This window comes from Marinobacter halodurans (assembly GCF_004327985.1).
GTDB classification, from domain to species: Bacteria; Pseudomonadota; Gammaproteobacteria; order Pseudomonadales; family Oleiphilaceae; genus Marinobacter_A; species Marinobacter_A halodurans.
The window spans coordinates 57,234-168,376 of sequence record NZ_SJDL01000004.1; the positions used below are offsets into that span (position 1 = coordinate 57,234).

A 111,143-nucleotide genomic window follows, 5' to 3' on the forward strand; every position below is an offset into this window, starting at 1 on the left:
GCCAATGCGCCAGATGGCAGCATCGAAGCTGGGGTCCTTGTTGATGTCGAGGGTGTTAAGCAGGGTTTTGCCGCCAGCTTTAACCGTTACGGCATTTTCCCCTTCAAGGCGAAGGACTTCCAGCTCGTTTTTGTAGACCGTTACGTCATAGGTGCCCGGAAGCATATCGGTAACCTTGAAGAATCCATCACTGGCATCCGCCCAATATTGAGCTCCGTATTGAGATCCGTATTGACCTTTGTGGCTGGCAAATCCGACCGTGTATTCATAGCGACTGTCCTTGCCATTCAGGCCAACGCCGGCTACCAGTCCGCGTTCGGCGGGAGGAACAAATCCTTTTAGATCCATCTTGCTGAACCAACTTGTGTCCAGGTTGGTATCCGGGGCGGAACCATTGGTCACGACAAAGGTATAGCTATTCAGGATGCCGGTGCGGAACTTTTCAGTCTGAGCCTCGCCATAATTGACGATGTAGGTCAGTTGCTGTTGTGTATCGGTAGCCTGGTTCAACAGGCTGCGGTAGAAGGGGCCACCCGAACCGCCTTCGTACCGGTCCCGGACGATCCACATTCCCACATTGCCACCCCTTGCCCCGATAAAGGACCAATCTTTGAGCCGCTCATTGGAATAATGCTTTGAGCGAGTCTCGCCATTGGGTAGTCCGAAAATATCGCTGGCTTCAATGGCGGGGTAGTTACCGCGTATATCGGACGGTTCCGGCCCATTGGGGACCATGTCGGAATTCAGCCGGAGGATGTATCGAACGTGGTTGTGAATATCGGGCTCTCGCGTGAAATAAGTCGCCATGTATATGTGCGGGTACCCTCTGCGTGCCATGTAATAATGCGTCAGGTCGCCTGCTTGAACGGTGATTTTGATGAAGTCTTCCCCACGGGTTGTTGCCTCCACATCGACAGAAGTAACACCGGAATAGAGCCAGTCAAACCCGGCGTTTACCTGCGAGCCGCGGGTGCGATTGTGGTATTCCACCCCCTGGTAATTAATGGAGACGATATCCCCAGCTTTCAGGGTTCCCCAATTGGTGCGCCGTACCTTAAACGTCAGGCCAGCCCCGGTGTCGACGGTATAAATATCCGGGCTAACATCAAGGCCGAAGCCTGCCGAGGCAAAACCCGGAAACAACAACGCCAACCCGACAATGAGGCGACATGAAAGCCTGGCTAGCCACGCAGGATACTGAATACCATGAAATTTTCGTTCAATCATCAAGTGAGTTTCCATTATCTCGTTTATAGGTACGTCTCTATTTTCGACTTCCCATCAACGATGAAATCGTGCCTTGAGAGGTTTTGTTTGAATAAACGTGTTGGTTACCACCCAGCCCGGATTTCTCATGACGGGAAAGAAAGCAACTGAAAGTGTTAATGTTTAAGGGCTTTACACCAAAATCAACACGAACAGCCACTTTCCAAAACAATGCCTGATAAACTGGCCTTTACGCCCCTGTCTCGCCGTCAACTTGGAGCCGCTTCTTCCTCTGGACGCCTGAGTGCTTACGGCTTTGGCGCCCTGCTCGCTGAGAGTTCTCCATGATCATTGCTTCCCTGTCGAGACCAGGCTCAGGCTATCGATGTTTGCACCGCTGTTTCCGGTGGTCTGAAGACGGATAGCGTGGGTGCCGGCTGATAATTTCACGTTTTCTTCTTGGCTGGCCCAATGGCTCCAGCTTCCGGTCGTGCCAAAGGGCAGTGTCTGGATCGGCGTTCCATCAACCAGCAGCTTCAACGGGCGAGAGCCCTTGTGGCCCAAGGCGTAACGAACGCTCATGGCGTAGGTATCCGCCTCAGGGATATTCACCGTCCACTCAAGATGGCCTTCTCCCACGAGGTTCACAAAGCCGCTTCCGGAATAGCCGCCATAATTAGTGTCGACCCTTGCGTTACGCCAATCACCATCTTCGGCCTGCAGTCGAAGTCGACGACCGCCCATCGCGACCAGATCGTCAATCTCGGCGGCCGTCAACGCACCACTGTACAGGCGCACATCATCCACCAATCCGTCTAGCCAGGGGTCATCCTTAAATTGGGATCGCCCCACCCAGGCTTGATCGAGTACACCCAGTTGGGCCGGCGTCTGCCTCATCGACTCCCTACGCGCGACTTCCTCGCCGTTGAGGTACAACACGGCGGTTGAACCAGACAGGGTAACGGCCAGGTGCATCCATTCGCCAATGACCGGCGTTCCGCCACACACTTCGTCAGCCATGCGGACATGGTGCTCGCCTTCCCCAACCCCAAGCTTGGTGATGACAAAACACGCCTGCCTGTCGCCGCTGTACGGCACCAGGGTCATGAAGCGCTGGGTATCACTTCCTATATCGAGCAGTCGCTGCCACTTTTTACCCTTATCCAGTTTGACCCAACCCGCCATCGTAAAGTCGTTCAAGTTCGAGAACAGGCTTCCATCCATTTCCAGGAAGTCATCGACGCCGTCCATGACCATGGCCTTTCCAATCACGCCTTCTGCCGCGCCGCTTCCCTGGTTGTCGAAGGTCAGGTTCAGGAGCAGCTCATTGCCCGCTCTCACAGCAACGCGATTCGACGGCTCACTTTCCCCTACCGGGGATATGGCAGTAACTTGATAGTAATACCTTTTTCCGTCCTGAGCGTTGACATCGGTGTAGGTCAAAAGCTCATCAGCCCCGCGGGAGGCGATCAGCCTGTAAGGGCCCTCCGGCGATTCAGAGCGTTTCAACCGATAACTTTCAGCACCGGCCGCCCCCCACCAGGACAGCACCACCTCTCCATTCAGGATCGTGGAAGTCAACCCTCGCGGGGCACCGCCCAGCGGATAGGGATCAAGCGATTCGGTGAGAGTGCCCCAGGATGGCTGGTCGCCTCCAAGGCTACGAACGAGGGATTCAGGCTGAAGCTTCTCCGCCATTTTTGTCGTCCAGGGCGCGGCAATACCCAGTCGGTTCACATAGTGGTTATAAAGCAACGCCCAGCCAGGCCTTGCATGGCCGTGATTATTGGCTGAATTAGCCTTCTGGTTGACATCGTCACAGTTGTTGTAGGGTTTGAAGGGAACTTCTTCCATCAAGTTGTACTTGGCGATATATTCAGAGATTGCCAACAACTGATAGTTGTTATACGCGAATATATCGTCTCCCTGATTCCAGGCCATTTTCGCGATCGCCCCGAACGTGGCCATGCCCAGTGTCGTATGCCCCTGGTCGCGCCCACTTTCCTGATACTGCCCCATGTTACCGGGGTGTCGATAGGTCAACAGATAGTCCAAGGCGCCGTTGCCCTTGCCATCGTAAAGGTAATCCAGCGCTTCCAGGTATATGTCTTCCCGGTCTGTGAAAATACCGATGGCCATGATCGATGCAATGCTGGCCAGATCCCAGTTGGCCCAATAATGGGAGATGCAAGTACCGTTGTGTCGATTGAGGAAGTCGGTATTGACCGGATAGAACACGTCCAGCAGCATGTCGGCAAAACGCTTTTGATCCGCCTTGGACCAGCCTTTGTAAGTCCGCATGATGTCAGCGGTATTGGCCAGTTGATACCCATAGAATCCGGTCAGAGCCTTGTCATGACCGTTTATTTTTTTCAGTTTTGATGACCAGGCATTCAGGAATTTAACGGCCTGTTCGGCATAAGCCGTATCACCGCTGACTTTCCAACGAATGGCCGATGCATTAGTCACCCACAGGTCGCCGAAGAGTTGTCCGTAGTTACCACTCCGACCACGGGTCATCGTTGTCAGCGGGCGTGGCTTTTCCCTCCGTATTTTAGAGTAGGAATCACCAATCATGGCCTTCCAGCCCGACAGCCAAGGTTCCTGTTTATGGGCGACCTTGGCTCGCATGCGGTCAAAATCGGCTTCAGTATTCAATACGCCGGGATGTTTGAAAACTCGCTCGAATTTCCATTGCTGATCATAGCCACCACTGGCGTTGTATTGGCGTATGTCTCCGCCATTGCTACGGCTACCGTCTTTGACGCCGAGATATAAGCCGCTGTGCTTAGATGTAATCGTGTAGTAACCCGAGCCTGAGGGCGAAATTTTCCAGATTTGGTTGTTCTTTCCCTTATAAGTCCACTGGTGGACGTTTACATCGCTTTCCTTGCTGTCTCCGTAGGTGCTAATCGCCTTACGGCTATGAACAGCCCTGATCAGGTAATAATCGCCCCCTTTATTTATGATTTCGAATTGTTGGTTTTCGCCCCCGTGGTATTTCCATTGATTCACATTGGCCCCATCACTCCTACTTTTTTCGGAAACATCCACAGCCAACCCACTGAGGCGGGATGTTATGATGTAACGCCCATTTGGAAGAACCTGGGCAGAAGCCAGATTACACACCAACCAGCCAACAACGAACAAACATGCCCTTTTAAACATAAAATACCTTTATTATTAAGTTTGATAGCCGATTTCTCCAGATTATCCAGGCGATCCTGAAAGACAAATAAGCACCAATATATAAAGATGCTGGAACCATTTTAGGGTTTCATTTCTTCGCAAATTCAACCAGGACAAAAGCAAATCAGTCGCTGCTGTCTCATATCCGAGAGCTTCATGACGATAGTAGTGGCGTGATTGCCCCCGTATGCATGAGGGTCGAGCGGCTTCATAACCCCAGTCTGCGGCGCAGAATTACTGCTCAAGACAGGAAGCTGTCCACTGTTTTAGAACCGTCGTGGAAATGGAGGTAGAGCCCCAAGTCGCACAGGCGGCGGGCCTCTAGCCAGTCAAGCATCGGCATGGAGCTTCACGGGGTGCGATGGCTGCACATATCAATGACCTCCACGGGGCAAACCAAGGGCGAAATGTGGGGCTAGTGGCCAGCGGCAGATCGATCCAGTTTAGAGTCACTGTGACCCTCTGGCATTGTTATAAAGAATGAATCAGCGGTTCCGGGCTCGAGATACCAGCAATAATCGCAATAGCTGTTTGACGTCAACTTTCTCTCGAGCATCTATCGAAAGCATTGGAATGGCGCCCACGCATCCTTTCACCACTTGCCGCAAGCGATTCAGGGAAAACCCCTCACTACGGTCGGTCTTGGTAATGCCGATAACGAGTAAAAGGTTCGGATTGAATGAGGTCAGGGACTGCAGCCAATGTTCGACATCCTCATAAATGTGCTCGGAACTTGCATCCAGCAGCAAGATTGCTCCCAGTGCGCCATCCATAAGAATTTCGCGCATGAATTCCAAGCGCTTCTGGCCAGGTAAACCATAGAGATGGATAATCTCACCATCCAGTTCCAGATAGCTGTAGTCCATAGCCACGGTAGTGGTTACCTTTTCTCCAATAAGCCCGCCGGATAAAGGTGCCTCAGTTTCAACCGGGGTTGAAGTTGAGATCACACGGATGGCTGTTGTTTTCCCTGCGCCGACCGGGCCGGCGAATATCAGTTTGTTGTGAATATTCACCGATTCCCCTAAATCCCCAACCAGCGCCGCAGCGCACCGACAACGCCGGTATTTTCGCGGGGACTTTTTTTTGTTTGAACAAATGCCGAGGGCACGTTACTGGAGTTCTGTTCGAGCAGCCCCGCTACGCGGCAAGCGTGAAGAAAGGACGCCACCACCGCTTCAGAAGATACCGACCCGAGCTCATCCAGCGCCATATGGCTACCCTTTAGGATCGCTGACAAATTTGCAACTTCACTGCCATACCGTTTGCTATGGATGTCCGGCCACCCCGTCAAGGTTACCGTTCCTGGGTGGGGCCAAATAACACGGTCACGCGCAACAAGTGAGTTGAAAACAAAGCTCTCAATGCTGATGCACACCTCTAGCTTGCGGGCCTCCGAAGCCGGCGGGGGAGCCATTACCTTGACAGGGCGGCGATGACTCAGGAAGTAAGCTATAGTGGCCAGGTCTCGATGAGCGCCGGCCCGACACAGTCCCGTGTCAGCCTCAACCACTATTGCCACATTTCCGGCAGCCAGACGCTTTCCCCGGGCCAGATCAAGAGTTTCAAGCGTGATACCGGTTGTGCCTGACTTGGCGCCGAACAACTCCTCTACAAGCCGGAAGTAGTCGACGATCGGGCGTTCCCGGTTAATAGAGCGCTCGCCTCTCAACTTGGTGGATGGCAAATCCTCACGATCACTGACCACCACCACCGGAATACTTCGGCGACTGGCAATTTCCGCAACGCGCTGACCAAAGCCATTCTGACGATCAACGATAACCAAATCGACACCAGTGCCTTCCCACCGATTCAACACGGGCTTGAAGCCTTTTCCACGCAACAAGTCTGCTACGAGATTGAGCTTTCGCACCATGCCTTCATCACAGCCAGCGTGGGCAATTCTCAGGCGCGTCATTGGATGGAGTCCTTTTACGTTGCCATCTTCCGGAAGGCTGTTTAGCTAAAATCCACGCTCTTCTCGAAAGAACGCAGACTATATCGGGCCATGGCAAGATTGGCCTTCGCTTTGTCCATAATCAGGTAAAGGAAGATTGAGCTATTGGTCTCCAGCGGGCGAATCAGATGGTACTGTTTGGACAACGTAATGAGCATGTCTTCTACGAAGTCTTCAAACCCAAGCGAATCAACAACTTTCATCTTTGTTTTCAGCACATTGGCATCACCTGCGGCTGAAAGCTCCAAATAAATGGCAGAGCCATCACCGGCCATCAGCATGCCTGATTCCACATCGACCAGCGCTGCCGCCACGTAACCATCAAGATTCTGTAATTCTGAAAACTCGATCTTTGCCATTATTTATACCTTCGGGCGTTATGCGGTAAACTGCGTAATCTTTTTACCCAGGCTGCGGGCAATGTGTAATACGGTTGCCAGGTTACTCTGCTCTCCACTGGCAAGGCATAATTGGTAGGGTTTCCCATACAATTCCAGACGAACCATGACCACGTTGCCCTGGATGCAGGACAGAGCAATTTCTCCATTTGGAGATCCCAGCACTTCCTGGCAAAACCTTTGGGACAGAAACAGCAGGGCACTGGAAAGCGCTGCCTGACGGGAAGCTTTTTCCTGATTCTCGCAAGTAGAAACACATAAACGACCATCAGCCGCTGCCAGCAGCGCCACCCCCCCTTCTAGAGAGGCCAAGCACTGATACATTAGACTTCTGGCAGCTCGAACGCTTGCATCGTCAATAAATACAGCTTGCTTACTCAACAGTTATTCCTACAGATCCCAAAATGACAGCCATACCACGAAAGTAAATATTGATCGTGAAGTGGACCCAGAAACCTGGACAGGCGTCCAGATCGCGTCGTCGCGCGAGTCGAAACCACAAAACAAGGCAGCGAACCTCAGCGAGCGATAGACAACGCCAAGTATTTCGTACAGCCTGCCGTAACTTCATCACCAAACGTTATGGTGCGGGAGAGCCAGTTGCCTGAATAGTCGGGGGATTCTGGTTTTCTATGGGACTTGGATGACACTGAAGTCAGAAAATACCGACCCAGGTACCCAAAAGGCTTTCTGGTGTGCAAGAGCGCACTCTCGACAAGGTAACCCCTGATGACAAGGATTGGGCAAGCGGAAAGCTGTCCGCAATTAACTGCTAACGAGAAGGAATGGGAAACGAACACCATCGATGTCTTAGCATCGATACTCTCAGTAAGCCGGCGAGAGCACCGAACCGCATGATTGCTCTTTACCTGCCGACAAACGTCCTCCTCCCCAACAACAGATGGTTCAACACACTCCTTAGCTTCAATGGCTTCACCGGCTTGTTGATCAGGTGATACCCGAGGCCGCGGATGTGCTGCTTGAGTTCGTTGGTGTAGTTGGCGGTGATCATCACCACCGGCACCGCGTCGTCACGCCGGGCATGGATGGCGGCCACGGCGTCGACGCCGTTTTCGTCGTAATCCAGGTGGTAGTCGGCGAGTATCAGGTCCACCGGCGAGTCCGCAATATCCAGCTGCGCGTCCAGATCGTCCACGGACACCGCCGTCACCACCTCGCACCCCCACCCTTCCAGCAGCGTGCGCATGCCATCGCAGATGGACCGGTCGTTGTCGATCACCCAGACCCGGCTGCCGTCGAGGGAATGCGGGCTCACCAGTGCGGACGCGTCGGACGGCTGCTGATCCGGTCGCAGTTGCCCGAGGGGGACTTCCACCGCAAACATGGATCCCTTGCCTTCGACGGAATGCACGGTGATGCGGTGATCCAGCATCCGGGCGATCTTGTCGACAATGGCCAGTCCGAGTCCCAGACCCTTGTCCTGCGGCGCGCCGGCCGGTCGGATGCGCTTGAACTCCTGGAAAATCTCGGTGAGCTTGTCGGCGGGAATGCCCGGCCCGGTGTCCCACACTTCCAGCATCACGCTGTGGCGCTTGCGGCGGCAGCCCAGCAGGATGCGGCCTGCGCCGGTGTAGCGGATGGCGTTGGTGAGAAAGTTGCGCAGGATGCGGGCCAGCAGTTGGGAGTCGGATTCCACCACGGCCGACGATGGCACGAAGTGCAGGTCGATCCCTTCGGCGGTCGCCATCTGGCGGAACTCCCGGGCAATGTTGTTGAGTAGGTCGCGCAGGTCGAAGGGGTTGACGTCCGGCTTGATGACGCCGGCATCCAGCTTGGAGATGTCCACCAGGGTGCCCAGCAGGTTTTCCACGTCGTCCAGCGAGGTGCTGACCGAACGCACCAGCCCCTCCGCCCGCGGGCCGAAGGATTGCTCCATCAGGGCACTGGTGAACAGGCGCGCGGCGTTGAGCGGCTGCAGCAGGTCGTGGCTGACGGCGGCCAGGAATTTCGTCTTGGACAGGTTGGCCCGTTCCGCTTCCATTTTGGCGTCCCGCAGCCGGGCCTCGATCACCGCCCGCTCGCTGATCTCCTGACGCAGTTTGTTGTTGAGCCCGGTAAGAGCCGCGGTGCGCTCCTTCACGCGCTGTTCCAGATTGTCGTAGGCCTGCTGCAACGCCAGCGCGGTACGGCGGCGGTCGGTGATGTCCCGGATCAGCACGAAGAAGCCGATCACGCTGCCGTCGCTGCCCCGGTTGGGCACGTAGGACCGCAGCATGTAGCGTTGCTGGCCGCGGGCATTGCTCTCCTCGAACTCGAAGGTGACGTTGTTGCCGGCCAGCGCGTCCTGCATGTGCGGCATCAGGCGGTCATAGAGTTCCGGCGTGTGCACGTCTTCCAGATGGCGCCCCAGCAGCGACTGGCGGCCATCGCCATACCAGGCCTCGTAGACCTTGTTGCAGAACTGCACGGTCAGGTCGGCGCCCACATAGGCGATCAGGGCCGGCACGTGATCGGTGACCACCCGGATCCAGCGCTCGCTTTCGCGCAGGGTTTCGGCGTAGCGGTAGCGCTCGGTGATGTCGGTGTAGGTGTTGACGTAGCGGCCGTCGGCCATGGGGTGGGTGCGGATTTCCAGCACCTGGCCGTCCTGGGCACGGTGCTCCATCGCATGGCAGGGGTCGCCGGCCTCGTCCACACTCTCCGGCGTCAGCAGCGGGATCTCGGACAGCGCCATAAGGGCGTCGATGCGCCGATCCTGTTTGACGTCGCCGGGCGAGAGGCCGGTGAGCGATACGAACCGGTCGTTCCAGATCTCCGGCATACCCGCCTCATTGACCAGCACCACCCCCTGGGACAGGTTGTCCACGGTCGACTGCAGCAGGCGGGATTTTTCCGCCAGCGCCCTTTCGCGGCGCTCGTCCTCGGTGTTCTTCACGTCGGTGATATCGGAATACAGGATCACCAGCCCGCCCTCACGGGTGGGTCGCTCACTCACCTGCACCCAACGCCCGTTGGCCAGGCGATAGACCACCCCGCCGGACTGGCTGTCGCGCTGCTCTTCCACCACCAGGCCGGTTTCCACGGCGAGGCGTTTCATGTCGGCGATCGCCACGCCGGGCCGGATGGCCTCGCCATTGTCCGCCCAGTAGCTGCGGAAACGGCTGTTGGTCAGCACCACGCGGTGCCGGTGATCGAACAGGACAAAGCCGTCAACGATGCTCTCAATCGCGTCGATCAGACGCTGACTGGCGGTTTCGGCGTCTTCCCGGGCGGCGATCAGGGCGCGGTTGCTCGACTTGAGCTCGGCCATCGCCAGGTTGAGCGCTTCGGTGCGCTCGCGGACCTGTTCGGCCAGCACCACCGAGTGCTCGAACGCGGCATAGGGGGCCGGCTTGTGGGCACCGCTGGATTCCACCCGGGTGATCAGCGCGTCCCGGATGGTGCGCAGGCGCGCGTTCTCGGCTTCCAGCTCGGCGATGCGCTGATCCCGCGCATCCGGCTCATTCGCGATCGGCTGGGGGCTGGCCAATGACCACTCCGGTAAATGTCTGGTTGATGTGCATACCGTCAAACTGCTCGCCATAGGTGTTGAAACCAATCACCCGATGCTCGACGAGGAAATCGGAGGTTTCCTGGACAAAGCCCGAATACTCGGCTTCCAGCCGGCGCAGGAAGCAGTCACAGCCAATGGTGAGCAGCGGTGGGCCGACCTCTTCTTCGGCCAGGGCCAGTTGCTCTCGCAAGTTGGCCAGCAGCGGTCCGGGGCGCATGGCGGTGAGCACGATGCCGGTCTCCACGGCGCAGTAGAAGGTCAGGCTGCCATCGGCATTGACCCGCTGCACCGAACGTACGAAGTACTGGTCGCCGATCCGCACCGCCATGGGACGCAGGGCAAACACCTTGCTGTCCAGTTCGTCGACGCGAATCCCCGCGGCCCGGGCGTAGGCTTCCGCGGCCGGTTCGGCGTTGAGCTCGTAGACGGTGCGTTGCTCGCTATCGGCGCGGGTGACCACCAGTTTGTCCTCCCCTTCCCGCATGTGATGGGTGGAGAACACGCGAAAATCCAGCGAGGTGTTGATCATCAGGACCACGGCGGCGCTGGTGTGGAAGGCGCCCTGGAAATAGACGTGGGTGTTGGCCAGCCGCTCATCGTCGCCGGCGGACCCGCCGAAATGGGGAATGCTGCCCAGGGCCGCATTGAGGGTTGCGAGCACCAGCTCTTCCCGACTGGACAGGCCGTCCAGCAACGTGATGGCGAAGGTATGGCCTTTAACCGGCGCCAGGGAGGCCTCGCGGAAGGTGGCCAACAGGTTGTCCACCAGGCCCTGGGCGTCCTGCAGGCTGAACTGTTCCAGTTCGCCAATCAGGGCACAGTCGACGGAAAAGTAGCGGCGATCGAAACCAATCGCGGTAATGCACCCTCTGCCGTACCCGTTCGGCGTGATTTCACCGGCCGAGGTGCAGCCGGTCACCTGGATGTCCGGAAAGACGTGTTCCAACGCGATACCCAGCCGCGCCAGGTCATATTCGGCGGAACAGAAAAACAGCACACAGGCCAGATCGGGGTGATAAAGCTGGCTGGCCAGGCTGGTGGCCGCCAGCTGCGGATCGCGGGCATCGGAGCTGGCCACGCGGACCGGTGCAACGGAGGTAACGGGAAGCATGGCAGGGCGCTCGCAACCAGGATGTTTCCACTCCGATTCTACGCGCTCCAGCCAGGCGTCCAATTCGACTTCAGTGCCACTGCGGGCATGATGCATTCGAACGTAGGCCATTGATTCCAAAACTCTGGTGAAGCCAATCAATACCCGTGCCGCCGCACTCGGCCGGAAAAACGACACTTTGGTAGTAGGCGGCCGGCCAGGATAGCCGGCCGCCTGCTGCCCCGTGGGGTCAGAACATCACGATGGCGCCCAGGGCGATGGTGTCTGCGTCGGCGGCATCGGCACCGGTGGACTTGGTGGTCTGTTCGAACATGTTGTATTCGGCCACCAGCTTGAAGTTGCTGTTGATGTCGTGGAACAGGCCGATGGAGGTGTTCTCGGTCTCGAAATCACCGATATCGGAATCCGTCTCGCCATAGGACAGCACCAGCTTGTTGGAACCCAGCTGGTAGGCTCCCTGCACCAGGAAGCCGTCTGCATTGTCTTCCGGCAAGGCGGCGGCCTGGTTGGTGATCAGGACGGGCGGATCGCCATCCGAGTTGAAGCCGGAGGCGGCCAGGGTCAGGCCGGCCACGCTGGCTTTGAGACCGTAGCCCACAGCGGATGAATTCACCTCGGTATCGGTGGTGTCGCTCTTCGAGGTCTGGTAGCGGCCGTTCACCCAGGCGGTCAGGGCCACGCCGTTGAGATCCATGTTGTAGGTGATCTCGGATTCGAAGCGGGGCGCTTCCTCATAGGCGTCGGAACCGGCAGTCGAGGCGGGGTCCAGGATACCGGCCGCGATGTTCAGGCCACCCATATCCGGAGACCGGTAGGTGATCTGGGCGGTCGGTGTAGGATAGGCGTAACCGGTGCGGATGTTGCCGAACGATACGCCACCCGGCGCGCCCGGCGATCCGAAGCCCATCAGGATCTCATCCAGGAAGATGTTGTTGCGGGAATACAGGCCGAAGTCCTTACCGATCAGCACCTGACCGAAGCTGCCGTCCACCGTGGCGTAGAACTGCCGCACGTCGATCGAGGTGTCGGTGGGTGAATCCAGGCTGTCATTGATACTGGTCCAGAAGGAGGATCGGCCGCCCAGGGTCAGGTCGCCCATTTCCTTGCTGAAATTGAAGCCGATGGTATTGGGCAGGAAACCCATCTTGACCCGGGACTGGCGCACGTCCGCGATGTTGTCGTCCCGGTTCACATAGAACGCGTTGAAGTAGCCGTCCGCAGAGAAAGTCGTTCCGTCCTCGTTGTAGAGCTCAACGGCCGCATTGGCCTGCGCCGTCACACCCGCAGCGATCGCGAGCACGAGAAGCTTCTTGTTGTTCATCATAGCCCCCAGATGTTGTTGTTCGATCATCAGGGCCACCGGACAGCGGCACCGGTCGCCCTGGCTGGCATCCGTCGGGATGCGCAGGCTCATGGTCAACCAGGGGCCATGGGGGGGGAAATGCGCCAAGAGCGCTGGTTTGAACGTCTTTTGGGAGGTAGCGGGGAAGCGACTTTAGCCGTACGACCACACCGGTCAATGGTGCTAAGGAGCCTGCCAAGGGCTATCCGAATGCGGCCCGGACCATTGGCGGCGAACCGCGTCGGTGTGCTGTATCACCTGCACCTGCAGTCTTCAGAGCGCGCAGAGACGATTCAGGAGTTAACCAGGGGCTCCCTGCTACTGCCAGCCCTGCAGGGCGTTGACGCAGTCGTCGAGGAAGGGCTTGGGGTCGGCCATGACCGCCTCGTCGGCCACCACGCCGAACTGTACGCGACCGGCGTAGCTGACGATGCTGACACCCAGCCCGATGTCGCCGGACTGGGGCACCCAGAACATCTGCTCCCGCACCCGGCAACCGGCCAGGTAACGCGACTCGGGCGTGCCCGGGACGTTGGAGACCACGGCACTGGCCTTGCGACAGAACAGGTCCGCCACCGGCTGCTGCCAGGTTTTCGGCAGCAGCCCGGCCGAGCACATCAGGCCCCAGGAAATCCCCGGCTGCCAGGAGCGCTTGAGGCGGCGTGTCTCGTGCTTGACCCGGTACAGGCATTCCAGCGGGCTGTGGGCGTCCACCGGCAAGGGCACGAACACGGTTCCGAACAGGTTGCCCAACTCACCGGGTTCGGGTTGAACCGAGTCCGGCAGCAGGCCGCGGATATCCACCGGCACGGCGGCGTGGAGCATGACCTCATCCAGGTCCAGCTCGTCGCCTTCCAGTTGTTTGCGCAGGGCCTGTGCCACGCAGGCCAGCAGGACATCGTTGATCTTGCAATGCGTGGTGTTGGCAATGTGGCGGAACGCCGCCAGCGGAATCGGCGCCGACCAACGGCACTGGCGTCGTCCCAGCAGCCCGGGCTTCAGTCGCGTGGGCGTGTCCTCCGGCTCCAGGACGTACTGGCTCAGCTCGTTGACCAGTTTCAGGCCGTTCCAGGCGGCTTTTTCCAACTGCTGGCGGTGCTTCGACAGCGCGTCCACCGGGGCATCGGAGGGGGCCACGTCCTCCACGCGGCCTTCATCGGCCAGGGTGACCTGGGTCTGTAGCCAGTGCCATCCGGCATCCAGCCAACGCCGGCCGCCGGAGACCCGCTCGCCTCCCGCCAGATCCGCCGGTAGCGCATCCGGCACCGTCGTGGTCAGCGCGTTGAACAGTTCGATCAGGGACAGGCCATCGGCGTAGCAATGGTGCATCCGCAGCAGCAGGGCGGCGCCCCCCTGGGCCCGGGGAATCAGCCAGAAGCCCCAGCGTGGCCGATAGTCCGGCATCGACTGGTTGAGACGGGCCGACAGCCAGTCCTGCAGGCGGGCCTCGTCCATGGGCTCGGGTTCGACGTGGAAATGGTGGCGCAGGCGGAACAGATCGTCCTCTTCCCAGACCCAGGCCGCCCCTTTGCGGACCGGCCGGCAACGAAAGCGGGCAATCCGCAACCAGTGATTCTCGAGGAAATGACGGAAGACGGGCGCGGTCAGGCCATCCACCCGCAACAGGACGGTAATCGTCATGGGATTGGCGGGAGATTCCATGGACAACCAGGCGGCATCGACGGGGGACAATAAGCTGGATTCCATGTGACTCAACGTCTGACCCTAACTGATGCGGTAGCTGAACAACGTCCCGGCGGTTGTTGTTGGTGCCGGTGACTTTCCCATGACAGGCAAAGCATTGTGCCAGACATGCAGGACCCGCTCCATATCGCCTGCGGCAAACTGCAGAACCCGTAACAACGCGATATTACAAAAAATAACCCGCAAGCGGACGGACATCCTTATACTCGGGGTAACAGAAAGATTGCACCCTAACTTGTCATATCGGGCCTAAGCAGGCTTACGACCATCGTCTAGTCCATGCCCTAAACCCCTGATTATTCGTGCTATAACTCCGAGTGACCGAAATGGCGGCGAAAACGGGGTAATCCACGCCATTAAAGGTCTGGGATAATGGGTTAGTGTCCGAGACGAGACACCGGAACTGACCGGGTGCATCACACAACGTTAAGCCGTGCCGCTCATTGCTGACGTATCAACAGGCAGGGCATCCAACCCGGATACGGGAGGCCAACATGAAGGCAAGTCACGTACGTAAGCTGATCAAGCCGATCGACAGCGCCTATTCGGAAATGTTTTCCGGCCACGTCTATCGCGTGGGCAAGGGCGCCGTCTCCGTGCGTAACCACAGCGGTGAAGCGGAGCAGACCGTGATCGGCGTTCACGGCTTCCTGGAAAACCACTGCTATTTCACCCAGGCCTACGAAGCACCCACGACCGAACTGATCCTGCTGACCTGCAGCAACTATCACATTCCGGTGAATGGCGTGACGCCCGAGACGCCGGAGTGGGAAGTGCCGATCAGGCACCTGGAAGCCACCATCGAATACGATGCCTGCATCCTGAACCAGGCCCTGGCCAACCTGCCGACGACCGAACGCATCCGGGTTCACGGCCATTCACGCGGCGGTGCGGTCATCCTCGAAGGCGTGCGCCAGCGGCCGGAACTGTATGAGAATGTGGAGGTGGTGTTGGAAGCGCCGGTGCTGCCCCAGGCCAAACTGCATGCCCTGGTCACCACCTTGCTGGAGCCGGTCAGCCACGGCATGTGGCCCTGGCTCATCCGGCTGATCAACTCGGCCCCGTCATCCACCTACGGCCAGACCTTCTTCGGCAAGATGAACCCGCGCAAGAAACAGCTGCTGAGCCACCTGTTCTCGGCCACCCGGGATCACCTGACCATCGTGCGTAACATCGAGAACATCATGGCGTGGATGGAGCGCACGCCAACGGACGTCTATGAGGACATCCGCTATGGTACCTTCCTGATTCCGCAGGTGGACCGCATCCTGGATCGGGGCGCCATGCTCAACAGCGCCAGCCAGAGCCCGACCACCATGCGCATCATCGAAACCGAGGCGCCCAGCCACTTCATCACGCTGGACAGCAAGGAGTGGATTCCGTCTCTGGAGACGTTGCCACAGGCATCGTCCGGGATTGCTTGAATCCGCTCAGTGACTCATACCCGACCCATCGAGAGCAAGACGCTGTAAAGCCCCTCGCCCCTGGCGGGAGAGGGGGGGTTGGGGAGAGGGGGTCGAGGCAGCGCCTCGGTCGGGTTTCTCCTCAGGTTTCAGGGCGCCTGCGGCGCTTACCCCACTCCACGCCCCACAACGGGAGAGGGAGTGAATACCTGAAATTCGGTGGTTAAGTATTTCTTAAAGGTTCCCTCAGGCCCCGTCGACCAGCTTGTCCAACTGGGACTGGATCTCCGACTCGAACCGCGCCTTGAACGGGCGCAGCATCAGGCCCAGTTCCAGGTGCACCTGGAGTTCTTCCGGCGTCACGTTGAGATGCCCCTTCACCCCGCTGCGCTTGAAGCGCAGGGTGTCGCCTTCCCACTGGTAATCCACATCGAACTGCCTGGACAGGTCCTGGGCCAGGGATTCCGCGGCCTGGCGGGCGTGGTCGTGATCAAGGGAGTGGTGGCGGTTGATATCGATGGTGGACATGCTTACCCCGGTTAATGATGAAACTGGATGATGTGCCGGCCTTCTTCGAGGGCCCTGCAAAATGGTTTACCCGGCAGTTTAAGGCTTTCCCCGGTGGGCGCAACCGGACGCCCGCGACGCTTCCCGCTTGTAGCCTGCCATCTTCCCGTTAGAATACAGGATTGCCCGGCGCAGACCGTCGAATCGGCTGCCCACGCCTTCATTTCCCCAGGGGACCACTGCTCATGACTGATCCGCAGACCAAACACGCCGAGACCGACGCGTCACAGGACGAGAGTACCCATTTCGGCTACCGCCAGGTCCGGCGTTCGGAGAAGGCTGGCCAGGTGGCGGAGGTCTTCCATTCCGTGGCCGGCAAGTACGACGTCATGAACGACCTGATGTCGATGGGCATCCACCGGCTGTGGAAACGGTTCACCATCGAGCTGAGCGGCGTGCGCCCCGGTCACCGGGTGCTGGATATCGCCGGCGGCACCGGCGACCTGACCATGAAATTCTCCGACCTGGTGGGCCGCGACGGCCAAGTGGTCCTGGCCGATATCAACGCCTCCATGCTGCAGGTGGGCCGCAGCCGACTCACCGACCGGGGCTACGTGGGCAACATCGAGTACGTCCAGGCGGACGCCGAGCACCTACCGTTCCCGGACAACAGTTTCAACGCCGTCAGCATTGCCTTCGGCCTGCGCAACGTCACCGACAAGGACCAGGCGCTGCGGGACATGTGCCGGGTACTCAAACCCGGCGGCAAGCTGCTGGTGCTGGAATTCTCCAAGCCCACCAACCCGCTGCTGAACAAGGCGTACGACCTATACTCGTTCAACGCCCTGCCGCTGATGGGTCAGTTGATTGCCGGCGACAGCAGCAGTTACCAGTACCTGGCCGAATCCATCCGCATGCACCCGGACCAGGACACCCTCAAGGGCATGATGGACACAGCCGGCTTCGTACAGACCCGCTATCACAATATGACCGGCGGGATCGTGGCCCTGCACGTGGGAGTCAAACCCTGATGTTGCCGGGCCCGACCCTGCAGGCGGCGATCACGCAGGTCATCGAACAGGCCCTCAACCGGGCCCTGGCCCTGGATCCGGCCGGACGCCGGGCGTTGCTGGGTGCCCTGTCGGCACCGGTACAGTTCGACATCAGCGGTCCCGGGCTGTGCCTGTCCCTGCAGGGCGTGGGCGAACAGGTCAGGGTGGGCAGTACGCCGCCGACGGACGCCGCGCTGACGGTCAGCGGCCGGCCCATGGCCTTTGCGGCCCTTGCCCAGGGCGACGACCGGGTCTTCAGTGACGAGCGCTTGCAGGTCCAGGGCGACGTCAGCCGTGCCCACGCCCTGCAGCGTGCCCTGGCGCAGCTCAAGCCCGACTGGGAAGCTGCCCTGGCGCGTTATACCGGCGACGTGCCGGCGCATTTCCTCGGTCAGCGCGTACGCGGCGCACTGCGCTGGCAGAAGCAGGCGTTCGCCTCGCTGAACGCCAACCTGGAAGAGTACATCCACGAAGAAAGCCGGTCCCTGCCCGGGCGCAACGAGCTGGCCGCCACCTTTGAAGACATCGATCAACTGGCGCTGCAGACCGACCGCCTGGCCGCCCGCCTGGAGCGGCTGCAACAGCAGCTCGATGCCGATTCATCCCCGCCGACGGAGTCGTCGTGACGCGCATTCAACGCCTTTTCCGCATTGCCTGGGTTTTCAGCAAGTACCGACTGGATGAATTCCTCCCCCTGGCCGACCTGCCCTGGCCACTGCGGCTGCTGTTCACATTGGCGCCCTGGCACCTGTTCCCGACCTATCGCGCCAGCCGCGGCGAACGCCTGAGACTGGCGCTGGAGGAACTGGGCCCGATCTTCGTCAAATTCGGCCAGATCCTGTCCACCCGTCGCGACCTGCTACCGGATGACATGGCCAACGCCCTGCAACAGCTACAGGACCGGGTGCCGCCCTTCCCCGGCAGCGAGGCCCAGGCCATCGTGGAAGCGTCCCTCGGCCAGCCGGTGGGCCGGTTGTTCAAAACGTTCGACAGCAATCCCATGGCGTCCGCCTCGGTGGCCCAGGTGCATGCCGCCACCCTGCACTCGGGCCAGTCCGTGGTGGTCAAGGTGATCCGCCCCGGTATCGAGCGGGTGATCCGCCAGGACATCGCCCTGATGCTGATGATGGCAACGCTGCTGGAGCGCTACTGGTCGGAAGGCCGGCGCCTGCGCCCGGTTGAGGTGGTACGGGACTACGAGCAGACCATCCACGACGAGCTGGACATGCAGCGCGAGGCCGCCAACGCGTCCCAACTGCGCCGCAATTTCGGCGGGTCCACCCTGATCTATATTCCGGAGGTATTCTGGGAGTACACGGCGCAGAAGGTGCTGGTGATGGAACGCATCAAGGGCATTCCGGTGGCCGACACCGAAGCCCTGAATGCCGCCGGCGTGAACATGAAGGCGCTGGCCGAGAAGGGCGTGGAGATTTTCTTCACCCAGGTGTTCCGGGACAGCTTCTTCCACGCCGACATGCACCCGGGCAACATTTTCGTGGACGCCAGCAATCCACAGGATCCGCGCTACATTGCCATCGATTTCGGTATCGTCGGGACGCTGGCGCCGGAGGACCAGAGCTACCTGGCCCGCAACCTGCTGGCGTTCTTCCGCCGCGACTACCGGCAGGTGGCCGAGCTGCACATCCAGTCCGGCTGGATCCCGGCGCATACCCGGGTCAATGAATTCGAGGCCGCCATCCGGACCGTGTGCGAACCGATCTTCGAGCGGCCACTCAGCGAGATCTCCTTCGGCCACTTCCTGCTGCGCCTGTTCCAGACCGCCCGCCGCTTCGAGATGGAAGTCCAGCCGCAGCTGGTGCTGCTGCAGAAAACCCTGCTCAACGTGGAGGGCCTGGGTCGCCAGCTCTACCCCGAGCTGGACCTGTGGAGCACCGCCCAGCCCTTCCTCGAAGCCTGGATGCGCCGGCGCATCGGGCCTCCGGGCATGTTCAAGGCCCTCAAGGAGCACCTGCCTGCCTGGCTGGAGCAGTCGCCGGAAATGCCGCAACTGGTGCACGATGCGTTATTGCGCGTTCGCGATCTGGATCGCGCCCCGGCCTCCGATCAGGCTACACTGAAGGCCTTACGGGACGCCGAGGAAGCCCGCCGCCGCAGTTTCCGGCGGACGCTGCTGGGTGTCGCCTGCCTGGCCGGTGCCTGGCTGACGACACAACCGATAAACTGGGCCGCGATCTCGACCATTCCCACCCAGGGCTGGATCCTGATTGCCGCGGCCGGCTGGCTGCTGATTGGCCGACGCCCCTGAACGAGACACAACCGGACCGGAGAATCATGCAAGACACGACTGCCATCCCGACCGACTGGCTGGATGAGATCAAGTGGGACGATCAGGGCCTGGTCCCGGCCATCGCCCAGGATGCCGCCAGCGGCGACATCCTGATGATGGCGTGGATGAATCGCGAAGCCCTGGCACTGACCGTGGCCGAAAACCGCGCCATCTACTGGTCGCGCTCGCGCGGCAAACTCTGGCGCAAGGGCGAATCCTCAGGCCATGTGCAGTTGGTGTCGGAAATCCGCCTGGACTGCGACGCCGATGTGATTGTCCTGAAAGTGGACCAACTGGGCGACATCGCCTGCCATACCGGCCGGCGCAGTTGCTTCTACCGGCGCCTGGAGAACGGCGATTGGGTCAGTGTCGAGCCGGTGCTGAAGGAGCCGGATGCGATCTATGGCAAGCAGGGAGATCCGTCCGCATGAGCGAAACCACCCAAGATGTCCTGGGCGAGCTGGCGAAAGTCCTGGAAGCCCGCAAAGGCGCCAGCCCCGACAGCTCCTATGTGGCCAGCCTGCACCACAAGGGCCTGAACAAGATCCTGGAGAAAGTCGGCGAGGAATGCACCGAGATGCTGCTCGCCGCCAAGGACGCCCAGCAGACCGGCGAAAAAGATGAGCTGGTCTACGAGACCGCGGATCTCTGGTTCCACAGCCTGGTGGCCCTGTCCCACCTGGGGCTGGGACCGGACGACGTGTTGCAGGAACTGGCGCGGCGCTTCGACCTGTCCGGCCTGGACGAGAAGGCGGCCCGAAAGCCGCAATAAAACAGTAACAAACAGCGACTACTGTGCCGTCTGGTAATCGCTCGGTCATCTGCGGCTTTACCAAACCGGTTGCAGGTAGCGTACAATCAAGGACACAACATCGATCGTGAGGGCTCTGACATGGGTATCAGCATCTGGCAACTACTGATTGTTCTCGGCATTGTGGTCCTCCTGTTCGGCACCAAGAAACTGCGTAACATCGGTTCCGACCTGGGCGGTGCGGTCCGCGGCTTCAAGAAGTCCATGGCCGACGAAGACCAGAACCAGCAGAAGGAGTCACTGGACCAGAGCAAGGATGGCAATGTCTACGAAGCCACCAGCACTGAATCCGCTGACAAGAAAACCCACAGCTGAGCCGACGCCCGATGTTCGACATTGGCTTCATGGAGCTGCTGATCTGCGGCATCATCGCCCTGCTGGTGCTGGGCCCGGAGCGACTGCCCGGTGCTGCCCGCAGCGCGGGGCGCTGGGTCGGGCGCACGCGCCGCCTGGTGCGTCAGTTCACCAGTGAGCTGGACCGGCAAATCAAGGCCGAGGAACTCAAGGAGCAGCTCCGCAAGGAGGGCGGCATCGATCTGGACGGCGTCCAGAAGAACGTCCGCGACGGCCTGGACAAGGCCCGGGACTACGAACATCTGCTGCTGTCCGACGAGGACAGAGGCAGGGACCGTTCAACACCGCCCCCCCGCGAGGAAGCCCTGGAAGAAGCCGGGTACTACGCCGAGCAGGACGCGGCTGCGACCGCCGAACAGCATCGTTCTGATTCCGACGCCTCCGCCACCCCGCAGGACCAACAGGCTACACCGGAAAACCGAACATGACGTCGCCCCCCTCTGGAGATGCCGTGCCCTCCACCGACGAGGAAAAGCTCAAGACGCCATCGCCGGCCAACGACGGCCCGGACGACGACGAGCTGCAACCGGAAATGTCGCTGATCGACCACCTGCTGGAGCTGCGTAACCGACTCCTGAAGATGGTGCTGGCGACACTGATCTGCTTTGCCGGGATCTACCCGTTCGCCAACAGGATCTACCTGTGGGTTTCCCAGCCGCTGCGTGACCTGCTGCCGGAAGGCCAGGTGATGATCGCCACCGACGTCACCTCCCCCTTCTTCGCGCCACTGAAGCTGGCGCTGGTGCTGTCGGTGTTCGTGGCCATCCCCTACATCCTCTACCAGCTGTGGAGCTTTGTGGCGCCCGGCCTGTATCGCCATGAGAAGAAGCTGGCTTTCCCGCTGCTGTTCTCATCGGTCGTGCTCTTCTACCTGGGCGCGGTGTTCGCCTACTTCGTCGTGTTCCCGCTGGTGTTCGGTTTCTTCACGACGGTCGGACCGGAAGGTATTTCCGAGATGCCCGACATCAGCAGCTACCTGACCTTCGTGCTGAAGATGTTCTTTGCGTTCGGGGTGGCGTTCGAGATTCCCATCGCCGTCATCCTGATGATCCTGGCCGGCATCACTACCCCGGAAGACCTCGCCGCCAAACGCCCCTACGTGGTGGTGGGCTGTTTCATTGTCGGCATGCTGCTGACCCCGCCGGACGTGATCTCGCAGACCTTGCTGGCCCTGCCCATGTGGGTGCTGTTCGAACTGGGCATCCTGTTCGGCCGGCTGGCCCGCCGGCACACGGAAGACGCACCCGCCGACGAGGCGCCATGAACCTCGGCCTGCTGTTCGACGAGGATTTCGTGGGCGACAACCAGGTGATCTTGCGGGACCGGCGCCGCAAGCACCTGGAGGAAGTCCTCAAGGTCGACGTTGGCGATCGCGTGCCCCTGGGCCGGGTTAATGGCGCAATGGGCCTCGGCACCATTGACTACCTGGACGACCGCGAAGCGCGCCTTACGGTCACCCTCGATTCGCCGCCGCCGGCTCCCCTGCCGCTCACCCTGGTGCTGGCCATGCCCCGCCCCAAGATGTTCCGCCGCGTCCTACAGACCTGTGCAGCACTGGGCGTGAAGGACATCTGGCTGATCAACGCCTACAAGGTGGAAAAAAGCTTCTGGCAGACGCCCTGGCTCTCGGACGCGCACCTGCGGGAAAACCTGACGTTGGGACTGGAACAGTCGAAAGACACGCGGATGCCCGAGGTGCACATCCGCCAGCGCTTCAAGCCGTTCGTGGAAGATGAGTTGCCGGGCCTGATGCGGGAACGCCCGGGCCTGGTGGCCCATCCCGGCACCGATGTGCCCTGCCCCGCGCACGCCAACACCCCGGCCACCCTCTGCATCGGCCCGGAAGGTGGTTTTATCCCCTACGAAGTGGAGAAACTGGTGGCAGCCGGCGCCCGGGCGGTGCACCTGGGCTCGCGCATTCTGCGAGTGGAGACGGCAGTGCCGGTGCTGGTCAGCCGGCTGTTCGACGCCTGCGAATTCTGATTCCTCAGACCGCTTCAATACCCATGGCCTGGGCCGCCAGCCGGTTCTTGATGCCGTCCCGACCATCCAGCCAGCGCATGCCGGCATTACGGATCCAGCGCAGGGGCAGCTCGTCCCGGGCAAACAGCTGCTTGAAGCCTTCCATCGCCGCCATCATGGCGAGGTTCTCGCCCTTGCGGCGCCGCTGGTAGCGGGCCAGGGCCGAGGGTTCGCCTGCCGGCAGCCCGCTTTCCCGCAGGCGCGCCATTTCCTCCAGCAACACCCGCACGTCGCCATAGCCCAGGTTGACGCCCTGGCCGGCCAGCGGATGGATGGTGTGGGCGGCGTCGCCGATCAGGGCCAGGCCCGGTTTGACGTAGTCCTTGGCGTGGCGCTGGCGCAGCGGGAAGGCAAAGCGCCGGGAAACGGCTTTCACCGCACCCAGCTGGCGCTCGATGGCCGCTTCCAGCTCCACCGTAAAAGCCGCGTCGTCCAGCGCCATCAGGCGTCGGGCTTCGGCCGTGTCCTGTGACCAGACAATGGAACAGAAATGGTCGCTGCCGGCTTCATTGGCCAGCGGCAGGAACGCCAGCGGGCCGGTGGGCGAGAAGCGCTGCCAGGCCGTGGCCTGGTGCGGCTGGGCGGTTTCCACGGTGCAGACGATGCCCTGCTGGTCGTAGTCCCACTCCCGCGTGGGCAGGCCCGCCCACTGACGCACCCGCGATTGCGGGCCGTCGGCGGCCACCACCAGGTCAGCCTGTAACCGGCGGCCGTCTTCGAGTTGAATGCCGTGGCACCCGGCGTCCCCGGTCCAGCCGCTCACCGACACCCCGGCAAACAGCTCCAGGGACGCCCCGGAAACGGCATTCATCAACGCCCGCACCAGGCTCCGGTTTTCCACGATCGTGCCCAGCGACGGGACACCCATGGCAGCCGCCTCGAAGTGGATACGCCCGGTGCCATCCGCGTCCCAGACGGCCATGTCGGCGTAGGGACAATGCCGTTCCGCCGTCACCGCCTCCCAGACGCCGAGTGTTTGCAGCAACGCCTGGCTGGCCAGCGACAGGGCACTGACCCGCGGTTCGAAGTCGTCCACCGTCGCGGCTGAATCCAGCGGGCGCACGGCATCCTCCAGGGACGCCGTTTCCACCAGACCGACCTGCCAGCCCTGCCGGCAAAGTCCCAGTGCGGCGGCGGCACCGGTCATACCGCCGCCGACCACCAGGATATCGAAGTGTTGCGGGGTGCTCATGACGATTTTCCTGCGGAACGGCTTGTGGCATGCGGCCCCATTCCCATCGCCCGGCGGGCAAACCAGCGCCGGGCGCCGGGAACCAGGTCGAGCCCCACCAGTCCGGCATCGCGGGCCGCGGACAGGGCGGCGGAGTGGTGACCAAAGATCTGGATCAGCGAATCGGAGAAGCGAACCGTGTCCTGCTGGTCCTGCCGGTGGCGTGACTGGTAGGCCTGCAGGATGCCCAGGTCCCCCAGCGGGCGACCGGCATCCACGGCCGACTGGAACGCGTCCACCAGCGCCACCAGTCCCCGCAACGCCAGGTTGAACCCCTGCCCCGCCACCGGATGCAGCGTATGGGCGGCGTTCCCCACCAGCACCATGCCCGGGCGCACCGCTTCCTGCACGGTGGTCAGGGGCAGTGGGTAATGCGTGCATTCGCCCATCTTCACAAAGCGCCCCAACCGCCAGCCGAAGCGGGTCTGCAAACGGGCCAGGCGGTCACGGCCGTCGAGGGCCAGGATCCCTTCCAGCGCGGCGTCTTCCAGGGTCCAGACCAGCGCCGCCTCACGCCCGGCGCGCCCGGGTTTGCCCCGCGGCAGCAGCGCCATGGGGCCGGCATCGGTAAACCGCTCGTAGGCCACGAAGTCGTGGGGGTTGCTGAACGTCACGTTGGCGATCAGGGCGTTCTGGCCATAATCGCTGGTATCCACATTGAAGCCCAGCTGCTCCCGCAAACCGGACCGTCCACCGTCGGCCACCACCAGGCAGCGGGCGCGCAGGGACAGGGTGTCTTCACCCCGCGACAGCCGCACGTTGACGCCCTCAGCCAAGGGCTCCACACCGACCACCTTCGCCGGCGCCTGCCAGCTCACCGCAGACTGTCCGGCCAGAGCCCGCATCAATACGAGGCCCAGCAGGCGGTTGTCCACCACATAGCCCAGCGCATCCTGGCCGTGCTCCTCCGCGGACAGCCGGGTAGCGCCGAAGCGGCCCCGGTCGGAGACGTGGATGCGTCGGATCGGCGTGGCATGGGGGCTCAGCGCCGGCCACAGCCCAAGGTCCCCGTAGATCAGCCGTGAGCCCCAGGCCAGCGCCGTGGAGCGGGCGTCATAGCTGGGCTGGTAGTCCTCCGGCCGGGCGTCCGGCGCGAGCGGGAACGCCTCCGCCACCGTCACCCGCAGCTGCGGCAACCGATGGGACAGGGCCAGGGCCAGGGTGGCGCCGGCAAGTCCGCCACCGGCAATCAGGATATCGGTATCGAACGCAGGATGATGCGGCTCGCTCACGGGTCGTGCAGTCCTCAGTCGGCCATCAGGGCTTCGATGTCGGCAACGGTTTTCGGCGCGCCTTCGCTCAGGACACGACAGCCGTCTTTGGTGACCACCACGTCATCCTCGATACGGATGCCGATGCCCCGCCACTGCTCATCGACGTCCAGGTTGTCCGGCGCGATGTACAGACCGGGTTCCACGGTGAGCGCCATGCCGGGCTCCAGTACCCGCCAGGCGCCACCGACCCGGTAGTCGCCCACGTCATGCACATCGAGGCCCAGCCAGTGGCCGGTGCGGTGCATGAAGAACGGCCGGTAGGCCTCCTGTTCCAACGCCTCGTCCAGGGTCATGTTCCTGAGGATACCGAGGTCGATCAGTCCCTGGGTCAGAACATTCAGCGCCGCCTCATGGGGGTGATTCCAGTGGTTGCCCGGTTTCACCGCCTCGATCGCCGCGTACTGGGCGGCCAGCACGATCTCGTAGACCGCCCGCTGGGGATCGGTGAAGCGGCCGCTGACCGGGAAGGTGCGGGTGATATCGGAGGCGTAGTTTTCCAGTTCACAGCCGGCATCGATCAGGACCAGATCGCCGTCCTTCAGCGGGGCGCGGTTCTCGATGTAGTGCAGGATGCAGCCGTTGGCGCCACTGCCGACAATCGACGGATAGGCCGTGGAACGGGCGCCGTGGGACATGAAGGTGTGCAACAACTCGGCTTCCAGGTTGTATTCATGGCCGCCCCTGCGCGCCCGCTTCATGGCGTTGCAGTGGGCCTCGGCGCTGATCTGGCCAGCCCTGGCCATCACCTTGATCTCCGCCGCGCTCTTGTACAGACGCAGATCGTGCAGAGTGTGCTCCAGGGCCACGAACTCACCCGGCGGATGGGCGCCGGTACGCACCTTGGAGCGGATGGTCTTGACCCAGTCCATCACCTGGCTGTCGAACGCCTTGTCCTTGCCCAGCGGGTAGTAGACCCGGCTGCGGCCCTCGATCATGCCCGGCAGGATGTCGTCGATATCGGCAATGGGAAAGGCATCGTCGAAGCCGAGTTTTTCGATGGCGCCCTCCGGCCCCATCAGGAAACCGTCCCACAGCTCCTTCTCGGGATTACGCTCCTTGCAGAACAGCACCGCCTCGCCATGCTCGCGACCGGGAATCAGCGCCAGCACCGCATCCGGCTCTTCGAAACCGGTGAGGTAGTAGAAGTCGCTGTCCTGCCGGTACGGATGCAGCACGTCGCGGTTGCGCACCCGCTCGGGCGCGGCCGGCACGATGGCGATGCTGTCCGGTGCCATGAGTTCACTCAGGGCCTTGCGGCGGGCGGCAAATTCTTTGATCGGCATGGGCATAAACGGGCCTCTCTCAATGAAGCGTCTTGTCGGCGGGCGGCTCCGGGGCGTTGAACTCGGTAAACACCGTGAGTGCTCCGACCCGCACGTACTCGGTAATCTCGTTGAACTGCTGTTCGCCTTCCTCGCTGTCGCCCTCGCCTTCGGCCACCTGGCTGATGGCCACCAGGTCCTCCACCAGCTCGCGGATCTCGCCGGTGGCTTCACCCAACTGGCGCCCGGCCATCAGCGCCATGCCTTCCAGGAAACCGCGGACCCAGGCGGACAGCGCCTGCAGCCGCTGATCCAGCGCATAGTCGTCGTCCGGCAGTAGCGGCGTAAAACTCAGGTCCGACGATTGCAGCGAGGCCAGGGTGACCTCGTAGGCGGTATCCAGGAAGGTGCGCAGCTCGTCGCTGCTGTCGACCGCTTCCGGCGCCACACCCATATTCTCGCAGGCCAGGGAGCGCCACTCTTCCGGCTTCAGGCGACCGCCGGCAGCAAGCCGGCCACAAAGTCCGCCGTGCAGTTCGGCGGGGTGGCTGAACGCCTTATAGGAGGCGAACAGATTGGCCCAGGATTCGAAGTCTCCCAGGGACGGCGTTGAGGTTTCGTTCTCAGTCATTACTCGACTTACGTTGGCAGTATTGAATGGGTCACTATCGTAGCACCCGCAGCCGGCAAAGGCATCGGTCGCGCCCTCGTCAAACCACCTGTCGCCTGACCCAGCGTAAATCATTGCCCGTCGATGCACGGACGTGCACGACGTCGCAGATCCGGCCAACATGACGGGACGGCAAGATCTGCAAATTGACCCCCTACCGGGCCGCATTTATAGTTGATTGGGTAACTTACGGAGAATTCCTCTTCCAGACTCTTCGCCCGGGAAGTAGAACGCCATGGATCAGTCCGAACTGCAGGCCCTCGCCGACAAGGTGGACCGCCTGATTGCTCGTTGTCAGAAACTGGAGCAGGAGAACGCTTCCATGCGTCAGATGCAGGACGACTGGAACCGCGAACGCGCCCAGCTCATGCAGAAAAACGATCTCGCACGCAACAAGATTGAAGCGATGATTGGCCGCCTCAGGGCACTGGAGCAACACTGATTCCGGCTGTCAGGGAACGCCCGAATCGCCAACCGACCTACACCAGAGGTTCCCAATGTCCGACAAACCCACCACGGTCGAAGTCAACATCCTCGACAAGGCGTACCTGGTTGCCTGCCCCGACGAAGCCCGCGGCGAGTTGCAGCAGGCCGCCCGCCACCTGGATTCCCAGATGCGGGAGATCCGTGCCAGCGGCAAGGTTTTCGGCACCGAACGGATCGCTGTGATGGCCGCGCTCAACATCACCCACGAGTTGCTCCAGAACGACGTTTCCGAAGGCGCCGCCAAAGTCCTGGAGCGCATGAACAGCCGGCTGGATGAAGCGCTGGGCGAATCAGGAAACTGACCCGCCTGTCTCATTGTTAATGCCAATGACCGGGATTTCCGAAACACGTTTGCAATCGCACCCGGTCTAGCCCGTATAATGACGTCACTTCCTGGGATGTTCGCTGGTCGGATACGTCCTCGAGCCGATGCGCAATACCTAGGTGGCTACTTCAGGGCATTGTGAGCATGTCCCCCATGCAGGGGAAAGCCTAATATGTCACAGCGGCCACCACCTTGAACTTTAGGGTTCAAGGGCCACATCCGATAACGGCATCCCGGGAAGCTTATCTTTCTCTCCTTACGCCCGACCGACGATCGCTTCAGGACACTAGACCGCACGTGACAGCCTTCTTGCCTCCCCTTCCAGCCAGTCCGGATCGCAAACGGCTGCGCCGCCAGTTGCGCCAGCGCCGTCGCTCACTGTCACCCGCAGCCCAACGCAAGGCTTCAAGAGCCCTGGTGCGCCAGTTGATGCGGTATTTTTCCCAGTCGCGGGCGCGCCACATCGGGCTGTACCTCCCCAACGATGGCGAGATCGATCCCAGGGCCTTCATTATCGAAGCCCGCCGCCGGCGCCAGACGGTCTATCTGCCGGTGCTTCATCCCATTCTCGGCAACCGGCTCTGGTTCTACCGGCTCGACCCCACCACACGCCTGAAACCGAACCGCTTTGGCATTCCCGAGCCGGCCGCCCGCAATGCCCCACGCCGGGCCCCCTGGGCGCTGGATGCGGTGCTGATGCCACTGGTGGGATTCGATCGCCAGGGCGGGCGACTGGGCATGGGCGGCGGTTTCTACGACCGCACCTTTGCATTCAAACGACGGGAAGCGGCTCGGCCGCCAGCGTTGATCGGTCTGGCGCACGACAGCCAACAGGTGGAGAAACTACCGGTCGAGTCCTGGGACGTGCCCATGGACGCGGTGATCACGCCTGCGCGACAGGTCGCCTGCGATGTGGGAGGTATTCGGGAGCGGCAGGAACCGGGTCGTCTGTTTATCGGACATTTCCGGCTGGGCGAGAAACGGCAGGGGCGACTGCGGCGCCGCACCCTGAATTGAAATGAAAAGCCCGGCAAAACACCGGGACTCTTCCTGTTGGCGCTCGAAAAGCTTGTCAGTCTTCCAGCATTTGCAGCAGCGATGAATCCGCAGAGTCGGCCATGCTGACCGCCCTGGATTTCGGTTCGGACGCCTGCAACGAGGTCAGTCCGGTCACCGCAAGACCAATGACGAAAAGAAAAACGAGCGCCCGTATGACGTCAGGCTTTCGTTCCATTGTTTTGCATCCCCCAATGCGAACGGTTTCTTTACCGTTTTCTATCTCTGTTTTATGAATCTGCGCAGCCAGTTCACCATCTTAAAGCCAAAATCATGAAAAGACCGTCACAAATTGCGGACTTTAAAATCTTACGGCAATCAGGTGTTTATTTTTTATTCAGAGAATTGCAGTAAATAGTATCAGCTAACTGTGGCATTACAATTTTTTACAGATTACAGAAGGTTCATCTTTCAACCCGACGATTATCCCTGCCTGACCGACGTAAAAAAAAACGGCCGGAATCCGCATGTGAAGCGAACTCCGCCCGGTCGATCGTGCCGGCAGGTTCCTAGCGCCCGTTACCGTTGCCCAGGAACAGCCGATAGGCCTCATTGTCGGTCACTTCCTCGTAGCGGAAACCCACCTTGTCGAGCATCTTGGTGAAGGCACCGGTCTCGTGATCCTCGACCTGCGCGCCCATCAGGACGCGACTGTAGGCCGCCCCGTGGTTGCGGTAGTGGAACATGGAAATGTTCCAGCGGGTGCCCAGCGACATCAGGAACTTCAACAAGGCACCGGGACGCTCGGGAAACTCGAACTGGAAAACCTTCTCGTTGTGGATGTGCGGCGCGTGGCCACCCACCATGTGGCGGATGTGCTGCTTGGCGATATCGCTGTCGGTCAGATCGATCACCGGATAGCCGCCATCGCGCAGGTCCTGGACCAGTTCGTCGCGCCCGAGCCCGCCGGACTGGATCTGTATCCCGACGAAGATGCACGCTTCGTCGCCGTCCGAGTAGCGGTAGTTGAACTCGGTGATGTTGCGCTTGTGCAGCGCATTGATGAACGACTTGAAGCTACCCGGCCGTTCCGGAATGGTCACCGCCAGGATGGCTTCGCGTTGCTCGCCGATCTCCGTGCGCTCGGAGATATAGCGCAGCCGGTCGAAGTTCATGTTGGCACCGCTCAGCACGCCGGCCAGGTTCTGGCTGACCACGCCCTCGCGCTGCACGTACTTCTTGATGCCGGCGACGGACAGCGCCCCGGCCGGTTCACAGATGGAGCGGGTATCGTCGAACACGTCCTTGATGGCCGCGCAGATCTCATCCGTGGACACAGTGATCACCTCATCCACGCATTCCTTGCAGACGTCCCAGGTGTTCTTGCCGATCTGCTTGACCGCCACGCCGTCGGCGAAGATGCCCACTTCATCGAGCACCACACGCTCGCCAGCCGCCAGGGCCGCCTGCAGACAGTTGGAGTCTTCCGGCTCCACACCGATGATCCGGGTTTGCGGGCGCAGGTACTTGATGTAGGCGGCCATACCGGCGATCAGCCCGCCACCACCGACCGGGACGAATACGGCATGCAACGGCTTGGTGAACTGCCACAGCAACTCCATGGCCACGGTGCCCTGACCGGCGATGACGTCCGGGTGGTCGTAGGGGGGGATATAGGTCAGCCCCTGTTTTTCCACCAGTTCGGCGGCGTGCGCGGCGGCTTCGTCGAACGCGTCCCCCTTGAGGACCACCTTGGCACCGCGATCCCGCACCGACTTCACCTTGATCTCCGGCGTGGTCTGGGGCATCACGATCACCGCCTTGATCCCCAACTCCTGGGCCGCCAGCGCCACGCCCTGGGCATGGTTGCCGGCGGAGGCGCAGATCACGCCCTTTTCCCGCTGTTCCTCGGTGAGATGGGAAATTGCGTTATAGGCGCCACGACACTTGAACGAGAAGACCGGCTGCAGGTCCTCCCGCTTCAGAATAATGTGATTGTTGAACCGCTTGGACAGGTTACGGGCATGAGTCAGCGGCGATTCAATCGCCACATCGTAGACTCGGGCATCGAGTATTTTCTTGATGTAGCGCTGTGGCATGGAGCAATTCCCTTCTCTGGGTTTTCGGATTGGATCGATCGGGTGAATGGGTAGGTGAAAACCCTCAAGTCTAAGGACTCAGCGGGCGGGGCGTCCAGCACTATTGGTGGGCAATCGCGATGCAGGTCAGCTTTTCCTGTATGCCCGCCAACCGGCCCGGTATACTGATGGCCCTTCGACAATTCCCATTTTCATCTGGCGAGGACGCTATGACCCAGGACGAACTGAAGCAGGCCGTCGCCCGGGCCGCCATCGATATCATCACCCCGAAGCTGGCCAAGGACAGCGTGATCGGTGTCGGGACCGGCAGCACGGCGAACCATTTCATCGACATGCTGGCCGACCTGAAGGCGCGTTTTGACGGCGCTGTCGCCAGTTCCGAAGCCACCGCCGAACGCCTGAAAAAGCATGGCATCCCGGTCTACGACCTCAACTCGGTAAGCAGCCTCGAGTTCTACATCGATGGCGCCGACGAAGCCAACGACCACCTGGAACTGATCAAGGGCGGCGGGGCTGCCCTGACCCGGGAGAAAATCGTGGCGGCGGTCGCGAAGACTTTCATCTGTATCGCCGACGAGTCCAAGCGCGTCGACCTGCTGGGCGCGTTCCCGCTGCCGGTGGAAGTGATTCCCATGGCCCGCAGCCACGTGGCGCGGCAGATCGTCAAGCTGGGCGGTGATCCGGTCTACCGGGAAGGTGTGGTCACGGACAACGGCAACGTGATCCTCGACGTCCACAACCTCACCATCAACAACGCCATCGAACTGGAGCGGGACCTGAACCAGGTCGTGGGCGTGGTGACCAACGGCCTGTTTGCGCACCGCCCGGCGGATATCCTGCTGCTGGGGACGCAGAACGGAGTGGAGACGGTGGACCGGTAGCCTGGCCTCGACGCGGAGAGCTAGAGCAGAAGATCGGGCGCCTGGCGGCGCCTCAGAAGCTGAAGCATCTGCTACATACTCGAGTTAAGGCAAATGTAGCCGACGCTTCAGCTTCGGAGCAGCTCGCAGAGCTGCCCTGCTTTATCGACAGCCTCCGGGATGCCCAGACACCCATGAAAAAGCCCGGCCGAAGCCGGGCTTTTTCAGCTCAGGTCATCCAACCGCTCAGGGTTCGATTTCCATCAGGACTTCGGATGGGGTCACCCGGTCGCCCTTCTTGATGAACACACCGACCACCTTGCCGGAAATCGGGGCTTTCACCTCGGTTTCCATCTTCATGGCTTCGATGATCAGCACCGGCTTGCCGGCGTCGACGCTGTCGCCCTCATTGACCAGAACGTCAACGATGTTGCCCGGCATGCTGGTGGTCACGTGGCCTTCCTTCGAGGCCTTGCCGCGACCGGAGCCGCCGCTGCTTTCGCGCTCGAAGCCGCCCACGGTTTCCAGGCTGATCTCTTCCGGAATGCCATCGACCGTCATGAAGAAACGACGCTCGTCGTCGCCCGACGGGCTGACACCGGTGACGTTGACGTCAAAGGTTTCGCCGTGAACGGTGATCTTGAACTCGGTGGAGACCGAACCCGGACTCGTGGCGGTCGGTTTCGGTTCCAGCGGTTCCGGCTTGAGGGTGCCTTCCTTGCGCTGCTCCAGGAACTGGCGGGCCTGATCCGGGAACATGGCAAAGGTCAGGATGTCCTCTTCGGACTCCGCCAGGTCGCCAATCTCGCCTTTCAGCGTGTGGAACTCGTTCTTCAACAGGTTGGCCGGGCGCTCTTCGATCAATTCCTCATTGCCCACGGCACGCTTCTGCAAATCCGAGTTGATCTTACCCGGCGCGGCGCCGTACCAGCCCTGCAGGTACTTCTTCACCTCGTTGGTGATGTTCTCGTAGCGCTTGCCGGACAGGACGTTGATCACCGCCTGGGTGCCCACGATCTGTGAGGTCGGGGTGACCAGCGGCGGGTAGCCCAGATCCTTGCGCACGCGCGGGATCTCGGCGAACACGTCGCGGATCTTGTCCAAGGCGCCCTGCTCTTTCAACTGGTTGGCCAGGTTGGACATCATGCCGCCCGGCACCTGGGACAGCAGAACCGCGGTGTCCACACCATTGTACTCGCTCTCGAACTGGTGGTACTTCTTGCGCACTTCGCGGAAGTGGCCGGTCAGCTCGTCGAGAGTCTCGAGATCCAGGTCTACCTGATAGCCCGCTTCCTTCAGGGCCGCCACCAGCGACTCGGTGGGCGGGTGACTGGTGCCGCCGGCGAAGGCGGACAGCGCGGTATCGATGTGGTCAACACCGGCCTCGATCGCCGCCCACTGGCACATGGACGCCATGCCCGAGGTGTAGTGGGAATGCAGGAACACCGGCAGGTTCAGCTCCTTCTTCAGGGCGCTGACCAGATCGGCGGTGGCGGACGGGGTCAACAGACCTGCCATGTCCTTGATGGCGATGCTGTCGACGCCCATGTCGGCCATCTGTTTGGCCTGCTTCAGGAACAGCTCGGTGCCGTGGACCGGGCTGACGGTGTAGCAGATGGTGCCCTGGGCATGCTTGCCGGCCTTCTTGACCGCCTTGATGCTGGTTTCCAGGTTACGCACGTCGTTCAGGGCATCGAAGATACGGAACACGTCGATGCCGTTGTCCGCGGCCTTCTGGCAGAAGGCTTCCACCACGTCGTCCGCATAGTGACGGTAGCCCAGCAGGTTCTGGCCGCGCAGCAGCATCTGCAGGCGGGTGTTCGGCAGGGCCTTGCGCAGTTGGCGCAGGCGCTCCCACGGGTCTTCTTTCAGGAAGCGGACGCAGCTGTCGAAGGTGGCACCGCCCCAGCATTCCAGGGACCAGTAGCCGGCTTTGTCCAGCTTGTCGCAGGCCGGCAGCATGTCCTCGGTACGCATGCGCGTGGCGATGAGGGACTGGTGGGCGTCCCGCAGGATGACGTCAGTGATTTCGATTTTACGCTTGGTCATATAAGACTCCCATCAGATTCCGGCCTGGGCGGCAATCGCGGCGGCCACAGCGGCGGCCAGCGACTCCGGACGCTTCTTGATGCTGTAGTTGATCAGTTCCGGGTGAGCTTCGACGAACCCGGTATTGAACGAAGCAGCCCTGAAGTCCGGATGGCTGAGGATTTCCAGGTAATAGGGAATCGTGGTCTTGATGCCGTAGATCCCCATGTCCTTGAGGGCACGCTGGGAACGGTCCAGCAGCTCTTCCCAATCCATGGCGCTGACAATCAGCTTGGCGCACATGGAGTCGTAGTACGGCGGGATTTCATAGCCGGTGTAGATGGCCGCATCGGTCCGCACACCGGGCCCGCCCGGTGAATAGTAACGGGTGATCTGGCCGAAACTCGGCAGGAAGTTGTTCTTGGGATCTTCGGCGTTGATCCGGAACTGGGCCGCGTAGCCGCGGTAGCTGATGTCTTCCTGCTTGAAGCGCAGCTTTTCGCCAGCGGCAATCCGGATCTGCTCCTTGACGATGTCCACCCCGGTGATCTGTTCGGTGATGGTGTGTTCCACCTGCACCCGGGTATTCATCTCCATGAAGTAGAAATCACCGTTGTCGGCGAGCAGGAACTCCACCGTGCCGGCATTCTCGTACCCGGTTTCCTTGGCGACGCGTACCGCCAGGTCACCGATGTATTCGCGCTGCTCGTCGGTCAGCTGGGGCGACGGCGCCAGCTCGATCAGCTTCTGGTTCCGGCGCTGGATGGAACAGTCGCGCTCGTACAGGTGGATGGCGTTGCCGTGGCTGTCCGCCAGGACCTGCACCTCGATGTGGCGCGGGTTGACAATGCACTTCTCGAGGAAGACATCGGCGCTGCCGAACGCCTTGGTCGCCTCGGAAATCACCCGCTCGTAGTTCTGGCGCAGGCTGTCCTCGTCGTCGCAGCGGCGAATACCGCGGCCGCCGCCACCGGAGGTGGCCTTGAGCATCACCGGGTAACCCAGTTCGCCCGCCTGTTTCACGGCATCTTCGACATCCGCGAGGTTGTCTTCAGAGCCCGGAGTGACCGGGACGCCGGCATTTACTGCCGTCTGGCGCGCCTGGGTCTTGTCGCCCATGGAGGAGATCACGTCCGCCGCCGGCCCGATAAAGCGGATGCCCCGCTCCTTACAGACAGCCGCCAGCGTGGCGTTCTCGGAGAGGAAGCCGTATCCGGGATGCAGTGCATCACAGCCGGTTTCCACCGCCAGGTTCACGATGTGATGGGGGTTGAGGTAGCCCGTCAGTGGATCAGCACTGATGCAATGCGCCTCGTCCGCCTTTTTGACGTGCAAGGAATAGCGGTCGGCTTCGGAATAGATCGCCACAGCCTTGACGCCAAGCTCCTGGCAGGCGCGGGCTATTCGGACCGCAATCTCACCACGGTTAGCGATGAGAACTTTCTTTATGGTCATCTGAGGTGCTCCCTGTCATTCGTCAGGAAGTGGGATGAAAGGCCGTCATTGGCCGCCCCGCCCCGAAGAGCCACCCACAGGGCGGGAGTACGTACTTTAACGCATGAATATTGTACACGCGGAAAAGCGGCCGAACACTCTATCCGTCGACCCGGGGTCCGACCAGACCCATATTGATCGAGATCAACTTATGGACCAAGCGCTTGCTAGGTTTGGCTTGATAAGCGACACTCACTGATCTTTCGGGAAAATCTCCGCCAGGAACGGATGACGCCATGGACACCGATTACTTCAATGACACGCATCGACAGGTCCGCAACACCACACGAAAATTTGTCGCGACCCATGTGCTTCCCCACATCGACGACTGGGAAGAAGCCGGCGAGTTCCCGCGGGAACTGTACCGTCTGGCCGGCGAGGCCGGCATCCTCGGTGCCGGCTACCCGGAGGCGCTGGGCGGCCACAGCGAGGGGGACGTATTCCTCAAGGTGGCCATCAGCGAGGAACTGATGCGTTCCACCTCCGGCGGCCTCGTGGCCGGGCTCGAGTCACTGGACATCGCCCTGCCCCCGGTGGTCCGCTGGGCACAGCCGGCGCTCAGGGAGCAGGTCGTGCCGGCGGCGCTGCGGGGCGACAAGATCATGGCCCTGGCCATCACCGAACCGGGCGGCGGCTCCGACGTCGCCAGCCTGAAGACCCGGGCGGTGCGCGACGGCGACCATTACGTCATCAATGGCAACAAGACCTTCATTACCAGCGGACACCGGGCCGACCACTACACCGTGGCCGTGCGCACCGGCGATGCGGGCCACAACGGCATCAGCCTGTTGCTGGTGGACCGCGACACCCCCGGTTTCACCCGTGGCCGCAAACTGCGAAAGATGGGTTGGTGGGCCAGCGACACCGCCGAGCTGTTCTTCGAGGACTGCCGGGTGCCCGCGGATCGCCTGCTGGGCGCCGAGAACGCCGGCTTCATCGCGATCATGACCAACTTCCTGTCCGAGCGCCTGATGCTGGCGATCATGGGCTATATGGGCGCCCAACTGGCGCTGGAAGCCTCCATTGAATACTGCCGCTCCCGCGAAGCCTTCGGGCGCAGTCTGAGCGGGTTCCAGGTCACCCGCCACAAGCTGGTGGAGATGGCCACCCACGTGGACATTGCCCGGGAATACACCTACCGCTGCGCCGCCCTGATACAGGCCGGCAGGAACCCGGTCAAGGAAGTGGCCATGGCCAAGAACTTCGCCGCCCAGGTGTGCGAGGACGTTACCCGGGAGGCGATCCAGCTTCATGGCGGCATGGGCTACATGCGTGAAACCGGCGTTGAACGGCTCTACCGCGACGGCAAGCTCCTCTCCATTGGCGGCGGTACCACGGAAATCATGAAGGAGCTGATCAGCAAGCAACTGGGACTGTGAGCGTCGCTCAGGCGCCGTCGTTGGCCGACGTGTCCGGTGGGCGCTCGTCGTTTTCCGCCCCGCCGTCGTCCATGGCGTTGGCGGCCTTGAGGAACGCCAGCCCACTCTGGACCAGGAACTGTCGCAGTCGCGGATCGCTCTGCTCGGTGATCCCGAGGGCAAAGGCGGTCAGCACCGACTCCCAGGGGTTCTCCACGATCAACCGCCGGAAGGCCGCCAGCGGCGACGACCGGCCGCCGGCCGGCCTCCCCATGGAGCGGGACGGCGTCCGCATCATCCGATAGAAAAAGAACCCCAGCAACGCAAAGCAGACCGCGCCGGTGATGCCGAAGGCGCCGGCCTCCCCCACCCAGGGCGCCAGCCCCAGGGTGGCGGCTTTCGCCAGCAGCACAAAGCCGCCGATCAACAGGGCGCTGAGCAGCACCAGCCCCAGGGCCGCGCCGATCAGCGCGGCCAGGACTTTACGCAGCAGGGCTTGCAGTTCGCCGGACAGAGGCATGGTCAGCGGTCGAGCAACTTGCCGACCAGCAGGCCGACCAGGAATACGATCACGACGCTGAGGAACGGACGCTCCTCGATCTTGTGCTCGACGTCGTGGATCGCCTTGTCGCCGGCTTCGCGGGCGCGGTTGAACACTTCGTCGCCGCGTTCGCGGGCATGGCGGAGGGCTTCGCGACTTTCCTTGCGGATTTCGTCGCGGAGATTGCTGATGTTGTTCTTCTGACCGTCAGCCACTGCACGGGTCAGCTTGGCCAGGTCTTCACGAAGCAACTGGATGTCTTCCTTGACCCGTTTATAATCGTCCTGGGGTGTTTGTGCTTCCATGGTCTGTCTCCCTGAATGAAACATACCTGACAGGCCGGCATCGTATGTGCCATCGCCGGCCGATACGCTGCCTGAATTCATCTCACCGCCGTTGAAGACGATGAAAAACAGACACCTTCACTGTAGCACAGCGACCGCTGACGACATGACCATTCGTACAGGTTGGGCGCTACCGGTCGAACACGACCGAAGGTATGTTTCACCCTGCGGGGCCGACGGGTATAATCCGTGGCCATTCACTGGTTCCATTCCACTTCACTGAAGACAGTCAAGAAGGACGCCTCATGAACTTCGACAACATCCCGCCCGGCAAGAACCCGCCTGAAGACATCAACGTACTGATCGAGATTCCGGCCAACGCCTCTTCCCCGATCAAGTACGAGGTCGACAAGGATATGGGTGCCGTTGTAGTGGACCGCTTCATGGCCACGCCGATGTTCTACCCGGCCAACTACGGTTTCATCCCGAACACCCTGGCCGACGACGGCGACCCGCTGGACGTGCTGGTGGTCACCCCCTACCCGGTCATGCCGGGCAGCATCATCCGCTGCCGCCCGGTGGGTGTCCTGAACATGGAAGACGAGGCCGGCGGCGATGCCAAGCTGGTTGCCGTACCGCACGACAAGGTGACCAAACAGTACACCGACGTGAAAGACGTCCACGACCTGCCGCAGCTGCTGCGCGACCAGATCCAGCACTTCTTCGAGAACTACAAGGACCTGGAAGCCGGCAAATGGGTCAAGGTGGATGGCTGGGAAGACGCCGCAGCCGCCTGCCGCGCCATCGAAGCCGCCGTCGCCGCCTACCGGAAGTAAGCGGCCCCGCTTCGACCGCCGCCTGGTGGCCGGACACAAAAAAGGCAGCGAGCCACCCGGCCGCTGCCTTTTTTACTTTCCGGGGTCTGCCGATTATCCCCGGCTCAGCAGCTCCCGCAGGTCGATAATGGCCGAGTTGGCCCGCGCCAGGTAGGACGCCATGGTCAGCGAGTGATTGGCGAGGATGCCGAATCCGCTGCCGTTGAGGATCACCGGACTCCACATGGCCTGCTGGGAACCTTCCAGTTCCACGATGATCTGGCGCACGCTCACCAGTGCGTTCTTGTCTTTCAGGACATCACGGAAATCCACCTCAATGGCGCGGAAGATGTGCAGCAGGGCCCAGGAGGTGCCGCGGGCTTCGTAGAACACGTCGTCAATTTCGGTCCAGGGCGTCTTCACCGAGGCAATCTCGTCTTCCTTCGACTTCTCGGGCAGCTCGTCCATGCCCTCGCTGACCGACTGCTTGCCGACACTTTCACTCAGCCGGCGGGACAGACTGCCCAGACGGGTTTCCAGATCCGCCAGCCAGTTGTTGAGATTGTCCGCCCGGGCATAGAACTGGGCCTGGGGGCCATTGGGGTTGGACAGTCGATCCAGATAGCGCTTGAGGGCGGCGATGCCGCGCCGATACTCGGATTCAGTGGACGGCAGCACCCAGCTGTTGTTATCAAAGTGCAGCTGCGGCTCGGCGACGGTCAGGTCCGGATCTTCAGCGGACTGGCTCTGGGAGCGGCTGATGTCCTGGCGCAAGGCGCGGGACATGTCCCGCAGCTGAACCAGCACGCCATACTCCCAGTGCGGCATGTTATCCATCCACAGGCCCGGCGGCATGATGTCGTTGGTGATGTAGCCGCCCGGCTTGTCGAGCAGGGTCTCGGTCATATGGATGAGGGTCGAGGTGGTGGTGAAACCGGTGACCATCTCCCGGTTCATGGCCTGGGCCCGCTGTTGGGCTTCGTCGCGCACGGAAAAGGTGTCCGGCTCGCTGCTCCAGTAGATCCCCAGCACGATGGTGACGATCAGGTAGATCACCAGCAGGACGACCAGGCCCTTGAACACCTTGCCACCACCGAGATAGTCCTGGATGTCCTCCAGCCGCTGCCGGAAAAATCCTCTGGTCTTGTTCAACATAACCGTCCACCTTGTGTCATTCGTTCTGATTCGTCGTTATCCGCACACCGCCGGGGCCTCTCCTGGCCACCGGGAGCCCATACCTTGCCGGATTGTCATGGGCACCGCAATTGCCTGACACGCCATCGCGCTGGCCGGATAGCCCGGGGACATAATGGTGCCATGCCCTATCCACCGGCGGCTCACGCCGGCGGCAGCCTGTCGCCCGGGCGCGCCAAGTGATAGCCGATGCCGCCATCGACGCCGAGCACCGACACCAGATGCCATTCGGCCGCGGTCTCCACGCCGGCCACAAAGACCTCGACGCCGCGGCTGTGGGCGATCGGCACGATGGACTCGAGGTAGAAGCGGTTGTCCGGATGCGTATCGATATTGCGGATAAAGCTGTGATCGATACGCAAGGCCTGGAAGGGCAGATTACGCAGGTAGCTGAACGGCACGCCGCCGACACCGAAATGATCCACCAGGACCCGGACGTCGTGGCGCCGCAACAGCTTGACGCAGTTCCCCACATCCGCCCTGTGGTGGTGCACCGCGTCCTCGGGCAGATAGACCCAGAGGCGGGCCAGCACCGCCGCGCCTTCTTCCGGCAGTATCTGCGCCAGCCAATCGCGGAAGCCGGCATCGGCAATCGATGAACTGCCCAGGGTCAGGCTGAAGGACTGCAGCGGATACTGGCGCAGCAGGTCGAGCACCCGCCGGAACACGATCCGGTCCAGCCGCGCCATCATGCTGAAACGCTCCGCCATGGGCAGGAAGATACCGGCCGCCACCCATTCGCCGTTGACCTCGATGCGCGACAGCACATGGTAATGGTGGACCGACTGATCGACGGTCCGCAGCATCGGCTGATAGACCAGCCGGATACGCTCCGCCTCCAGGGATGACTGCAGGTGCTCGCGCCACTGCTCGACACTGTGCTGGGCCGACTGGGTGGTATCGAACAGTTTGCAGTCGCTCTCCCGCGACATCTGGGCCTGGCGCAGGGCCTCGTCGCAGGCCGCCAACAGCTCGCGCGTGCCGCCCGGGTGGCCGTTGGTGGCGGCGAGCCCGGCGTGTACCGCCACATCCCGCCCGCCGGAGCGGTCGGCGTAGATGCCGTCGAGATCCGCCAGCAGCCGACGCACCCAGAATTCCGCGTCCACCGGCGCTGCCCCCGGCAGGAACAGGGCGAATTCAGCACCGTTGCGACGGCCGGCAAAGCTGCTGGGATGCTCCCGGACAAAGGCCTGGATCCGTTCGGCGACCGCCAGCAGGATGTTGTCGGCCGCTTCACGTCCATCGAGCTGGTTGCTACGCCCGAAATCCGCCAACTGCAGCAGTACCAGTACCCCCTGGCGCCGGGAATCCCGGCTTTCCACCGCCACCGACACACGCTGTTCAAACGCGCTGCGGCTGGCCAGCCCGGTCAGACGGTCCTCGTTGCTCATGCGCCGCAGGTGCTGGATCAACTTGGCCTGACCTTCGAACAGGGCCCCCAGGTCGTGGGTCATCTGGTTCATGGCGGAGGTCACCCGCGCCAGCTCGCGGGTACCGGCCTCCGGCGCCCTCGAGCGGAAGTCCCGGTTGCGGATCGCTTCGGCCTGACGTTCCAGCCCCACCAGGGGACGAAGCACCCGGCGCAGGATCAGGAACAGGATCAACAGTGCAACGGCACCGATCAACAAGGCCCTCAGCGCCATCTGCCGGGCCATACGCCACAGATCCCGGTAGCCCTGCCCCGGATGGCTGACCACCTCGACAAAGCCCAGGCGTTTCCAGCCGCGGACCACCTCGGCACGCTGGGCGAACCGCTCGATGGGCAGATCCACCAGCGACACGAACCAGCCCGGAACACCCGGCGTGCGCAAGCTGTCCCGCCTTTCGATATCGAAGCCGGCCGCCGTGTTCCGGTAGCGGATCACCAGGTAGCGGCCACTGTCGAAGGTGGCGTCGATCAGGGACGAGGCCGCCACGGCGTCCCGGCCATCAATGGCATTGGACAGTGAAAGGCCGACGGCGACGGCGCCGTCATGGGCGTGCCCCTCCAACTGCTCGACGATATACCCGCGAAAACCGATCATGCCGGCAAGCAGGCTGGCCACCATCAGCAGCAGGATCAGGCTGCCGGTGAACAGCAGCAACAGCAGTTGTAGTGAAATGATGCCGCGGCGTGTTTTGCGCATTCCCTGGCCAGCCCCCTGGCATGAACCGATCGGTTTCGTTGGCTCCCGATGCTCCCGGAAGCATCGGATATGACAAACATTTACACAGCGTCACCTACGCCGACAACATAAAACACTATAGACTCTCCAGAGAGCCCTTGAGAGCTCTACAATCGCAAGAGCGCGCCTGGATCGCCTCGCGGCGTTCAGCGACTCGAAAAAAACAATGTTCTCAGCTTCACTGCCTTGGCGTGAGGGAACCGACCGTCCGGAACGGCTGCGAGTGGGCGTACCGGACCAGGAAGTGGCCGGAGACAGCAACCTGGCTCGGCCACTGCGCAAGAAGACAGGCCAGAGACCCAATGACTGACGACAATCAAAAGGAAAAGCTGAAACAGCATTTTGCGCGACGCGTCACGACCCAGGCACGGGTCGTACTCGACACCTGGCAGAAAGTGAAGGAATCCGACAGCCAGGCGGAGATCCTGCATCGCGACCTGTCCACCGCCACCGAAAAGCTGGTGCGCTATGCCCAGCGCTTCGAGATGGTCAGGCACGCCAGTGCCGGCGAAGCCCTATTGGGCATCCTGCAGCGCTGGGCGCCGGACACCGCACTGTCCGATGCCGTGCGCCACGAACTGCAGGGCGCGATGGACCAGCTCAGCCAGTGCACCCTGCGCCGCACCGACCAGGACCTGGACGAAGCCCCCCGCACCTACCTGCGTACGCCGGTCTACGTCGCCCTCTGCGAGCTGGAAATGGCGCACCGGCTAATCAAGCAACTGGAATTCTTCGGTTTCCGTGCAGCCGCCTTCGAGGACGCCGAGAGCCTGCTGGACGCCTGTAGCCGCCACAAGCCCGAGACCATCCTGATGGACGTCAACTTCGGCGGCAGCGAGCTGGCCGGCATTGCCACGGTCGAAGCCCTACAGGAGCGCCACGACACCCCGATCCCCGTGATTTTCATGAGCGACGAGGACGGCAGCATCGAAACCCGGCTGCGTGCCTCCCGCTGTGGCGGCGAGGAGTTCTTCTTCCCGTCGGTGGATCCGGGCCAGTTGATCGAGAAAATCGAAACCTACACCCACGGCAACACGGTCGAACCCTATCGGGTGCTGGTGCTGGACGATTCCCGCGCCCAGGCCAAGTTCATGGAAAACGTGCTGACCCGGGCCGGCATGACCGCCCACATCATCACCGACCCCATGCAGATCATCCACGCACTGGAAGCGTTCTCGCCGGAAATCATCGTGCTGGACATGTACATGCCCGGCTGCACCGGCATGGAAATCGCCCGGGTGATCCGCCAGCAGGACCGGTTGCACAGCGTGCCGATCATCTACCTGTCCGCCGAGGACGACGTTTCCAAGCAACTGCATGCCATGAGCCTGGGTGGCGACGACTTCCTCACCAAGCCGATCGACCCCAAGCACCTGATCGCCACCATCCACAACCGGGGGCGGCGTGCCCGCTCCCTGTTGGCGCTGATGATCCGCGACAGCCTGACGGGGCTTTACAACCACACCCACACGCTGCACCTGCTGGATCAGGAAATCGTCAAGGCCAAGCAGAAGGATCAACCGCTGTGCTTTGCCATGCTGGACATCGACTATTTCAAGAAGATTAACGACACCTATGGCCACCCGATCGGCGACCGGGTGCTGCGCAGCCTGTCCATGTTCCTCAAGCAGCGCCTGCGCAAGACCGACCATATCGGCCGCTACGGCGGTGAAGAGTTTGCCCTGATCCTGCCCAACACGCGGGAGAGCGACGCCAAGAACGTCATCAACGAAATCCGCGAGCGTTTTGCCGAGCTGCAGCAGCCGGCCGGAACCCAGGAGTTCAGGGTGACCTTCAGTTGCGGTGTCGCCACCTGGCAGGGCGAGAGCGCCCAGAGCCTGTGCGAACGGGCCGACGGCGCGCTCTACGACGCCAAGGGGCTGGGCCGGAATACGGTGGTGTCCGCCGGTCACTGACCGGCCCCGCTGCGGTCCGCCCCGGGGCGTGACGGAAGCTCGCATCGATAAACCTCTCCCCGGCCCGCCGGGGAGAGGGCACAGTCCTGTGCAAACCGGCAACATGGGTAATACCCTCGCCCGGCTCCAGGCGCCCCCGAATCGCCCGAAACCCACCTTTCCAGGCAATTCCCGACCAATCCCGGCAGAGTCCCGCCGGATGCATAGACACTGTCTTAGACTACCCGCTATGAAACCAACGTCTTATGGACGGGTCTACCTGGCTTGACAACAATGGTGCCAATGTCGGCGTGACTGACTCGGGCCGATTGTTAAAATGTGTTGAACTCATTGACTAGACTGGTCATGATGGCTGGAAAATGTCGCTATATTCGGCGATCCTGTCAGAAAACGAGCCAATAACAAGGTTTCCCCATGGCCACCATTCTCGTGCTGCACGGCCCCAACCTGAACATGCTTGGCGTTCGGGAGCCGGATGTCTACGGCCACGAGACCCTCAATGACATCGACGATCGCCTGCACCAGCAGGCCAGTCAGGCGGGTCATCATCTGTTGCATCTGCAATCCAACGCAGAGTATGAATTGATCGACCGTGTCCACGAGGCACGACAGGAAGGGGTGGATTTCATCCTGATCAATCCGGCGGCCTTCACGCATACCAGCGTTGCCCTGCGCGACGCCTTGCTGGCGGCGGAGATCCCTTTTATCGAAGTGCACCTGTCCAATGTGCACGCCCGTGAACCCTTCCGCCATCACTCCTATTTTTCGGATGTGGCGGTCGGTGTGATTTGCGGCCTCGGCAGCCAGGGCTACGACCTGGCGCTGCAGGCCGCACTGGCACGACTCTAGATTTAAGTCGACGAAAGCTGTCAACTCATTCCGGCGAGAACAGACTATGGATATTCGCAAAGTAAAGAAGCTGATCGAACTGATTGAAGAATCGGACGTGGAAGAACTGGAGATCCGCGAAGGTGACGATGCGGTCCGCATCACCCGCCGTCGCGGCCAGACCGATTTCGCCCAGATGGTTCCGGCCCACTACGCCCCGGCACCGGCCGCCGCCCCGGCACCGCAACAAGCCGCCGAACCGGCCGCCGCCGAAGCCCCGGCCGACAACATGCCCGCCGGACACCAGGTTCGCTCGCCGATGGTCGGCACCTTCTACCGTTCACCGTCGCCGACCGCCAAGGCCTTCGTTGAAGTCGGTCAGACCGTTGCCGCCGGCGACGTCATCTGCATCGTCGAAGCCATGAAGATGATGAACCAGATCGAAGCTGACAAGAGCGGCACCATTGTCGACATTCTCGTAGAGAACGGGCAGCCGGTTGAATTCGACCAGCCGCTCTTCATTATCTCCTGAACGAAGACGACTGACCCATGGCCATGATTGATAAAGTCCTGATCGCCAACCGGGGCGAGATCGCGCTTCGTATCCTGCGGGCGTGCAAAGAACTCGGCATCGGCACGGTTGCCGTTCATTCCCAGGTCGATCGCGACCTGATGCACGTGCGCCTCGCCGACGAATCCGTCTGCATCGGCCCCAACAGTGCGACTGAAAGCTACCTCAACATTCCTGCCATCATCAGTGCCGCGGAAGTGACCGATGCCGAGGGCATCCACCCCGGCTACGGGTTCCTGGCAGAGAATGCCGACTTCGCCGAGCAGGTCGAGAAGAGCGGCTTCCGCTTTATCGGCCCACGCGCCGAAACCATCCGTCTGATGGGCAACAAGGTTTCCGCCATCAACGCGATGGTCAAGGCCGGTGTGCCCACCGTACCGGGCTCCGACGGCCCGATTACGGACGATGACGCCCACACGCTCAAGGTGGCCCGCAAGATCGGCTACCCGGTCATCATCAAGGCGGCCTCCGGCGGCGGTGGCCGCGGCATGCAGGTGGTGCATTCCGAAGCCGCGCTGCTCAAGAGCATCCAGATTACCAAGTCCGAGGCCCGCAACGCCTTTGGCGACGAGACCTGCTACCTGGAGAAATACCTGGAGCGACCGCGCCACGTGGAGGTGCAGGTCCTGGCCGACATGCACGGCAACGTGATCCACCTGGGCGACCGCGACTGTTCCATGCAGCGCCGGCACCAGAAGGTCATCGAGGAAGCGCCGGCACCGAACATCGACCCCGAGGCCCGGGAAAAAACCCTGCAGGCCTGTGTCGATGCCTGTAAGGAAATCGGCTATGTCGGCGCCGGCACTTTCGAGTTCCTGTACCAGGACGGCCAGTTCTACTTCATCGAAATGAACACCCGGGTCCAGGTGGAACACCCGGTCTCGGAAATGGTCACCGGCGTGGACATCGTCAAGGAGCAGTTGAGGGTGGCCAGCGGCCTGCCGCTCACCTTCTCCCAGGACGAAATCCGCGTCACCGGCCACGCCATGGAGTGCCGGATCAACGCCGAGGATCCCCAGACGTTCATCCCCAGCCCGGGCCAGGTGAAGCATTTCCATGCTCCCGGTGGCAACGGCGTACGCGTGGATTCCCACATGTACACCGGCTATTCGGTACCGCCCTACTACGACTCGCTGATCGGTAAGCTCATCAGCTTCGGCGAGGATCGCGAGACCGCGCGCAAGCGGATGAAGAACGCCCTGGACGAGCTGGTCGTGGAAGGCATCAAGACCAATCAGCCCCTGCATCGCCGATTGATCCTTGACGGCGGCTTCAAGAATGTGGAATTTACCATCCACTATCTCGAGAAGCTGATCAAAGACTAGTCGTGCCGCGTCAATGTGGTATTGACGGCCTCAACGCCCCCAATGATGCGTCGACGCGATGCGGCATTGGGGGCGCTGCCTTCAGGAAGGCTGATCGTTTCGCACTCGGGGCCAGACCGACTGCAGTCGCCACCCTCACATTGACGGAGTAACCCTATGCGCTGGATCCAGGTGCGCGTTCCCACCGATCCGGAACACGCGGATTTACTGGAGGATATCCTCATGGAAGCCGGCGCCGACGCCGTCACCATGGAGGATGCCGCCGACCAGCCCCTCTATGAACCGGACCCGGGCACCACGCCGCTGTGGGGCCAGACCCGGGTCACCGGCCTGTTCAATGCCGACACCGGCATCGACAGCCTCAAGGCCATGCTGGCCGAGGCCTACCACCAGCAGACCCAGCAGGAAATCGGCGAAATCGACGTTTCCCTGCTCGAGGACAAGGACTGGGAACGGGCCTGGATGGACGACTTCAAGCCGCTGCGCTTCGGCCGGCGCCTGTGGATCGTGCCCAGCTGGCACGACGTTCCCGATGTGGAAGCCGCCAATCTGATGCTCGACCCGGGCCTGGCCTTCGGCACCGGCACCCACCCGACCACCGCCCTGTGCCTGGAATGGCTCGACGGCAAGCCGTTGCAGGACACCCAGGTAATCGACTACGGCTGCGGCTCTGGCATTCTGGGACTGGCGGCCCTGCTGCTGGGCGCCAGACACGTCATCGGCGTCGATACCGATCCCCAGGCCCTCGAAGCCAGCCGCGACAATGCGCGTCGCAACAGCATCGATGATCCGCGGCTCGACCTGTACCTGCCGGACCAGGAGCCGGACACCCAGGCGGACGTCCTGCTGGCCAACATCCTCGCCCAGCCGCTGCTTGGCCTGACTCCCAAACTGGCCAGCCGGGTGAAGGATGGCGGTGACATCGTGCTGTCCGGTATTCTGTCCAACCAGGCCCGGGAGGTGATGGACGCCTACGAGCCCTGGTTTATCATGGACGAGCCGGTCCAGCAGGAGGATTGGGTCCGCCTCACAGGACGACGTCGCGACAGATGACGACGACCGGCGGACCGTCTACACTGTGGCCCTCACAGATCCTGCGGCCCGCCGCTCGATAGGAGCGGATCAACAAGGATGGACAGCCGGTCGGGCCAGCCTGGGAGACCCTCCCGAACACCCGTAGCGGGCGTTCACGAGGGTCGTCGGGCCTTTCCGGAATGACAGGGACTCCGAGCCGTGACCTGCGACAGGAATAAAGGATGAGCCAGAGCAGTACGCTGACACGTTGCCCCCACTGCGACACCCGGTTCCGGGTCACCGAGGAACAGCTCGGTATTGCCCGCGGCAAGGTCCGGTGCGGCAACTGCATGGAAGTGTTCAACGCCCTCGAACACAGTGAAACCGCCGCCAGCAAGCCGCGGCCATCCACACCGCCGTCCCCGGCCCCCAAGTCCGCACCGGAGGAGCCGCCCGCCGACGCCTCCAGCAGGTTTATGGAGGAAGAGGAGCTCATCTTTGAGGACGATCCAGAAGAGGACGCCGCCGAGGGCAACTACGCCGGCACCAAGACCACTTTCGATGAAGACGAGCTGAGCGACAGCTTCCTGAATTTCGACGAAACCCGGGACAGCGGTTTCGGCGACGACGAAGATGAAGTCAAGACGGATGTCGACGAGAGCTGGGCCGAAGCAATCCTCGACGAAAGCGAGTCCATGACCCGCAAGGCGCCCAAACCATCGCCTCCCGAACCCCACAAGCCGGAGCCCACACCGGAGCCGCCGTCCGACGATGACGACCTGCTCGACGACGCCTTCAGCCAGCGCACCGTTTTCAAGGCGCCGCCTTCCGAGCCTGAGCGCCCACAGCGTCGTCCCGAACCGGAACCCGAGACCGAATCGTTCGGGCCAGCCACCGATACCCCGCATGCCACGCACCAGCAACCCGCCCAGCCTGAGCCGGATGCCATTCGCCCCGAGCGTGACGAACCGCTGGCCGCCACCCGCCGGCTGGGCAGCAGCAGCCCGTTCCAGAATCTGCGCCACGACCCCATTGCCATCGGCAAGCCGCGGCGCTCCTGGTTGCGCCGCAGCATCTGGACCCTGCTGGTCCTGGTCCTGCTGGGCGTACTGGTGTCCCAGGTCACCTATTTCCAGCTCGACCGCCTGTCCAGCATTCCCGAACTGCGCCCCTACTATGAGCAGGGCTGCGAGATCCTGGGCTGCGAGCTGCCGCCGTTGGTGGCCATCGACCGCATCCAGAGCCAGAAGCTGGTGGTGCGCACCGACCCGGACCAGCGCGGCACGCTGGTGGTGGACGCGGTCCTGGTCAACGAGGCCGGCTTCGAACAGCCCTTCCCCAACATCGGCCTGACGTTCTCCAACCTGAACGGGGATGTCGTAGCCCAGAGCCTGTTCGAGCCGGACGAATACCTCTCCGGTGAAGCCCAGGACCTGTCGATGATGCCCAGCCAGACACCGATCCGGATATCCATCCATATCCGGGACCCGGGCCGGGATGCCGTCAACTACAACATCACCTTTATCGCCCGTTCCACCCAGTAGCCTCTCTCACAGGCCGCCCGGCATTGAACGCCGGGCGGTCTTTCCGTCAATAGCCGATTGACGATAAGCCTTCCCGAAGGACGCATTCCGGCGTCGAAAAGTCAACCAGATAGAGCGAAAAATAATCAATTTTTTCGCGAGATTACCCCTTCAATCCCGGGAGGGTCAGGGGTATCATTGTCGCCCCTTGAGAGCTGGTTGAGTTTTAACCAGATCAACGAGGTGCGAACAGATGCTACCCAAAGCGAAGATCGGTCCCTACACACTACCCAACTCGTTGATCGTAGCGCCCATGGCAGGTGTGACGGACCGACCTTTTCGCCTGCTCTGCCGTCGGCTCGGCGCCGGACTGGCGGTCTCGGAGATGGTGATTGCCGACAGCCGGCTGTGGCATACCCGCAAGTCCCGGCTGCGCCTGGATCATGCCGGTGAGCCGGAGCCCCGCAGTGTGCAGATTGCCGGCGGCGATGCCGAGATGCTGGCCAACGCCGCCCGCCTGAACGTGGAAAACGGCGCCCAGATCATCGACATCAACATGGGCTGCCCGGCCAAGAAGGTGTGCAACAAGGCTGCCGGCTCCGCGCTCATGAAGGACGAGCCGCTGGTGCGCGACATCCTGCACGCCGTCGTCGACGCCGTGGATGTACCGGTGACCCTGAAAATGCGGACCGGCTGGGATCGCGAGCACCGCAATGCGCCGTTGATTGCACGAATGGCACAGGACGCAGGCATCCAGGCCCTGGCCATTCATGGAAGAACCCGGGCGGATGCCTACAGGGGCGAGGCCGAGTACGACACCATCGCCGCCGTCAAGGCCAGTGTCGGGATTCCGGTGTTCGCCAACGGCGATATCGATTCGCCGGAGAAGGCACGGCATGTGCTGAAGCACACCGGTGCCGACGGCCTGCTGATCGGGCGGGCCGCCCAGGGCAGCCCCTGGATTTTCCGGGAAATCGAGCATTTCCTGAGAACCGGCCGGCATTTACCCGGTCCCTCACTGGATGAGGTCGAGACGTTGCTCACCGGGCATCTGATCGCACTGCACGGGTTCTATGGCGAACACATGGGCGTTCGCATTGCCCGCAAGCATGTGGGCTGGTACCTCCAGTCCCACGACGAGGACAAACAGTTCCGCCGCCACTTCAACCAGCTTGAAGCGGCCCAGGCGCAACTCGACAGTATTGAACAGTACTTTTCAGGCTTACGAAATGGAGAGGTATTCGCAGCATGACCGCTGAGACACTGGCCAACGAACAGACCACCACCCCCAACGGCGACGGCAATCCCGGCCTGCAGACGCCCGGGCAGGACGGCACCACCGTCACCCTGCGCGACAGCGTCGAGGTGGCCCTGACCAACTACTTCGAGCAGCTCGACGGCGCCCCGGTCACCGACGTGTACCAGCTGGTACTGAGCGAAGTCGAAGCGCCGCTGCTGGAGCAGGTCATGCGCTACACCCGTAACAACCAGACCAAGGCATCCACCATGCTGGGCCTCAACCGCGGGACGCTCCGCAAGAAGCTCAAGCAGTACGGTCTGCTATAATCGCTTAACCCGATTCCACGAGGGCCTCCGGTAACCACCGCGCGGCCCTCATTTCGTTCAGTCCCCGGAAAAAATCGTACTCTCATGGCAAACAAGGCTCCCACCCCGATCCGACGCGCCCTGATCAGCGTCTCCGACAAAACCGGCATCGTTGACTTCGCCCGCGCCCTGAGCGCCCGCGACGTCGAACTCCTCTCCACAGGCGGCACTTTCCGCCTGCTCCAGGAAAACGGCGTCCCGGTCACCGAAGTGTCCGACTACACCGGCTTCCCGGAAATGATGGCCGGTCGCGTCAAGACCCTGCACCCGAAAGTCCACGGCGGCATCCTCGGCCGTCGCGGCACCGACGATACCGTCATGGACGAGCACGGCATCAAGCCCATCGACATGGTGGTGGTCAACCTGTACCCATTCGAGCAGGCCGTCGCCAAGCCCGACTGCGACCTGTCCACGGCCATCGAGAACATCGACATCGGCGGTCCGACCATGGTCCGCGCCGCCGCCAAGAACCATGACGACGTCGCCATCGTGGTCAACGCCATCGACTACGACCGCGTGCTGGGCGAGCTGGAAGACGACGGCGCCCTGAGCTACGACACCCGCTTCGACCTGGCGGTGAAGGCGTTCGAACACACGGCGGCTTACGACGGCGCCATCGCCAACTACCTGGGCGGGCGCACCGCCGACAATGACAACCCGGATTTCCCGCGCACCTTCAACTCCCAGTTCGTCAAGGTGCAGGACATGCGCTACGGCGAGAACCCGCACCAGCGCGCGGCCTTCTATGCCGAACGCAACCCGCAGGAAGCCTCCGTGGCGACCGCCAAGCAGCTGCAGGGCAAGGAACTCTCCTATAACAACGTGGCGGACACCGACGCGGCGCTGGAATGCGTCAAGCCGTTCGCGGATCCGGCCTGCGTCATCGTCAAGCACGCCAACCCCTGCGGCGTGGCCATCGGCGCGGACATCCGTCAGGCCTATGACCTGGCCTTTGCCACCGACCCCACCTCCGCCTTTGGCGGCATCATCGCCTTCAACCGGGAACTGGACGCCGACACGGCCAAGGCCATCGTCGACCGTCAGTTCGTGGAAGTGATCATCGCCCCGACCATCGCCGACGAGGCGGTCGAGATTGTCGCCACCAAGAAGAATGTGCGCCTGCTGGCCTGCGGCGAATTCGCCCCGGAGCGTGAAAAGGCCATGGACTACAAGCGCGTGACCGGTGGCCTGCTGGTGCAGGATCGCGACCTGGGCATGGTCTCGATGGACGACGTCAAGGTGGTCAGTGAGCGCCAGCCCAGCAAGGATGAGCTGAACGACCTGCTGTTTGCCTGGGAAGTCGCCAAGTACGTCAAGTCCAACGCCATCGTCTACGCCAAGGCCGGCCGCACCATCGGCATCGGCGCCGGCCAGATGAGCCGGGTCTACAGCGCGAAGATCGCCGGCATCAAGGCGGCGGACGAAGGCCTGGAAGTGCCGGGTTCCGTCATGGCCTCCGACGCCTTCTTCCCGTTCCGGGACGGCATCGATGCGGCCGCGGCCGCCGGCATCAAGGCCGTGATCCAGCCGGGCGGCTCCATGCGTGACCAGGAAGTCATCGACGCCGCCAACGAGCACGGCATCGCCATGGTCTTCACCGGTATGCGCCACTTCCGCCACTGAGCCGACAGGACGACCCCCATGAACATTCTGATTATTGGCAGCGGCGGCCGTGAACATGCCCTGGCCTGGAAGGCCGCCCAGTCCCCCCATGCGGACAGGGTCTTCGTGGCACCGGGCAATGCCGGTACCGCCCGCGAGCCCAACCTGGAAAACGTCGACATCGACGTCATGGAACTGGACAAACTGGCGGACTTCGCCGAGGCCAACGATGTAGGCCTGACCATTGTCGGCCCGGAAGCACCGCTGGTGGCCGGCATCGTGGACCTGTTCCGCCAGCGTGGCCTGCGGGTCTTTGGCCCGGACAAGGGCGCAGCCCAGTTGGAAGGCTCCAAGGCCTTCACCAAGGACTTCCTGGCCCGCCACCGGATCCCCACCGCCGCCTACGCCAACTTCACCGACATGGATGAAGCGCTGGACTATGTCCGCGAGCAGGGCGCGCCGATCGTGGTGAAGGCGGACGGGCTCGCCGCCGGCAAGGGCGTGATCGTCGCCATGACGCTGGAAGACGCCGAAGATGCCATCCGTGACATGCTGGCCGGCAATGCCTTCGGCGACGCCGGCAGCCGGGTGGTGATCGAGGAATTCCTGGACGGCGAGGAAGCCAGTTTCATCGTCATGGTGGATGGCCAACACGTGCTGCCCATGGCCACCAGCCAGGACCACAAGCGCGTCGGCGATGGCGATACCGGTCCCAACACCGGCGGCATGGGCGCCTATTCCCCCGCGCCGGTGGTCACCGACGCGGTCTACCAGCGCATCATGGACGAAGTGATCACGCCGACCGTCGAAGGCATGGCGAAGGAAGGCCACCCTTATACCGGCTTCCTATACGCGGGCCTGATGATCGATCCCGACGGTGCGCCCAAGGTGATCGAGTTCAACTGCCGCTTCGGCGACCCGGAAACCCAGCCGATCATGCTGCGCATGCAATCCGACCTCGCCGAACTGTGTTCGGCCGCCGTCGACGGCAAGCTGGACCAGTGCGAGTCCAACTGGGATCCGCGCGCCTCGGTGGGCATCGTGCTCGCCGCCGGCGGTTACCCGGGCAGCTACGAGAAGGGCAAGGTGATCAGCGGCCTGCCCGAGAGCGAGACCGAGGGCGAGAAGGTGTTCCATGCTGGCACCCGGCTTGACGGTGATCACGTCGTCACCAGCGGCGGTCGTGTACTCTGTGCAACAGCGCTGGGCGAGAGCGTGACCGAAGCCCAGAAGCGGGCCTACGAGCTGGCCGGCCGAATCCACTGGGACGGCGCCTTCTACCGCAGGGACATCGCCTACAGGGCCATCGCCCGCGAGTCGCAGGACTGAACACCCGGCCCGGTCACTGACCGGGCTTTTTTATGCGTCATTCACCGAGCAGGGATCATCATGCCGTTATCGCTGTCCGTGGCCTTGCGCCCCGCCGTTGTATTCACCCTGATGGTCTGCACGCTGCTGCTTGCCGGGTGTTCCCGGGAGGCGGTCTACGACGCCATGATCGCTCACGAGCGCAAGGCCGCCGGCCTGTTGGACGCGTCCATGGAGGTGGATCAGCACACGGTCGCCTACCTGCACAACCAATACCCGGTAGATGGCCCGGACATGGTGCTGCTGCACGGCTTTGCCGCCAACAAGGAAAACTGGCTGGGCATGGCCGGGGAGCTCACCGATCACTACAACGTCTATGCCATCGACCTGCCTGGCCATGGCGCCAGCGACAAGGACCTCAATCGGGATTACACCATCGGCGCCCAGACCGGTTACGTGAAGGCGATCCTCGACGCCCTGGAGCTGGACCGGGTCCACATGGTCGGTAACTCCATGGGCGGTGCGATTACCGCGCAGTTCGCGGCCACCTATCCGGACCGCGTGTTAACGGCCACGCTGCTGGATCCCGCCGGGGTCATGGTCTATGACAGCGAACTGGTGGAACGAGTGGAGGCGGGCGACAACCCACTGATCGTGGAGAGGCCCGGCGACTTCGAAAAGCTCGTGGACTTCGCCATGGAGCGGAAACCCTTCGTGCCCTGGCCGATCTACAGCGTGATGGAAGACCACGCCCTGGCAAACCGGGCGATCAACCACCGGATCTTCTCCCAGATTGAAAACTCCGGCTACGACCCGGCCTTCCGCGAACGGTTGGCCAGCATCCGCGCGCCGGTGCTGATCATCTGGGGCCGGGAGGACCGGGTGATCGACTATCGCAATGCCGACATTTTCGAGACGCGCATTCCCCACGCGCGCAAGGTCATCCTGGACGACGTGGGTCATGTCCCGATGATCGAGGTGCCGGAACGGACCGCCGCACTGGTCCAGGGGTTCATCCAGGACCAGGCGGGGAACTGATCTCGCTGGAACTGGCAAACAGGTCCAGCTTTCATATAATAAGTTCACGTCATCACTCGCGGGATCCCTACCATTGCATCGTTTCCGGGCTGTGATCAGCCTCGTTCTGTTTGCCTGGCTCCTGCCCCTGTGTGCGGAAACGCTGACCCTGGTGGCGGACTACTGGTGCCCATTCAACTGCAAGCCGGAAAGTGATCGTCCGGGGTTCCTGATTGAAGTGGCCGACCGCATCTTCGGGCGCGCCGGCTATACGGTGATCTACGTGACCCGCCCCTGGAGCCGGGCGATCAAGGAAGTGGAAACCGGCCAGTACACGGCCCTTGTCGGCACCGGACGCACGGAAGTCCCCAACCTGGTTTTCCCCAAGCGCCCCCTGGCCATGGCCCGGCATACCTTCTTCACCCGGGTCGATTCCCCCTGGCAATACCGCAACGACGACTCCCTGGCGACCATCAGGCTGGGCGTGATCGATGACTACTCCTATGGCGACCTCAATGACCGCTACATCACGCCCCACCGCGCCGATCGCCAGCGCCTGATGATCCTCAACGGCCAGAACGTCATCGGCCGCTTCCTGGACATGCTGGGCCTCAAGCGCATCGACGCCTTCGTCGAGGAAGAGGCCGTCATGCGCTATTTCCTGGCCCAATCAAGGCATCCGACGGCACTGCGCAAAGCCGGCATCGCCTCGCGCGAACCCCTGTTCATCGCCTTTTCCCCGGCCAACCCCAACGCCCGGCGCTATGCCGACATCCTCGATAACGGCCTGCAGGCCCTCAAGGAGTCGGGCGAACTGGCCGAGTTGGCCGGCAAGTACCACATCGCGCTGAAAGCCCACAGTCCCTGACACCACCCGTTACCCGGGCACTGGCGGGAGCCGGCATAACCTGAAACAATCGGGGCCGTGTCGATGGCGTACCGGGAAAGGACTGCAGGCCAACCATGACAGAGGCACTCTGGATCTTCTTCGCATTCACCCTGGGCCTGCTGGCGCGGTCCGCCGGACTGCCGCCACTGGTGGGCTACCTGGTGGCCGGCTTCACCCTCAGTGGCCTGGCAGCGCCGTTTGACCTGCAGACCGAGGATAACCTCATCCTCGGGGAACTGGCCCACCTGGGCGTCCTGCTCCTGCTGTTTACCGTCGGCCTCAAACTGAAATTCCGCTCCATTTTCCGCCCCGAAGTGATCGGCGGCAGCCTGCTGCACTTTGCCATCACCGGGCTGGTGTTCATGCCGGGGCTCTACCTGCTGCTGGACCTGAGCACCGCCGATGCCCTGACGCTGGCCATTGCCCTGTCCTTTTCCAGCACGGTGCTGGCCGCCAAGGTGCTGGAATCGAAGCAGGAACTGCGCGCATTCCACGGTCGGGTCGCCATCGGCATCCTGGTGATGCAGGACCTGCTCGCCCTGGGGGTGATGAGCCTCACCGCCGGCCATTCGCCCTCGGTCTACGCCCTGCTGGTCTTTGCGCTGCCGCTGCTGCGACCCTTGCTGTTCCGGCTGCTGGACGCCTCCGGCCACGACGAACTGCTGGTGCTGCTGGGCCTGATGCTGGCCCTGGCGGTGGGCGGCATCGGCTTCGAGCTGGCCGGCCTGAGCTCCGAACTGGGGGCGCTGTTGATGGGTGCGCTGCTGGCCAGACACCCACGGGCGGTGGAGCTGTCCAACTCCCTGTGGAGCGTCAAGGAAGTGTTCCTGGTGGGTTTCTTCCTGCAGATCGGCATGGGCGGACTGCCGGACGACCATGCCCTGCTGTTCGCGGTGGTGGCGGCCCTGTTGCTGCCGCTCAAGGGGCTGCTCTTCTTCGGGTTGTTGCTGCTGTTCCGGCTGCGCGCGCGCAGCAGTTTCCTGTCCAGCCTGCTGCTGACCAACTACAGCGAGTTCGGCCTGATCCTGGCCAGCGTCGCCCTGCCCCAGTGGCTGGTACCGCTGGCCGTCACGGTAGCACTGTCGTTCATCATCTCGGCGCCGCTCAACCGCCTGGCCCATCCGCTCTATGCCCGCATCGCCCGTTACATCGACCCGCTCGAATCCAGCAAGCGGCACCCCGACGAACAGCCCGTTTCCCTGGGCGACACCCGGGTGCTGATCATCGGCATGGGCCGGACCGGCACGGCGGCCTACGAAGAACTGCGACACACCGAGTCCCGGCTGATGGGCCTGGATTCCGACCCGGCGCGGCTCAAGGGGCACCGCATGGCAGGCCGCAACGTCTTCTTTGCGGATGCGGAGGACTTCAACTTCTGGCAGACACTGGACATGCCCGAACTGGAGGCCGTGATCCTCTGCCTGCACGATATCGAAGGCAAGAAGATCGCCGCCCGCAAGCTGCGCGAGCGTGGCTTTACCGGTTTCATTGCCGCCCACACCCTGCACGAGGACGAGGTGCCGCAGATCCGGGAGGCCGGTGCCGACGACGCCTACCTGACCATGAACGAAACCGGCGTGGCCCTGGCCGGCCACGTCAACCAGCATCTCAATCCGGTGGACCGCACGCCGCTGCCGGAAAGCCTGGGTTAAGGCGCCGCTGAGGAACGCCTCAGCCGGGCCGGTGACCGTGACTGCCGGGAACGTGGCTGTTATCCGGCTCGTCGTTGACCGGCTCCATCCGATCCAGCTCGTTGAGGATGCCGCAGTCGCGGGCGGGGTAATCCGCATCGCACTGGCTCTGGATCACTTCCAGTTGGCGCGCCAGTTGGTTCAGTTCCCCGATGCGATGGCGGACATGCTCGAGATGCTCGCCCAGCAACGCGTTCGCCTCACCGCACCGGGCTTCCGGATGGTCCCGCAGCTCCAGCAGGTGACGGACTTCATCGAGGGTCATGTCCAGCGACCGGCAGTTGGCGATAAACCGCAACCGGTCCAGGTAGCCGTCGCTGTAATCGCGATAGTTGGCCTCGCTGCGATCCGGTTGCGGGATCAGGCCGATCTTTTCGTAGTAGCGAATGGTTTCCTGGGAAAACCCGGTCTTGCGGGCCAGTGTTCCAATACGCATGGCAGGCTCCCGTTGTTCAGGTTTGGGCGATCGGCGCCAGGCGGCCGCCCGTCAGTGTCAGCAGGTCATCCGGCGCCAGGGCGATTTCCAGCGCCCGGCGCTGACGTAGAGGGTCTCCAGCGACTGGGCCGAGGCATCCACCACGGTTGTCAGCCGTTTTTTCTGGCCCAGCGGGCTCACGCCCCCCAATACGTAGCCGGTCACCCGTTCCACATCCCGGGCTTCCGCCATGGCGGCCTTTTTCGCACCGGCCGCCCGGGCCATCTGCTTCAGGTTCAGTTTACCGGTGACCGCTACGATGCCCACGGCCAGCGCACCGCTATCCAGTTTCACCACCAGCGTCTTGAAAACCCGGTCCGGCGACAGCCCCAGTTTAACAGCCGCCTCTTCGCCGTAACTCTCGGCGCTGGCATCGTGCTCGTACTCGAGGATGTCGAACCTCACCCCGGCCTTGCGGGCCTGGTCGATGGCTGGCGTCATGCGGTTGCCTCCATGGTATCCCCTTCATTGGATTCGGTCGTGTGGCCGGCATTACCGCCAAGGATCACCAACCGGTCTCCGGCCTGCAGATCCAGCGGCGTGTCCCGCTCCGGATTGAGCACCAGCCAGGCGCCGCTGCTGTCCGGCCGGGACCGGAAGACACCGAGCGCGGTTTCCCCGCAGGCGCCGGCCGCCGACTCCAGGGCCGCGAAGTCCGGGGCAGCCGGTAACGCATAATCCGCCGGCTCGCGGAAGATGATCTCCGCGCCGCCCGGCGTGAACAGTTCGTCGAAAACCACCCGCAGTTCCCGCCGCAGGGCCACCTGGGCCAGCAGGTGACTGAGGATCATCGGGCTGACCATGGTTTCGCTCTGGTTGGTGACCAGCAGCGTTTCGTTGTCGGGATCACTCAGCTCCATAATGACCTGCGGCGGGTCGCTGGCTCCCGCCAGCACTTCCTGCAATTGCAGGTAGCCCATCATCGTACGGGCATCGGCTTCCTCGCCGGAGGCCAGACGATCACTGCTGAGCAACAGGATGCAGTCGTACGCGGCCGGCTCCAGGGCACGCAGCTCCGCCTCGACCACAAAATCCGCCTCGATCTGGTGATGCGTCAGCCGGATGTTGTCGCCGAAGTAGCGGTCGATCGCCAGCTCCCGCTCGTGGGCGGGAAGGATCGAGACCAGGTCGACCGCGAAGGCGTGATCGCGATAGCCGGTCATTTCCGCCAGCAGCGCCGGCACACGCTCGTTCCAGCCCAGCACCAGGATCCGGTGGCGTGGGCCGGTATGGGTCAGCGGCAGGGTGGGCGTCGGCCCGCGCCCAACCGGGGCCAGGGTGGTTTTTGGGTCGGCCGTCGGCTGAGTCTCGGCGTAGTCCCGGGCCAGGATTATGAGCCGGTCCTCGGCGCGGATCGGCGTGGTGGCTGGCGCGTTCAGGCGAACCCGCCAGCCGTCTCCCTCGGCTTCCAGCAGCCCCAGGATGATGGCCGCCGGGCAGGTCTGCGCCAGTTCGCCGAGGGTCTGGCCCTCGGCAATATCGCCGGAGCGCACGTAGATATCGTTGCCAACCCGAGCCGTGAGCAGCTCGTTCAGCACTTCCGACAGGCCGGGGTGGAGGATCGTCTGCACCAGCAGGCGGCTGAGCACCGCATCGCCGGCGATCACCTCCAGCGGCCCCGGATAGGCCCGCTCCACCACCGCCTGTTTGCGGATGTCGTCGATTTCGGCAACGACATAAGGCAACGGCCGGCGTTGATACTGGGCCTGGGACGCCATCGACAGCAACGCCTTGACGGTCTGTACGTCCGCCGACACCAGACTGTCGGAGCCGTGCCCCCGGCCGCTGGGCACGATCACCGCCGCGGCGTCGAGGCAGGCGACCCGGTGCAGCGCCTCGGGCTGCAGGGGGGTTCCCGAGCGCAGGACGATCTGGCGGGCCCACCGGCCGATTTCTCGGTCGCTGCTCAGACTCAGGACCTGTGCCGAGGAGACCTCCTCCGACAACACCACCATCCGCAAACGGCGGGTGGCGTGCAGAGCCAGGAAGCGACGCACCCGACCGCTGGAGGCAAGCAGCTCCTGGATCAGCGGGATGGTGCGGCTGTTCCAGCCCAGCACCACCACATGATGGCGCAGGGTGACCGGTGTCAGCCCCCGCTCCAGATCGGTCATCCGGGCAATCAGCGAGCGGGTGAGGATGGCCACCAGCGTGCCCATGAACACCACGTAGCCGGTAATGGTCAGCAGGGTGGATACCAAGCGCCGCCAGTCGCCCTGGTCGTCCCCCAGGTAACCGGGGTCCGTCAGCCGCAGGAAGGCCCACCAGACCGCGTCGCCCAGGCTGTTGAAGGAGTCGCTCCCCGGCCAGACCAGCAGCCCGCCCACCAGCGAAATCAGGCCAATGCAGACACCGACCACCAACAGCTGGAACAGGGCGCCCTTTACGAACTGGCGCTCAACGATGTATTTCACACGGTCTATGAATGGCAATGGCACCATAGGCAGTCCTCATAAGCGAATAAAATCATCATGTTGCCAATCCCCGAATGGGTCAAGGCGAACCGCTCCCGGGGTACGCCGCGGCTGACGGTACGTCAACAATATTTACAGGCCGGATCCGCCGCCGTCGTGCTGTGACGGCAAGTCTCCCTATATCCCGGCATTTTCCCGCCTGGCACCAATTATGCTCCACCCGGTTTCAGGGGCCATTTCGGGGTAACACTGTCAGTTGTCCTGACTGGCTCCCTGGGAGCAATCTCCACCGTGCAGGCACCACGCCGCTGCACCTTGGGGCGGGCAGTCTCCCCGGGCATCAGGTGCTAATCGTTGGCAGAGGCTGTCCACCCTGATTCCTGCCTAGTGATCGCGAGTACCCACAGGGTACCCGCAAAGTCGCAAGAACAGACGACGGAACCTTAAACAGAGGCACTAGGCCATGAACAACAACAAGACGCTCATCTGGCTGGCGCCCGGAGGAGCGATACCGGATTCCTGTGGCGAACTGGCCCGCCACTGGGCGCTCTACCCGGCGGATCTGTCCGTGCCGGCGCGGCGCCGGACCACCGCGCTGCCCAAAGTACGGGTGGGCGTCATCGATCTGACCGGCTTCAAGCCCGACCAGCAGCCGCACCTGGAGAGCTGGATCGAAGCGCTGAGCCCGACCCAGTGGGTTGGCCTGCTGGCGGAACAACCCGCGGCGGACAGCCCGCTCAGCGAGATGGTGGCCGCCCACTGCACCGACTACCACACCCTGCCCTACGACATGCTGCGACTGGACAATACCCTGGGCCACCTGTGGGGCATGGCGGAACTGCTGAACCAGCTGCAGGGGCGGGTGCGCCAGCCATTCCAGCTGCACGCCCTGGCCGGCCGCTCGCCCGCCATCCAGCAGACCCGGGCCCTGCTCCGGCGCCTGGCCCAGACCGCCGAGCCGGTCCTGATTACCGGTGAGAGCGGGACCGGCAAGAACGCGGCATGCCGGTTTATCCACGAGCATTCAGCCGTGCAGCAGGGCCCGTTTGTCACCGTCAATTGCGCGGCGCTGCCGGTCAACCTGACCCAGAGCGAACTGTTCGGGTATGAGAAAGGTGCCTTCACCCACGCCCTGACCGCGCGCGCCGGTCGTATCGAACAGGCCGATGGCGGGACCCTGATCCTGCGGGACATCGACGAGCTGCAGCTGGAGCAGCAATCCGCCCTGTTGCGGTTTCTCCAGGAGGGCCTGGTGGAGCGTCTCGGCTGCCAGCGACAGCGCCGGGTCCATGCCCGCGTCATCGCCACCAGCTCCCAGCCGCTGGAACCGCTGGTGGCGCAGGAACGCTTCCGCGCCGATATCTTCTATCGCCTGGGCAACCTACAGATCGCCCTGCCGCCGCTGCGCGAGCGCCTGGAAGACCTGCCCGAACTGGCCGGTTCGATCCTGCGCGCCGCGGCTCGGCATGGTCGTCACCATCGTCGGCGCCTGTCCGAGGCCGCCATGGCCAGCCTGCTCGCACACCCATGGCCGGGCAACCTGCGTGAGCTGCAAAACCGCCTGCAGCGGGCCATCCTGCTGAGCGAGTCGGACACCATCACCCCCGCCGACCTGGGCCTGGATAGCGGCGCACCGGAAGCCAGCGCCCCTGCCCAGCTTTCCCTGGCCCGGTTTCGCGCCCGCGCCGAGCGGGAAGCCATTACCCACTGCCTCAACCTGGCCAACAACAACATTTCCGCGGCGGCGCGCATGCTGCAGATTTCGCGCCTGTCGCTCTATCGCCTGATGGCAAAGCACGATACCGGCCCGGCCCCGTCGGCTCACGGCCGGCCGCCAGCCGCCCGCAAAGGAGGATTGTCATGATCCGCTATGCCCTGGTTCCCGCTGTCCTTGGCAGCAGTCTGCTCCTGCAACCCGCCCTCGCCCAAACGTCAACCGCCGACGAGGAGGCCCAACGTATCAACGAAAAGGCCAGCGAAATCGCGTCGATCACCACCGATCGGGGAATCGTGACGCGCCCCGGCAAGTTCGTCATCGAACCGGCGTTTTCCTACGCCAACAGCAACTCGACGCTGGTGGCGATCGAGGGGTACACGGTCATTCCGGCGCTGCTGGTCGGGCTGATCAATGTCTCCGAAGTGCAGCGCGATATCTTTGTCGGCGCGCTGACCCTGAAATACGGCATTACCAGCCGTCTGGAAACCACGATCCGGGTTCCCTACCTGGATATCCACGAAGATTTGCGCGAGCGCGAGGCGTTTCAGGGCACACCGGTGGACCGCCTGACCGAATCGTCCGGCCAGGGTCTGGGGGACATTGAGGCCACGCTCCGCTATCAGTTCAACGACGGCGTCGAGGGCTGGCCCTACATCATCGGCACCTTCCGGGTGAAGGCCCCGACCGGGGAGGGGCCCTACGACGTGGACCGGCGTGTGCTGGAAGACAGCCAGGGCAACCCGATTGGCGTGGCCTTTACCGAGCGCCCCACCGGCTCCGGTTTCTGGGGTGTGGAACCGGGCCTCTCCTTCATTTACCCCTCCGATCCGGCGGTGCTGTTCGGCAACCTCAGCTACACCTACACCATCGAGGAAGACGAGGGCTTCGAGAATGGCGGCACCATTGATCCCGGCGATATCATCCGCTTCGGGTTCGGGATGGGGTTTGCCTTCAACGAGCGCACGTCGTTCAGTCTCGGCTACGACCATTCCGTGATTCCCAAGACCGACGTCGAATTCGACAACGACCTGAACAACGCGCAGTTCGACCGCATCCAGGTGGGCTCGCTGTCGTTCGGGCTGTCCCAGCAGCTGACCCCGGATACCAGCATGAGTCTGTCCGTCAGCATCGGCGTCACCGAAAACGCCCCCACGACGGAGCTCACCCTCAAGTTGCCGATCGCCTTCTGAAGGTGCGCCCCGGCTCAACGAGCCGGGGTTTGCAGGAAGTTGTCAGGGAGGTAACTGGGCAGACCGACATTGTTGAGCTGAATATTCAGCGAGCGGATGTTCTGGATAACCCGTTCGTTGACGTCATTCTGGATGCGGGTCGCCCAGGCGCCACTGCGCAACTCGCTGGCCACGATCGTGGTGGCATTGGCGCCGGTGCTGATCATCGGCGAGCTGATGGTCGTGCCTTGGGCGGGCGATGATGAGGCCACCGGAGTGGACTGGCCCGAGCTGCCGCCCACACCACTGCCGCTACTGCCGGATGCCGGAGACGCGGCCGGACGGGAGATCTGCACCTGCTCAATCTGGTGCGCCACGGCGCCACTGCCGACGGCCTGATTCAGGTTGGGAATCAGCAGCCGGTTGATCACTTCGATCTGGCCGTCGATGGCCACCACCTGCTCCAGCCCGATGCTGATCTCCAGGTTGCCAATGCGGAAGCCACCCCGTTGCTGATCCAGAATCGGATCGTCCAGGGTCGACAATCCCCATTCGGTGGCCGCACCGACCGGTCCGGCTCCGGCGAGACCCGCCACCAGCAGCGCCAGGACGAGCGTTCTGCGGCGTAGCGGTTGTCCGTATTCTTTGTGGGTTTCCATAAGTGTCACCATTCCACACCGAGCGGCGCAAACAACGTCGGTGCCGCGAGGGCCGAGTCGCCCGGTGCATTGTTGTTGCTGATCGGGGCACGGGCCACCTGTCGCCACTCCACATCCCGGTTGAAGTGCGCCCGTCCATCACCGAGGTGGCTGCGAATCACAAACGCCACCCCATCCCAACGTGACTCGAAATCCTGATGGGTGAAGACCTTGAGCCCGCGGGCCGGATCGCCCACCAGGACTTCCTTCTCGGTGATCCCCTTGACGATGACGAAGTGGCGGAAGCCATTCATGTCCAGCAGGACGATCAGGGGAATCCTCACCTTGTCCCGGATATCCGCCAGGCCCATGCGGAAGCCGTCCGCCTGGAATCCCTGGCCCTCCAGGTAATGCTTCATGTCGAGCATGGAGAAGCCCTGTTGTCGGACCTTCTCCTCATCGGCCACCGCGATCATCGAACGAAACACGGTCTGTTCACTCACCGGGTGGCCGTAATGATAGGTCAGCAGCGACGCCAGGGCCGCCGAGCCGCAGCTGAAGTCATACTGCTGCTGCACGACGGTCAGGAAGCGACGCTCCTGAAAACTCATGACTTTGACGGGCATATCGCCGCCCAGTCCGGGCAACCGGACGGTCCCTGCCAACGCCAGGGGACTGACAGCGACCAGCCCGGCCCACACAAGTGCGGCAGCCCTGTTCCCCATGGCGCTTCTCCTCTAGTGGTTGATCAGGACATTGATCTGCGTGCTGTCCTGAATCACCACGTGGTTACCGGTGTTCTGGATCACCGTCGCGACACCATTCATGTTGTCAAAGGCATGATCCGAAATGACGTTGTCACCCGTGATAACCGTACCGTTGAGCACGTTGTCGGCGACGATCGCATTCTGGTCGGTGTCGTTCACCTGCCACTGGAAGGGGATGCCCTGACGGCCATTCGCCTCCTGGAGTTGGTCCGCGCTGAGCGCTTCACCGGTGAACAGTGCGTCATCGGCAGCGGCCAGCGAACTCAACAATGGCAGAACTATCCAGAGTGCGTGCCGGGTATTACGCCGTCTTTCAACCATGGCTGCACCTCCTGGAAAAAAGGATCACGCCCGCAGCTGGGGCGTGATCCGAGCCGATCACTGACCTGAAGTCAGGTTGGACTGCACACTCACATTGGCCTGAGTCACGCTGGCGTTGCCGGCGTTCTGGGCAAAGGCACCAACACCGGTGAAGTTGGCCGACCCACCAGAGATCTCGTTGGAGTGGTTGACCCAGGTGTATGCGCCTTTCTTGTCGGCACTGCCATAGGTGGTGGTGACTCCGGACACGCTGCCGTTCAGGTCAGCGTTGTTCAGGAACACACTCAGATTCAGCGAGTTGGTGCTGTTGTCTGAGTTGTCACTGTTATCCGAGTTGTCGGAATTGTCGTTGCCGCTGTTGGCGATCTTGTAGGCATCGGTGATGCTGTTGTCGGTGTTCGCGGTGTTGCCGGAATCGTTGGTGGAATTGTCGTTTCCGCTATCCGCCACATTGGTGCTGGCGTCGTTGGCGGAATTGTCGTTGCCACTGTCGGCCACATTGGTGCTGTTGTCCGAGCTGTCGTTGGCACTGTCCGCAACATTCGTGCTGTTGTCATTGCCCGAATTGTTGGTTGAGCTGTCATTGCCACTGTCAGCCACATCGACGTTGGTACTGGCGTCATTTGCGGAGTTGTCGTTGCCACTGTCAGCCACGTTGGTACTGTTGTTGGAGCTGTCGTTACCACTGTCAGCCACATCGACATTGGTACTGGCGTCATTCGCGGAGTTGTCGTTGCCACTGTCAGCCACATCGACATTGGTACTGGCGTCATTCGCGGAGTTGTCGTTGCCACTGTCAGCCACGTTGGTGCTGTTGTTGGAGCTGTCGTTGGCACTGTCCGCAACGTTCGTGCTGTTGTCGTTGCCCGAGTCGTTGGTGGAACTATTATTGGCGCTGTCAGCCACGTCCACAGCCACATCGGTGCTGTTGTCGTTGCCGGAATCGGTGTTACCGGAATAGCCGTTGTTTGCAGTCGACGTATCATCCGCATTGGTATTCGGGTCGCCATCTCCCCCCTGGTCAGCCAGAGCAACGCCGGACAGGCCGAGACTCATCGCAATAGCCATCGCTAGCAAGCTTTTCTGTGCTCTCATGATCCCATTCCTTCTATAGTATTGGTTTTTCTTGGATCCACGTCGGAGCCGTGTCCGTTCGACGACGGCGGGTCAAGGACGCATGATCCGCGAATGGGGTTGGAGCGATTCCCGTGCCAATCGCATCCTTATCCGTCTAACACCTTCATTCATAAAGGGATTTCAAACGGCCCCGGAAGTCGCGTTCGGGCGCATCCCGTAAGACTGTTTCACCTCTGAGACAGACCAAAGGCGCTGCTGGTGGGACAGTCCGGAAATTGACTCGACAATTCAATCAGATAGGAAGGCAACGGGGTGTATGTGCAACTGACGGCGATACCACTGGCTGCAGACGTAAAAAAGCCCCGCCGGATGGCGGGGCTTTCGGGTATCGGTCCGGAACGGACGGGGGTGTCCCGGACCGATAACAACCCAGACCGTCGGATTAACCGAACTGGTTCATGGTGTTGTCTTTACCGCCAGCCTTCAGGGCGGCGTCACCGGCGAAGAACTCCTTGTGGTCATCACCGATGTTGGAGCCGGCCATATCCTGGTGCTTGACCGTGGCGATGCCCTGACGGATTTCCTTGCGCTGGACACCACCGACGTAGGCCAGCATGCCTTCGTCACCGAAGTAACCCTTGGCCAGGTTGTCGGTGGACAGGGCCGCGGTGTGGTAGGTCGGCAGCGTGATCAGGTGGTGGAAGATGCCCGCTTCGGCAGACGCCTTGCGCTGGAAGTCAGCGGTCCACTCGTCAGCCAGTTTGCCCAGCTCGGTGTCGTCGTACTCGGCGTTCATCAGGTCGCCACGCTCGTAAGCAGACACGTCCTTGCCTTCTTCTTTCCACGCGTCGAAGACCTGCTGACGGAAGTTCAGGGTCCAGTTGAAGGACGGGCTGTTGTTGTAAACCAGCTTGGCATCGGGCACCACTTCACGGATGCGGTTAACCATGGCAGCGATCTGGCCAACGTGCGGCTTCTCGGTTTCGATCCACAGCAGGTCAGCGCCGTTCTGCAGGCTGGTGATGCAGTCCAGGACAACGCGGTCTTCGCCAGTGCCCGGCTTGAACTGGAACAGGCCAGACGCCAGACGCTTCGGCTTGACCAGTTGACCGTTCTGCTTGATCACCACGTCGCCGTTGTTGATGTCTTCGGCTTTCTCGATGACGTCGCCATCGATGAAGCTGTTGTACTGGTCGCCCAGATCGCCCGGCTCGTTGGTCACGGCGATCTTCTGGGTCAGGCCAGCGCCCAGGGAGTCGGTACGCGCCACGATGACACCGTCGTCGATACCCAGTTCCAGGAACGCCAGACGAACCGCGTTGATCTTGGACAGGAAGTCAGCGTGCGGAACGGTTACCTTGCCGTCCTGGTGACCACACTGCTTCTCGTCGGATACCTGGTTCTCGATCTGGATGCAGCAGGCACCGGCTTCGATCATCTTCTTGGCCAGCAGGTAAGTCGCCTCGGCGTTACCGAAACCGGCGTCGATGTCGGCAATGATCGGCACCACGTGGGTTTCGTGGTTTTCGATCTTGTTCAGCAGCTCTTGCTCTTTGGCGCTGTCGCCGGCTTTCTTGGCTTCTTCCAGGTCACGGAACAGGTGGTTCAGTTCCCAGGCATCCGCCTGACGCAGGAAGGTGTACAGCTCTTCGATCAGCGCAGCAACGGAGGTCTTCTCGTGCATGGACTGGTCAGGCAGCGGACCGAACTCGGAACGCAGGGCCGCAACCATCCAGCCGGACAGGTACAGGTAACGACGCTTGGTGGAACCAAAGTGCTTCTTGATGGAGATCAGCTTCTGCTGACCGATGAAGCCGTGCCAGCAGCCCAGGGACTGGGTGTACTGGGCGGTATCCGCGTCGTAGTTCGCCATGTCTTCACGCATGATCTTCGCGGTGTACTTGGCGATGTCCAGACCGGTCTTGAACTTGTTCTGCGCGCGCATGCGGGCAGCGTGTTCCGGGTTGATACCTTCCCAGCCCTTCATCTTCTCTTTCAGGGCTTTAATGGCCTCGATGTCTTGATTGTACTGTGACATGGTCGATCCTGTTATCAGTTGATGAGCCAAACGTCCGGCGGCAGGAACCCGCTGCCAGCCGACGATGGAAGCCATTCTACGAACGTCTTATCCATCATTAAAATTTATATTGTGTATTCCGGATATTTTTTCAGTGAATACTGATTGGCAACCGCCAACTTGCTGTTTGCCCGGAAATTAATCAGTCGGGCGACATGTCGACTGTGTGCAGCCATTAAGTCTGAGACAACCGAGACTATATGGGATTTGGAGAAATAAAAAGGGATGAAGCTAGGAATGGCGCGGGTTTCGAGCAGATGTTGAGAACACCTGGCGCGAAGCGTGTGGTTTGAGACATACGGGCTTTCCGGTGCCGCTGCGTCATATGATCTGAGACATGGAGCCGAGCAGTCATACCGGCCTTTAATATCTTTCAAACCTGGCTTTAAAAGAAGCCGAGTGAGCAGCCTGGCAATCCGTCGAAACTGGATACGCAGATGGTCAAGTTCGGCGCGCATTGAGCGATGGGGCTTACTGAGGCCAGCGCTGTCGTCATCATCGTTCTGGTCTTCCTGTGGCCGCCCCGGATGGTTTCCAATGATGACGGTGTTGTTGTCGCCGTTTATGTTAATGCAACCGCCCCAGCCGCTTCGCTTGGGCTGCCCCTGCTCAAGAATGTCTTTGATCTCCCGGGTTACCTCGTCTGTCATGAAACCTCCATGCACGCTGCCGCTAGCGATAGGCAGCTAAATCTATGATATTACTAACGGTATCGTGGTCTGGCTGATCGCCCTTGCTGGCGAAGTGGCGGTAAAGTACGCGTACCAGGCGCGCTAGGCCGTCCGGGGCCAGATTGATATCGCGGCGCTCTAGCTCCTGGAACGCCGCCCGCGCCACATTCTCCAGCAGCTCCAGATCCATCTCCTGCGGCCCAGCTGCGCGCTGTGGCTGCACCCCTGCAACGTGGTCCAGGCTTCCCTCCCCTGTCGCCAACCATTCGATAGAGACGCTTGCAGCGCGAGCCATCTTCACGAGCCGAGAACGAGACGGATCTGACTCACCCCTTCTCCATTTGCTGAGCACAGAAGTGGACACCCCGGCCATTCTTGCCATTTTCGTGGTGCCTCCAGCCCTTTCTATGGCGACCTCAACCCGCTCCCCAAACGCGTCAACCTTATCTGGCTGAACATTGACATCCTTATCGTGCGAAGTTTGACGCGTCATAGTTCCACCTAAGTAATTGAATAAACTACATTTAATAAATAATATCCACGTTTTGACAGGTCCGAATAACATTGACCTCCAATAACGTGGTTGACACATCCACGTTCGTGGCAAATAATGCCGACATGTAGGAAAACAAACGCACTAGGAATCGTTACTACATGACGGAACGCAAAGGTCTAAAAAAAGCCAGCCTTGAGGACTGGCATCGCGGCGACATCAAGTCGGCGCTGGAAAAGGCCGGCTGGAACCTGAGTAGCCTGTCGCGGTACCACGGCTATGGACACCGCAACACCCTTCAGACCGCCCTCCGCAGACCCTGGCCGAAAGGCGAGCGTTACATTGCTGACGCCATCGGCATTGACCCGGCCGAAATCTGGCCAAGTCGTTACCAGGGCAAGGATAGCATTCAGGCCCGCAAAGGGCACCGGGGTGACGTTCAGAGGAAGGCTGCATGAGGCCGGCTCCGTGGCTGTGTTGCTTTCAACGTAGGCCCGCTGAGAGCGGCCGCCTAGATACAGCCCCACAGTTTGTTTGGCACCGGTGGAATAAGAGGAGGTACCAATGACCCGTCGCCGTTGGAAGAAGGTGTATCCCAACAGCATGCAGGAAGCCATTCGGCTGTGCCTGGATTACGCGATGCACAAACACCACCGCAGTGTGGCCCGCGTTGCTGAGCTGAACGGGATCAGCGAGTGGGTGATCTACAAGTGGATGAGCGCCGGCTCTATGCCCACCAACCGGATCGCGCCGTTTGAGCTGGCCTGCGACTGCACGTTCATCACCGAATACATCGGCTCCAGCGCCCAGAAGCTGCTGATCGATATCCCCCGCGGCCGCCCGGTATCCCAGGATGATCTGCTCGATTTGCAAGCGTTGCTGAACGAGTCGTTCGGGCAACTGCGCCGCTTTTACCGGGACGACGCAGAAGCAGCTGCGGTGATCGCTTCAGTTACGGATGCCATGTGTGCCCTGGCGGGGCATCGGCAGAACGTGACGAAGAGTGAGAGCCCTGATCTGGCGCTGTTTGACGGAGGTGATGAATGAACCAGGACTGGTTTACGGCGAAGGAGCTGGCCGGGCTGAGCGGAATGCCGGGCACTCACAGCGCAGTCGTTCGTCGGGCCAAGCGGGACGGCTGGGAAAGTCGCCAGCGTCGGGCACAAGGCGGTGGCCGGGAATATGCGTTCTCTTCTCTGCCTCTCGAAACCCAGGCGGCCGCTCTCAAGAAGTTCGGATACAGCGCCAAGACTTCGACCAAAATCAAGGCAGAAAAGCCGGCCAAAACGACTGGCCGCGAGGAACTCTGGGACCTTTACGAGGCGGCGCCCAACACCGTGAAGGAAGTGGCCAAACACCGCCTCGTGGTTATCGAGTCCATTGAGCGACTGCAGGACAACGGCGCCAGCAAAACCCAGGCGATCCATCAAGCGATGGTCACCTACCAGGAGTCCCGGGCCACGCTGTATCGCTGGCTGCAGATCGCGAACTCCGTGGAACGCGAAGATCGGCTGCCTGCACTGGCACCGTCCTACAAACCAGGCAGGCCCCGAGCCGCCTGCGATGAACGGGCCTGGGATCACTTCAAGGCCCTGTACCTCGCGCCGGAACAGCGCACCGTGGCTCACTGCTACGAGCTGACAGCACAGGCCGCCAAGGCTGAGGGCTGGGATTGGCCACCACTGCGCACCATTAACCGCCGGGTGAAGGACATCCCCCGCCACATCCGGGTGCTGGAGCGGGAGGGCGAGAACGCCCTGCTGCGGCTTTACCCGTCCATGAAACGGACGGTTCGGGACATTCACGCGCTGTTCTGGATCAACGGCGACGGCTACCAGCACAACGTGTTCGTGCGCATGCCAAACGGTGAGATTGGCCGGCCAAAGACCTGGTTCTGGCAGGACATCTACAGCCGGCGGATTGTTGGCTTCCGCACCGACCAGAGCGAGAACACCGACATGATTCGCCTCGCCCTGGGCGATGTCATCGAGCAGTACGGGATCCCCGAGCACGTCACCATCGACAACACCCGGGCCGCCGCCAACAAGTGGCTAACGGGCGGTGTCAGCAACCGGTATCGCTTCAAGGTCAAGGAAACGGATCCGCTGGGCCTGCTGCCACAGCTCGGCATCAAGGTGCACTGGACGACTGTCGTGGCCGGCAAAGGCTGGGGCCAGGCCAAGCCAGTGGAACGTGCCTTCGGTGTCGGTGGCCTGGGTGATTACGTCGACAAGCACCCCAAGTTCGAGGGCGCCTATACCGGCCCGAATGTCACTGCGAAACCGGACAACTACGGCGAGAAGGCCGTGGATTGGGATGTCTTCGTGAAGACGCTACGCCAGGCCATCACCCGGTGGAACGAAAAAGAGAAGCGCCGCACGGAGATCTGCGCCGGGGTGCACTCCTTCAAACAAGCCTTCCAGGAAAGCTACCAGCGCAATGCCGAGAACATCCGGCGCGCCACCGCTGCCCAGCGCCGACTCTGGCTCATGCAGGCCGAATCGGTCCTGGTTCAGCGGGACGCCACGGTGGCGCTCAGCATCGGCAATGGCCCCAACGGCAAGAACCGCTATGGCGCGGACTTCCTCACCGATCACGCCGGCGAGCGCGTGGTAGTCCGGTTCGACCCTGACAACCTCCACAACGCGGTGCACCTGTACCGGAACGACGGCCGCTACCTGGGCGAGGCGGAGTGTCTGCACGCCGCTGGCTTCGGTGACACCAGCGCCGGGCGCGAATGGAACCGCGAGAACAAACGCCGTAGCAAGGCCAGCAAGCTGGCAGCCCAAGCCGAGAAACGCATGAGCGTGCTGGAAGCCACGGAGTATCTGCCGGAGCCGGAAGAGTCGGTACCAGAAGACGAGAGCAACGTCCGCCGGGGTGATTTTGGACGGGTTCAGAAGGCGGTCGCGGGCAGCGATATCGTGGATCAGCCCTACCAGTCACCGGCGGACAAATACGGGTTTAACGACGCGATGGAGAGACATCTGAAGAAGTTCAAAGGGGAGGCATGAAAAAGCCCGGGAGGTGCAACTCCCGGGCCCCGAAAGGCCCTTGGGCCAATCACTACTCAAAGCGAGATAAGGATAGCACATGACAAGAGAGCAGCGAAAAACCATGAAAGCACGGCGCAACGAAGCCCTGGTCGCCCAGGTAGAGGCAGTGATTTCTGAAGAAAACCTGACCCAGGCGGCGGTCTCCAAGCTCACCAGCGTGAACGCCGCCCGGCTCAACCAGTGGTTAAAGGGCACTTACACCGGCGATAACGGCAAGATTGAGCAGGCGGTTCAGCGCTGGCTGGACTCCCGCGACTCTGAAGCGGAGCTGGACGGAAAGCTGCCGGCCGATACCGACTGGGTAAGGACCCCCAGCGCGACGTCCGTGATGTCTGCACTCAGCTTTGCCCAGATGGCTGGGTCTATCAGCGTTGTCTATGGCGGTGCCGGCATCGGCAAAACGACCGCGATTCGAACCTACCAGAAGCAGGCTCCCAACGTCTGGCTGGTGACAGCCACACCGACAGTCGCCCGGCCGGGGCCGATCCTCACCCGGATTGCGCAATCGCTGAACCTGCGCACCACTGGGGCGGTGCACGTGATTGAAAGCAACATCATCGAACGTGTTCAGGGCACCCGTGGCCTTATCGTAATCGATGAGGCGCAGCACCTGTGCCACCGCGCTCTGGACTCCATCCGCGCCATCCACGACGCCACTGGCGTGGGCATCTGCCTGTCAGGGAACGAAATTGTCTACGCCCAACTCACCGGCGGCACCCGCGCCATCGGCTTTGCCCAGCTGTTCAGCCGGGTATCCAAGCGCGTACGCCTGAGCAAGCCCACCGACGCGGACATCAACGCGATCCTGGACGCCTGGCGCATCACCGATAAAGACAGCCGGAAGTTCTGCCTCGCCATCGGCAAACGCCCCGGCGCGCTGCGGGGCCTGAGCCAGACCCTGCGCCTTGCCACCCTCTTTGCCAACAACGTGGGCGAGCCCCTGACCCTACAGATTATCCGCGATGCCTGGGCAGACCTTGGGGGGGACTTGTAATGATTTATCGGCTAATTGCGCTGACCAGCGGCGATCACGTAGCCCTCGTTTCGGCAAGCCATAACCTGACTCACCTGTACCTGGGCAAGGGCCCTGGCAACTGGAGCGATCAAGCCGTACTGGATACAGGTGAACTGCTCCATATCTCTGCTGGCTTGTTGCAGTGCATGTCCACAGCTCAGGTCCAGAAGGCCAAGGACTTCACGGTGACGTTGCCCACGGAAGTGCGAGTCGCCATCGCCTGCATCGGTCAGCGCGGTGAGGGGTTGTTGCTTTCCGTGAACCCGAAAGACGACGGGATTTTGGACGTGAGATTTGTCCGCGAGGGAACCGAAACCGCACTAGTCCGGCTCAGCGTCAACGAAGCTGCCTGGACTGCCAACGAATTCCGATCAGCCGCCAAGTCGGCTCGTTTGAACTGAGGAAAGTGCCATGGTTATGCACCCAACCCCTTACCTGGAGCACTACGCCGACATCTACGCGGCCAACATGCTCTACAAACACGGCGTCAAGCTGGACGCCTACCTGGCGGATCCGGCCCGGTATGAACACCTGCTGGGAGCACCGTTTCCGCTGACGCACAAACAGACCACGGTGCGCGTGCGCCTGATTCGTGAGGAGGTCCTCCAGGAGCAGGCCGAGGAAATCGCCCAGCAGCTGGACGACCTACCCCGTAACAACGTGCGGCCGTTCGAGCCGCTGCACCACAAGCGCCACCCGAAACGCCGGGGCCTTGCGAGCTGCCGCAACCGCTCGCTCCAGCCCACCAAACCCCAAACCACATGAGGCAGAGCCCTATGAACATGCAAGCCAACAACGCGGACCAGTTCCGCCGTAACGCCAAGGGCCACCTGGTGCCCGTGGAACAGATCAAAGATATCGACCGGCTGAGGGATGACCTGGTCACCGGCGTTATCGGCAGGGTCAAGGCCCTGCAGGAGGAAATGCGCCGGGTGAAGGCTGACATCGCGAGCGAAGTGGAAGCCTTCCTGGAACTGAGCGCCCGGGAGTACGACACCACCTACGGCGGCAAAAAAGGCAACGTCACACTCAGCAGCTTTGATGGCGAGCACCAGATCAAGCGCGCCGTGGCAGATCACCTGGCGTTCGATGAGCGCCTGCAGGTGGCGAAGGAATTGATCGACCAGTGCATCCACGAGTGGACGGCCGGCAGCAGCTCTGAGGTCCAGGCCCTGGTTGAGCACGCCTTCCAGACCGACAAGGAGGGCAAGATCAGCACAGCCCGGGTGCTGGGCCTTCGCAGCCTGAACATCAAGGACGACAAATGGCAGCAGGCTATGCAGGCCATCATGGACTCCATTCAGGTGACTGGCAGCAAGAGCTACCTGCGCTTCTACGAGCGGCAGGGGCAGGACGGTCCTTACCGCCAGATTCCACTGGATGTAGCAGCCCTTTAACCCTCAGTTACGCGATCGATAAAAGGAACTCCCTATGAGCGAGCAGCAACGTGAAAGCGGCCGCAAAACCACCGTCACACTGACTGAGACCGAGGACGGTATGCAGATCCACGTGGATTTTGATGGCAGCCCCGTGGACCTTAACCACCTGTCCATCACCCAGGGTCTTGCCCTCTTTGCAGTGGACAAGCTCAAACAGGAAATCCGCCGGCGGTACGAGGTGAAACGCGAAGAAGTGGTAAGAGTGCCACGCCGGGCAGAACAGCACTGAGCGAAACGCCCCAGCCGGGGCGTCTGCCAGGCGTGGTGGCCTGGTACTGATGAGCAGCCAATGATGGAGATAGGCACCAATGAAGAGATTCTACAAAGACTTGAAGCCGCTCCTGCTGATTGCTTCCGCCGCCTGGGTTTTCGGATTCATGGGGATGCTGGGTGCGAACCAAGCGGCAAAGTTGGTGGGCGTCTCGATCGCGATTGCCTACGAAGAGGGCCCCGAAAAGGCGTCAGCAAACGAAGGAAAGAGTGATGAGTGACCGCAAACCAATGCCGAGACAAGGTGATGACATGGATCTGCCGGCCGGAAAGACATGCGCCGACTGCGTCCATTGCCGGCGCTGTTGCGCCATGTTCGGCCATATTCCAGAAGACCAGGTCTGCGACTGGTCACCATCCAGATTCGCAGAGCGAAATCAGTAAGGGAGATCCGACCATGCAAGACCTGGAACAACTGACCGACAAGTTGAGGCTCGAACTTGCGAAGACGCCAGAGGACAGGGCCTACGTCCTCGGCTTTGTCGACGGGAAAGCCTGGGCTCGGAAGCAAGTGTTCCGCTGCGCCATGTTCTTCGCCGTCACCATAGTCGCCCTCGCCGCGTTGGGGTGGGTATGAAACAGCAATTCCGCGAGACCGAGCTGGGCCGCGAGCGCATGTGCAACAAGTGCCGCGATTTCTGGCCGGACGACAGCGAGTTTTTCTACCTGAGCAAGGACGAGCCGGTGCAGCCCTGCAAGGCCTGCTACAACGAGCTGCCTTCCGTGATAGCCAAGCGTGAGCGGCAGCTCAGCCGCCGGGGAGCGAGAGCGTGAAAGCATTCGGATTTGATGACGCAGACATCCTGCGTGGAGAGATGAAGGCCGCCAATGTCGACGCATGGATTATCCGGGATTACCCGGACCGGTGCGCCGGCGAGCAGGGCTGGGAGTTCGCATCTCCTCGATTTTCAGAGGCCAAGACCGAACTTCTTCGACGCATGAGGGAAGACCAGGTTGATCCGGAAATGATAGCCCAGGTAGAGGGTTTGAAGGCCTCTTACATACCAGTTGAGGATTGCTGAGATGCCAGACATGGAGCGCCTAATCGACGACCTGCGGGTGCACCTGGCCAGCACGCCCGAAGAAAGGGCTTACGCCCGGGGATTCAACGCCGGCAAGTATTTCGCGCGCAAACAGGCGGCCTGGTGTTTCGCGTTCGGTGCGGTGATCGCCGTCCTGATCAGCATTGCCGCCTGGCATTGAGGAAAGAGCCGATGCCTATTCGACCAGAAATGAAGGAGCGGTACCCGGCAGACTGGAAGGCCCGGTCCCGCTTTGTCCGCTTCTACCGGGCCAGGAATCGCTGTGAATGGTGTGGGGCTGAGAATGGCCAGCCTCACCCGGTGACCGGCAGCAAGGTCGTGCTGACGGCGGCCCATGTCTTTGATCACCGCCCGGAGGCGGCCAGCCTTCTGAACCTCGCCGCCCTGTGCCAGAGATGCCACAACCGGCACGACGCAACGATGCGCCGCGTGAACGCTGCAGCCCGCCGGCACCAGGGACAGATGGAGATTGCACTATGACCACCACCGCCGAGATCCGCCGCCGCAAGCAGCTGGCCGCCATCCACGCCGCCCGCCGCGACCTGGGCCTGGACGAGGACGGGTACCGGCTGATGCTGCGCGAGTTGGCCGGGGTGGCCTCCGCCAAGGACCTGGACGCCGGCGGCCGCCGCAAGGTTCTGGACCACCTGCGCCGGGTGGGCTGGGCCAAGCAGCCGCGCAAGCGGGTGGCACAGCACCCAGGCACGCCCCACAACCTGGGGCGCGAGCCCATGCTGGAGAAAGTGGAGGCGCTGCTGGCCGAAATGAAAGCGCCCTGGAGCTACGCCGACGCCATCGCCAAGCAGCAGACTGGCATCGAGCGGGTGGCCTGGCTGAAAAAGCCAGAGCACCTCCGGGCGCTGATTGCCGCGCTGGACGTCGAGCTGGAAAAGCGCCGGCTGTTGGACTCGCTGGAAGTCGCCATGAGGGCTCGGTCTCTCTCACTGGATGACATCGACCGGCTGCACCCGGAACTGCCTCGTAACTGGCGCAGAAACCGGAAGTGTCTGGGGCGCCTTTGCGCGCACTACATGCTGCCGGATGCCTGGCTGGACGCGCACCGGGAGGGTGACACCCCATGAAGCTCGGCCGTTGCCCCGTCTGCCACAGCCACCTGCACCTGGACGCGCTTATTCAGGACGACGCCGGCAGTGAGTTGCTGGGCTTGCTGGCCGGGCTTGGTCGCCCGCTGGCCCGGCCGCTGGTGCAGTACCTGGCGCTGTTCCGTCCGGCCAAGTCCGACCTGAGCAACGCCCGCGCCCTCAAGCTGGCGCAGGACACCCTGGCCATCGCGGACCGAGACAGCCTCATCGCTGGGCTGCAGGACACCGTTCGCAGCCTGCACGAAAAGCGCCAGCGGGGAGAAACCAAGCCGCTGAAAAACCACAACTACCTGAAACAGGTGCTGGCCACGGTGGCGCCGGAAGCCCGCAAGCCGGGGGCGGAATCCGACAGCAACCGCCCCACCAGCTGGGAGAAAAAACAGGGCCTGGAAGAGACGCCCGAGGAGTCCCGTCGCAAGTGGGAGGCGCAGATGCGCCGGCTGGGCGTGGACCCTGAGCAGTTCAACACCAAGCGGAACACCGGAGGCTGAGATGAGCGACTGGGACACCGACTACCTGCCCGCTTCGCTGAAGGACCTGATCGACGTGGTCGGCCTTGAGCCGGCCCGAAAGCTGGTGAGCGTGTACGGCGGAACCCGGCTGACGGTGCCCGCAAAAATGCATGCGGCGCACCCCCTGGCAGAACTGCTGGGCATCGAGGCGGCTCAGGCGCTGTCACGGCATTATGCCCTGGAACGGGTCGATGTCCCGACGGCGAGCGCCGCCACCAAAGCCGCACGCAACCGCGAGATGAGAGAGCATCACCAGGCCGGTGTGTCCGTGCGCCGGCTGGCCCTGCGCTACCAGCTCACAGAACGGCGGGTATGGGAGATCCTCGCCGAGGATGCGCCCAGCAGCCAACAGACGGATCTGTTCAGCGAGTCATAAACGGTCATTCAGCCTCATCGACCCGAACCGCCCGCGAATGGAGGCCACCCCCGCTGCGGGCACTCCGAAGCAGTTACCATGGGAATGGAACTGACGAGGAGAATCGAATGACATCACCAAACGATCTACGGGAATGCTGGTTCGAACTGGAGCGCCTGACAGCCTGCCGCCAGGCGGTCACGGCACTGCTGGTACCGGAACCGGACCTGCATGCGGTCAATCGCGACAACCTGTGCCAACTGCTCGGTTACCTGGACGAGCAGGAGGCCCGCCTGATCGCGACGTTGCAACCACTGCTGAGTCGCTGCGCCTGAGCACGAGCCGGGGCGGTACCGGCCGCCCCGGATCTTCCGTTTGTGATTCCGGCCGCAGCCGGTTAAGCTTTAACCGCTCCCGCTTTACCCCTCTACCGTTTACCCCTGAACCCTATCAGGCCCGCCAATACCGGCCCCCGCCGCTACCCTGCGGCCATGACTACTTCAAATTCTGACACCCTTTTCCTGTATCGCGCCTACACCGACCGTGGCGTGTTCGGCACTCTGGTGACCCCCAACCGGAGTTATCACCTGCTGGAGCGCCCCTGGCTGGATAACCGCACCTCCGTCAGTTGCATTCCCGAGGGTGTGTACACCCTCGGCCTGCGCCGTTCCGGCGTGGTGGAGCGCACCACCGGCGGCCAGTACCTGCATGGGTGGGAAGTGCAGGATGTGCCCGGGCGCACCTACATCATGTTTCACCCCGCCAACACCATCGACGACCTGGAAGGCTGCCTGGCCCCCGGGCTGTCCACCGGCGTCCTGCCGGACAACCACGGCACGCCCCAGTGGGCGGTGCTCAATTCCCTTGCGGCCTTCAAGATGCTGATGAAAGACCTGGAGGCCAGGCAGCGCTGGCATCTGGATATCCGCACCAAAACACCGGAGTGGCCCTGACATGAGCTGGAGCTGGGACGACGTAAAGGACGTGGTGGGCAAAGCCGCGCCGTTGCTGGGCAGCGCCCTGGGGCCGGCCGGCGGTGCCGTGGGCACGCTGATCGCCAGCGCCCTGGGCACCGATGACAACCCCGAGGCCGTGGCTTCTGCCATCCAGGCGGACCCGGATGCGCTGGTCAAACTCAAAGCGCTTGAACGGGAGCACGAGCGGGAATTGCGACGGATGGTGATTGAAGCAGAAACCACCCGACTGACCGAGATCAACCGGACGATGAGGGCAGAGTTCTCTGCGGACGATGCGTATGTCCGCCGCTGGCGCCCGACCTATGGCTACGCCACCTGCATCACCTGGACCCTGCAAAGCCTCGCCATAGTAGCGGCGATCATCGGTGCGGCCTTCGTGTACCCAGAACATGCCGACAAAATCCTGGGCGGGCTAACCGCCTTGATGGGGGCCATGGTCACCATGTGGGGGATCGCGCTGTCCGTGCTGGGTATCAACATCAGTTCGCGCTCCAAAGATAAGCGGGTCACTGCCGGACAGGATGGGCGGGGCCTGATGGAGAAGCTGGTCGATAACCTTGGAGGTAAACGCAGTGGATGAACGCAGCTTTGAGGAAGCCCAGGCGCTCACCGAACGTCTGACGCGTGCGGGCATCGAACAGGCGCTCCAGGTGCACCTGGAAGCCCCCCTGGAATACAACGGCCAGCGCCTCTGCCGGGACTGCGACGAGGCCCTGAGCCAGGCTCGCCTTGCGGCCAACCCGAACGCCGTGCGCTGTGTGGACTGCCAGACCGATCACGACCGCCGGGAGGGGTAATGGATCTGTTGCCAGTGAATTACGAAGCGGCCAAATTCTGGATGGGGTTTGTGCAACTGGCAGGGCTGGTGGCCCTGTTCATCTACACCCACATCACCAACAAATCCAAGGCGAACGCCAGCGCCATCAACGCGGTGCGGCAAGACATGGAAGAGGATAACGACCGCCTGGAGCAGCGTCTTGCCCGCGCCGAGCGCCGGCAGGATGTGTTCGAAAGCCGGCTTGAGGGCGCGCCCACGCATCAGGATTTATCCCGGGTTTACGAGCGCCTTAACGACGTGGCCGAGGATCTGTCCGGCGTGTCCGGGCAGATGCGGGCGTTATCCCACCAGCTCTCGATGGTGAATCAGTACCTGTTGAACCAGAAAGGAGGCCACGGCCAATGAGCTACCAGGACTTTCAGACCGAGGGTCGCCGTCTGGGTATTCTGCGGATCCTGTCCCGCCGCAATCAATTCACCACCAATGAGTACAGCCTCAGCGATGAGCTGGGGGGCAGCTATGGCCACCTGATCAGTAAGGACCAACTGCACACCGACCTGGCCTGGCTGGAAGAACAGGGGCTGGTCATCTGCCAACAACCGCGCGCGGGCTGGATCGTGACGCTGACCACCCGTGGCAGCGACGTGGCCGAGGGCCGGGCCCGTGTTCCGGGTGTCTCCCAACCCCGTCCGGAGGTATAAACCATGCCGCCGCGCTCAAAGGTCTATGACTTGCCCCAGGACCTCCGCGAGGAACTGAATGAACGGCTGGTCAGCACTGGCTTTCAGGGCTATGACGGCCTGACCCAGTGGTTGGAGGAGCGCGGATACAAGCTCTCGCGCTCCGCTGTACACCGGTACGGTCAGGACCTCCAGGAAGAATTCGAAGAGGCCATGGGGGACGTGCGCAAGACCACAGAGCTGGCCCGCGCCATGGCAAGCAATCAGGACGACGAGAGCGGCCACCTGATCGACGCTACCGCCCGCATCGTGCAGGACCAGCTGCTGCGTATTTCCATTGCTATGCGTAAGGCCGAAGACGACCCGGCCAAAGCCGCCAAGCAGCTGGGCAGCGTGACCCGGGCCCTGGCCGAGATCGGTCGGGTGTCGCTGGGGCAGAAAAAATGGGCCCGGGAGCTGCGCCTAGAGGTCGCCCGGGAAGCCGCAGAGGCGGCCGAGGGCGCAATGGCAAGCCAGGGGATGACCCGCGAATCCATCGATGCGATCAAGCGCGACATCCTGGGCATCGCATGATGAGCACCCCTCTCCCTGACTCGGTTCTGCTGCCGTACCAGAAGGCGTGGATCGAAGACCAGTCTGAACTCAAGATTGCCGAGAAGAGCCGGCGCACCGGCCTCACCTGGGGCGAGGCGGCGGACGCCGTATTGACCGCCAGCGCTGCAAAATCCGCGGGCGGTACCAACCACTACTACGTGGGCTCGAACAAGGAAATGGCCATCGAGTTCATTGACGCCTGCGCCATGTGGGCGCGGGCGTTTGATCGGGCCGCATCCACCGTCCAGGAGGAAGTGATCAGCGACGAGGACAAGGACATCCTCACCTTCAACATTCGCTTCAGCAGCGGTTTCAAGATCCAAGCACTGTCCAGTCGCCCCAGTAACCTACGGGGCCGACAGGGCAACGTCACCATCGACGAGGCCGCTTTCCATGCAGAGCTGGCCGAGGTGCTCAAGGCTGCCCTGGCATTGACCATGTGGGGCTCCAAGGTGCGTCTGATCAGCACGCACAACGGCGCGGAGAACCTGTTCAACGAGCTGATCCAGGACAGCCGGGCAGGCAAGAAACGCTACAGCGTGCACCGTCTCACCCTGGACGATGCCTGTGACCAGGGCCTGTACCAGCGCATCTGCCAGGTGCGCGGAAAACCCTGGAGTCAGGCCGCTGAGAAGCAGTGGAAAGACAACTTGCTGCGGGACACCGCTACCCGCGAGGACGCCCTGGAAGAATACTACTGCGTGCCCAAATCCGGCGGTGGCGCCTACCTGTCCAGGGGCATGATCGAGGCTCGGATGGTGGAGGCCCCGGTGGTCCGTTTCGAGGGCACCGCAGAGTTCAACGCCTGGCCGGAGCACCTTCGCCAGGCCGAGGTCCACGATTGGTGCGAAAGCGAGCTGCTGCCCCTGCTAAAGGCGCTGAACCCGGAAGAGCGGCATTGCTTCGGTGAAGACTTCGGCCGCAGCGGCGACCTGACAGTCATCGCACCCATGGCCCTCAGCCAGCAGCTCAAGCGGCGGGTGCCGTTCCTCGCCGAGCTGCGAAACGTGCCCTTCAAACAGCAGGAGCAGATCCTGTATTACATCGTCGACCGTCTGCCGGGGCTCCAGTACGGTGCCCTGGATGCCCGGGGTAACGGCCAGTACCTGGCGGAACAGGCCCAGTACGAGTATGGCGCCGATCGCGTGGAGGCCGTGATGCTTTCCCAGGCCTGGTACCTGGATGCCATGCCCCGGTTCAAGGCGGCCTTTGAGGACAACGGCATTGAGATCCCCAGGGACACCGACGTGCTCGATGACCTCCGGGCCCTGCAGGTCATCAGGGGCATCCCCAAGCTGCCGGATGCCAAGACCGGTGAAGACAAGAAACGCCATGGTGACGCCGCGATCGCGCTGGCCCTGGCCTACTACGCCAGCTTCCAGCAGGCCGCCCTGGAATATGGCTATGAGGCGATCCGCACTGGCCCCGAACAACGACACCCCCGCCCGGTGCGCGCCACCGCTGGCTTCCGTAACCGAGGAGGACTGCTGTAATGGCGGAATCACCCATTGTTGACGAAAACGGCCGCCCCATCCGCAAGGCCGAGTTGAAGAAGGAACTGGCCGCGCCCTCGATGACCGGCGTGCGCCAGGTGTGGCACAACGGCATTGCCAGCCACCTGACACCGGATCGCCTGGGCATGATCCTGCGGGCCGCTGAGAACAACGATGGCCATGATTACCTGACCCTGGCCGAGGAAATGGAAGAACGCGAACCGCACTATGCCTCCGTCCTCGGAACGCGAAAGCGCGCCGTCAGCGGCCTCGACGTAGTGGTGGAATCGGCCAGCGACGACCCGGCCGACGTGCGCCTGGCAGACGCCGTGCGGGACCTGGTGCGGGACACGGCCTTTGGCACCCTGGTCGAAGACCTGCTGGACGCCCTGGGCAAAGGCTATTCCGTGGCCGAGATCCTGTGGGCTACCCGGGGTGGCCAGTGGTGGCCCCGTGAGTACGTATGGCGTGATCCGCGCTTTTTCCGGTTTGATCAGGCCACCGGACGCGAGCTGCGGCTGATCGATCCGCAGAACGTGGCGGAGGGAATCCCCCTGGCGCCCTACAAGTTCATTGTGCATCGCCCCCGGTTGAAGGCGGGCATCCCCATGCGCGGCGGCCTGGCCCGGTTGGTGGCCGTCTCCTACATGGCCAAGAGCTACACCCTGACCGACTGGTTGGCCTTTGCCGAGGTGTTCGGCATGCCGCTGCGTCTGGGTCGTTACAACAGCAACGCAAAGCCAGACGAGGTGGACATCCTGCGTGCCGCTGTGGCCAATCTCGGCTCGGATGCGGCCGCCATCCTGCCCGAAGGCATGAAGATCGAGTTCCAGGAAATCGCCAACACCCAGGGCGGGGCCGACCTGTTCAAAGGCCTGGCTGAGTGGATCGACAAGCAGACCAGCAAGGCGGTGCTGGGCCAGACCATGACAGCGGACGACGGTTCCAGCCAGTCCCAGGCAACGGTCCATAACGACGTGCGCGAAGACATCCAGCGCGCCGACGCCCGCCACCTGGGCCACACCCTGAGCCGGGACCTGGTCAAGCCGTTCATCGACCTGAACTATGGCGTGCAGCGCCGCTACCCCGCGGTCCGTATACACATCCCCGAGCCGGAGGATCTCCAGCAGCTGGTGGCCGCGCTGAAGGACCTGGTACCGCTCGGCCTGCGGGTGGAACGTTCGGTGATCTCCGACAGGCTGGGCCTGCCTGATCCGGCGAAGGATGCGGAGGTCCTGCAGCCGCCAGCGGCGGGTTTACCGTTCCAGGAAACTGCCCCTAACCGGTCTTTAAATGCCGCTCAAAACCGGGAGTCTGTCGTCGATCAACACGACCCGGACTTCCAGAAGATCGCCGAGACCGAGGACGAGTGGCAGCCACAGCTGGCACCAATGATCGATCCGATCGAACGCCTGGCAAAGCGCATCGCTGACGAGGGCGGCGACGAAAGTGACTTCCTCGCCCGCCTGGGTGAAGTGCTGGAGGAGATGGACGAGACCGAACTGGTCAAGCGCCTGGCGTCCTCGACTTTTAAGGCCCGGGGCCTCGGTAATGCGGAGGGGCGCTGATGGCCAACTTCGGGGCGGGCCCGGTACCGCGTGACACGCTGGATTACTTTCGAGGCAAGGACCTGCGGGTCGGCTTCGATTATCAAGACGTCTGGGGCCAGGAACACGCTCACGCCTTCACCGTCGCCAAGGCCATGAAGCTGGACATCCTGGACGACATCCGGTCCGGGTTGGACGAGGCCCTGGCCGAGGGCAAGACGTTCCGCGACTTTGCCAGGGACGTTAAACCGAAGCTGCAGCAGAAAGGCTGGTGGGGCGTCAAGGAAGAGATCGACCCGAACACCGGCGAACGCCGGGAAGTGCAGCTGGGATCCCCGCGCCGCCTCAAGACCATCTACCAGTCCAACCTGCGCAGCGCCCGGGCGGCGGGCCAGTGGCAACGCATCCAGCACACCAAGGAAAGCCTGCCGTACCTGCTCTATGAGTTGGGCCCTAGCGAGAACCACCGGGACGAGCATGTGAAATGGGCGGGCACACTGCTGCCAGTGGACCACCCCTGGTGGCGTGATCACATGCCGCCGAACGGCTACGGGTGCAAATGCCGGGTGCGCCAGGTATCGCAGGTGGAGGCCGAGCGGCTGGACCGAGACGGCGTCCGGGACCCGCGCGCCGAAATCGAAACGGATCCGGAGACTGGTCTGCCCACGGGCCGCCGGGTGCGCCGCACAATGCCGGTTCGGCGTGAGCCGCCGCCGACCCAGACCGTCAGCTACACCAACCGGCGTACGGGCGAGATGGTCCAGGTAGACCAGGGCCTGCACCCGGCCTGGGCCAGCAACCCGGGGCAGGATCGGGTTCGAGTGCTGCGGGACCGCATGACCGCCAAACTGGATACGGCCGATCAGCGCCTGGCCAAGGCCACAACGCGTGACGTCATGGCGTCGCCGATACTGGACCAGTGGGTAACGAGGCCAGACGGTGAACTGCCGGCCGGCGTTGTGGATCGCCGGGCCCAGTCGGCGCTGAGCGCGACCACCCAGGTGGTGCGGCTGTCGCCGGATACGTTCAGCAAGCAGGCTCGGCAGCACGCGGATCTGGCGATTGACGATTACCGTCAACTACCGGACATCGTGTCCGGAGGCATTCTGATCGGGCAGGACGACCGCACGCTGGTGGCCTTTCGTAGCCGGCCAGGCGATACCAGGAACCGGTGGTGGAAGGTGGTCATCAAACGCACCGGCGACGCCCAGCGTCTGTACGTGGTGAGCTACCAGAAAGCGGATGACAGGGAGTTGCGCCGGATCCGGCGCCAGGGCAAGGTGCTTCGAGCGGTGGAGCAATAGGGCCGGCGCACGGTGGGGCCTGCCTCCCGCATTGGGTGCGGGCAACCCCACATTGCGCTCTGCCCTTCATCCTGAGAGGCAGGCTACGGCAGGCAGATTCATCACCGTGTCGCGTGCGCCGGAGTTCAGTATACTGGCGCGGCCTCGGTAAGTGCAATTATGACCCAAAGCGGGCCGATTCTCAGAACGCCCTCAGACGCTCTCTAAGGCCCTTGGTGAAGCTGGCGCTATCAGCGCCGGGGCCAGACCCCGAAAAACGTTTTTAAAGGGGTGTTAAATGCCTTTGCGGCGATTGCCAGGATAACGCCGGGTTCGATATCCTGATATCCGGTTGCGGTGCCGGCCAGCACCGTCTCGATTTACCCCCGCTGAAACCCTCCCCTAATTACCCCTGAACCCTCTCAGGATCATTCGAGCCTGTCGGCGCCGTTACTGTGGCGCCATGGACAACACAAACGCATTCCGTTTCGGCCTTGCCAAGGCCCTCAATACCGAACCGGCTCCTGGCGACCGCCTGGCGCTCAACGTCGAGCTGCCCTCTGGCGAAGTACCGGACTGGGTTGAGCTGTTGCCTGCCGGCGAGCTGCTGACCGGCCGCGATGGCCGTACCTGGCGTAACCGTGATCCGCAAGCCCTGGTGGACCAGTTCGATCTCCGAGGGCTGGACCTGGTCATCGACTGGGAGCACGCCAGCGAGCACCGGGCCCCCAAGGGCGAGGACGCTCCGGCGGCGGGCTGGGTCAAGCAGCTGGAGGTGCGCGACGGCGCCGTCTGGGGCCGCGTGGAGTGGACCGAAAAGGCGGCCGCCCAGCTCCAGCGCAAGGAATACCGCTATCTCTCCCCCGTTTTCCTGTTTACCCGCGATGAGCGCCAGATTGTCCGGCTCACCAGCGCGGGCCTTACCAACCAACCCAACCTGGCGCTCACAGCGCTTAACCAGCAAACCCACCAGGAGGATTTCCCCGTGTGGAAAGATCTGCTCAAAAAGCTGGGTCTGCCCGAGGACGCGACTGAGGCGCAGGCGATTGCTGCCCTCAATCAGGTCCAGGCGGATCTGGAGATCGCGAAGAATCGGGAGGCCACGCCCAGCCTTGACAAGTACGTCCCCCGGGCTGACTTCGACCAGGCACAGACTCGCGCCGCGAATGCGGAACAGAAGCTGGAGACCCTGAAGAAGGAGCGCGAGGACGAGGCCATTGAGTCCGCCATCAACCAGGCCCTGGAAGACGGCAAGATCGCGCCGGCGACGGTCGACTACCACAAGGCCCAGTGTCGGACCGAGGGTGGCCTGGAACGCTTCAAAGCGTTTGTGGACAGCGCGCCGGTTGTCACCGGTGACTCCGGTCTCGATAACCGCGACGTTCCTGGGGCGGCTGGCAAGGCCCTCAACACCGAGACCCTGAAGATTGCCCAGATGATGGGTAACTCCGAGCAGGATCTCAAAACCTACGGAGGGCTCAACTGATGCTGACCCAAGACCGCATGACCGCTCACCGCGACGCCGAGGTGATGCCCTACGCCGTGGCGGCGGGCGAAACCATTCACCTGGGCGCCCAGGTGGCGGTGAACGCTACCGGCTTCCTGGTCGCCGGCAAGACGGCTACTGGGCTGACCTACATCGGGCGCGCCGATGCCCATGTGGACAACAGCGCCGGCGCGGATGGCGACGAGATTGTCCTGGTGCGTCGCAAGAAAGCCTTCCTCTGGAAGAACGACACCACGGATCCGGTCGGCCAGAGCCTGGTCGGTAAACCCTGTTACATCCTGGACGACGAGACCGTCGCCGGCACGGATGGCACTGGCACTCGCTCTGAGTCCGGTGTCGTGCTGGCTGTCGAGTCTGCTGGCGTCTGGGTCGAGTAAGGAGAGCACCTGTGATCGTAAATAAATCAGCACTCGATGGCGTTTTCTTCAACCTGAAGACGACGTTCAACCGCGCCCTCCAGGCCGCTGAGCCGGAGTGGGACAAGATCGCCATGAAGGTGACCTCAACCTCCTCCGAGAACCGGTACAAGTGGATGGAGCGTTTCCCGGCCATGCGCAAGTGGGTCGGCGAGAAGGTGGTCAAGCAGCTCAAAGGCCAGGGCTACACCATCATCAACGATGACTTTGAGGCCACCATTGAGGTGGACCGCAACGACATCGAGGACGACACCCTGGGCATCTACGGACCGGAGGCCGAGATGGCCGGCTACAGCTCCGCCCACCTGCCGGATGAACTGGTGTTTGACCTGGTCAACGCCGGCTTCGTTGAGCTGGGCTACGACGGCCAGCCGTTCTTCGACACCGACCATCCGGTGGGTAAAAAGGATGGCAGCACCGTCAGCGTCTCCAACAAGGGCACGGCCAAGCTGAGCTTTGCCACCCTGGCCGCTGCGCAGGGCAGCTTCGGTGCCGCCCGCACCTCGCTGCGCAAGATGAAGGACGACGAGGAGCGCCCGCTCAACATCAAGCCCAACGTCCTGCTGGTGCCGCCGGCACTGGAAGACACTGCCCGGGCGCTGATGAGCGTGGAGCGCCTGGAGGACGGCAAACCCAACCCCTACCGCAATGCCGCGGAAGTGGTGGTCTCCTCCCGCCTGACCTCAGATACCGCGTGGTTCCTGCTGGACACCACCAAACCCGTGAAACCGTTCATCTTCCAGGAGCGCAAGGCGCCCGTGTTCGTCTCCCAGACCAACATGGACAGCGACAGCGTGTTCCTGCAGAAGAAGTACCGCTACGGCGCGGAAGCTCGCGGCGCGGCTGGCTACAGCTTCTGGCAGATGGCCTACGGCTCAGACGGTTCGGTGTAAACCGGGCCCGTTTATTGATCTGAAAATGGCCGGGCGTGCGCCTGGCCATTTTTGAACCGCACACGCACCAGGAGGGCACCATGGCTGCCACCAAAACCAGCAAGGCAAGCACCGACAAGGCTGCCGCCAATGCCGGCGCCACTGATCCGAAAGCGCAACCGCAAAACACGCCGCCTGCGGCCGACGCCAAGACCACCACCGCGCCGGAGACCAAGCGCATCGCGGTGAAGTCGATGACGCCCAGCTTCCGCCGGGCCGGCTTCGAGTTCAGCCGTACCGAACGGATCCTGGACGTTCGCAAGTTGACCGACGAGCAGCTCCAGGCCATCCAGGATGAGCCTCGCCTGGTGGTCCGCTCGGTAGGTCAGGACGACTGATATGGCTGTCTACGCCACGCTGCAGAACCTGCTGGACCGCTTCGGTACCGACGCCCTGCTGATCGCCGCCGACCGTGACGGCGACGGACAGGTGGACGCCGACGTGGTCGAGCAGGCTCTGGCCGACGCCGATGCCGAGATCGACACCTACGTTGGCCAGCAGTACCAGCTGCCCCTTCCGACCGTGCCGCGCATCCTGACCAAGCTGGCGGTAGACATCACCTTCGATACGTTGTCACCCGAAGCGGATACCGCGACTGAGCATCGTCAGACGCGCCGGGAAAAGGCGATCGAGCTGCTCAAAGCCATTGCCCGGGGTGAGGTCAGCCTGGGCATTCAGCAGGGGTCACCGGTGCGCATCAAGCCGGAGATCAGCTATCGCCCAAGGCGATGGGGCCGTGACCGGAGGCTGACATGAGCGTTTCCCTGCGCACGGACTTCTCTGACGTTGACCGCTTGCAGACCCGGATCGGCCGCCTGGCCAATCCGGACCGGCGTGCCCTGGGTGAGCAGTTGGGCAGTCTGGTGGAGAGCCAGACCCGCCGGCGCATCAGTGAAGACCAGGAATCCCCCGATGGCGTGCCCTGGGCACCCTGGACGGCCGCCTATGCAAAGCGCCGCCACGGCGGCCATTCGCTGCTGCAGGGCGAGGGCAACCTGATGGACAGCATCGGCTTCGACGTCCAGGACGACCACGTGGAAGTGGGCTCGAACCTGATCTACGCCCGAATCCACCAGGAAGGCGGCGAGCCCGACATGGCCCCGGGGCCTGCCGGCATTCCCGCCCGCCCTTACCTGGGTTTTTCCCAAGACAACCTGGCCGAGATCGAGGCCGTCGCTGACCGTTGGCTGGACCGGCACCTGGAGAAGTCATGACGAACGGAGACATCAACCTGGCGCGAGACGCGATCGTCGCCACGATCAAACAGGCACTGCCGGAGCTGCGTGATTGCCAGGCCCATGGGGGGCGGTTCGATCTCCCGGAATTGCAGCGTTGGAGCCGGCGAGCGCCGGCGGTCCTGGTCGCGGCCGTGCAGGTCCCCGTGGTTGCCGACAACCATACGCGCCAGGTGCAGGTGCGCTGGGTCGCCTATGTCGTCACTCGTGACACCCCGCAGGCCGCCCGCGACGTGGCCGCACTGGACTATGCCGAAGCGCTTCTGCGGTGCGTCAAAGGCAATCGCTGGGGGCTCGATAACACCCAGCGCCCGGAGAACCTGGCGGCCGAGAACCTCTACAGCGGTCAGGCCGACCGCCAGGGCATGGCCCTCTGGGCGGTGAGCTGGCAGCAGGGGCTTGCCCTGAGAGCCACGGACCTATCGAGCCTGGCCGACTTCCGGATTTACAGCGCCACGCACCAGGTGGGCGATGGCCCAGCCACCGAGAGCTACACCGACATACCTGTCGGGTAACGAGGAGAGACCCGTGAACGGAAAAACGACCAAGCGATACATCAAACCGGCCCGCGAGGGCCTGGTGGTGCGCCAGCCGCAAAACGGCCGCCCGCTGCCCGCCGAGGGTGCGCTGGTGGACTGGAGCGGCTACTGGGTGCGCCGTAAGGCGGAGGGCTCCATCGTGGAGACCAAGGCCCCGGCGAAAACCAAGGCCAAGCCCCAGGGCGACGCCAAGCAGAAGGAGGCTGAATAATGCCTATCAGCGCGACCGTATTTAACGACATCCCGTCCGCCCTGCGGGTACCGGGGTGGTACATCGAGTTCGATAACCGCCTGGCGGGTAATGCTGTGTTCATGGGCAAGCTGCTGGTGATCGGCCAGATGCTGGCCACGGGCAGCCAGGCCGCCGGCACCCTGGTGCGGGTGACCAGCAAGGAAGAAGCCGACGAGCTGTTCGGCCGTGGCTCCATGCTGGCCGAGCAGATGCGCGCCATCAAGGACGTGGACCTGTACACCGAGACCTGGGCCATCCCCCTGGACGATGCCGCCACCGCCGTGAAGGCCGAGGGCAGCATCACCGTGGACAACGGCCCGACCGACACCCGCCCCCTGGCGCTCTACATCGCCGGCCGGCGCGTGTGGGTCGAGATGGCCGGCGGTGATACGCCGGACGCGGTGGCCCAGGCGATCGTCGACGCGGTGAACGCCGACGACCGGGTGCCGGTGACGGCGGCCGTGGACGGCGTGACCTCCAGCAAGGTGAATCTGACCTGCCGCTGGGGCGGCGAGACCGGCAACGACATCGACCTGCGCGACAGCGTGAAGGGCGAGCAGCGCCCCGGTGGCCTGGGGCTGACCTACACCCAGCCGACCGGCGGCGCCGTCAACCCGGACCTGGACCCGGTGATCGCGGCCATGGGCAGCGAGTGGTGGAACTGGATCTGCCTGCCGTACACCGACACCACCAGCCTGGACGCCATGGACGCCGAGCTGGCCGACCGCTATGGCCCGATGCGCCAGATCGGTGGCCGCGCGTTCTGCGCCTTCCGGGGCACGCACAGCGAGACGGGCACCCTGGGCAGCGGCCGCAACTCGCCGCACGTGACCATCATGGGCACCAACCTGGCGCCGAGCCCCACCTGGCTGTGGGCGGCGACCAACGCCATCGTGGCGGCCAAATCCCTGGCCATCGACCCGGCCCGGCCGCTGCAGCGGCTGACCATGCCCGGACTGATCCCGCCGGCGGAGGACGTGCGCTGGAGCGACGCCGAACGCAACCTGCTGTTGTTCGACGGCATCGCCACCTACACCGTGGCGAGCGACGGCAGTGTGCAGATCGAGCGCCAGATTACGACCTACCAGGAAAACGCCAGCGGCGTGGCGGACGACAGCTATCTGGACATCAACACGCCGGAGACCCTGGAGCGCATCCGCTTCGAGCAGATCAGCCTGTTCGCGCAGAAGTACCCGCGCCACAAGCTGGCCGCCGACGAGGACCGCGAGTTCTACGACCCGAGCCAGCCGATCATGACACCCAAGGTGGCCCGCACCGAGCTGCTGAACCTCTACCGGCTGACGCTGATGGGGGCCTATGGCTGGGTGCGCGATTACGCCGGCTACTCCGAGAGCCTGCAGGCGAACATCGACCCGAGCGACCCCAGCCGGCTGAACGTGATCGACCAGCCCATGCTGATCGGCCAGTACCGCGTGCACGCGCAGCAGACCCAGTTCCGGCGCTAAGCGCCGGTTAACCACCCGTTAACAGGAGGGTAAACACCCATGAGCGGACGAATCACAGGGGTAGCCACCATTCGAGTGGATGGCCAGGAGTTCCCCACCGAGCGCGGCGCCACGCTGAACCCGGGTGGCGTAAACCGCGCCACCAAGATGGCCGGCCGGCGCGTGTACTACAGCGAGGAGCCAGTGGCCCCGACGCTGCAGGCCACCGTGCTGCACACCGAGGAGCTGGACATCATCGAGATCGGCAAGATCCGCGATGCCACCGTGCTGTTCGAGTGCGACAACGGCCAGGACTACATGCTGACCGGGGCTTTCGTGACCGAGACAGCGGAACTGAACAGCGGCGAGGGCCAGATCCGTCTGAACCTGGCCGCCCGCACCTGCGAGAGGGTTTAACCGATGACCGAGCACTACACCGATGACCTGGACAACCAGGATGTCATGGCCGCGCACGCCGAAGAGGCCGGCCTGACCGATGACGACCTTGCGCGCATCACCGATGACGAGACCACGGTGACCCTGCGCCTGGTGGAACCGATCACCTTCAAGGCCAGCAAGCTGGAGCCCGAGCGCACCATCGAGGAGCTGGTGATTCCAAAAGGCGTCAAGGGCAAGCACCTGGTGGCCATGGACAAAGCCGAAGGCGAAATGGGCAAGACCCTGGCGCTGATTGCCGCGCTGGCGCGCATTCCAGTGCACGCCGCCCGTGAGCTGGATGGGCGGGACGTGGATCTGGCGCTGTACGCCATCCTGCCTTTTTTGCCGAAGCTCCGCGGGACTGGCAAACGCTAGTACGCGGAGTGGCATTCGCCTTCAGCGGGTTCAACCCCGTGGACCTGCTGGAGATGGACATGAAGGACCTGGAGTGGTGGTACCACCAGGCGGAAGAACTGGCCGAGGAGATGAAACGCGATGGCTAACATGGTGACCAGCGTCGTCATGCAACTGGTGGACCGCGTAACCCGCCCGGTTCGGCGCATTCAGCAGTCGCTGTCGGGGCTGGCCAGTCGGGCCGGCCTGGACCGCCTGTCGGCGTCCGCCCATCGTGTGGGCCAGTCCCTGGGCACGGTGATGGAGCGCGCCAAGGGCCTGGGCGAACGCCTGTTATGGATGGGAGGGATCGCCGCCGGAGCAGTCTGGGGTACCGAGCGCCTGGTGTCCGGGGTAACGGACCTGGGCGCTGAGGTTCAGAACGCGGCTGGCCGGCTGAAAGTGGGCACCACCTGGCTGCAGGAATGGTTCTATGTGGGCAAGCAGTTCGGGGTGCAGAACGACGCCCTGGTGGACGGCATGAAGGAGCTGTCGCTGCGGGCCGATGAGTTCGTGGTGACCGCTGGTGGCCCGGCGGCCGAGGCGTTCGGGCGCCTGGGTATCAGCATCGACGACCTGCGCAAGACCGGCGGCGACACCGCCAAGATGTTCGACCTGGTGCGCGACAAACTGGGCGACGTTCAGAACGACGCCGCGCGCCAGCGGATCATGGACGAGATCTTCGGCGGCCAGGGCGCCGAGCAGATGGTGGAGATGCTGCAGGCCAGCCGCCAGGAGATCGAGCGGATGATGAAGGCGGCCCACGACAAGGGCGCCATCCTGACCCCGGAGGAGATCGAGAACAGCCGGCGCTATACCCGCCAGATGGGTGACCTGCGCACGGTGCTGTTCGGTATCCAGACCGCCGTGGTGGGCGACCTGCTGCCCGCCATCAACCAGTGGATCGACCGCATGGGCGCCCTGGGCCAGGCCAACCGGGAGGCGATCGCCAAGGACATCGTGGACGGCATCCGGGACGTGTGGCGGGGTCTGCGCATGGTGGGCGCTGCAGTGAGTTGGGCGGCCGATGCTGTCGGTGGCTATGGGAACCTGATCGCCATTCTTGCGGGGCTTCTGGCCGGTAGGTTTTTGGTGTCGCTAGTAACGGCAACGGTTCAGCTAGGGGTTTTTGGTTGGACAGCCGGAAAAACCGCTGCCAAAGGGCTGCTTTGGCTGGGCCGTGGTGTTGTCAGTGCTGGGGCTGGCCTCGCTGGATTAGCAGCGCGGGCGGTACCGGCTGCGATTGCCGGCATCCGTGCGCTGTCGCTGGCCCTGATCACTACCCCGATTGGCTGGATCATCACCGGCGTGGCCGCTGTGGCCGGCGCGGTGTACCTGATCTACCGAAACTGGGACGGCATCTCCGAGTGGTTCAGCAACCTGTGGAAAGGCATCAAGGCGTTTTTCAGCCAGGGCATCGGCGACATCGCCAAGCAGCTGCTGGCCTGGAGCCCGGCCGGCCTGCTGATGAAGGGCATCGACGCGGTGTTCGAGCTGTTCGGCGCGCGGCCGCTTAGCGAGATCGGCGGCGAGTGGATCGGCGGCCTTTGGGATGGCATCCAGCAGAAGTGGGCGGGCCTGACCAACTGGCTGTCCCAACGCATCACGGCCCTGGTGGACTGGATGCCGGATTGGGTCAAGGACCAGCTTGGTATTGGCGGCATGGCCGCGCCGGTGGCATCCGGTGCCCCGGTCACCCAGGGGCGGCCATCGGCCATGCCTGGGCCTGCCCGTGCGGAAGTGGGCGGCGAGCTGCGGATCGTGGTGGATTCTGAGGGGCGGCCCCGCGTCACGGAGGCGCGCCGCAACGGGGGCATGGACTTCGATGTGGAGTCTGGAGTACTGGGGGTGGCGCCGTGATGCTATTGCCGATCGCCGGCCTGTCGCTCCATGGCTCGCTGGCTTATGTCAGCTTGGACGACACCCACGCCAACGACTACGCCGACAATTACAGAGAGGCCCCAGTGCGCCCCCTGGATTCCGTAGAACGTTGCAACGCCAGCTGCGATCCCGACAAAAAGGCCGATGACCATTCCAACGTCCTTAGCTGCGATCTTCTCCCGCTTGGCCAGCTTTTCGCCCGTGCTGAACCCGGTCAAAAGAAACGCCAGGCCGATTGCCAAGTGAAAGCCCCAGTGAATTTCCGGGGTGAGGTAGTAGAACGCGATGCCTGTCAAAAGACCAATTACAGCCCCGATGCCTGGAGCTTTGTCGATGATATTCATGGTGCCCTCCGTTTTCATTCATGCGCAAACAGGAGCTTAGCACATGACCTGGCGTGACCGTATCGACCCAGAACTGGCGGGCTCCTATCGCGGTGTGCGCTTCCACGTGGAGCGCTCCGACACCACGGGCGGCCGCCGCTGGCTGATCCATGAGTACCCGCGCCGCGACCGGCCCTACGCCGAGGACATGGGCCGCAAGGCCAAAGAGTGGCGCCTGCAGCTGTTCGTGGCCGGCGACGACTACGACAAGCAGCGGGACGCCCTGATCGCCGCCCTGGATGCCCCGGGCGTGGCCACGCTGGTGCACCCGTACCTGGGCAGCGTCGCGGCCGTAGCCAGCGACGTGCGGTGGAGCGAGAGCACCCGGGACGGCGGCGTGTGCACCTTCCAGGTGACGTTTGCCGAGGCAGGCCAGGAAGCCTACCCCGCCACCACGGTGGACACCCAGCGGGAAGTGCGCCAGGCGGCGGACGCGTTCGAGGAGCAGCTGACCCAGGACTTTGCCGACCAGTGGAGCGTGGAGGGTCTGCTGGGCTGGTCCCTGGTCGCGGTGGAGCGTGACCTGGCGGCCGTGATGCAGGGCATCGAGGACGTGGTGGGCGGCATCGCCGACGAGGTAGCGGCGCAGATCCGCGCGCCGATCAACATGGTGGGCATCGTGCTGGGTGGCTTTAACCGGCTGCGCAACGCGGTGCTGCGGCCGATCAATGCCCTGGACCTTTACAGCGGCAACAGCGTCCTGGGCCGGAGCGATGACGAGGACAGCGGCCGGGTGCTGCTGACCCCGGGCACGCCGGTGCGCGCGGCCAGGCTGCTGCTGGAGACTGGGATCAGCAGCGACAGCGTGACCCCACCCACGGCGGACACGCCGGAGCGCATCCAGCGGGCGCAGAACACCATCGCGGCCCGGCGCCTGAACAGCCGCGCGGCCACCCTGGCCGCTGCGCGCCTGGTGGCGGATACCGACTGGATGAGCCGGCAGGATGCCGAGGCGGCTGGGGCCAGCACCATGGAGCTGATCGACCGGCAGATGACCACCGACGAGGCCATCACCGACGCCGTGTACGCGGCCCTGGTGGATCTGCGGGCCAAGGTCTCCGACGACCTGCGCACCCGGGCGGTGGCCTTGCCTGGCATGACCACCTACACCCCGCAGCGGACCCTGCCGGCGCTGGTGGTGGCGCACCGCTTGTACGGCGACGCCACCCGGGCGGACGAGATCGTGGCGCGCAACGACGTGCCGCACCCGGGCGCCCTGCGCGGTGGCATCGAGCTGGAGGTGCTGAGTGAGTAACCCCGAGCCGGTAGTGCTGCAGATCGGCAGCCAGCGCCACCAGGGCTGGCAGGAGGTCCGCATCCGCCTGTCCCTGGAGCAGATCGCCGACAGCTTCGACCTGACCCTGACCGAGCGCTGGGCCGACTCCGGCCTGGTGCGGCCGGTGACACCTGGCGAAGCCTGCACCGTGAAAGTGGGCGACGAGCTGGTAGTGACCGGCTACCTGGACGAGGTGCTGCCGGACTACGACGCCACCAGCCACACCATCTCAGCCAGCGGCCGCAGCAAGGCGGCGGACCTGATCGACTGCAGCGGCAAGGACCAGCGATTCGACGGCCAGACGCTGCTGCAGATCGCCACGGCCCTGGCCAAGCCCTACGGCATCGAGGTGATCGACATCGTGGGTGCGTCTAAGCCGTTCCAGTACTTCGCCCTGGAGGATGGCCAGCCGATCGCCGAGGCCATCGAGCGGGCCGCGCAGATCCGGGGCGCCCGGATCGTGAGCGATGCCCAGGGGCGCCTGGTGATCGTGCACGCGGTGCAGCGGGAGATCCGCACGCCGCTGGTGCTGGGCGGGAACATCCGCAAGGGCTCCGGGACCTTCAGCGATCGGGACCGCTTCAACGTCTACATCGTCGAGGGGCAGACGCCAGGCACGGACCAGTGGTTCGGCGCCAATGCGTCCGGCCCCACGGCCAAGGCCACCGACCCGCGCATCCGCACCCCGCGCACCACGCTGATCGTGTGCGACACGCCGGCCGACGCTGGCGACTGCAAGGCCCGCGCCGAGCTGGAGTCCCGCATGCGCTGGGCCAAGGGCCGGGGCGTGACCTACACCGTGGGCACCTGGCGCCATGAGCAAGGCGTCTGGCGTCCGGGCGACCTGGTACACGTGCGCGATGCCTACCTGGGCCTGGACGAGCAGCTGCTGATCAGCGACGTGCAGCTTATCGAGAACGAGCAAGGGCGCACCGCCGAGCTGCGGGTGGCCCCGCCGGCGGCCTTCGAGCCCGTGCCAATCGCGGAGCCCCAGGCCAACGGCAAGAGCGGTAACCAGACAACTGGATGGGTGAAGAAGCCGTTATGACGGACCAGAGAAGAACGTGGCAGCGCCTGATGGGGCCTGTCTGGCGGCGCATCCGCCTGCTGGTCTCCAGGGGCGTGGTGAAGCTGGTGGACGACAGCCTGAAGCTGCAGGGCGTGCAGGTGTCACTGCTGGGGGACGAGCCGGCGTGGGCGGAGCGCTTCCAGGACTATGGCCACACCAGCCACCCGCACCCAGGGGCCGAGGCCGTGGTGGCCGCCGTCGGTGGTGCCCGTGCCCACCTGGTGGCGCTGGCGATCGACGACCGGCGGTACCGGCTGAAGGACCTGGCCGAGGGCGAGGTGGCCATGTACGACGACCTGGGCAACGTGATCGTGTTCCGGCGGGACAAGATCCAGGTGCAGGCGGTGCAGCACCTGGAGGTGACCGCGCCGACCTGCCACATCACCGCAACGACGAACCACGACGGCAACGTGACGATCAACGGCAACCTGGTGGTGAACGGTTCCGGGGCGTTTACCCAGGCCCTGTCCTCCGCCACCTCCGTGGCCGATCCGAAGGGCACCATGCAGGCCATGCGGAACACCTACAACGGGCACAACCACGACGAGAACAACACAAGCGGGCCGACTGATCCGCCCAACCAGGAGATGACCTAATGGACATCGCGCTGAAATACGACGCCGGCGCCAAGCGCTTCGACCTGGCGATCGAGGGCGGCGACCTGGCAACCGACGAGAGCCTGCAGACGGCGGTGATCCTGTCCCTGTTCACCGATCGGCGCGCCCTGGAGGAGGACCGCCTGCCGGACGGCACCAACGACCGCCGGGGCTACTGGGCGGACGCCTACCGCGACCGGCCCCACGGCTCCCGCCTGTGGCTGCTGTACCGGGAAAAGGAGCAGGACGAGGTGCTGCGCCGGGCCAAGGAGTACGCCGAGGAGGCGCTGGCCTGGCTGGTGGAGGACGAGGTGGCCGAGGCCGTGGAGGTGGAGGCGTGGCACATGCGGCGCGACACCCTGGGCCTGCGGGTGGTGATCCGGCGCGGCGATCGCGCGGTGCTGGAACGTCAATACGACTACGTGTGGCGAAACGCCGCATAACGGAGGGTTAGATGGCGCGTAAACGGCCTTCATTACCGGAACTGATGGCCCGGGTCGATCAGGACCTGCTGTCCCGGCTGCCCGGTGCCCAGGCGGCCCTGGCCACCCGCCTGACCCAGGCGCTGGCCACCAGCCAGGCCGGGGTAACACATGGCCTTTATGGGTACCTGCAATGGCTGGAGCGGCAGCTGTTCCCGGAGACCTGCGACGACGACCTGCTGCACCTGCACAGCGCCGGGGTGCCCCGGCGCCAGGCGTCCGCATCCACTGGCAACGTGACCTTTACCGGCACAGACGGCGCGGTGATCATCGCCGGCACCCGCCTGCAGCTGGATGGCCAGGAGTACCAGACCACCGCCGAGGTGGCGATCGCTGCCGGCACGGCCCTGGCCACCGTTGAGGCTGTGGTGGCCGGCGCGGCCGGTGACCAGGCCGCCGGGGCAGAGCTTAGCCTGGTGTCGCCGGTGCCTGGTGTCGATACCACGGCGGTGGTGGGCGCTGACGGCCTGCAGGGTGGTGCGGATCTGGAGGCATACAGCAGCTGGCGCGATCGCATCCTGCGCCGCCGGGCGCGGGTGCCGCGCGGTGGTGCGTCCGGCGACTGGGAAGGCTGGGCGCTGGAGGTGCCGGGCGTGACCCGGGCCTGGGAGGACCCGCTGGGCATGGGCGCCGGTTCCGTGGTGCTGCGCATTATGGCGGACGATGCGGCCGACGGCCCGCTGCCGTCCCAGCAGCTGCTGGACGCGGTGTTCGACTACATCACCGACCGCAAGAACGTGACCGCCCACCTGTACGTGATCGCACCGACGCCCGTGGACTTCGCCCCCCAGCTGTCGGTGACACCGGACACGGCGGAGGTGCGCGCAGCGGCGGCGGCTGGCCTGCAGGACCTGGTGGAGCGTGAGGGCGAGCCCGGCGGCACCCTGCTGATCACCCGCGTGCGGCACGCGATCAGTTCAGCGGCCGGCATCGAGGACTACGACCTGCAGTGGCCCACGGCGAACATCAACTACGCCACGGGCGAGCTGCCGGTATGGGCAGGTGTGACATGGCTGTGAACCTGAGCGCCGAAGACTACCGAGGGCTGCTGTTCAGCCTGCTGCCGCCGGGCATGGTGTGGCCGGTGGAGCCGGACAGCAACGTGCAGCGCCTGCTGGACGGTTCGGCCCAGGAGTTCGCCCGGGTGGATGCCCGCGCCGGTGACCTGCTGGCCGAGGCGGACCCGCGCCGGGCGCTGTACCTGTTTGAGGAGTGGGAAGCCAGCTATGGGCTGCCGGGTGACTGTGCCCCCGCTGACCAGTCCATGGCTGACCGCCGCACCGCCTTGGTAGGGCGCGTGGTGGGCCAAGGCGGCATGCGCGCCGAGGACTACCGGGAGCTGGCCGCCGGCCTGGGGTACGACAATATCGAGATCATCGAGCTGCGCGAGGCCACGGTGGAGGTGAACACCCCCACCGGCTACACCGGCTCCGTGATCGGTGACGACATCAACGGCAGCGACTGGGACTCCACCTGGCGCGTGCTCCTGCCCAACGGGGTGGTGCGCGAGTCGGTGATCGACGAGGCGCAGATCGGCGACCCCCTGCGGAGCTGGGGCGACGAGCTGATCGAGTGCGCCCTGCGCGAGGCATCGCCCAGATGGCTGATTTTGCAAGTGGGTTACCAATAGGAGGTAGACCGTGGAGAAGGTAGGAGCATATACCCAGCGGGCAACCGCTGAGGGCGAGTGGCGCGCCGGAGATCCGGCAACGGGACAGCAGGCCACGCCGATGCTGGCCCAGTATTTCAACATGCTGCAGCGGGAGCTGCTGGCGATCCTGACAGCCGGCGGGGTAGTGCCGGACATCAACACCGAGGACCAGGTGCTGGCCGCGATTCAGCGCCTGGCCGGGCGTGGGGTAACGACCGTTACGAACGCGGACTCACCGAAGGCCCTGACCGTGGCCGAGGCCGGCCTGGTTCTGGTGGACGCGAGCGCCGGGGATGTCACCCTGCAACTCCCGGCCGCCGACAGCGACGCCGGCCTGGGCTACACGATCGCCCGCACCGACAGCAGCGCCAATGTGGTGACGGTGACCCCGGACGGCACGAACCCGGACACGATCGAGGGCGCGGCAAGCCTGTCCCTGACCGTTTCCCGGCGCGTGGTGCTGTCTGCGGACGGTGGCACCGACTGGAAGTCGCCCATGCTGGTGGCGACGGATGCCGAGGCCCAGGCGTTTGCACCGGGGCGGTTGATTGACGGGGCGGCGCTGGCGGCTGCGTTTGGTGGTGGTAATCAGGGCCTGTCGGTAAATGGTTATCAGGTTCTGCCGGGTGGCTTGATATTGCAATGGGGATCGGCCCAGCTCACGGGTGGCTCCCCCTATACAGCAACTTTGCCTGTGGTTTATCCGGTTAAAGGTTTATTTGCCGGTGGGAACTGGAACAGCTCAGCAATCACTGGCGGATCGACGGCGAAAGGTACCTTTGCTTTCAAGTTGAACGTCGACTCCGTCGTCATCAGTCCTTTGGATGCTAGCGGCAATTTTAGTGTGTTCTGGTTTAGCCTTGGACATTAAGGGGGTCTGGCGATGAAGTTTTACAGTGCAGAAAAAGATGCGTTTTTTGCTGGAGAACTCCGGGCGCGATATGAATCTGCCGGGTCTTGGCCCGCAGACGCACAGGAGGTAAGCGAAGCTGTTTTTGAGGAGTATTCGGGGCGGCCTCCTTTGGGAAAAGCCCGCGCAGTCGGCCCGGATGGTTTACCAATGTGGGTTGAAGTCCCTGCCCGAGGAGTGGGTGACTTACTGAGTGATATTGATCAAGCTGCTGGCAACGCACGCGAGCGCTTCGTCTCTCCCGGCTACCTGGTGGACCAGGAGTACAAGCGCGCCGAGGAGGCCGCCCGCTCGTTTGCCGACGCAGGGTACCCTGCCTCCGATGTCCCCAGTGCCGTGAGCAGCTGGGCGTCGGCCAAATCGTGGACAGCTCAGCAGGCTGCGGACGACATCATCGCCACCGCCGACTACTGGTATGGAGCGATCGACCAGATCCGGGAGATCCGCCTGGCCGGTAAAGCAGCGGTCCAGGCAGCAACGGCGGATCAGCGGGAGGCGGTCGCTCAGCAGTATATCGACCAACTGAACACGCTGGCCGTGTCATGATTACGCTGCAGTTCTCCACGACCCCGGGTATCGGTAGCCGCGTGATCCGCTTTGCCACTTGGTCCCCGTACAGCCACGTGGATCTGGTCCTGGACGATGGCCAGCTTCTTGGCGCCACGGCCCGCTTTGGCGTCTCTGTGCGAGACCCTGAGCCGACCATGGCGGCCGCGCGGTTTCAGGTGGCTGCCCCGGCCGAGGTGGTCGAGGCGGCCCGCAGCCAGATCGGGCGGCCGTATGACTGGCCCGGCATCTTTGGATGGGGCTTTCGGCGTAACTGGCAGGAGCAGGACTCCTGGTTTTGCAGCGAGCTGATCGCCTGGGCCTTCCAGGAGGCTGGCCACCCCTTGCTGAGGGCCGACAAAGCGTGGCGAGTAACACCCCGGGACCTGCTGTTATCTCCGCTGCTTTTGGGTGTCCAGTTGGGTGCTGGTGATGGGGTGTTTAACGGGGCTGGAAACGGCGGTTAAACACCGCCTATTCCCTTGTCACAAACCTAGTGGCACGATGTCTCAAACTTTTTGGCGCGCTACATCGACAGGATGGCCCCGGCCGCTTGCGTCGCGTCATCGGCTTGGTTATGCTTTGACCAGATACTGTTTATACATACAGTATCATGCCATCAACCAACGGCGACACCAGCAGGGCAGGCGATCATCATGCGCACACGCGGCACCGGCCAGAACCCCCACAACCGATACCAGCCCCTGACGTCGGACCGGGCCATCGACGACGGCTGGTACCGGGACCCGGACGACATGCTGTGCCCGGATTCCCTGGCCACCCGTGTGGTCGACGAGCAGGTCAAGTCGATCATCAGTCACAACCAGTCGCCGGATGTGCCTTTCGACCAGTCCATCAACCCCTATCGCGGCTGCGAACACGGCTGCGTCTATTGCTTCGCCCGCCCCACCCACGCCTACTGGGACCTGTCGCCGGGCCTCGACTTCGAGACCCAGCTGATCGCCAAACCCAATGGCGCCCAGCGTTTGCGGGAAGCCCTCGACAAGCCGGGCTACGTGTGCAAACCCATTGCCCTGGGGGTGAATACCGATGCCTACCAGCCGCTGGAAAAGCGCCGCCGCCTGACCCGGGAACTGCTGGAGGTGATGCGCGAGTACAACCACCCGATCTCCATCATCACCAAAGGCGCGCTGATCCTGCGGGACCTGGACCTGCTCGCCAGCCTGGCCGCGGACGGGCTGTGCTCGGTGCGGGTCAGTCTCACCACGTTGGACAACGACCTCAAGCGGCGCATGGAGCCTCGCACCGCCTCGCCCGGCACCCGCCTGCGCATGATCCGCGAGCTCTCCGGTGCGGGCATCCCGACCGGCATCATTCTGGGTCCGGTGATTCCCTTCATCAACGACGCGGAAATCGAGGCCATCCTCGAAGCCGCGGCTGACAACGGGGCCACCCGCGCCAGTTGGATCATGCTGCGCCTGCCGCTGGAGATTCATGAGCTGTTCGAGGACTGGCTGCTGCGCCACTTCCCCGACCGGGCCCGCCACGTGATGAACCGCATCCGCGATATGCGCGGCGGCCAGGTCTACGACAACCGCTTCGGCCACCGCATGCGCGGCCAGGGCATCTATGCCGACCTGATCCGCCAGCGGTTCAACCGCAAGGCCCGCAAAGTCGGCCTCAACCGGCACGAGTCGGAACCCCTGCGGACCGACCTGTTCCGCCGGCCCGGCGGTGAACAGCTGGACCTGATCCCCCTGCAGACCGTCGGCTGAGTGCCACTTTGATACTTTCCTGACATTTCCTGAACGCCTGCCTGACGGGCCGCCTATTAAGGTGTCGGCCCATGAAAGCATTCGTCAGCATCATTGTCGCCGGTCGTCGGCCCTACCTCGGCTTCCTGGTTTCGGGCGGCACGGCCACGCTGGTTCACTGGTCGATCATGGCACTGCTGATCAGCGGCGGCCTCTCCGCGGCTGTGGCGACGGCCATCGGCAGCCTGACGGGTGCGGCAGCGAACTATGGATTGCAACGGCGGCTGGCGTTCCGCAACGCCGGTCCCCATACACGGACCCTGCCTCGCTATGTGCTTTCCTGTGCGACGGGCTGGCTTGCCAACCTCGTCATTTTCCGTGTGCTGTTTGAGATAGCCGGCCTGTCGGCGGCACCCGCCCAGGTGCTGACCACCGGACTCGTCACGGGCCTCAACTATCTCATGTACGAGAGGCTCGTCTTCCATGACTGATCCGCATCCCCACATGCCTGCCACGCCCCCGCTGCTGTCGATCATCGTGCCGGTCTATAACGAACGGGCGGTGCTGCCGCTGTTCCTGGAGCGGATCCGCGAGGTGCTCGCCGGCCTGCCCCACACCGCCGAGCTGGTCTTCGTCGACGACGGCAGCGATGACGGCAGCGACGCCTTCGTGATCCAGGCGCTGCGCTGCCAGGCCAACATCCGGCTGGTCCGGCTCAGCCGCAACTTCGGCAAGGAAGCGGCACTGACCGCCGGCATCGAACACGCCCGTGGTGACGCCGTCATCATCCTGGATGCTGACCTGCAGGATCCGCCGGAACTGATCCCCGACATGGTCCAGCGCTGGGAAGCCGGGGCCGATGTGGTGCTGATGCAGCGTCGCTCCCGGGCGGGTGAAAGCTGGTTCAAGCGCGCCAGCGCCTACGCGTTCTATCGTTTGCTGAACCGCACCTGCCGCACCACCATCCCGGTGGACACCGGCGACTTCCGGCTGATGAGCCGCAGGGCCGTGGACGCCCTGCTCCGCCTGGGCGAGCGCAACCGTTACATGAAAGGCCTGTTCGCCTGGATCGGCATGCCCACCGTGGTGCTGACCTACGACCGCGATGCTCGGCCAGCGGGGCAGACCAAGTGGGATGTCCTGGGTCTGGTCGGCCTGGCGCTGGAGGGGCTGACGTCGTTTTCGGTGGCGCCGTTGCGCTGGGCGACGGTGATCGGTCTGCTCGCCGCCTCAGTCGGGGCCATTTTCGGTCTGTGGATCGTGATCAAGGCCACCATCCTGGGCGACGCCACCGCGGGTTACCCCTCGCTGGTGGCCATCATCACCTTCCTCGGCGGTATCCAGCTGATGGGTCTGGGCATCCTCGGGGAGTACGTCGGCAAGACCTACATCGAAACCAAACAGCGGCCGGTCTACCTGACCCGCGACGTCATCGAACAGCATCGCGCCGACGCCGGTCGAGCGCCCATCCAGACCGAGGACTCTTCCTATGTTGAAGCGGGTTGAACCCTGGCTGTGGGCCCTGCTGGCCATCCTCGCCACCCGGCTGATCGGGATGGCCCTGTTTCCCCTGGTGGACACCACCGAGCCGCGCTATGCCGAAATTGCCCGGGTGATGGCCGAAACCGGTGACTGGATCACGCCCTGGTTCTCGCCCGGCGTTCCCTTCTGGGGTAAACCGCCCCTGTCGTTCTGGCTCCAGGCCCTGTCGATCCTGACCTTCGGCTTGAGCGAATTTTCCCTGCGCCTGCCCGCCTGGCTGGCCAATCTCGGCCTGGTCTACCTGACCTGGCGCTTTGCCCGGGAACTGTATGGCGAACAGGTGGCGCGCTGGACGGCGATCATCTTCGCCAGCATGTCGCTCACCTTCATCAGCGCCGGCACCGTGATGACCGATCCCTTCCTGACCCTGGGCACCACCCTGAGCCTGGTCAGCTTCGGCATGGTCGCCAGCGGCCGGGAACGGGGCTGGCGCTGGCTGTTCTTCCTGGGGCTGGTGATCGGGCTGCTGGCCAAGGGACCGCTAACGCTGGTGTTGACCGGATTGCCCATCGGCCTGTGGCTGGTGATCGCCCGGGACCGCTTCCGGCTGCTGCGCGCGTTCCCCTGGGTGCGGGGCACGCTGCTGACGCTGACCCTGGCGCTGCCCTGGTACATCGCGGCGGAGCTGAAGACACCGGGCTTTATCGATTACTTCATCGTTGGCGAGCACTTCAAACGCTTCCTGGATCCGGGCTGGGCGGGTGACCTCTATGGCTCCGCGCACCTGCAACCCAAGGGCATGATCTGGATGTTCTGGATCTGGGCGTCCTTCCCCTGGGGGATCATCGGACTGATCGTGGCAACCTGGCTGGTATTTCGCAGGGATAGACGGGCGCGCCTGGCCACCGGGATCACCGGCGCCAATGCCCAGTTTGTGCTGCTGGCCGCCCTGGCCCCCATGCTGTTCTTCACAATGGCCAGCAACACGCTGTGGACTTACGTGCTGCCCGCGCTGCCGTTCTCGGCCCTGGTGCTGGCCCGGCTGCTGTTGTCGCTCGACCTGTCCTGGCAGGGGTTCCGGCGGATGGCGGTGTCGGCGGCTGTGTGTGTCCCGGCACTGACCACCGGTTTCGTCTTCTACTCGATGCACGATACCCGCCAGTTGAAGACGGAACAGGCCATCGTTCACGACTACGTCAGCCAGCGCCAACCCGGCGACAGTCATCTGCTCTACCTGGATGACCTGCCATTCTCCGCCCAGTATTACAGTCACGGCCAGGCCAGGCAGATCACCATGGAACAGTTGGGCGTTATGCGCCAGAATCACCGCTACCAGCGGTATTTCCTGGCGGTTCCCAACAGGAAAGCGGATCGTCTGCTGAGCCGGCTGCCGCCGTCCACGGAAGTCCATGACAGCAGTCGGCGTTACTCGCTGCTGTCATTCACCGATCCGGCCATCACCAACAGAGGTTGAACACACACGATGTCTGCACCCGCTCCTGCCAACCGGCAGGTCCTGAGACTGCTGATTGTCGAAGACCAGATCGATCTGGCGGAAAACCTGTTCGAATTCCTGGGCGAGAGCCGCTACGCGCTGGACTTTGCCGCCGATGGCCTGACGGCCCTGCACCTGCTGGCCACCAACCCGTACGACGTCATCGTACTGGACCTCATGCTGCCCGGCGTGTCCGGCTTCGACCTGTGCCAGCGTATTCGCCGCGACCTGCAGTGCGATACGCCGATCATCCTGATGACCGCCCGCGGCGCCCTGGCGGACAAGGAGCGGGGCTTCGAATGCGGTGCCGACGACTACCTGGTCAAGCCCTTCGAGTTGCGCGAACTGCAACTGCGCATCGATGCCCTGTACCGGCGTTACACGCCCCGCAAGGCCGGGCTGGAGGCAGGTCCCATCCGGTTCGACCCGGGCACCCTACGGGTCACCATGAATGACAGGGAGGCCGAGCTGACCGGCATCCCGGCTCGCCTGTTCGAACTGCTTATCCGGGCCTATCCCAACTTCCTCAGCCACGAGGCCCTGAGCGAGGCCATCTGGGGCGACAGTTCCGGAGACGCCGACGGACACTCGCTGCGCACCCACATCTACACCCTTCGCCAGACCCTGCAGCGGGCCCTGGGCCACTCGCTGATCCGCACCGTCTATGGCCGCGGTTACCGCATTGAGCCACCGGCCGGCGACCAGGAGCCGCAAGCTTGAGGTATTCCCTCCGCATCAGGCTGTTCCGTACCGTCTTTGCGGTGAGCCTGGTCACGGCCCTGCTGTCGATTGCGGCAATCGAAGTGTTCTATGAGGACATGGAAGATTCCATCCTCGACCTGGAACTGACCAAGGAGCAGGGCTATTTCCGCCAGCACATCAGCCGGGACGATTTCCAGGAATGGCAGACGGCTCGCCTGCATGCCATCTTCCTCGGCCAGGGCCAGCCCGAGGAGCGCCTGCCCGCCTACCTGCGCAACCTGCCGACGCCCTATTCGGCCGAGATAGAAGGCGACAACGCCACCTACCTGGTGCGCACCGAATCCATGGACGGTCCGGCCGGTCGCCTGTACCTGTCCCAGGACATTTCCATCATGGAGAGCCAGGAGCTGCTGTCCCAGCTCACGGTGCTCTCGGTCCTGGCCGGCATGGCGTTGATCGGCTTTATCATGTCGCGTCTGCTGGCCAGGCGGCTGACCCGGCCGTTGCAACAGCTGACCAACCAGATCCAGGCTACCGCGCCGGCGTCGTCCATGCGGCGCCTGTCCACCGACTACCGAGAGACCGAGTTCGTCGACATCGCGGCGGCGTTCAACCGCTTTCTGGATGCGCTGGAGACGTTCGTGGAACGGGAGAAATCCTTCGTCAAACTGGCCAGCCACGAGCTGCGAACCCCTCTGGCGGTGATCACCGGTGCGCTGGACATCATCGAGAAGCGGGACACGCTGTCCGAGGCCGATGCGCGCACGATCAAACGCATCCGGCGGGCCGCCATGGACATGCAGGCGGACGTCAACGTGCTGCTGCGGCTGGCCCGCGGCAACATGGACGAGGAGCAGCGTGCCCGGCTCGGCCTGCGCCAGGCCGTCGAGGACACCATCACCGATCTGGAAAGCACGCCCGGCAGCACCCCCGGCCGTCTGCGCCTGCAACCCGGCGAGGTGGACCTGACCCTGCTGGCGGATCCGGCCCTGCTGCGGATGCTGATCCGCAACCTGCTGCAGAATGCGCTCAAGCATACCCGCGGTTCCGTCGACATCGACGTCACCAGTGACGGTATGCAAATTGTCGATTATGGCGCCGGTCTGCCGGACCGGATCCTTGAACGCCTGTCGCGGTCCGTGCAGGGCCAGGCCGGGATGCAGGAAAGCAGCTTCGGCCTGTTGATCGTCCAGCTGATCTGCGAACGGCTGGGCTGGACGCTGGACGTGGCCGAATCCGGGGCCGACGGCACGGCCATGTTCGTGTCGTTCGGCACGTCCCTGTTGGGCCGCGTTCCCGCCGCTTCGCGACGGAGCGGGCGCTCCTGATACCGGGCAGGCCCCGGATACGAGCATTTCCCATCAAAATGAGTCGATCCGGCTCCAAAATCTCACGAAAACATTACAAATGTCATTGAGCCGATCTGGTGCACCCGTGCTTCACCCGGGCCCCCCGGACCGTTCCGATATCGCCCGGAACACGGCTAAAACACTGTTTTAAATTGCTTTCCAAAATCCTGTCGGACAACGCCTTTACTGACTCCAATCGGTTCATTCATCCCACGAATAGAGGCATGTCGTTTTTTCGATTGCTCACTGAACAGTCAGTCACTAGTTTTACAACCCACTGCAATCTGTACTTACCGCAGATTGCGACAGAACGATCAAGAAGAACGATCCCAAAAATCCAGAAAAAAGACCGACAGGAAACGCATCGCTATGAAACGACTCCTCACTGCCTTTGTGAGCTGCGTGGCTCTGGCTGGGGCACCCATGGCAGGCTCTGCCGCGGAAGCCAACAAAGAGCTGAAGATCGCCTATGACGCCGACCCGGTGACGCTGGACATTCACGAGCAGCTCTCCGGCGGCATGCTCCAGCTGTCACACATGACGTTCGACCCGCTGATCCGCTGGACCAAGGACCTGACCTTCGAACCGCGCCTGGCCAAGAGCTGGGAACGGATTGACGACAACACCATGCGCTTCCACCTGCGCGAGGGCGTCAAGTTCCATTCCGGCAACACCCTCTCCAGTGAAGACGTCAAGTTCACCTTCGACCGTCTGAAGAAGAGCCAGGACTTCAAGGCCATCTTCCAGCCGTTCAGCGACCTCAAGATCATCGACGACACCACCTTCGACCTGGTCACCAAGAAGCCCTACCCGCTGCTGCTGAACGCCGCCACCTACATCTTCCCGATGGACAAGAAGTTCTATTCCGGCAAGGACGACCAGGGCCGCGACAAGGACATGATCTCCAAGCAGGTGGACACCTTCGCCTCGCGTCACGAGTCCGGCACCGGTCCCTTCATCGTGACCTCGCGCCAACAGGGTGTGAAGGTGGAGTTCAAGCGCTTTGACGACTACTGGGACAAAGACTCCCCGGGCAACGTCGGCCACATCACCCTGACCCCGATCAAGGAAAACAACACCCGCGTTTCCGCCCTGCTGTCCGGCGGTGTGGACTTCATCGCGCCGGTGCCGCCGACCGACCTGGAGCGCATCAAGCGCGACCCGAACACCGACTTGGTCACCATGAGCGGTACCCGCATCATCCTCTTCGAAATGAACCAGAAGCGGGTTGAAGCCTTCAAGGACAAGCGCGTGCGCCAGGCCTTTGCCTACGCCATCAACCAGGAAGGCATCGCCGCCAAGATCATGAAAGGCTTTGCCACCCCGGCCGCCCAGCTGTCGCCGGAAGGCTACCAGGGTCACGTTGACGGCCTGAAGCCGCGCTACGACATTGCCAAGGCGAAGGAACTGATGAAGGAAGCCGGCTATGAGGATGGCTTCACCATCACCATGATGGCGCCGAACAACCGCTACGTGAACGACGACAAGATCGCCCAGGCGGTCGCCGCCATGCTGGCGCGCATCAACGTCAAGGTGGACCTGAAGACCCTGCCGAAAGCGCAGTACTGGCCTGAGTTCGACAACCGCGCCGCGGACATGATGATGATCGGCTGGCACGCGGACACCGAGGACTCCGCCAACTTCTACGAGTTCCTGACCATGTGCCCGAACGCCGACACCGGCGCCGGCCAGTACAACGCAGGCAACTACTGCAACCCGGAACTGGACAAGCTGGTCGAGCAGGCCAACGTCGAGACCGACCGGGCCAAGCGCGCCCAGATGCTGCAGAAGGTGGAGCAGGGGCTGTACGACGATGCGGCCTTCATCCCGCTGCACTGGCAGGACCTGGCCTGGGCCTCCAAGAAGAACGTCGAGATCGAGCCGATCCTCAACGTGATGAACTTCCCTTACATCGGCGACCTGGTCGTCAAGTAAGTCGAAGGGCCTGACACGGAAGCCGGGCCCTCAGCATCCCGCTGGGGCCCGGTTTTTGTATCCGAACAATAAATTAACCCAAGCAACCCGGGCTGACAGGTGTCACGAGCGCCTGCGATGCCCAAGCCAGCTATCGGTGTAACCCCATGTTAGCTTTTTTGGTTCAGCGAATTGGCCAGGCCCTCCTGGTCATGTTCGTCATCAGCGTGATCAGTTTTGCCATCCAGGATGGCCTGGGCGATCCGCTTCGACAGATGGTCGGTCAATCCGTGTCCGACGCCGAGCGCGAACAACTGCGCGAGGATCTCGGGCTGAACGATCCCGTCATCGTCCAGTACGCGCGCTTTGCGGCCAACGCGGTCCAGGGCGATCTGGCTAATTCCTATTTTTATGGCGAGCCCACCCTCGACGTGATCATGGATCACCTGCCCGCCACCCTGGAACTGGTCATTGCCGCCAGCCTGATGATCGTCTGCCTGTCGATACCCATCGGGGTTTACGCCGCCATACGCCCACGGGCCTGGCTATCGAAATTCTTTATGGGCGTGAGTACCGTCGGGATCTCGATCCCGGTGTTCCTCACGGCCATCGTCCTGATCCAGCTGTTCTCCATCGGCGTGACGGTGGACTGGTTCCCGGCGGACACCGGCTGGGGCACATGGCTGAACGACCTGCTCTCCACCGACGGCGGCATGCCCTCCTACGGCCGCGGCCAGGACCTGACGCACCTGTTCGGCACCTGGGATTCCAACTTCTTCTCCTGGGACGGCCTGCTGCACCTGATGCTGCCGGCGGTGTCGCTGGCCTCGATCATGCTGCCGCTGTTCATCCGCCTGATCCGCGCGGAAATGATGGAGGTGCTGCAGAGCGACTACATCCGCTACGCCCAGGCCAAGGGCATCTCACCCTGGCGCATCAACTTCCTGCACGCGCTGAAGAACACCATGCTGCCGGTGATCACGGTCGGCGGGGTCCAGATCGGCATCATGGTGGCCTACACCATCCTCACCGAGACGGTGTTCCAGTGGCCGGGCGTGGGCCTGATGTTCCTCGAGGCCATCACCCGCAGCGACATCCCCCTGATCGTAGCCTACCTCATGGTCGTGGGCCTGATTTTCGTGATCACCAACACGGTGGTTGACCTGGTCTACGGCCTGGTGAACCCGACCGTCAAACTGACAGGTAAGAAAGCATGACCACAGCCACCGCAAACGCGTCCCGCTGGAGCCGTTTCCGGGAGTCGTTCCTCTGGTACAGCTTCAAGCGCGACAAAGTCGCCATCGTCAGTTTCGTCGTGTTCGTGCTGATCGCAGCCGCCGCCTTCCTGGCGCCGCTGCTGGCC

121 protein-coding genes, 2 other RNA genes and 1 pseudogene (2 of these 124 cut by a window edge) are annotated in these 111,143 nt (G+C 62.9%); 90 read left to right on the forward strand and 34 right to left on the reverse strand.

Features of this window, described 5'->3' with window-relative positions:
* From EZI54_RS03510 to EZI54_RS03555, 10 genes are all read right to left on the reverse strand, one after another.
* Positions 1–1,227, reverse strand: partial view of a rhamnogalacturonan lyase B N-terminal domain-containing protein gene (locus EZI54_RS03510; RefSeq protein ID WP_131479087.1) — the 5' portion only. The gene continues 507 nt to the left of window position 1, outside the view; only the first 1,227 of its 1,734 coding nucleotides appear in the window; its start codon is at positions 1,225–1,227; its stop codon lies beyond the left edge, outside the window.
* Positions 1,228–1,554: 327 nt separating this feature from the next.
* The gene (locus tag EZI54_RS03515) at positions 1,555–4,374 is read right to left on the reverse strand and encodes an RICIN domain-containing protein (protein WP_131479089.1); all 2,820 of its coding nucleotides are present in this window, start codon (positions 4,372–4,374) and stop codon (positions 1,555–1,557) included.
* Positions 4,375–4,880: 506 nt separating this feature from the next.
* Entirely contained in the window at positions 4,881–5,411 is a 531-nt protein-coding gene (locus EZI54_RS03520) for a GTP-binding protein (protein WP_131479091.1), read from the reverse strand.
* Between the two features lie 8 nt (positions 5,412–5,419).
* On the reverse strand, positions 5,420–6,313 hold the full coding sequence (locus EZI54_RS03525) for a hypothetical protein (RefSeq protein WP_131479093.1): 894 nt from the start codon (positions 6,311–6,313) through the stop codon (positions 5,420–5,422).
* Positions 6,314–6,354: 41 nt separating this feature from the next.
* Positions 6,355–6,711, reverse strand: coding sequence for a roadblock/LC7 domain-containing protein (locus tag EZI54_RS03530; protein WP_131479095.1), 357 nt, complete (start codon positions 6,709–6,711; stop codon positions 6,355–6,357).
* 18 nt (positions 6,712–6,729) lie between these two features.
* On the reverse strand, positions 6,730–7,131 hold the full coding sequence (locus tag EZI54_RS03535; RefSeq protein WP_131479097.1) for a roadblock/LC7 domain-containing protein: 402 nt from the start codon (positions 7,129–7,131) through the stop codon (positions 6,730–6,732).
* A gap of 484 nt (positions 7,132–7,615) precedes the next feature.
* Positions 7,616–10,294 carry a hybrid sensor histidine kinase/response regulator gene (locus tag EZI54_RS03540; RefSeq protein ID WP_131479099.1) on the reverse strand — a complete coding sequence of 893 codons (2,679 nt, stop codon included), beginning with the start codon at positions 10,292–10,294 and terminating at the stop codon, positions 7,616–7,618.
* On the reverse strand, positions 10,212–11,375 hold the full coding sequence (gene nosP / locus EZI54_RS03545; protein ID WP_165495668.1) for a nitric oxide-sensing protein NosP: 1,164 nt from the start codon (positions 11,373–11,375) through the stop codon (positions 10,212–10,214). The genes EZI54_RS03540 and nosP overlap by 83 nt, the downstream gene beginning before the upstream one ends.
* Before the next feature lie 229 nt (positions 11,376–11,604).
* Complete coding sequence (locus EZI54_RS03550) at positions 11,605–12,699, reverse strand: porin (RefSeq protein ID WP_165495679.1); 1,095 nt, start codon at positions 12,697–12,699, stop codon at positions 11,605–11,607.
* 336 nt (positions 12,700–13,035) lie between these two features.
* Entirely contained in the window at positions 13,036–14,424 is a 1,389-nt protein-coding gene (locus EZI54_RS03555; protein WP_341352843.1) for a WS/DGAT domain-containing protein, read from the reverse strand.
* Between the two features lie 491 nt (positions 14,425–14,915).
* On the opposite strand from EZI54_RS03555, the gene EZI54_RS03560 reads away from it, so the two are divergent.
* Entirely contained in the window at positions 14,916–15,845 is a 930-nt protein-coding gene (locus EZI54_RS03560; RefSeq protein ID WP_131479105.1) for an alpha/beta hydrolase, read from the forward strand.
* 225 nt (positions 15,846–16,070) lie between these two features.
* On the opposite strand, the gene EZI54_RS03565 is transcribed toward EZI54_RS03560, so the two are convergent.
* Entirely contained in the window at positions 16,071–16,352 is a 282-nt protein-coding gene (locus EZI54_RS03565) for a polyhydroxyalkanoic acid system family protein (RefSeq protein ID WP_131479107.1), read from the reverse strand.
* Positions 16,353–16,576: 224 nt separating this feature from the next.
* On the opposite strand from EZI54_RS03565, the gene ubiE reads away from it, so the two are divergent.
* From ubiE to EZI54_RS03610, 9 genes are all read left to right on the forward strand, one after another.
* The gene (gene ubiE, locus EZI54_RS03570) at positions 16,577–17,362 is read left to right on the forward strand and encodes a bifunctional demethylmenaquinone methyltransferase/2-methoxy-6-polyprenyl-1,4-benzoquinol methylase UbiE (protein WP_131479109.1); all 786 of its coding nucleotides are present in this window, start codon (positions 16,577–16,579) and stop codon (positions 17,360–17,362) included.
* Positions 17,362–18,009 (forward strand): ubiquinone biosynthesis accessory factor UbiJ, encoded by a 648-nt coding sequence (locus tag EZI54_RS03575; protein ID WP_131479111.1) that lies wholly within the window; start codon positions 17,362–17,364, stop codon positions 18,007–18,009. The genes ubiE and EZI54_RS03575 overlap by 1 nt, the downstream gene beginning before the upstream one ends.
* Positions 18,006–19,649 (forward strand): ubiquinone biosynthesis regulatory protein kinase UbiB, encoded by a 1,644-nt coding sequence (gene ubiB / locus EZI54_RS03580; protein WP_131479113.1) that lies wholly within the window; start codon positions 18,006–18,008, stop codon positions 19,647–19,649. The genes EZI54_RS03575 and ubiB overlap by 4 nt, the downstream gene beginning before the upstream one ends.
* 26 nt (positions 19,650–19,675) lie before the next feature.
* Entirely contained in the window at positions 19,676–20,101 is a 426-nt protein-coding gene (gene hisI / locus EZI54_RS03585) for a phosphoribosyl-AMP cyclohydrolase (RefSeq protein WP_131479115.1), read from the forward strand.
* A complete protein-coding gene (locus EZI54_RS03590; RefSeq protein ID WP_131479117.1) occupies positions 20,098–20,442 on the forward strand; it encodes a phosphoribosyl-ATP diphosphatase in 345 nt (114 codons plus the stop codon). Before hisI ends, EZI54_RS03590 begins: the two co-directional genes overlap by 4 nt.
* Positions 20,443–20,562: 120 nt before the next feature.
* The gene (gene tatA / locus EZI54_RS03595; protein ID WP_131479119.1) at positions 20,563–20,796 is read left to right on the forward strand and encodes a Sec-independent protein translocase subunit TatA; all 234 of its coding nucleotides are present in this window, start codon (positions 20,563–20,565) and stop codon (positions 20,794–20,796) included.
* An 11-nt stretch (positions 20,797–20,807) separates the two neighbouring features.
* On the forward strand, positions 20,808–21,263 hold the full coding sequence (gene tatB, locus EZI54_RS03600) for a Sec-independent protein translocase protein TatB (protein WP_131479121.1): 456 nt from the start codon (positions 20,808–20,810) through the stop codon (positions 21,261–21,263).
* A gap of 104 nt (positions 21,264–21,367) precedes the next feature.
* Positions 21,368–22,099, forward strand: a complete 732-nt coding sequence (tatC, locus tag EZI54_RS03605) for a twin-arginine translocase subunit TatC (RefSeq protein ID WP_242674337.1) — start codon at positions 21,368–21,370, stop codon at positions 22,097–22,099.
* Entirely contained in the window at positions 22,096–22,818 is a 723-nt protein-coding gene (locus tag EZI54_RS03610; RefSeq protein WP_131479125.1) for a 16S rRNA (uracil(1498)-N(3))-methyltransferase, read from the forward strand. The genes tatC and EZI54_RS03610 overlap by 4 nt, the downstream gene beginning before the upstream one ends.
* Before the next feature lie 4 nt (positions 22,819–22,822).
* On the opposite strand, the gene EZI54_RS03615 is transcribed toward EZI54_RS03610, so the two are convergent.
* The 4 genes from EZI54_RS03615 to EZI54_RS03630 are packed head-to-tail and all read right to left on the reverse strand — an operon-like array spanning position 22,823 to position 27,255.
* Positions 22,823–24,049, reverse strand: coding sequence for an FAD-dependent monooxygenase (locus EZI54_RS03615; RefSeq protein ID WP_131479127.1), 1,227 nt, complete (start codon positions 24,047–24,049; stop codon positions 22,823–22,825).
* Positions 24,046–25,320, reverse strand: coding sequence for a 2-octaprenyl-6-methoxyphenyl hydroxylase (gene ubiH / locus EZI54_RS03620; RefSeq protein ID WP_131479129.1), 1,275 nt, complete (start codon positions 25,318–25,320; stop codon positions 24,046–24,048). Before ubiH ends, EZI54_RS03615 begins: the two co-directional genes overlap by 4 nt.
* A 14-nt stretch (positions 25,321–25,334) precedes the next feature.
* Positions 25,335–26,651 carry a Xaa-Pro aminopeptidase gene (gene pepP / locus EZI54_RS03625; protein WP_131479130.1) on the reverse strand — a complete coding sequence of 439 codons (1,317 nt, stop codon included), beginning with the start codon at positions 26,649–26,651 and terminating at the stop codon, positions 25,335–25,337.
* A gap of 13 nt (positions 26,652–26,664) precedes the next feature.
* On the reverse strand, positions 26,665–27,255 hold the full coding sequence (locus EZI54_RS03630; RefSeq protein WP_131479132.1) for a UPF0149 family protein: 591 nt from the start codon (positions 27,253–27,255) through the stop codon (positions 26,665–26,667).
* A gap of 274 nt (positions 27,256–27,529) precedes the next feature.
* On the opposite strand from EZI54_RS03630, the gene EZI54_RS03635 reads away from it, so the two are divergent.
* From EZI54_RS03635 to EZI54_RS03650, 4 genes are all read left to right on the forward strand, one after another.
* Positions 27,530–27,736, forward strand: a complete 207-nt coding sequence (locus EZI54_RS03635) for a TIGR02449 family protein (protein WP_123634066.1) — start codon at positions 27,530–27,532, stop codon at positions 27,734–27,736.
* Between the two features lie 55 nt (positions 27,737–27,791).
* A complete protein-coding gene (locus EZI54_RS03640) occupies positions 27,792–28,082 on the forward strand; it encodes a cell division protein ZapA (protein WP_131479134.1) in 291 nt (96 codons plus the stop codon).
* A gap of 85 nt (positions 28,083–28,167) precedes the next feature.
* Positions 28,168–28,349, forward strand: a non-coding RNA gene (ssrS, locus tag EZI54_RS03645) — 6S RNA.
* Between the two features lie 65 nt (positions 28,350–28,414).
* Positions 28,415–29,122: a 5-formyltetrahydrofolate cyclo-ligase gene (locus EZI54_RS03650; RefSeq protein ID WP_242674334.1), complete on the forward strand. Its 708-nt coding sequence runs from the start codon at positions 28,415–28,417 to the stop codon at positions 29,120–29,122.
* 55 nt (positions 29,123–29,177) lie between these two features.
* Here EZI54_RS03650 and EZI54_RS24355 read toward each other — a convergent pair whose 3' ends face one another.
* Both EZI54_RS24355 and ilvA read right to left on the reverse strand, forming a co-directional pair.
* A complete protein-coding gene (locus tag EZI54_RS24355; RefSeq protein ID WP_165495669.1) occupies positions 29,178–29,339 on the reverse strand; it encodes a hypothetical protein in 162 nt (53 codons plus the stop codon).
* Positions 29,340–29,670: 331 nt separating this feature from the next.
* Complete coding sequence (ilvA, locus tag EZI54_RS03655; RefSeq protein ID WP_131479162.1) at positions 29,671–31,200, reverse strand: threonine ammonia-lyase, biosynthetic; 1,530 nt, start codon at positions 31,198–31,200, stop codon at positions 29,671–29,673.
* Positions 31,201–31,409: 209 nt separating this feature from the next.
* Between ilvA and rpiA the strand changes: the two genes are divergently transcribed.
* Positions 31,410–32,081, forward strand: coding sequence for a ribose-5-phosphate isomerase RpiA (rpiA, locus tag EZI54_RS03660; RefSeq protein ID WP_131479164.1), 672 nt, complete (start codon positions 31,410–31,412; stop codon positions 32,079–32,081).
* 225 nt (positions 32,082–32,306) lie between these two features.
* Here rpiA and oadA read toward each other — a convergent pair whose 3' ends face one another.
* Both oadA and EZI54_RS03670 read right to left on the reverse strand, forming a co-directional pair.
* Positions 32,307–34,109, reverse strand: a complete 1,803-nt coding sequence (gene oadA / locus EZI54_RS03665; protein ID WP_131479166.1) for a sodium-extruding oxaloacetate decarboxylase subunit alpha — start codon at positions 34,107–34,109, stop codon at positions 32,307–32,309.
* Positions 34,110–34,121: 12 nt separating this feature from the next.
* Complete coding sequence (locus EZI54_RS03670) at positions 34,122–35,543, reverse strand: acetyl-CoA carboxylase biotin carboxylase subunit (protein WP_131479168.1); 1,422 nt, start codon at positions 35,541–35,543, stop codon at positions 34,122–34,124.
* Positions 35,544–35,818: 275 nt separating this feature from the next.
* Here EZI54_RS03670 and EZI54_RS03675 point away from each other — a divergent pair, with 275 nt between their 5' ends.
* The gene (locus EZI54_RS03675) at positions 35,819–36,961 is read left to right on the forward strand and encodes an acyl-CoA dehydrogenase family protein (RefSeq protein ID WP_131479170.1); all 1,143 of its coding nucleotides are present in this window, start codon (positions 35,819–35,821) and stop codon (positions 36,959–36,961) included.
* A 7-nt stretch (positions 36,962–36,968) separates the two neighbouring features.
* Here EZI54_RS03675 and EZI54_RS03680 read toward each other — a convergent pair whose 3' ends face one another.
* Together EZI54_RS03680 and EZI54_RS03685 are read right to left on the reverse strand one after the other, a co-directional pair.
* The gene (locus EZI54_RS03680) at positions 36,969–37,460 is read right to left on the reverse strand and encodes a hypothetical protein (protein WP_131479172.1); all 492 of its coding nucleotides are present in this window, start codon (positions 37,458–37,460) and stop codon (positions 36,969–36,971) included.
* 2 nt (positions 37,461–37,462) lie between these two features.
* A complete protein-coding gene (locus EZI54_RS03685) occupies positions 37,463–37,786 on the reverse strand; it encodes a DUF883 family protein (protein ID WP_131479174.1) in 324 nt (107 codons plus the stop codon).
* Between the two features lie 284 nt (positions 37,787–38,070).
* On the opposite strand from EZI54_RS03685, the gene ppa reads away from it, so the two are divergent.
* Positions 38,071–38,601, forward strand: a complete 531-nt coding sequence (gene ppa, locus EZI54_RS03690) for an inorganic diphosphatase (RefSeq protein ID WP_131479176.1) — start codon at positions 38,071–38,073, stop codon at positions 38,599–38,601.
* 93 nt (positions 38,602–38,694) lie between these two features.
* Here ppa and EZI54_RS03695 read toward each other — a convergent pair whose 3' ends face one another.
* Both EZI54_RS03695 and EZI54_RS03700 read right to left on the reverse strand, forming a co-directional pair.
* Complete coding sequence (locus tag EZI54_RS03695; protein ID WP_131479178.1) at positions 38,695–39,735, reverse strand: DUF2333 family protein; 1,041 nt, start codon at positions 39,733–39,735, stop codon at positions 38,695–38,697.
* 182 nt (positions 39,736–39,917) lie between these two features.
* Positions 39,918–41,900, reverse strand: coding sequence for a bifunctional diguanylate cyclase/phosphodiesterase (locus EZI54_RS03700; protein ID WP_131479180.1), 1,983 nt, complete (start codon positions 41,898–41,900; stop codon positions 39,918–39,920).
* Positions 41,901–42,241: 341 nt separating this feature from the next.
* On the opposite strand from EZI54_RS03700, the gene EZI54_RS03705 reads away from it, so the two are divergent.
* The 13 genes from EZI54_RS03705 (at position 42,242) to EZI54_RS03765 (ending at position 57,189) form a co-directional block, all read left to right on the forward strand.
* Positions 42,242–43,855 (forward strand): diguanylate cyclase, encoded by a 1,614-nt coding sequence (locus tag EZI54_RS03705; protein ID WP_131479182.1) that lies wholly within the window; start codon positions 42,242–42,244, stop codon positions 43,853–43,855.
* Between the two features lie 414 nt (positions 43,856–44,269).
* Positions 44,270–44,704 carry a type II 3-dehydroquinate dehydratase gene (aroQ, locus tag EZI54_RS03710; RefSeq protein ID WP_131479184.1) on the forward strand — a complete coding sequence of 145 codons (435 nt, stop codon included), beginning with the start codon at positions 44,270–44,272 and terminating at the stop codon, positions 44,702–44,704.
* A 46-nt stretch (positions 44,705–44,750) separates the two neighbouring features.
* A complete protein-coding gene (gene accB / locus EZI54_RS03715; RefSeq protein WP_131479186.1) occupies positions 44,751–45,215 on the forward strand; it encodes an acetyl-CoA carboxylase biotin carboxyl carrier protein in 465 nt (154 codons plus the stop codon).
* A 23-nt stretch (positions 45,216–45,238) separates the two neighbouring features.
* Positions 45,239–46,579, forward strand: coding sequence for an acetyl-CoA carboxylase biotin carboxylase subunit (gene accC, locus EZI54_RS03720; RefSeq protein ID WP_207389139.1), 1,341 nt, complete (start codon positions 45,239–45,241; stop codon positions 46,577–46,579).
* Between the two features lie 156 nt (positions 46,580–46,735).
* Positions 46,736–47,632 (forward strand): 50S ribosomal protein L11 methyltransferase, encoded by an 897-nt coding sequence (gene prmA, locus EZI54_RS03725; protein WP_131479190.1) that lies wholly within the window; start codon positions 46,736–46,738, stop codon positions 47,630–47,632.
* Between the two features lie 203 nt (positions 47,633–47,835).
* Positions 47,836–49,137 carry a DUF3426 domain-containing protein gene (locus tag EZI54_RS03730; protein WP_131479192.1) on the forward strand — a complete coding sequence of 434 codons (1,302 nt, stop codon included), beginning with the start codon at positions 47,836–47,838 and terminating at the stop codon, positions 49,135–49,137.
* A gap of 232 nt (positions 49,138–49,369) precedes the next feature.
* Positions 49,370–50,368 (forward strand): tRNA dihydrouridine synthase DusB, encoded by a 999-nt coding sequence (dusB, locus tag EZI54_RS03735; RefSeq protein WP_131479194.1) that lies wholly within the window; start codon positions 49,370–49,372, stop codon positions 50,366–50,368.
* On the forward strand, positions 50,365–50,682 hold the full coding sequence (gene fis, locus EZI54_RS03740) for a DNA-binding transcriptional regulator Fis (protein WP_131479196.1): 318 nt from the start codon (positions 50,365–50,367) through the stop codon (positions 50,680–50,682). The genes dusB and fis overlap by 4 nt, the downstream gene beginning before the upstream one ends.
* Positions 50,683–50,766: 84 nt before the next feature.
* Positions 50,767–52,344, forward strand: a complete 1,578-nt coding sequence (purH, locus tag EZI54_RS03745; protein WP_131479198.1) for a bifunctional phosphoribosylaminoimidazolecarboxamide formyltransferase/IMP cyclohydrolase — start codon at positions 50,767–50,769, stop codon at positions 52,342–52,344.
* 18 nt (positions 52,345–52,362) lie between these two features.
* The gene (gene purD, locus EZI54_RS03750; protein ID WP_131479200.1) at positions 52,363–53,652 is read left to right on the forward strand and encodes a phosphoribosylamine--glycine ligase; all 1,290 of its coding nucleotides are present in this window, start codon (positions 52,363–52,365) and stop codon (positions 53,650–53,652) included.
* A gap of 60 nt (positions 53,653–53,712) precedes the next feature.
* The gene (locus EZI54_RS03755; RefSeq protein ID WP_131479202.1) at positions 53,713–54,669 is read left to right on the forward strand and encodes an alpha/beta fold hydrolase; all 957 of its coding nucleotides are present in this window, start codon (positions 53,713–53,715) and stop codon (positions 54,667–54,669) included.
* A 91-nt stretch (positions 54,670–54,760) separates the two neighbouring features.
* On the forward strand, positions 54,761–55,516 hold the full coding sequence (locus tag EZI54_RS03760; protein WP_165495670.1) for a substrate-binding periplasmic protein: 756 nt from the start codon (positions 54,761–54,763) through the stop codon (positions 55,514–55,516).
* 95 nt (positions 55,517–55,611) lie between these two features.
* Complete coding sequence (locus tag EZI54_RS03765; protein WP_131479206.1) at positions 55,612–57,189, forward strand: cation:proton antiporter domain-containing protein; 1,578 nt, start codon at positions 55,612–55,614, stop codon at positions 57,187–57,189.
* A 19-nt stretch (positions 57,190–57,208) separates the two neighbouring features.
* On the opposite strand, the gene cadR is transcribed toward EZI54_RS03765, so the two are convergent.
* The 3 genes and pseudogenes from cadR to EZI54_RS03780 all read right to left on the reverse strand — a co-directional run bounded on the left by cadR (position 57,209) and on the right by EZI54_RS03780 (position 60,144).
* Positions 57,209–57,664, reverse strand: coding sequence for a Cd(II)/Pb(II)-responsive transcriptional regulator (gene cadR / locus EZI54_RS03770; protein WP_131479208.1), 456 nt, complete (start codon positions 57,662–57,664; stop codon positions 57,209–57,211).
* A gap of 16 nt (positions 57,665–57,680) precedes the next feature.
* A pseudogene (gene ybaK, locus EZI54_RS03775) lies at positions 57,681–58,144 on the reverse strand (Cys-tRNA(Pro) deacylase).
* On the reverse strand, positions 58,141–60,144 hold the full coding sequence (locus tag EZI54_RS03780; protein ID WP_131479210.1) for a CASTOR/POLLUX-related putative ion channel: 2,004 nt from the start codon (positions 60,142–60,144) through the stop codon (positions 58,141–58,143). Before EZI54_RS03780 ends, ybaK begins: the two are co-directional and overlap by 4 nt.
* A gap of 436 nt (positions 60,145–60,580) precedes the next feature.
* On the opposite strand from EZI54_RS03780, the gene EZI54_RS03785 reads away from it, so the two are divergent.
* Positions 60,581–61,981, forward strand: coding sequence for a sigma 54-interacting transcriptional regulator (locus EZI54_RS03785; protein ID WP_131479212.1), 1,401 nt, complete (start codon positions 60,581–60,583; stop codon positions 61,979–61,981).
* Positions 61,978–63,024, forward strand: coding sequence for a transporter (locus tag EZI54_RS03790; protein WP_131479214.1), 1,047 nt, complete (start codon positions 61,978–61,980; stop codon positions 63,022–63,024). The genes EZI54_RS03785 and EZI54_RS03790 overlap by 4 nt, the downstream gene beginning before the upstream one ends.
* A gap of 14 nt (positions 63,025–63,038) precedes the next feature.
* On the opposite strand, the gene EZI54_RS03795 is transcribed toward EZI54_RS03790, so the two are convergent.
* The 7 genes from EZI54_RS03795 to EZI54_RS03825 all read right to left on the reverse strand — a co-directional run bounded on the left by EZI54_RS03795 (position 63,039) and on the right by EZI54_RS03825 (position 69,047).
* Positions 63,039–63,662 carry a hypothetical protein gene (locus tag EZI54_RS03795; RefSeq protein WP_131479216.1) on the reverse strand — a complete coding sequence of 208 codons (624 nt, stop codon included), beginning with the start codon at positions 63,660–63,662 and terminating at the stop codon, positions 63,039–63,041.
* A 5-nt stretch (positions 63,663–63,667) separates the two neighbouring features.
* On the reverse strand, positions 63,668–64,366 hold the full coding sequence (locus tag EZI54_RS03800) for a C39 family peptidase (protein WP_123636476.1): 699 nt from the start codon (positions 64,364–64,366) through the stop codon (positions 63,668–63,670).
* A 12-nt stretch (positions 64,367–64,378) separates the two neighbouring features.
* Positions 64,379–64,729, reverse strand: coding sequence for a hypothetical protein (locus EZI54_RS03805; protein ID WP_123636477.1), 351 nt, complete (start codon positions 64,727–64,729; stop codon positions 64,379–64,381).
* Between the two features lie 57 nt (positions 64,730–64,786).
* Positions 64,787–65,824 (reverse strand): beta strand repeat-containing protein, encoded by a 1,038-nt coding sequence (locus EZI54_RS03810; RefSeq protein WP_131479217.1) that lies wholly within the window; start codon positions 65,822–65,824, stop codon positions 64,787–64,789.
* 424 nt (positions 65,825–66,248) lie between these two features.
* Complete coding sequence (locus tag EZI54_RS03815) at positions 66,249–67,844, reverse strand: isocitrate lyase (RefSeq protein WP_131479218.1); 1,596 nt, start codon at positions 67,842–67,844, stop codon at positions 66,249–66,251.
* A gap of 104 nt (positions 67,845–67,948) precedes the next feature.
* Positions 67,949–68,533, reverse strand: coding sequence for a hypothetical protein (locus EZI54_RS03820; RefSeq protein WP_131479219.1), 585 nt, complete (start codon positions 68,531–68,533; stop codon positions 67,949–67,951).
* A gap of 22 nt (positions 68,534–68,555) precedes the next feature.
* Positions 68,556–69,047, reverse strand: a complete 492-nt coding sequence (locus EZI54_RS03825) for a helix-turn-helix domain-containing protein (RefSeq protein ID WP_165495671.1) — start codon at positions 69,045–69,047, stop codon at positions 68,556–68,558.
* A 161-nt stretch (positions 69,048–69,208) separates the two neighbouring features.
* Here EZI54_RS03825 and EZI54_RS03830 point away from each other — a divergent pair, with 161 nt between their 5' ends.
* The 40 genes from EZI54_RS03830 (at position 69,209) to EZI54_RS04020 (ending at position 94,189) form a co-directional block, all read left to right on the forward strand.
* A complete protein-coding gene (locus EZI54_RS03830) occupies positions 69,209–69,505 on the forward strand; it encodes a helix-turn-helix domain-containing protein (RefSeq protein ID WP_131479223.1) in 297 nt (98 codons plus the stop codon).
* Positions 69,506–69,611: 106 nt separating this feature from the next.
* Positions 69,612–70,094: a hypothetical protein gene (locus tag EZI54_RS03835; RefSeq protein ID WP_131479225.1), complete on the forward strand. Its 483-nt coding sequence runs from the start codon at positions 69,612–69,614 to the stop codon at positions 70,092–70,094.
* The gene (locus tag EZI54_RS03840) at positions 70,091–72,061 is read left to right on the forward strand and encodes a transposase domain-containing protein (RefSeq protein ID WP_131479227.1); all 1,971 of its coding nucleotides are present in this window, start codon (positions 70,091–70,093) and stop codon (positions 72,059–72,061) included. The genes EZI54_RS03835 and EZI54_RS03840 overlap by 4 nt, the downstream gene beginning before the upstream one ends.
* A gap of 79 nt (positions 72,062–72,140) precedes the next feature.
* Positions 72,141–73,097, forward strand: coding sequence for an AAA family ATPase (locus EZI54_RS03845; RefSeq protein ID WP_131479229.1), 957 nt, complete (start codon positions 72,141–72,143; stop codon positions 73,095–73,097).
* Complete coding sequence (locus EZI54_RS03850; protein ID WP_131479230.1) at positions 73,097–73,519, forward strand: hypothetical protein; 423 nt, start codon at positions 73,097–73,099, stop codon at positions 73,517–73,519. The genes EZI54_RS03845 and EZI54_RS03850 overlap by 1 nt, the downstream gene beginning before the upstream one ends.
* A gap of 10 nt (positions 73,520–73,529) precedes the next feature.
* Positions 73,530–73,883, forward strand: a complete 354-nt coding sequence (locus EZI54_RS03855) for a hypothetical protein (protein WP_131479232.1) — start codon at positions 73,530–73,532, stop codon at positions 73,881–73,883.
* Between the two features lie 11 nt (positions 73,884–73,894).
* On the forward strand, positions 73,895–74,515 hold the full coding sequence (locus EZI54_RS03860; RefSeq protein ID WP_131479234.1) for a DUF3164 family protein: 621 nt from the start codon (positions 73,895–73,897) through the stop codon (positions 74,513–74,515).
* Between the two features lie 34 nt (positions 74,516–74,549).
* Positions 74,550–74,786, forward strand: a complete 237-nt coding sequence (locus tag EZI54_RS03865; protein ID WP_131479236.1) for a hypothetical protein — start codon at positions 74,550–74,552, stop codon at positions 74,784–74,786.
* Positions 74,785–74,849, forward strand: an RNA gene (locus tag EZI54_RS03870) — hammerhead ribozyme type II. Before EZI54_RS03865 ends, EZI54_RS03870 begins: the two co-directional genes overlap by 2 nt.
* Positions 74,850–74,865: 16 nt before the next feature.
* Positions 74,866–75,048 carry a hypothetical protein gene (locus tag EZI54_RS03875; protein ID WP_131479238.1) on the forward strand — a complete coding sequence of 61 codons (183 nt, stop codon included), beginning with the start codon at positions 74,866–74,868 and terminating at the stop codon, positions 75,046–75,048.
* A gap of 176 nt (positions 75,049–75,224) precedes the next feature.
* Complete coding sequence (locus tag EZI54_RS03880) at positions 75,225–75,404, forward strand: hypothetical protein (protein ID WP_131479240.1); 180 nt, start codon at positions 75,225–75,227, stop codon at positions 75,402–75,404.
* Positions 75,401–75,601 carry a hypothetical protein gene (locus tag EZI54_RS03885; RefSeq protein WP_131479242.1) on the forward strand — a complete coding sequence of 67 codons (201 nt, stop codon included), beginning with the start codon at positions 75,401–75,403 and terminating at the stop codon, positions 75,599–75,601. The genes EZI54_RS03880 and EZI54_RS03885 overlap by 4 nt, the downstream gene beginning before the upstream one ends.
* Positions 75,598–75,849, forward strand: a complete 252-nt coding sequence (locus EZI54_RS03890; RefSeq protein WP_131479244.1) for a hypothetical protein — start codon at positions 75,598–75,600, stop codon at positions 75,847–75,849. Before EZI54_RS03885 ends, EZI54_RS03890 begins: the two co-directional genes overlap by 4 nt.
* Positions 75,850–75,859: 10 nt before the next feature.
* A complete protein-coding gene (locus EZI54_RS24360; RefSeq protein ID WP_165495672.1) occupies positions 75,860–76,030 on the forward strand; it encodes a hypothetical protein in 171 nt (56 codons plus the stop codon).
* 11 nt (positions 76,031–76,041) lie between these two features.
* Positions 76,042–76,350 carry a hypothetical protein gene (locus EZI54_RS03895; protein WP_131479246.1) on the forward strand — a complete coding sequence of 103 codons (309 nt, stop codon included), beginning with the start codon at positions 76,042–76,044 and terminating at the stop codon, positions 76,348–76,350.
* On the forward strand, positions 76,347–76,952 hold the full coding sequence (locus EZI54_RS03900; RefSeq protein WP_165495673.1) for a gp16 family protein: 606 nt from the start codon (positions 76,347–76,349) through the stop codon (positions 76,950–76,952). The genes EZI54_RS03895 and EZI54_RS03900 overlap by 4 nt, the downstream gene beginning before the upstream one ends.
* Complete coding sequence (locus tag EZI54_RS03905; RefSeq protein WP_131479250.1) at positions 76,949–77,464, forward strand: hypothetical protein; 516 nt, start codon at positions 76,949–76,951, stop codon at positions 77,462–77,464. The genes EZI54_RS03900 and EZI54_RS03905 overlap by 4 nt, the downstream gene beginning before the upstream one ends.
* Before the next feature lies 1 nt (position 77,465).
* Positions 77,466–77,861 carry a Mor transcription activator family protein gene (locus EZI54_RS03910; protein ID WP_131479252.1) on the forward strand — a complete coding sequence of 132 codons (396 nt, stop codon included), beginning with the start codon at positions 77,466–77,468 and terminating at the stop codon, positions 77,859–77,861.
* Between the two features lie 107 nt (positions 77,862–77,968).
* Positions 77,969–78,175: a hypothetical protein gene (locus tag EZI54_RS03915; protein ID WP_131479254.1), complete on the forward strand. Its 207-nt coding sequence runs from the start codon at positions 77,969–77,971 to the stop codon at positions 78,173–78,175.
* Between the two features lie 156 nt (positions 78,176–78,331).
* Positions 78,332–78,793: a DUF5675 family protein gene (locus EZI54_RS03920; RefSeq protein ID WP_131479256.1), complete on the forward strand. Its 462-nt coding sequence runs from the start codon at positions 78,332–78,334 to the stop codon at positions 78,791–78,793.
* Between the two features lies 1 nt (position 78,794).
* Positions 78,795–79,397 (forward strand): 3TM-type holin, encoded by a 603-nt coding sequence (locus EZI54_RS03925; RefSeq protein WP_131479258.1) that lies wholly within the window; start codon positions 78,795–78,797, stop codon positions 79,395–79,397.
* A complete protein-coding gene (locus EZI54_RS03930; RefSeq protein WP_165495674.1) occupies positions 79,390–79,614 on the forward strand; it encodes a TraR/DksA C4-type zinc finger protein in 225 nt (74 codons plus the stop codon). The genes EZI54_RS03925 and EZI54_RS03930 overlap by 8 nt, the downstream gene beginning before the upstream one ends.
* Positions 79,614–80,000, forward strand: coding sequence for a DUF2730 family protein (locus EZI54_RS03935; protein WP_131479262.1), 387 nt, complete (start codon positions 79,614–79,616; stop codon positions 79,998–80,000). Before EZI54_RS03930 ends, EZI54_RS03935 begins: the two co-directional genes overlap by 1 nt.
* Entirely contained in the window at positions 79,997–80,296 is a 300-nt protein-coding gene (locus EZI54_RS03940; RefSeq protein WP_131479264.1) for a VpaChn25_0724 family phage protein, read from the forward strand. The genes EZI54_RS03935 and EZI54_RS03940 overlap by 4 nt, the downstream gene beginning before the upstream one ends.
* A gap of 3 nt (positions 80,297–80,299) precedes the next feature.
* Positions 80,300–80,848, forward strand: coding sequence for a DUF3486 family protein (locus tag EZI54_RS03945; protein ID WP_131479266.1), 549 nt, complete (start codon positions 80,300–80,302; stop codon positions 80,846–80,848).
* On the forward strand, positions 80,845–82,362 hold the full coding sequence (locus EZI54_RS03950; RefSeq protein WP_207389137.1) for a hypothetical protein: 1,518 nt from the start codon (positions 80,845–80,847) through the stop codon (positions 82,360–82,362). The genes EZI54_RS03945 and EZI54_RS03950 overlap by 4 nt, the downstream gene beginning before the upstream one ends.
* Entirely contained in the window at positions 82,362–83,930 is a 1,569-nt protein-coding gene (locus tag EZI54_RS03955; RefSeq protein ID WP_131479268.1) for a DUF935 domain-containing protein, read from the forward strand. Before EZI54_RS03950 ends, EZI54_RS03955 begins: the two co-directional genes overlap by 1 nt.
* Positions 83,930–85,213 (forward strand): phage head morphogenesis protein, encoded by a 1,284-nt coding sequence (locus EZI54_RS03960; protein ID WP_131479270.1) that lies wholly within the window; start codon positions 83,930–83,932, stop codon positions 85,211–85,213. Before EZI54_RS03955 ends, EZI54_RS03960 begins: the two co-directional genes overlap by 1 nt.
* 442 nt (positions 85,214–85,655) lie before the next feature.
* On the forward strand, positions 85,656–86,678 hold the full coding sequence (locus EZI54_RS03965; RefSeq protein WP_131479271.1) for a phage protease: 1,023 nt from the start codon (positions 85,656–85,658) through the stop codon (positions 86,676–86,678).
* The gene (locus EZI54_RS03970; protein ID WP_131479273.1) at positions 86,678–87,076 is read left to right on the forward strand and encodes a hypothetical protein; all 399 of its coding nucleotides are present in this window, start codon (positions 86,678–86,680) and stop codon (positions 87,074–87,076) included. The genes EZI54_RS03965 and EZI54_RS03970 overlap by 1 nt, the downstream gene beginning before the upstream one ends.
* 11 nt (positions 87,077–87,087) lie before the next feature.
* Positions 87,088–88,008, forward strand: a complete 921-nt coding sequence (locus EZI54_RS03975; protein ID WP_131479275.1) for a Mu-like prophage major head subunit gpT family protein — start codon at positions 87,088–87,090, stop codon at positions 88,006–88,008.
* 80 nt (positions 88,009–88,088) lie between these two features.
* Entirely contained in the window at positions 88,089–88,385 is a 297-nt protein-coding gene (locus tag EZI54_RS03980; RefSeq protein ID WP_131479277.1) for an HI1506-related protein, read from the forward strand.
* A 1-nt stretch (position 88,386) separates the two neighbouring features.
* A complete protein-coding gene (locus EZI54_RS03985) occupies positions 88,387–88,803 on the forward strand; it encodes a gp436 family protein (RefSeq protein WP_131479279.1) in 417 nt (138 codons plus the stop codon).
* A complete protein-coding gene (locus EZI54_RS03990) occupies positions 88,800–89,261 on the forward strand; it encodes a phage virion morphogenesis protein (RefSeq protein ID WP_131479281.1) in 462 nt (153 codons plus the stop codon). The genes EZI54_RS03985 and EZI54_RS03990 overlap by 4 nt, the downstream gene beginning before the upstream one ends.
* Positions 89,258–89,797 (forward strand): phage protein Gp37, encoded by a 540-nt coding sequence (locus EZI54_RS03995; RefSeq protein ID WP_131479283.1) that lies wholly within the window; start codon positions 89,258–89,260, stop codon positions 89,795–89,797. Before EZI54_RS03990 ends, EZI54_RS03995 begins: the two co-directional genes overlap by 4 nt.
* Before the next feature lie 13 nt (positions 89,798–89,810).
* Positions 89,811–90,032: a DUF2635 domain-containing protein gene (locus EZI54_RS04000; protein WP_165495675.1), complete on the forward strand. Its 222-nt coding sequence runs from the start codon at positions 89,811–89,813 to the stop codon at positions 90,030–90,032.
* Entirely contained in the window at positions 90,032–91,519 is a 1,488-nt protein-coding gene (locus EZI54_RS04005; RefSeq protein ID WP_131479287.1) for a phage tail sheath subtilisin-like domain-containing protein, read from the forward strand. Before EZI54_RS04000 ends, EZI54_RS04005 begins: the two co-directional genes overlap by 1 nt.
* A gap of 39 nt (positions 91,520–91,558) precedes the next feature.
* Positions 91,559–91,915, forward strand: a complete 357-nt coding sequence (locus EZI54_RS04010; RefSeq protein WP_048494271.1) for a phage tail tube protein — start codon at positions 91,559–91,561, stop codon at positions 91,913–91,915.
* A 3-nt stretch (positions 91,916–91,918) separates the two neighbouring features.
* Positions 91,919–92,311 carry a hypothetical protein gene (locus EZI54_RS04015; RefSeq protein WP_131479289.1) on the forward strand — a complete coding sequence of 131 codons (393 nt, stop codon included), beginning with the start codon at positions 91,919–91,921 and terminating at the stop codon, positions 92,309–92,311.
* Between the two features lie 120 nt (positions 92,312–92,431).
* Positions 92,432–94,189, forward strand: coding sequence for a phage tail tape measure protein (locus EZI54_RS04020; protein ID WP_131479291.1), 1,758 nt, complete (start codon positions 92,432–92,434; stop codon positions 94,187–94,189).
* Between the two features lie 2 nt (positions 94,190–94,191).
* Here the strand turns inward: EZI54_RS04020 and EZI54_RS04025 are convergent, their stop codons facing one another.
* Positions 94,192–94,554, reverse strand: coding sequence for a hypothetical protein (locus tag EZI54_RS04025; protein ID WP_131479293.1), 363 nt, complete (start codon positions 94,552–94,554; stop codon positions 94,192–94,194).
* A 43-nt stretch (positions 94,555–94,597) separates the two neighbouring features.
* Between EZI54_RS04025 and EZI54_RS04030 the strand changes: the two genes are divergently transcribed.
* From EZI54_RS04030 to EZI54_RS04115, 18 genes are all read left to right on the forward strand, one after another.
* The gene (locus tag EZI54_RS04030) at positions 94,598–95,848 is read left to right on the forward strand and encodes a DNA circularization protein (protein WP_131479295.1); all 1,251 of its coding nucleotides are present in this window, start codon (positions 94,598–94,600) and stop codon (positions 95,846–95,848) included.
* Positions 95,841–96,917 carry a phage baseplate assembly protein gene (locus tag EZI54_RS04035; protein WP_131479297.1) on the forward strand — a complete coding sequence of 359 codons (1,077 nt, stop codon included), beginning with the start codon at positions 95,841–95,843 and terminating at the stop codon, positions 96,915–96,917. Before EZI54_RS04030 ends, EZI54_RS04035 begins: the two co-directional genes overlap by 8 nt.
* On the forward strand, positions 96,914–97,534 hold the full coding sequence (locus EZI54_RS04040; protein ID WP_131479299.1) for a phage baseplate assembly protein V: 621 nt from the start codon (positions 96,914–96,916) through the stop codon (positions 97,532–97,534). The genes EZI54_RS04035 and EZI54_RS04040 overlap by 4 nt, the downstream gene beginning before the upstream one ends.
* A complete protein-coding gene (locus EZI54_RS04045) occupies positions 97,534–97,977 on the forward strand; it encodes a phage GP46 family protein (RefSeq protein WP_131479301.1) in 444 nt (147 codons plus the stop codon). Before EZI54_RS04040 ends, EZI54_RS04045 begins: the two co-directional genes overlap by 1 nt.
* A gap of 11 nt (positions 97,978–97,988) precedes the next feature.
* Entirely contained in the window at positions 97,989–99,035 is a 1,047-nt protein-coding gene (locus tag EZI54_RS04050) for a baseplate J/gp47 family protein (protein WP_131479303.1), read from the forward strand.
* Positions 99,026–99,646 carry a YmfQ family protein gene (locus tag EZI54_RS04055; RefSeq protein ID WP_165495676.1) on the forward strand — a complete coding sequence of 207 codons (621 nt, stop codon included), beginning with the start codon at positions 99,026–99,028 and terminating at the stop codon, positions 99,644–99,646. Before EZI54_RS04050 ends, EZI54_RS04055 begins: the two co-directional genes overlap by 10 nt.
* A 100-nt stretch (positions 99,647–99,746) precedes the next feature.
* The gene (locus EZI54_RS04060; RefSeq protein ID WP_131479307.1) at positions 99,747–100,538 is read left to right on the forward strand and encodes a gp53-like domain-containing protein; all 792 of its coding nucleotides are present in this window, start codon (positions 99,747–99,749) and stop codon (positions 100,536–100,538) included.
* A gap of 12 nt (positions 100,539–100,550) precedes the next feature.
* A complete protein-coding gene (locus tag EZI54_RS04065; protein WP_131479309.1) occupies positions 100,551–101,123 on the forward strand; it encodes a hypothetical protein in 573 nt (190 codons plus the stop codon).
* Complete coding sequence (locus tag EZI54_RS04070) at positions 101,120–101,590, forward strand: C40 family peptidase (protein ID WP_131479311.1); 471 nt, start codon at positions 101,120–101,122, stop codon at positions 101,588–101,590. The genes EZI54_RS04065 and EZI54_RS04070 overlap by 4 nt, the downstream gene beginning before the upstream one ends.
* Positions 101,591–101,779: 189 nt before the next feature.
* Entirely contained in the window at positions 101,780–102,859 is a 1,080-nt protein-coding gene (locus EZI54_RS04075; RefSeq protein WP_131479313.1) for a PA0069 family radical SAM protein, read from the forward strand.
* A gap of 71 nt (positions 102,860–102,930) precedes the next feature.
* On the forward strand, positions 102,931–103,329 hold the full coding sequence (locus EZI54_RS04080; protein ID WP_131479315.1) for a GtrA family protein: 399 nt from the start codon (positions 102,931–102,933) through the stop codon (positions 103,327–103,329).
* Positions 103,322–104,344: a glycosyltransferase family 2 protein gene (locus EZI54_RS04085; protein WP_131479317.1), complete on the forward strand. Its 1,023-nt coding sequence runs from the start codon at positions 103,322–103,324 to the stop codon at positions 104,342–104,344. Before EZI54_RS04080 ends, EZI54_RS04085 begins: the two co-directional genes overlap by 8 nt.
* Positions 104,328–105,794 (forward strand): ArnT family glycosyltransferase, encoded by a 1,467-nt coding sequence (locus EZI54_RS04090; protein ID WP_131479319.1) that lies wholly within the window; start codon positions 104,328–104,330, stop codon positions 105,792–105,794. Before EZI54_RS04085 ends, EZI54_RS04090 begins: the two co-directional genes overlap by 17 nt.
* A gap of 9 nt (positions 105,795–105,803) precedes the next feature.
* Positions 105,804–106,535, forward strand: coding sequence for a response regulator transcription factor (locus EZI54_RS04095; protein ID WP_131479321.1), 732 nt, complete (start codon positions 105,804–105,806; stop codon positions 106,533–106,535).
* Positions 106,532–107,845, forward strand: coding sequence for a sensor histidine kinase (locus EZI54_RS04100; RefSeq protein ID WP_131479323.1), 1,314 nt, complete (start codon positions 106,532–106,534; stop codon positions 107,843–107,845). Before EZI54_RS04095 ends, EZI54_RS04100 begins: the two co-directional genes overlap by 4 nt.
* Positions 107,846–108,235: 390 nt before the next feature.
* Complete coding sequence (locus EZI54_RS04105; protein ID WP_131479325.1) at positions 108,236–109,801, forward strand: ABC transporter substrate-binding protein; 1,566 nt, start codon at positions 108,236–108,238, stop codon at positions 109,799–109,801.
* A gap of 146 nt (positions 109,802–109,947) precedes the next feature.
* Positions 109,948–110,997: an ABC transporter permease gene (locus EZI54_RS04110; protein ID WP_131479327.1), complete on the forward strand. Its 1,050-nt coding sequence runs from the start codon at positions 109,948–109,950 to the stop codon at positions 110,995–110,997.
* Positions 110,994–111,143, forward strand: the start of a protein-coding gene (locus tag EZI54_RS04115) for an ABC transporter permease (RefSeq protein WP_131479329.1). The gene runs 789 nt beyond the window's last position; only the first 150 of its 939 coding nucleotides appear in the window; the start codon lies at positions 110,994–110,996; its stop codon lies off the right edge, out of view. Before EZI54_RS04110 ends, EZI54_RS04115 begins: the two co-directional genes overlap by 4 nt.

What these genes read in the sequence shown, in the direction of transcription:
- EZI54_RS03865 (WP_131479236.1), top strand. Translation starts at nt 74,550, where the DNA reads ATGAGCGAGCAGCAACGTGAAAGCGGCCGCAAAACCACCGTCACACTG.
- EZI54_RS03950 (WP_207389137.1), top strand. Translation starts at nt 80,845, where the DNA reads ATGATGAGCACCCCTCTCCCTGACTCGGTTCTGCTGCCGTACCAGAAG.
- EZI54_RS03925 (WP_131479258.1), top strand. Translation starts at nt 78,795, where the DNA reads ATGAGCTGGAGCTGGGACGACGTAAAGGACGTGGTGGGCAAAGCCGCG.
- EZI54_RS04060 (WP_131479307.1), top strand. Translation starts at nt 99,747, where the DNA reads ATGCTGGCCCAGTATTTCAACATGCTGCAGCGGGAGCTGCTGGCGATC.
- EZI54_RS03805 (WP_123636477.1), bottom strand. Translation starts at nt 64,729, where the DNA reads ATGGTTGAAAGACGGCGTAATACCCGGCACGCACTCTGGATAGTTCTG.
- EZI54_RS03560 (WP_131479105.1), top strand. Translation starts at nt 14,916, where the DNA reads ATGAAGGCAAGTCACGTACGTAAGCTGATCAAGCCGATCGACAGCGCC.
- EZI54_RS03640 (WP_131479134.1), top strand. Translation starts at nt 27,792, where the DNA reads ATGTCCGACAAACCCACCACGGTCGAAGTCAACATCCTCGACAAGGCG.
- EZI54_RS03780 (WP_131479210.1), bottom strand. Translation starts at nt 60,144, where the DNA reads ATGGTGCCATTGCCATTCATAGACCGTGTGAAATACATCGTTGAGCGC.
- EZI54_RS03730 (WP_131479192.1), top strand. Translation starts at nt 47,836, where the DNA reads ATGAGCCAGAGCAGTACGCTGACACGTTGCCCCCACTGCGACACCCGG.
- EZI54_RS03860 (WP_131479234.1), top strand. Translation starts at nt 73,895, where the DNA reads ATGAACATGCAAGCCAACAACGCGGACCAGTTCCGCCGTAACGCCAAG.
- EZI54_RS03875 (WP_131479238.1), top strand. Translation starts at nt 74,866, where the DNA reads ATGAAGAGATTCTACAAAGACTTGAAGCCGCTCCTGCTGATTGCTTCC.
- pepP (WP_131479130.1), bottom strand. Translation starts at nt 26,651, where the DNA reads ATGCCCATGCCGATCAAAGAATTTGCCGCCCGCCGCAAGGCCCTGAGT.
- EZI54_RS04080 (WP_131479315.1), top strand. Translation starts at nt 102,931, where the DNA reads ATGAAAGCATTCGTCAGCATCATTGTCGCCGGTCGTCGGCCCTACCTC.
- EZI54_RS03695 (WP_131479178.1), bottom strand. Translation starts at nt 39,735, where the DNA reads ATGTTGAACAAGACCAGAGGATTTTTCCGGCAGCGGCTGGAGGACATC.
- EZI54_RS04090 (WP_131479319.1), top strand. Translation starts at nt 104,328, where the DNA reads ATGTTGAAGCGGGTTGAACCCTGGCTGTGGGCCCTGCTGGCCATCCTC.
- accB (WP_131479186.1), top strand. Translation starts at nt 44,751, where the DNA reads ATGGATATTCGCAAAGTAAAGAAGCTGATCGAACTGATTGAAGAATCG.
- EZI54_RS03670 (WP_131479168.1), bottom strand. Translation starts at nt 35,543, where the DNA reads ATGACCATAAAGAAAGTTCTCATCGCTAACCGTGGTGAGATTGCGGTC.
- EZI54_RS03935 (WP_131479262.1), top strand. Translation starts at nt 79,614, where the DNA reads ATGGATCTGTTGCCAGTGAATTACGAAGCGGCCAAATTCTGGATGGGG.
- EZI54_RS04070 (WP_131479311.1), top strand. Translation starts at nt 101,120, where the DNA reads ATGATTACGCTGCAGTTCTCCACGACCCCGGGTATCGGTAGCCGCGTG.
- EZI54_RS03630 (WP_131479132.1), bottom strand. Translation starts at nt 27,255, where the DNA reads ATGACTGAGAACGAAACCTCAACGCCGTCCCTGGGAGACTTCGAATCC.
- EZI54_RS03550 (WP_165495679.1), bottom strand. Translation starts at nt 12,699, where the DNA reads ATGATGAACAACAAGAAGCTTCTCGTGCTCGCGATCGCTGCGGGTGTG.
- EZI54_RS04030 (WP_131479295.1), top strand. Translation starts at nt 94,598, where the DNA reads ATGACCTGGCGTGACCGTATCGACCCAGAACTGGCGGGCTCCTATCGC.
- EZI54_RS03610 (WP_131479125.1), top strand. Translation starts at nt 22,096, where the DNA reads ATGAACCTCGGCCTGCTGTTCGACGAGGATTTCGTGGGCGACAACCAG.
- EZI54_RS04005 (WP_131479287.1), top strand. Translation starts at nt 90,032, where the DNA reads ATGCCTATCAGCGCGACCGTATTTAACGACATCCCGTCCGCCCTGCGG.
- EZI54_RS03945 (WP_131479266.1), top strand. Translation starts at nt 80,300, where the DNA reads ATGCCGCCGCGCTCAAAGGTCTATGACTTGCCCCAGGACCTCCGCGAG.
- EZI54_RS03980 (WP_131479277.1), top strand. Translation starts at nt 88,089, where the DNA reads ATGGCTGCCACCAAAACCAGCAAGGCAAGCACCGACAAGGCTGCCGCC.
- EZI54_RS04050 (WP_131479303.1), top strand. Translation starts at nt 97,989, where the DNA reads ATGGCGCGTAAACGGCCTTCATTACCGGAACTGATGGCCCGGGTCGAT.
- EZI54_RS04085 (WP_131479317.1), top strand. Translation starts at nt 103,322, where the DNA reads ATGACTGATCCGCATCCCCACATGCCTGCCACGCCCCCGCTGCTGTCG.
- tatB (WP_131479121.1), top strand. Translation starts at nt 20,808, where the DNA reads ATGTTCGACATTGGCTTCATGGAGCTGCTGATCTGCGGCATCATCGCC.
- EZI54_RS03885 (WP_131479242.1), top strand. Translation starts at nt 75,401, where the DNA reads ATGAAACAGCAATTCCGCGAGACCGAGCTGGGCCGCGAGCGCATGTGC.
- EZI54_RS03915 (WP_131479254.1), top strand. Translation starts at nt 77,969, where the DNA reads ATGACATCACCAAACGATCTACGGGAATGCTGGTTCGAACTGGAGCGC.
- EZI54_RS03615 (WP_131479127.1), bottom strand. Translation starts at nt 24,049, where the DNA reads ATGAGCACCCCGCAACACTTCGATATCCTGGTGGTCGGCGGCGGTATG.
- EZI54_RS03900 (WP_165495673.1), top strand. Translation starts at nt 76,347, where the DNA reads ATGACCACCACCGCCGAGATCCGCCGCCGCAAGCAGCTGGCCGCCATC.
- cadR (WP_131479208.1), bottom strand. Translation starts at nt 57,664, where the DNA reads ATGCGTATTGGAACACTGGCCCGCAAGACCGGGTTTTCCCAGGAAACC.
- EZI54_RS03820 (WP_131479219.1), bottom strand. Translation starts at nt 68,533, where the DNA reads ATGACAGACGAGGTAACCCGGGAGATCAAAGACATTCTTGAGCAGGGG.
- purD (WP_131479200.1), top strand. Translation starts at nt 52,363, where the DNA reads ATGAACATTCTGATTATTGGCAGCGGCGGCCGTGAACATGCCCTGGCC.
- oadA (WP_131479166.1), bottom strand. Translation starts at nt 34,109, where the DNA reads ATGACCAAGCGTAAAATCGAAATCACTGACGTCATCCTGCGGGACGCC.
- EZI54_RS03815 (WP_131479218.1), bottom strand. Translation starts at nt 67,844, where the DNA reads ATGTCACAGTACAATCAAGACATCGAGGCCATTAAAGCCCTGAAAGAG.
- EZI54_RS03835 (WP_131479225.1), top strand. Translation starts at nt 69,612, where the DNA reads ATGACCCGTCGCCGTTGGAAGAAGGTGTATCCCAACAGCATGCAGGAA.
- EZI54_RS03825 (WP_165495671.1), bottom strand. Translation starts at nt 69,047, where the DNA reads ATGACGCGTCAAACTTCGCACGATAAGGATGTCAATGTTCAGCCAGAT.
- rpiA (WP_131479164.1), top strand. Translation starts at nt 31,410, where the DNA reads ATGACCCAGGACGAACTGAAGCAGGCCGTCGCCCGGGCCGCCATCGAT.
- EZI54_RS03970 (WP_131479273.1), top strand. Translation starts at nt 86,678, where the DNA reads ATGCTGACCCAAGACCGCATGACCGCTCACCGCGACGCCGAGGTGATG.
- EZI54_RS04075 (WP_131479313.1), top strand. Translation starts at nt 101,780, where the DNA reads ATGCGCACACGCGGCACCGGCCAGAACCCCCACAACCGATACCAGCCC.
- EZI54_RS03960 (WP_131479270.1), top strand. Translation starts at nt 83,930, where the DNA reads ATGGCCAACTTCGGGGCGGGCCCGGTACCGCGTGACACGCTGGATTAC.
- EZI54_RS03590 (WP_131479117.1), top strand. Translation starts at nt 20,098, where the DNA reads ATGAGCGAAACCACCCAAGATGTCCTGGGCGAGCTGGCGAAAGTCCTG.
- EZI54_RS03955 (WP_131479268.1), top strand. Translation starts at nt 82,362, where the DNA reads ATGGCGGAATCACCCATTGTTGACGAAAACGGCCGCCCCATCCGCAAG.
- EZI54_RS04040 (WP_131479299.1), top strand. Translation starts at nt 96,914, where the DNA reads ATGACGGACCAGAGAAGAACGTGGCAGCGCCTGATGGGGCCTGTCTGG.
- EZI54_RS04015 (WP_131479289.1), top strand. Translation starts at nt 91,919, where the DNA reads ATGACCGAGCACTACACCGATGACCTGGACAACCAGGATGTCATGGCC.
- EZI54_RS03940 (WP_131479264.1), top strand. Translation starts at nt 79,997, where the DNA reads ATGAGCTACCAGGACTTTCAGACCGAGGGTCGCCGTCTGGGTATTCTG.
- EZI54_RS04065 (WP_131479309.1), top strand. Translation starts at nt 100,551, where the DNA reads ATGAAGTTTTACAGTGCAGAAAAAGATGCGTTTTTTGCTGGAGAACTC.
- EZI54_RS03675 (WP_131479170.1), top strand. Translation starts at nt 35,819, where the DNA reads ATGGACACCGATTACTTCAATGACACGCATCGACAGGTCCGCAACACC.
- EZI54_RS03575 (WP_131479111.1), top strand. Translation starts at nt 17,362, where the DNA reads ATGTTGCCGGGCCCGACCCTGCAGGCGGCGATCACGCAGGTCATCGAA.
- fis (WP_131479196.1), top strand. Translation starts at nt 50,365, where the DNA reads ATGACCGCTGAGACACTGGCCAACGAACAGACCACCACCCCCAACGGC.
- EZI54_RS04020 (WP_131479291.1), top strand. Translation starts at nt 92,432, where the DNA reads ATGGCTAACATGGTGACCAGCGTCGTCATGCAACTGGTGGACCGCGTA.
- EZI54_RS03680 (WP_131479172.1), bottom strand. Translation starts at nt 37,460, where the DNA reads ATGCCTCTGTCCGGCGAACTGCAAGCCCTGCTGCGTAAAGTCCTGGCC.
- tatC (WP_242674337.1), top strand. Translation starts at nt 21,368, where the DNA reads ATGTCGCTGATCGACCACCTGCTGGAGCTGCGTAACCGACTCCTGAAG.
- EZI54_RS03555 (WP_341352843.1), bottom strand. Translation starts at nt 14,424, where the DNA reads ATGGAATCCAGCTTATTGTCCCCCGTCGATGCCGCCTGGTTGTCCATG.
- EZI54_RS03785 (WP_131479212.1), top strand. Translation starts at nt 60,581, where the DNA reads ATGAACAACAACAAGACGCTCATCTGGCTGGCGCCCGGAGGAGCGATA.
- accC (WP_207389139.1), top strand. Translation starts at nt 45,239, where the DNA reads ATGATTGATAAAGTCCTGATCGCCAACCGGGGCGAGATCGCGCTTCGT.
- EZI54_RS03910 (WP_131479252.1), top strand. Translation starts at nt 77,466, where the DNA reads ATGAGCGACTGGGACACCGACTACCTGCCCGCTTCGCTGAAGGACCTG.
- EZI54_RS04110 (WP_131479327.1), top strand. Translation starts at nt 109,948, where the DNA reads ATGTTAGCTTTTTTGGTTCAGCGAATTGGCCAGGCCCTCCTGGTCATG.
- purH (WP_131479198.1), top strand. Translation starts at nt 50,767, where the DNA reads ATGGCAAACAAGGCTCCCACCCCGATCCGACGCGCCCTGATCAGCGTC.
- EZI54_RS03810 (WP_131479217.1), bottom strand. Translation starts at nt 65,824, where the DNA reads ATGAGAGCACAGAAAAGCTTGCTAGCGATGGCTATTGCGATGAGTCTC.
- ilvA (WP_131479162.1), bottom strand. Translation starts at nt 31,200, where the DNA reads ATGCCACAGCGCTACATCAAGAAAATACTCGATGCCCGAGTCTACGAT.
- ppa (WP_131479176.1), top strand. Translation starts at nt 38,071, where the DNA reads ATGAACTTCGACAACATCCCGCCCGGCAAGAACCCGCCTGAAGACATC.
- aroQ (WP_131479184.1), top strand. Translation starts at nt 44,270, where the DNA reads ATGGCCACCATTCTCGTGCTGCACGGCCCCAACCTGAACATGCTTGGC.
- dusB (WP_131479194.1), top strand. Translation starts at nt 49,370, where the DNA reads ATGCTACCCAAAGCGAAGATCGGTCCCTACACACTACCCAACTCGTTG.
- EZI54_RS03800 (WP_123636476.1), bottom strand. Translation starts at nt 64,366, where the DNA reads ATGGGGAACAGGGCTGCCGCACTTGTGTGGGCCGGGCTGGTCGCTGTC.
- EZI54_RS03790 (WP_131479214.1), top strand. Translation starts at nt 61,978, where the DNA reads ATGATCCGCTATGCCCTGGTTCCCGCTGTCCTTGGCAGCAGTCTGCTC.
- prmA (WP_131479190.1), top strand. Translation starts at nt 46,736, where the DNA reads ATGCGCTGGATCCAGGTGCGCGTTCCCACCGATCCGGAACACGCGGAT.
- EZI54_RS04055 (WP_165495676.1), top strand. Translation starts at nt 99,026, where the DNA reads ATGGCTGTGAACCTGAGCGCCGAAGACTACCGAGGGCTGCTGTTCAGC.
- EZI54_RS04010 (WP_048494271.1), top strand. Translation starts at nt 91,559, where the DNA reads ATGAGCGGACGAATCACAGGGGTAGCCACCATTCGAGTGGATGGCCAG.
- EZI54_RS03685 (WP_131479174.1), bottom strand. Translation starts at nt 37,786, where the DNA reads ATGGAAGCACAAACACCCCAGGACGATTATAAACGGGTCAAGGAAGAC.
- EZI54_RS04095 (WP_131479321.1), top strand. Translation starts at nt 105,804, where the DNA reads ATGTCTGCACCCGCTCCTGCCAACCGGCAGGTCCTGAGACTGCTGATT.
- EZI54_RS03920 (WP_131479256.1), top strand. Translation starts at nt 78,332, where the DNA reads ATGACTACTTCAAATTCTGACACCCTTTTCCTGTATCGCGCCTACACC.
- EZI54_RS03565 (WP_131479107.1), bottom strand. Translation starts at nt 16,352, where the DNA reads ATGTCCACCATCGATATCAACCGCCACCACTCCCTTGATCACGACCAC.
- EZI54_RS03850 (WP_131479230.1), top strand. Translation starts at nt 73,097, where the DNA reads ATGATTTATCGGCTAATTGCGCTGACCAGCGGCGATCACGTAGCCCTC.
- EZI54_RS03765 (WP_131479206.1), top strand. Translation starts at nt 55,612, where the DNA reads ATGACAGAGGCACTCTGGATCTTCTTCGCATTCACCCTGGGCCTGCTG.
- EZI54_RS03845 (WP_131479229.1), top strand. Translation starts at nt 72,141, where the DNA reads ATGACAAGAGAGCAGCGAAAAACCATGAAAGCACGGCGCAACGAAGCC.
- ubiE (WP_131479109.1), top strand. Translation starts at nt 16,577, where the DNA reads ATGACTGATCCGCAGACCAAACACGCCGAGACCGACGCGTCACAGGAC.
- EZI54_RS03540 (WP_131479099.1), bottom strand. Translation starts at nt 10,294, where the DNA reads ATGGCGAGCAGTTTGACGGTATGCACATCAACCAGACATTTACCGGAG.
- EZI54_RS04045 (WP_131479301.1), top strand. Translation starts at nt 97,534, where the DNA reads ATGGACATCGCGCTGAAATACGACGCCGGCGCCAAGCGCTTCGACCTG.
- EZI54_RS03905 (WP_131479250.1), top strand. Translation starts at nt 76,949, where the DNA reads ATGAAGCTCGGCCGTTGCCCCGTCTGCCACAGCCACCTGCACCTGGAC.
- tatA (WP_131479119.1), top strand. Translation starts at nt 20,563, where the DNA reads ATGGGTATCAGCATCTGGCAACTACTGATTGTTCTCGGCATTGTGGTC.
- nosP (WP_165495668.1), bottom strand. Translation starts at nt 11,375, where the DNA reads ATGCTTCCCGTTACCTCCGTTGCACCGGTCCGCGTGGCCAGCTCCGAT.
- EZI54_RS03525 (WP_131479093.1), bottom strand. Translation starts at nt 6,313, where the DNA reads ATGACGCGCCTGAGAATTGCCCACGCTGGCTGTGATGAAGGCATGGTG.
- EZI54_RS03840 (WP_131479227.1), top strand. Translation starts at nt 70,091, where the DNA reads ATGAACCAGGACTGGTTTACGGCGAAGGAGCTGGCCGGGCTGAGCGGA.
- EZI54_RS03880 (WP_131479240.1), top strand. Translation starts at nt 75,225, where the DNA reads ATGCAAGACCTGGAACAACTGACCGACAAGTTGAGGCTCGAACTTGCG.
- EZI54_RS03705 (WP_131479182.1), top strand. Translation starts at nt 42,242, where the DNA reads ATGACTGACGACAATCAAAAGGAAAAGCTGAAACAGCATTTTGCGCGA.
- EZI54_RS03795 (WP_131479216.1), bottom strand. Translation starts at nt 63,662, where the DNA reads ATGGAAACCCACAAAGAATACGGACAACCGCTACGCCGCAGAACGCTC.
- EZI54_RS03515 (WP_131479089.1), bottom strand. Translation starts at nt 4,374, where the DNA reads ATGTTTAAAAGGGCATGTTTGTTCGTTGTTGGCTGGTTGGTGTGTAAT.
- EZI54_RS03530 (WP_131479095.1), bottom strand. Translation starts at nt 6,711, where the DNA reads ATGGCAAAGATCGAGTTTTCAGAATTACAGAATCTTGATGGTTACGTG.
- EZI54_RS03990 (WP_131479281.1), top strand. Translation starts at nt 88,800, where the DNA reads ATGAGCGTTTCCCTGCGCACGGACTTCTCTGACGTTGACCGCTTGCAG.
- EZI54_RS24360 (WP_165495672.1), top strand. Translation starts at nt 75,860, where the DNA reads ATGGAGCGCCTAATCGACGACCTGCGGGTGCACCTGGCCAGCACGCCC.
- hisI (WP_131479115.1), top strand. Translation starts at nt 19,676, where the DNA reads ATGCAAGACACGACTGCCATCCCGACCGACTGGCTGGATGAGATCAAG.
- EZI54_RS24355 (WP_165495669.1), bottom strand. Translation starts at nt 29,339, where the DNA reads ATGGAACGAAAGCCTGACGTCATACGGGCGCTCGTTTTTCTTTTCGTC.
- EZI54_RS03965 (WP_131479271.1), top strand. Translation starts at nt 85,656, where the DNA reads ATGGACAACACAAACGCATTCCGTTTCGGCCTTGCCAAGGCCCTCAAT.
- EZI54_RS03700 (WP_131479180.1), bottom strand. Translation starts at nt 41,900, where the DNA reads ATGCGCAAAACACGCCGCGGCATCATTTCACTACAACTGCTGTTGCTG.
- EZI54_RS03995 (WP_131479283.1), top strand. Translation starts at nt 89,258, where the DNA reads ATGACGAACGGAGACATCAACCTGGCGCGAGACGCGATCGTCGCCACG.
- EZI54_RS03985 (WP_131479279.1), top strand. Translation starts at nt 88,387, where the DNA reads ATGGCTGTCTACGCCACGCTGCAGAACCTGCTGGACCGCTTCGGTACC.
- EZI54_RS03755 (WP_131479202.1), top strand. Translation starts at nt 53,713, where the DNA reads ATGCCGTTATCGCTGTCCGTGGCCTTGCGCCCCGCCGTTGTATTCACC.
- EZI54_RS03855 (WP_131479232.1), top strand. Translation starts at nt 73,530, where the DNA reads ATGGTTATGCACCCAACCCCTTACCTGGAGCACTACGCCGACATCTAC.
- EZI54_RS03895 (WP_131479246.1), top strand. Translation starts at nt 76,042, where the DNA reads ATGCCTATTCGACCAGAAATGAAGGAGCGGTACCCGGCAGACTGGAAG.
- EZI54_RS03635 (WP_123634066.1), top strand. Translation starts at nt 27,530, where the DNA reads ATGGATCAGTCCGAACTGCAGGCCCTCGCCGACAAGGTGGACCGCCTG.
- EZI54_RS03830 (WP_131479223.1), top strand. Translation starts at nt 69,209, where the DNA reads ATGACGGAACGCAAAGGTCTAAAAAAAGCCAGCCTTGAGGACTGGCAT.
- EZI54_RS04025 (WP_131479293.1), bottom strand. Translation starts at nt 94,554, where the DNA reads ATGAATATCATCGACAAAGCTCCAGGCATCGGGGCTGTAATTGGTCTT.
- EZI54_RS04105 (WP_131479325.1), top strand. Translation starts at nt 108,236, where the DNA reads ATGAAACGACTCCTCACTGCCTTTGTGAGCTGCGTGGCTCTGGCTGGG.